General features: G+C 60.7%; 84 protein-coding genes and 2 pseudogenes (2 of these 86 cut by a window edge). 49 read left to right on the top strand and 37 right to left on the bottom strand.

The genetic code is table 11. The annotated features are described in order from the left end of the window. From hpaA to PCOSP_RS13355, 3 genes are all read left to right on the top strand, one after another. Positions 1 to 98, top strand: partial view of a 4-hydroxyphenylacetate catabolism regulatory protein HpaA gene (gene hpaA, locus PCOSP_RS13345; protein WP_139642391.1) — the end only. The gene continues 808 nt to the left of window position 1, outside the view; 98 of the gene's 906 nt are visible here — the last part of the coding sequence; the start codon falls outside the window, past its left edge; it ends in the stop codon at positions 96 to 98. 252 nt (positions 99 to 350) lie between these two features. Next, positions 351 to 773, top strand: coding sequence for a homoprotocatechuate degradation operon regulator HpaR (gene hpaR / locus PCOSP_RS13350; protein WP_060742174.1), 423 nt, complete (start codon positions 351 to 353; stop codon positions 771 to 773). Positions 774 to 936: 163 nt separating this feature from the next. Next, positions 937 to 2,679, top strand: coding sequence for an OPT family oligopeptide transporter (locus PCOSP_RS13355; RefSeq protein ID WP_464711633.1), 1,743 nt, complete (start codon positions 937 to 939; stop codon positions 2,677 to 2,679). A 27-nt stretch (positions 2,680 to 2,706) separates the two neighbouring features. Here PCOSP_RS13355 and PCOSP_RS13360 read toward each other — a convergent pair. Then, a pseudogene (locus PCOSP_RS13360) lies at positions 2,707 to 4,472 on the bottom strand (S8/S53 family peptidase). Positions 4,473 to 4,677: 205 nt separating this feature from the next. Here PCOSP_RS13360 and PCOSP_RS13365 point away from each other — a divergent pair. From PCOSP_RS13365 to PCOSP_RS13375, 3 genes are all read left to right on the top strand, one after another. Further along, positions 4,678 to 4,923 (top strand): hypothetical protein, encoded by a 246-nt coding sequence (locus tag PCOSP_RS13365; RefSeq protein ID WP_306669518.1) that lies wholly within the window; start codon positions 4,678 to 4,680, stop codon positions 4,921 to 4,923. A gap of 131 nt (positions 4,924 to 5,054) precedes the next feature. Beyond that, a complete protein-coding gene (locus PCOSP_RS13370) occupies positions 5,055 to 5,354 on the top strand; it encodes a chorismate mutase (protein WP_464711634.1) in 300 nt (99 codons plus the stop codon). 251 nt (positions 5,355 to 5,605) lie between these two features. Continuing rightward, positions 5,606 to 5,947, top strand: coding sequence for a hypothetical protein (locus PCOSP_RS13375; protein WP_139642400.1), 342 nt, complete (start codon positions 5,606 to 5,608; stop codon positions 5,945 to 5,947). 118 nt (positions 5,948 to 6,065) lie between these two features. Here PCOSP_RS13375 and PCOSP_RS13380 read toward each other — a convergent pair whose 3' ends face one another. Further along, positions 6,066 to 6,950, bottom strand: a complete 885-nt coding sequence (locus PCOSP_RS13380; protein WP_464711636.1) for a LysR substrate-binding domain-containing protein — start codon at positions 6,948 to 6,950, stop codon at positions 6,066 to 6,068. A 144-nt stretch (positions 6,951 to 7,094) separates the two neighbouring features. On the opposite strand from PCOSP_RS13380, the gene ydiJ reads away from it, so the two are divergent. The 5 genes from ydiJ (at position 7,095) to PCOSP_RS13405 (ending at position 14,781) form a co-directional block, all read left to right on the top strand. Further along, positions 7,095 to 10,127, top strand: coding sequence for a D-2-hydroxyglutarate dehydrogenase YdiJ (gene ydiJ / locus PCOSP_RS13385; protein ID WP_464711638.1), 3,033 nt, complete (start codon positions 7,095 to 7,097; stop codon positions 10,125 to 10,127). Positions 10,128 to 10,957: 830 nt separating this feature from the next. Next, complete coding sequence (locus PCOSP_RS13390; protein WP_464711640.1) at positions 10,958 to 12,295, top strand: epoxide hydrolase family protein; 1,338 nt, start codon at positions 10,958 to 10,960, stop codon at positions 12,293 to 12,295. Positions 12,296 to 12,378: 83 nt separating this feature from the next. After that, on the top strand, positions 12,379 to 13,452 hold the full coding sequence (locus PCOSP_RS13395; protein WP_464711641.1) for an alpha/beta fold hydrolase: 1,074 nt from the start codon (positions 12,379 to 12,381) through the stop codon (positions 13,450 to 13,452). 22 nt (positions 13,453 to 13,474) lie between these two features. Then, positions 13,475 to 13,981, top strand: coding sequence for a cytochrome P460 family protein (locus PCOSP_RS13400; RefSeq protein WP_175362879.1), 507 nt, complete (start codon positions 13,475 to 13,477; stop codon positions 13,979 to 13,981). Between the two features lie 23 nt (positions 13,982 to 14,004). Further along, the gene (locus PCOSP_RS13405; RefSeq protein ID WP_464711643.1) at positions 14,005 to 14,781 is read left to right on the top strand and encodes an alpha/beta fold hydrolase; all 777 of its coding nucleotides are present in this window, start codon (positions 14,005 to 14,007) and stop codon (positions 14,779 to 14,781) included. Between the two features lie 529 nt (positions 14,782 to 15,310). Here the strand turns inward: PCOSP_RS13405 and PCOSP_RS13410 are convergent. The 13 genes from PCOSP_RS13410 to PCOSP_RS13470 form a co-directional block, all read right to left on the bottom strand. Beyond that, on the bottom strand, positions 15,311 to 16,360 hold the full coding sequence (locus PCOSP_RS13410) for a hypothetical protein (RefSeq protein WP_464711645.1): 1,050 nt from the start codon (positions 16,358 to 16,360) through the stop codon (positions 15,311 to 15,313). Positions 16,361 to 16,393: 33 nt separating this feature from the next. Next, on the bottom strand, positions 16,394 to 18,205 hold the full coding sequence (locus PCOSP_RS13415; protein ID WP_464711647.1) for a hypothetical protein: 1,812 nt from the start codon (positions 18,203 to 18,205) through the stop codon (positions 16,394 to 16,396). Between the two features lie 3 nt (positions 18,206 to 18,208). Continuing rightward, the gene (locus PCOSP_RS13420; protein ID WP_464711649.1) at positions 18,209 to 19,501 is read right to left on the bottom strand and encodes a hypothetical protein; all 1,293 of its coding nucleotides are present in this window, start codon (positions 19,499 to 19,501) and stop codon (positions 18,209 to 18,211) included. Between the two features lie 116 nt (positions 19,502 to 19,617). Next, positions 19,618 to 20,538 (bottom strand): hypothetical protein, encoded by a 921-nt coding sequence (locus PCOSP_RS13425; protein WP_175362875.1) that lies wholly within the window; start codon positions 20,536 to 20,538, stop codon positions 19,618 to 19,620. A 62-nt stretch (positions 20,539 to 20,600) separates the two neighbouring features. Continuing rightward, entirely contained in the window at positions 20,601 to 22,982 is a 2,382-nt protein-coding gene (locus PCOSP_RS13430; protein WP_175362874.1) for a hypothetical protein, read from the bottom strand. A gap of 12 nt (positions 22,983 to 22,994) precedes the next feature. Beyond that, positions 22,995 to 24,134, bottom strand: coding sequence for a hypothetical protein (locus tag PCOSP_RS13435; RefSeq protein ID WP_139642453.1), 1,140 nt, complete (start codon positions 24,132 to 24,134; stop codon positions 22,995 to 22,997). Beyond that, the gene (locus PCOSP_RS13440) at positions 24,104 to 25,558 is read right to left on the bottom strand and encodes an alkaline phosphatase family protein (protein WP_464711652.1); all 1,455 of its coding nucleotides are present in this window, start codon (positions 25,556 to 25,558) and stop codon (positions 24,104 to 24,106) included. Before PCOSP_RS13440 ends, PCOSP_RS13435 begins: the two co-directional genes overlap by 31 nt. After that, positions 25,548 to 26,777 (bottom strand): metabolite traffic protein EboE, encoded by a 1,230-nt coding sequence (gene eboE / locus PCOSP_RS13445; protein WP_464711654.1) that lies wholly within the window; start codon positions 26,775 to 26,777, stop codon positions 25,548 to 25,550. Before eboE ends, PCOSP_RS13440 begins: the two co-directional genes overlap by 11 nt. Next, positions 26,774 to 27,658 carry a TatD family hydrolase gene (locus tag PCOSP_RS13450; protein ID WP_464711656.1) on the bottom strand — a complete coding sequence of 295 codons (885 nt, stop codon included), beginning with the start codon at positions 27,656 to 27,658 and terminating at the stop codon, positions 26,774 to 26,776. Before PCOSP_RS13450 ends, eboE begins: the two co-directional genes overlap by 4 nt. A gap of 38 nt (positions 27,659 to 27,696) precedes the next feature. Beyond that, entirely contained in the window at positions 27,697 to 28,470 is a 774-nt protein-coding gene (locus tag PCOSP_RS13455; RefSeq protein ID WP_464711657.1) for an EboA domain-containing protein, read from the bottom strand. Next, complete coding sequence (locus PCOSP_RS13460) at positions 28,467 to 29,357, bottom strand: UbiA family prenyltransferase (RefSeq protein ID WP_139642467.1); 891 nt, start codon at positions 29,355 to 29,357, stop codon at positions 28,467 to 28,469. The genes PCOSP_RS13455 and PCOSP_RS13460 overlap by 4 nt, the downstream gene beginning before the upstream one ends. After that, a complete protein-coding gene (locus PCOSP_RS13465; protein WP_464711658.1) occupies positions 29,354 to 31,228 on the bottom strand; it encodes a 3-dehydroquinate synthase in 1,875 nt (624 codons plus the stop codon). Before PCOSP_RS13465 ends, PCOSP_RS13460 begins: the two co-directional genes overlap by 4 nt. 486 nt (positions 31,229 to 31,714) lie before the next feature. After that, positions 31,715 to 32,710 carry an aldo/keto reductase gene (locus tag PCOSP_RS13470; RefSeq protein ID WP_464711659.1) on the bottom strand — a complete coding sequence of 332 codons (996 nt, stop codon included), beginning with the start codon at positions 32,708 to 32,710 and terminating at the stop codon, positions 31,715 to 31,717. Positions 32,711 to 32,822: 112 nt separating this feature from the next. Here PCOSP_RS13470 and PCOSP_RS13475 point away from each other — a divergent pair, with 112 nt between their 5' ends. After that, positions 32,823 to 33,746: a LysR family transcriptional regulator gene (locus tag PCOSP_RS13475; RefSeq protein ID WP_139642476.1), complete on the top strand. Its 924-nt coding sequence runs from the start codon at positions 32,823 to 32,825 to the stop codon at positions 33,744 to 33,746. Positions 33,747 to 33,828: 82 nt separating this feature from the next. Here the strand turns inward: PCOSP_RS13475 and PCOSP_RS13480 are convergent, their stop codons facing one another. Next, positions 33,829 to 35,346: a CoA-acylating methylmalonate-semialdehyde dehydrogenase gene (locus PCOSP_RS13480; RefSeq protein WP_464711661.1), complete on the bottom strand. Its 1,518-nt coding sequence runs from the start codon at positions 35,344 to 35,346 to the stop codon at positions 33,829 to 33,831. A gap of 109 nt (positions 35,347 to 35,455) precedes the next feature. On the opposite strand from PCOSP_RS13480, the gene PCOSP_RS13485 reads away from it, so the two are divergent. Further along, positions 35,456 to 36,394, top strand: coding sequence for a LysR family transcriptional regulator (locus tag PCOSP_RS13485; RefSeq protein WP_464711663.1), 939 nt, complete (start codon positions 35,456 to 35,458; stop codon positions 36,392 to 36,394). A gap of 130 nt (positions 36,395 to 36,524) precedes the next feature. Here PCOSP_RS13485 and PCOSP_RS13490 read toward each other — a convergent pair whose 3' ends face one another. Continuing rightward, a complete protein-coding gene (locus PCOSP_RS13490) occupies positions 36,525 to 38,135 on the bottom strand; it encodes an inorganic phosphate transporter (RefSeq protein WP_139642487.1) in 1,611 nt (536 codons plus the stop codon). A gap of 521 nt (positions 38,136 to 38,656) precedes the next feature. On the opposite strand from PCOSP_RS13490, the gene PCOSP_RS13495 reads away from it, so the two are divergent. From PCOSP_RS13495 to PCOSP_RS13515, 5 genes are all read left to right on the top strand, one after another. Further along, a complete protein-coding gene (locus PCOSP_RS13495; RefSeq protein WP_464711664.1) occupies positions 38,657 to 51,052 on the top strand; it encodes a two-partner secretion domain-containing protein in 12,396 nt (4,131 codons plus the stop codon). A 385-nt stretch (positions 51,053 to 51,437) separates the two neighbouring features. Then, positions 51,438 to 51,731 (top strand): hypothetical protein, encoded by a 294-nt coding sequence (locus tag PCOSP_RS13500; protein WP_464711666.1) that lies wholly within the window; start codon positions 51,438 to 51,440, stop codon positions 51,729 to 51,731. Positions 51,732 to 51,803: 72 nt separating this feature from the next. Next, positions 51,804 to 52,523, top strand: coding sequence for a transposase (locus PCOSP_RS13505; RefSeq protein ID WP_464711668.1), 720 nt, complete (start codon positions 51,804 to 51,806; stop codon positions 52,521 to 52,523). Positions 52,524 to 52,533: 10 nt separating this feature from the next. After that, on the top strand, positions 52,534 to 52,872 hold the full coding sequence (gene imm45 / locus PCOSP_RS13510; protein ID WP_464711670.1) for an Imm45 family immunity protein: 339 nt from the start codon (positions 52,534 to 52,536) through the stop codon (positions 52,870 to 52,872). 150 nt (positions 52,873 to 53,022) lie between these two features. Further along, complete coding sequence (locus PCOSP_RS13515) at positions 53,023 to 53,436, top strand: hypothetical protein (RefSeq protein WP_464711672.1); 414 nt, start codon at positions 53,023 to 53,025, stop codon at positions 53,434 to 53,436. 55 nt (positions 53,437 to 53,491) lie between these two features. On the opposite strand, the gene PCOSP_RS13520 is transcribed toward PCOSP_RS13515, so the two are convergent. Continuing rightward, complete coding sequence (locus PCOSP_RS13520) at positions 53,492 to 53,764, bottom strand: hypothetical protein (protein WP_464711673.1); 273 nt, start codon at positions 53,762 to 53,764, stop codon at positions 53,492 to 53,494. 544 nt (positions 53,765 to 54,308) lie between these two features. Here PCOSP_RS13520 and PCOSP_RS13525 point away from each other — a divergent pair. The 3 genes from PCOSP_RS13525 (at position 54,309) to PCOSP_RS13535 (ending at position 58,052) form a co-directional block, all read left to right on the top strand. Beyond that, positions 54,309 to 56,198, top strand: coding sequence for an ATP-binding protein (locus PCOSP_RS13525; RefSeq protein WP_464711675.1), 1,890 nt, complete (start codon positions 54,309 to 54,311; stop codon positions 56,196 to 56,198). Between the two features lie 166 nt (positions 56,199 to 56,364). Further along, positions 56,365 to 57,603: a hypothetical protein gene (locus PCOSP_RS13530; protein ID WP_464711677.1), complete on the top strand. Its 1,239-nt coding sequence runs from the start codon at positions 56,365 to 56,367 to the stop codon at positions 57,601 to 57,603. An 11-nt stretch (positions 57,604 to 57,614) separates the two neighbouring features. Next, positions 57,615 to 58,052, top strand: a complete 438-nt coding sequence (locus PCOSP_RS13535; protein ID WP_175362861.1) for a type 2 periplasmic-binding domain-containing protein — start codon at positions 57,615 to 57,617, stop codon at positions 58,050 to 58,052. A gap of 4 nt (positions 58,053 to 58,056) precedes the next feature. Here PCOSP_RS13535 and PCOSP_RS13540 read toward each other — a convergent pair whose 3' ends face one another. From PCOSP_RS13540 to xylA, 5 genes and pseudogenes are all read right to left on the bottom strand, one after another. Further along, positions 58,057 to 60,291 carry a putative bifunctional diguanylate cyclase/phosphodiesterase gene (locus PCOSP_RS13540; protein WP_464711679.1) on the bottom strand — a complete coding sequence of 745 codons (2,235 nt, stop codon included), beginning with the start codon at positions 60,289 to 60,291 and terminating at the stop codon, positions 58,057 to 58,059. 371 nt (positions 60,292 to 60,662) lie between these two features. After that, positions 60,663 to 61,799: a sugar ABC transporter permease gene (locus tag PCOSP_RS13545; protein WP_139650404.1), complete on the bottom strand. Its 1,137-nt coding sequence runs from the start codon at positions 61,797 to 61,799 to the stop codon at positions 60,663 to 60,665. Continuing rightward, entirely contained in the window at positions 61,800 to 63,356 is a 1,557-nt protein-coding gene (gene xylG / locus PCOSP_RS13550; protein ID WP_139650403.1) for a D-xylose ABC transporter ATP-binding protein, read from the bottom strand. A gap of 174 nt (positions 63,357 to 63,530) precedes the next feature. Next, the gene (gene xylF / locus PCOSP_RS13555) at positions 63,531 to 64,532 is read right to left on the bottom strand and encodes a D-xylose ABC transporter substrate-binding protein (protein ID WP_464711682.1); all 1,002 of its coding nucleotides are present in this window, start codon (positions 64,530 to 64,532) and stop codon (positions 63,531 to 63,533) included. 205 nt (positions 64,533 to 64,737) lie between these two features. Beyond that, positions 64,738 to 66,053 (bottom strand): annotated as a pseudogene (gene xylA / locus PCOSP_RS13560) (xylose isomerase). Positions 66,054 to 66,205: 152 nt separating this feature from the next. Between xylA and PCOSP_RS13565 the strand changes: the two are divergent. The 4 genes from PCOSP_RS13565 to PCOSP_RS13580 are packed head-to-tail and all read left to right on the top strand — an operon-like array spanning position 66,206 to position 69,110. Further along, positions 66,206 to 67,456, top strand: a complete 1,251-nt coding sequence (locus tag PCOSP_RS13565) for a XylR family transcriptional regulator (protein WP_464711684.1) — start codon at positions 66,206 to 66,208, stop codon at positions 67,454 to 67,456. A 26-nt stretch (positions 67,457 to 67,482) separates the two neighbouring features. Further along, the gene (locus PCOSP_RS13570; RefSeq protein WP_464711686.1) at positions 67,483 to 67,815 is read left to right on the top strand and encodes a type II toxin-antitoxin system HigB family toxin; all 333 of its coding nucleotides are present in this window, start codon (positions 67,483 to 67,485) and stop codon (positions 67,813 to 67,815) included. Continuing rightward, positions 67,812 to 68,447, top strand: coding sequence for a helix-turn-helix domain-containing protein (locus PCOSP_RS13575; RefSeq protein ID WP_139650399.1), 636 nt, complete (start codon positions 67,812 to 67,814; stop codon positions 68,445 to 68,447). Before PCOSP_RS13570 ends, PCOSP_RS13575 begins: the two co-directional genes overlap by 4 nt. Before the next feature lie 39 nt (positions 68,448 to 68,486). After that, positions 68,487 to 69,110 (top strand): SMI1/KNR4 family protein, encoded by a 624-nt coding sequence (locus PCOSP_RS13580; protein ID WP_464711689.1) that lies wholly within the window; start codon positions 68,487 to 68,489, stop codon positions 69,108 to 69,110. A 385-nt stretch (positions 69,111 to 69,495) separates the two neighbouring features. On the opposite strand, the gene PCOSP_RS13585 is transcribed toward PCOSP_RS13580, so the two are convergent. The 4 genes from PCOSP_RS13585 to PCOSP_RS13600 form a co-directional block, all read right to left on the bottom strand. Beyond that, complete coding sequence (locus PCOSP_RS13585; protein WP_175386516.1) at positions 69,496 to 70,365, bottom strand: AraC family transcriptional regulator; 870 nt, start codon at positions 70,363 to 70,365, stop codon at positions 69,496 to 69,498. Positions 70,366 to 70,608: 243 nt separating this feature from the next. Then, complete coding sequence (locus PCOSP_RS13590) at positions 70,609 to 71,343, bottom strand: ABC transporter substrate-binding protein (RefSeq protein WP_139650024.1); 735 nt, start codon at positions 71,341 to 71,343, stop codon at positions 70,609 to 70,611. A gap of 15 nt (positions 71,344 to 71,358) precedes the next feature. Then, positions 71,359 to 72,699, bottom strand: a complete 1,341-nt coding sequence (locus PCOSP_RS13595; RefSeq protein ID WP_464711691.1) for a GGDEF domain-containing protein — start codon at positions 72,697 to 72,699, stop codon at positions 71,359 to 71,361. 1 nt (position 72,700) lies between these two features. After that, positions 72,701 to 73,471 carry a substrate-binding periplasmic protein gene (locus PCOSP_RS13600; protein WP_139650021.1) on the bottom strand — a complete coding sequence of 257 codons (771 nt, stop codon included), beginning with the start codon at positions 73,469 to 73,471 and terminating at the stop codon, positions 72,701 to 72,703. Positions 73,472 to 73,721: 250 nt separating this feature from the next. Here PCOSP_RS13600 and PCOSP_RS13605 point away from each other — a divergent pair, with 250 nt between their 5' ends. The 3 genes from PCOSP_RS13605 (at position 73,722) to PCOSP_RS13615 (ending at position 77,942) form a co-directional block, all read left to right on the top strand. Next, positions 73,722 to 75,641 carry a sensor domain-containing diguanylate cyclase gene (locus PCOSP_RS13605; protein WP_464711694.1) on the top strand — a complete coding sequence of 640 codons (1,920 nt, stop codon included), beginning with the start codon at positions 73,722 to 73,724 and terminating at the stop codon, positions 75,639 to 75,641. 119 nt (positions 75,642 to 75,760) lie between these two features. Further along, the gene (treA, locus tag PCOSP_RS13610) at positions 75,761 to 77,386 is read left to right on the top strand and encodes an alpha,alpha-trehalase TreA (protein WP_464711696.1); all 1,626 of its coding nucleotides are present in this window, start codon (positions 75,761 to 75,763) and stop codon (positions 77,384 to 77,386) included. Positions 77,387 to 77,411: 25 nt separating this feature from the next. Continuing rightward, positions 77,412 to 77,942, top strand: a complete 531-nt coding sequence (locus PCOSP_RS13615) for a DUF488 domain-containing protein (protein WP_464711698.1) — start codon at positions 77,412 to 77,414, stop codon at positions 77,940 to 77,942. A gap of 35 nt (positions 77,943 to 77,977) precedes the next feature. Here the strand turns inward: PCOSP_RS13615 and PCOSP_RS13620 are convergent, their stop codons facing one another. Further along, entirely contained in the window at positions 77,978 to 79,687 is a 1,710-nt protein-coding gene (locus PCOSP_RS13620) for an amidase (protein ID WP_464711700.1), read from the bottom strand. A 725-nt stretch (positions 79,688 to 80,412) separates the two neighbouring features. On the opposite strand from PCOSP_RS13620, the gene PCOSP_RS13625 reads away from it, so the two are divergent. The 13 genes from PCOSP_RS13625 (at position 80,413) to PCOSP_RS13685 (ending at position 96,373) form a co-directional block, all read left to right on the top strand. Beyond that, positions 80,413 to 81,423, top strand: coding sequence for an ArsJ-associated glyceraldehyde-3-phosphate dehydrogenase (locus tag PCOSP_RS13625; protein ID WP_464711702.1), 1,011 nt, complete (start codon positions 80,413 to 80,415; stop codon positions 81,421 to 81,423). Further along, the gene (gene arsJ, locus PCOSP_RS13630; protein ID WP_464711704.1) at positions 81,420 to 82,637 is read left to right on the top strand and encodes an organoarsenical effux MFS transporter ArsJ; all 1,218 of its coding nucleotides are present in this window, start codon (positions 81,420 to 81,422) and stop codon (positions 82,635 to 82,637) included. Before PCOSP_RS13625 ends, arsJ begins: the two co-directional genes overlap by 4 nt. Before the next feature lie 234 nt (positions 82,638 to 82,871). Then, entirely contained in the window at positions 82,872 to 83,603 is a 732-nt protein-coding gene (locus PCOSP_RS13635; protein ID WP_139650007.1) for a GntR family transcriptional regulator, read from the top strand. A 133-nt stretch (positions 83,604 to 83,736) separates the two neighbouring features. Next, entirely contained in the window at positions 83,737 to 85,026 is a 1,290-nt protein-coding gene (locus tag PCOSP_RS13640; RefSeq protein WP_464711706.1) for an MFS transporter, read from the top strand. After that, a complete protein-coding gene (locus PCOSP_RS13645; protein ID WP_464711708.1) occupies positions 85,019 to 85,849 on the top strand; it encodes an amidohydrolase family protein in 831 nt (276 codons plus the stop codon). The genes PCOSP_RS13640 and PCOSP_RS13645 overlap by 8 nt, the downstream gene beginning before the upstream one ends. A gap of 192 nt (positions 85,850 to 86,041) precedes the next feature. After that, positions 86,042 to 88,216 (top strand): PAS domain-containing sensor histidine kinase, encoded by a 2,175-nt coding sequence (locus tag PCOSP_RS13650; RefSeq protein ID WP_175362846.1) that lies wholly within the window; start codon positions 86,042 to 86,044, stop codon positions 88,214 to 88,216. Positions 88,217 to 88,218: 2 nt separating this feature from the next. After that, on the top strand, positions 88,219 to 88,593 hold the full coding sequence (locus tag PCOSP_RS13655) for a response regulator (RefSeq protein ID WP_139650000.1): 375 nt from the start codon (positions 88,219 to 88,221) through the stop codon (positions 88,591 to 88,593). Between the two features lie 264 nt (positions 88,594 to 88,857). After that, on the top strand, positions 88,858 to 89,955 hold the full coding sequence (locus tag PCOSP_RS13660) for a hypothetical protein (RefSeq protein WP_175362845.1): 1,098 nt from the start codon (positions 88,858 to 88,860) through the stop codon (positions 89,953 to 89,955). 95 nt (positions 89,956 to 90,050) lie between these two features. Next, entirely contained in the window at positions 90,051 to 90,569 is a 519-nt protein-coding gene (locus PCOSP_RS13665) for a hypothetical protein (RefSeq protein WP_139649994.1), read from the top strand. Positions 90,570 to 90,813: 244 nt separating this feature from the next. Then, the gene (locus PCOSP_RS13670) at positions 90,814 to 92,598 is read left to right on the top strand and encodes a type I secretion system permease/ATPase (RefSeq protein WP_464711711.1); all 1,785 of its coding nucleotides are present in this window, start codon (positions 90,814 to 90,816) and stop codon (positions 92,596 to 92,598) included. Continuing rightward, complete coding sequence (locus PCOSP_RS13675; protein ID WP_464711713.1) at positions 92,567 to 93,892, top strand: HlyD family type I secretion periplasmic adaptor subunit; 1,326 nt, start codon at positions 92,567 to 92,569, stop codon at positions 93,890 to 93,892. Before PCOSP_RS13670 ends, PCOSP_RS13675 begins: the two co-directional genes overlap by 32 nt. A 2-nt stretch (positions 93,893 to 93,894) precedes the next feature. Continuing rightward, positions 93,895 to 95,289, top strand: a complete 1,395-nt coding sequence (locus PCOSP_RS13680; RefSeq protein WP_464711715.1) for a TolC family protein — start codon at positions 93,895 to 93,897, stop codon at positions 95,287 to 95,289. A gap of 367 nt (positions 95,290 to 95,656) precedes the next feature. Then, a complete protein-coding gene (locus tag PCOSP_RS13685) occupies positions 95,657 to 96,373 on the top strand; it encodes a LuxR C-terminal-related transcriptional regulator (protein ID WP_464711934.1) in 717 nt (238 codons plus the stop codon). A gap of 83 nt (positions 96,374 to 96,456) precedes the next feature. Here PCOSP_RS13685 and PCOSP_RS13690 read toward each other — a convergent pair whose 3' ends face one another. Beyond that, entirely contained in the window at positions 96,457 to 100,635 is a 4,179-nt protein-coding gene (locus tag PCOSP_RS13690) for a DUF5801 repeats-in-toxin domain-containing protein (RefSeq protein WP_464711717.1), read from the bottom strand. Between the two features lie 305 nt (positions 100,636 to 100,940). Between PCOSP_RS13690 and PCOSP_RS13695 the strand changes: the two genes are divergently transcribed. Continuing rightward, on the top strand, positions 100,941 to 101,891 hold the full coding sequence (locus tag PCOSP_RS13695; protein WP_464711719.1) for a bifunctional helix-turn-helix transcriptional regulator/GNAT family N-acetyltransferase: 951 nt from the start codon (positions 100,941 to 100,943) through the stop codon (positions 101,889 to 101,891). 54 nt (positions 101,892 to 101,945) lie between these two features. Here PCOSP_RS13695 and PCOSP_RS13700 read toward each other — a convergent pair whose 3' ends face one another. Next, entirely contained in the window at positions 101,946 to 102,224 is a 279-nt protein-coding gene (locus PCOSP_RS13700) for a hypothetical protein (RefSeq protein WP_464711721.1), read from the bottom strand. After that, on the bottom strand, positions 102,221 to 102,880 hold the full coding sequence (locus PCOSP_RS13705; RefSeq protein WP_464711722.1) for a hypothetical protein: 660 nt from the start codon (positions 102,878 to 102,880) through the stop codon (positions 102,221 to 102,223). Before PCOSP_RS13705 ends, PCOSP_RS13700 begins: the two co-directional genes overlap by 4 nt. Positions 102,881 to 103,216: 336 nt before the next feature. Between PCOSP_RS13705 and PCOSP_RS13710 the strand changes: the two genes are divergently transcribed. The 4 genes from PCOSP_RS13710 to PCOSP_RS13725 are packed head-to-tail and all read left to right on the top strand — an operon-like array spanning position 103,217 to position 108,331. Further along, positions 103,217 to 103,699: a formate dehydrogenase subunit gamma gene (locus PCOSP_RS13710; RefSeq protein ID WP_464711723.1), complete on the top strand. Its 483-nt coding sequence runs from the start codon at positions 103,217 to 103,219 to the stop codon at positions 103,697 to 103,699. Beyond that, entirely contained in the window at positions 103,693 to 105,252 is a 1,560-nt protein-coding gene (locus tag PCOSP_RS13715) for a formate dehydrogenase beta subunit (protein WP_175362842.1), read from the top strand. Before PCOSP_RS13710 ends, PCOSP_RS13715 begins: the two co-directional genes overlap by 7 nt. Next, positions 105,249 to 108,125 (top strand): formate dehydrogenase subunit alpha, encoded by a 2,877-nt coding sequence (gene fdhF / locus PCOSP_RS13720; protein WP_175362841.1) that lies wholly within the window; start codon positions 105,249 to 105,251, stop codon positions 108,123 to 108,125. The genes PCOSP_RS13715 and fdhF overlap by 4 nt, the downstream gene beginning before the upstream one ends. Continuing rightward, complete coding sequence (locus tag PCOSP_RS13725) at positions 108,122 to 108,331, top strand: formate dehydrogenase subunit delta (protein ID WP_139649983.1); 210 nt, start codon at positions 108,122 to 108,124, stop codon at positions 108,329 to 108,331. The genes fdhF and PCOSP_RS13725 overlap by 4 nt, the downstream gene beginning before the upstream one ends. Before the next feature lie 67 nt (positions 108,332 to 108,398). On the opposite strand, the gene PCOSP_RS13730 is transcribed toward PCOSP_RS13725, so the two are convergent. The 4 genes from PCOSP_RS13730 to PCOSP_RS13745 form a co-directional block, all read right to left on the bottom strand. After that, complete coding sequence (locus PCOSP_RS13730; protein WP_464711725.1) at positions 108,399 to 109,094, bottom strand: OmpW/AlkL family protein; 696 nt, start codon at positions 109,092 to 109,094, stop codon at positions 108,399 to 108,401. 471 nt (positions 109,095 to 109,565) lie between these two features. Next, a complete protein-coding gene (locus PCOSP_RS13735; RefSeq protein ID WP_464711727.1) occupies positions 109,566 to 110,705 on the bottom strand; it encodes an epoxide hydrolase family protein in 1,140 nt (379 codons plus the stop codon). A gap of 13 nt (positions 110,706 to 110,718) precedes the next feature. Beyond that, positions 110,719 to 111,168 carry a GNAT family N-acetyltransferase gene (locus tag PCOSP_RS13740; protein ID WP_464711728.1) on the bottom strand — a complete coding sequence of 150 codons (450 nt, stop codon included), beginning with the start codon at positions 111,166 to 111,168 and terminating at the stop codon, positions 110,719 to 110,721. Positions 111,169 to 111,288: 120 nt separating this feature from the next. Continuing rightward, entirely contained in the window at positions 111,289 to 112,077 is a 789-nt protein-coding gene (locus tag PCOSP_RS13745) for a nucleotidyltransferase domain-containing protein (protein WP_464711730.1), read from the bottom strand. A 223-nt stretch (positions 112,078 to 112,300) separates the two neighbouring features. Here PCOSP_RS13745 and PCOSP_RS13750 point away from each other — a divergent pair, with 223 nt between their 5' ends. Together PCOSP_RS13750 and PCOSP_RS13755 are read left to right on the top strand one after the other, a co-directional pair. Beyond that, positions 112,301 to 112,573: a hypothetical protein gene (locus PCOSP_RS13750; RefSeq protein ID WP_464711731.1), complete on the top strand. Its 273-nt coding sequence runs from the start codon at positions 112,301 to 112,303 to the stop codon at positions 112,571 to 112,573. A gap of 258 nt (positions 112,574 to 112,831) precedes the next feature. Then, the gene (locus tag PCOSP_RS13755; RefSeq protein WP_139649978.1) at positions 112,832 to 113,335 is read left to right on the top strand and encodes a DUF6998 domain-containing protein; all 504 of its coding nucleotides are present in this window, start codon (positions 112,832 to 112,834) and stop codon (positions 113,333 to 113,335) included. A gap of 46 nt (positions 113,336 to 113,381) precedes the next feature. On the opposite strand, the gene PCOSP_RS13760 is transcribed toward PCOSP_RS13755, so the two are convergent. After that, complete coding sequence (locus PCOSP_RS13760) at positions 113,382 to 113,666, bottom strand: hypothetical protein (protein ID WP_139649976.1); 285 nt, start codon at positions 113,664 to 113,666, stop codon at positions 113,382 to 113,384. A 182-nt stretch (positions 113,667 to 113,848) separates the two neighbouring features. Between PCOSP_RS13760 and PCOSP_RS13765 the strand changes: the two genes are divergently transcribed. Further along, positions 113,849 to 114,544 (top strand): tRNA (adenine(22)-N(1))-methyltransferase, encoded by a 696-nt coding sequence (locus PCOSP_RS13765; RefSeq protein WP_464711733.1) that lies wholly within the window; start codon positions 113,849 to 113,851, stop codon positions 114,542 to 114,544. On the opposite strand, the gene PCOSP_RS13770 is transcribed toward PCOSP_RS13765, so the two are convergent. After that, positions 114,525 to 115,343 carry the 3' portion of an acyl-CoA dehydrogenase family protein gene (locus PCOSP_RS13770; RefSeq protein WP_464711735.1) on the bottom strand. The gene runs 444 nt beyond the window's last position, so 819 of the gene's 1,263 nt are visible here — the last part of the coding sequence; its start codon lies beyond the right edge, outside the window; it ends in the stop codon at positions 114,525 to 114,527. The two genes, PCOSP_RS13765 and PCOSP_RS13770, sit on opposite strands and share 20 nt — an antisense overlap.

The raw sequence follows: 115,343 nt of genomic DNA on the forward strand, positions 1-115,343 counted from the left end.
TCGGGTTCAAGGACCCGGCCTATTTCAGCCGGTTTTTCCAGCGCTATGCCCAACTCACCCCTGGGGAATATCGCCAGCGGCAGTCGGGATTGCGCTGAACCTCCTTTCGATTGAACACTTGCTTTTGTGGCGAGGGGATTCATCCCCGCTGGGCTGCGGAGCAGACCTAAAACCAAACACTCCGGTGTATCTGTTTTACCGAGTGAGCTGATTTGGGGCCGCTTTGCAGCCCAGCGGGGATAAATCCCCTCGCCACAAGTCCGTGGCAAATTTGATCAAGCGCCCCTGCTTCTTGCGGCGACTTGCCCACGCCACTAAGCTGCCCACTCGTCCATCCAAGCAGTCCGAACATGGCCAACCCCAGACCTTCATTGACGCTGACCCTGCTGCAGGCCCGCGAAGCGGCCATGGCGTTTTTCCGCCCGGCGTTGAACCAGCACGACCTCACCGAGCAGCAATGGCGGGTGATCCGCATCCTGCATCAGCAAGGTGAGTTGGAAAGCCACCAACTCGCCCATCAGGCCTGCATCCTCAAACCCAGCATGACCGGCGTGCTCAGCCGCCTGGAGCGCGATGGACTGGTGCGCCGGCAGAAATCCAGCCAGGACCAGCGTCGGGTGTTCGTTGGCCTGACCGAACGCGGCCAGCAGTGCTTCGTGTCCATGAGCGAGGGGATGGAAGGCAACTATCGACGGATCGAAGAGCAGTTCGGCGAGGAAAAGATGCAGCAACTGCTGGCGTTGCTCAACGAGTTGAAGAACATCAAGCCTTGATGCCACGCGACATCACCCTCTGAACGGCATCCCGGACCCCTGGCTCGCGGAGCACGTGCGCGAGGACTTGTCTCGAACCTGTGAACCTTCCGCCAGTACGACGCTCACTTGTTAGGTCGCTCGTTGAGTGATCGCGCCGTCTTACTGCCGATAAGGATTTCGCATGCTTCAAACCTCGTCATCGCTGCCCCTTCATGGCCCCGTCGAACGGGAGCTCAGCGTGCGCGCGGTCAGTACCGGCATCGTGATCGGTATCCTGCTGACGCCTTCCAATGTCTACGCCGGGTTGAAGATCGGCTGGTCGTTCAACATGTCGATCATTGCCTTGTTGATCGGCTATGCCATCTGGCAAGGCCTCGCCAGGCGTTCAGCCGGACGACAACCTTGGACGCTGCACGAAAGCAACATCAACCAGACGGTGGCCTCCGCGGCGGCCTCGATCATTTCCGGTGGACTGGTGGCACCGATCCCGGCCTACACCTTGTTGACCGGCCAACAATTAGATGCCATTCCCATGGTCGCCTGGGTATTTTCGGTGAGCTTCCTGGGCATCTGGATCGCCTGGTATATGCGACCGTCGCTGCTCAACGACAAGGCGTTGAAGTTTCCCGAAGGCATGGCAACGCTGGAAACCCTGTTGCACATTTACAACCAAGGCCATGAAGCGGCGACGCGCTTGAGGGTGCTGCTCTGCGCCGCGTTGTTGTCTGGGCTGGCCAAGTGGGTGGACACCTTCATGTGGGCTTTCCCGCGTTGGTCGCCAACCGCTCAACTGGAGCGGCTGACATTCACCGCCGATCCTTCGCTGCTGTTGGTGGGTTTTGGCGGGATCATTGGTATTCGCGTTGGCTTGACCCTGCTATTCGGCGCCTTGCTGGCGTGGGGCGGGCTGGCGCCGTGGCTGCTGGAGCTCGGCCTGGTGCAGCTACCGCATGGCAGCAGTGGCCCGCAGTTCGCTGCGCTGGTGGAGTGGTTGCTATGGCCGGGCGTGAGCCTGATGGTCTGTTCGACGTTGGCCTCCCTGGCGATTCGCCTATGGACTTTGCGCAACACCATCCGGGCTGGCGGTGGGCCAATCTGGGTGGTGCCCAAGGCTGGGCCTGCCGTCGGTTTCGTGGTGGCCATCGTACTGGTGGTGAGCTTGCAGGCGCTGTTGTTCGGCATCAATCCATGGATGGCGCTGTTGACCATTCCCCTGGCGATCTGCCTGGCGGCGGTGGCCGCCCGAGTGGTCGGCGCCACGGGTATTCCGCCCATCGGCGCTATCGGACAGTTGTCCCAGTTGAGCTTCGGCATCGTTGCGCCGGGGCAGGTGCCGATCAACCTGATGAGCGCCAACACCGCCGGTGGTTCGGCGGGGCAGTGCACGGATTTGATGAACGATTTCAAGGTTGGCCGGGCCATTGGTGCGACACCGCGCAAGCAGTTGGTCGCCCAGACCCTGGGTATTTTCGTCGGCAGCATCGTCGGCGTACTGGCCTATCTGGCTCTGATCCCGGACCCTCAAGCCATGCTGCTCTCCGAAGAGTGGCCGGCTCCGGCGGTGGCCACCTGGAAAGCCGTGGCGCAAACCCTGACCCAGGGGCTGGCGTCGTTATCGGTGAGCATCCGCTGGGCGATCGCCATCGGTGGGCTGGTCGGCTTACTGCTGGGAGTACTCGACAGCCTGTTGCCCGAGCACCGCGCCCGGTTCCTGCCGAGTACCGCGGCCTTGGGCCTGGCTTTCGTACTGCCGGCCTCGGTGTCGCTGATGATGGCCCTCGGCGCGGTGCTGACCTGGGCGATGAGCTGTCGCTGGCCGAGCCTCACGGAGCGCTTCGCAATCACCGCGGCGGCGGGGTTGATTGCCGGGGAGAGCATGACCGGGGTGGGCGCGTCGTTGTGGCAGATGCTCGGGAATGGGTGATTCACCGAGCATTGCATACGCGGAGAATCAGCGTACCCGCTCGCGACTTTCCACCGCCAGGTCCAGTGCCTTCTGCATGTCCAATCGCGCCGAGCGTCCCACGTCCTTGTCATTGAGCCGGTAGCGGCGCTCCGACGGCAGGATGGGCGCGGTGAGGTCTTCCGCGTCCATCCGTTCGAAATCGTGGTTGTCGCCGATGGTCAGGGCGCTGCGACGCAGCAGCGTGCGCAATTGCTCGGGCTGAAGTTGCGGGTTGATGGACAGCATTGCCGCCAGCAGGCCTGCGACCATGGGCGTGGCGTAGGACGTGCCGCAATGCACCGCCCCATCCTGGCCTGTGCCGGGTGTCGAGGCATGGGCGCAAGCGGCGGCGGTGATGTCGACGCGCATGTCGATGTTCGAGGAACTGCGCTTGACCGCGTAGGCCGGATCGTCGACCGAGACTCCGGCACGCTCGCTGCGCTGGTGACCGCCGACCACCAGCAATTGCTCGGTGATGAAGGAGGAGGGCAGGCGGTATTCATCGCTGCCCGAGAACGAGGAACCGTTGCCGGCGGAGTTCACCACGATCACGTCGGGGTGCTCCTTGCGCAGCCAGAGGAAGAATTCTTCCAACAGTTCCTCGTAGCCGCTCATGGCAATGCCCGAGCGCAGCAGGGAGTCCACATTGTCCCCCTTGATGTCCTTGGCACCCACCCGGTGGATGCCCCAGCTCCAGTTGAGCACGCGTACGCCATCTTCAACGAGGTTGACCGAGGCGGCGATATTGGCGGTAATCCCGGCGTCGGAATTACGTTCGACGATGACCTCGAAGCCACCACTGGCCTTATTCAGGCCGCTTAGAAAACCGGTGTTGCCGCCGTCGTTCCAGCGCGCGGCGAGAAGGCCTGCGACGGTGGTGCCGTGGCCGTCCGGGGCAGCGGCATCGCGGGCGTAGACACAGGTACGCGGTACCGAGCAGGCACCGAGATAGTCGGCAAAATCCGCAGTGTCGAAATCCACGTCGCGCTCGATCAGGCCGATGCGCACGGGCTGCGGCTGGATGGGTGCCTGCTGTCCGGGGATGCGCCGCTGGTAGTAGTGCACCGCGTCGAGAAAGCGGTTCGCGGCCCATTCGTCGGAGTCCTGCGCCGGTTTCTTCGGTTCTTCAGGCCGAGCCGTGGACTGTTCGGTTTCTTCCGCCGCGGACTCCTCGATCACCACTGCGTCCACACTGGTTTCACTGCCCAGGCGCAGCACCAGTGCGTCACGCTGTACCAGATCCCTGGCCGGCAGACGAAGCTGATAAAGATTCAAGGGCGCAATGCTGCCGACCACCGTCGCCCCATACTTGTGGGCAAGGCGCTCGGCTTCCTGGCGGCCGGCACGATCCTCCTCGATCAGCAGGCTGACCAGATTGACGTAAGTGGTCAGCCCGTCCATGTTCTTCGCCACCTCGTTCGGGCCGGCGGCCATTACGTGGCTGTTGCGCAAGGTCAGCCAGGCGGCGTTGCTGGTGCGTGGACCATCCTCCAGCCAGAGAGGGCCACTTTGGTAGTCGGCGCTGTCCAGCTGCAAGCGCAGGTGCTGTCCCTTGCGCTGGACCGCGTCCGGGGGATCGCTTGGTTACCCAGCTTCAATTGCGGTACGCCATCGTCCAACCCGCGCACCGTCAGGCACCAGTCCTGGCGCTGGTTTTCCAAAAGGTCACCGCAACGTTTCAGGTTTTCCAGGCGTAGCGGTTCCTGGGCATCGGCTGCTGTGCCAGTCGCCAGGGTGAATAGCGCAGCGAGGACGGCTGATCGTAAGGGCATGGGACGATTTCTTTGCCAAGGGCCTGATTGCTCCGACTGTCTTTGCCATCGTTACGTTCCAAGGAAGACCTGCCGTGGCCGGACCGAAACTCCTCGGCGTGTTCAGGTGTCCATTGATCACCCCACTGCCCGCGGGCAAGATCTCAAGACCTGGCATCCTGGTCGCGTGTCCCTGGGGTGCATTCATCGAGAGGTTGGGTTGGAGATGATGGACGCCGCTAGCAAAACCAAAGTCGCACAGATATTCGACCAGCTCCTGGCCCTGCGAGAAAGCGTGAATGAGCTTCAGGAAAACGAGCTGCGCAGGGTGGTAGCGCTTCGCGGACATCAGACCGTAGACGCCAACGAAGCGGTCCATCAGTCTTTTGTAGACCTTCAGAATCACATTGCCGGAATGGAAGAAGTGCTGGCGACGATTGCCGAGGCCACGGGGATTATCCCAAAGCTCTGATGCTCCCCGGAACAACCTGTGGGAGCGAGCCTGCTCGCGATAGCGTTGGCGCTGCTTGCATCCCTGTCGAATATGCCGTCATATCGCGAACGCACAAGCACGTTTTTGTCACTTGAAAGGAGATACCCAAAATGGAATTACGCTGTACATCAATCGAAGAAGTCCGCCAGCAGATAGACCGGATCGACCGCGAGGTCGTTGCGCTCCTGGCCCGGCGCGGCAACTTTGTCACGCAGGCGGCCGCCTTCAAGAAAACCACCGACGATGTGCGCGCGCCGGCGCGGGTCGAGCAGGTCATCACCAAGGTGTGTGGGATTGCCCATGAAGCCGGTGCCTCGCCTGATGTCGTGGAGCGGGTTTACCGGGCCATGATCGCCGCGTTCATTGACGAAGAGTTGAAAACCCACTCCGCCCTGACAGCCCAGTCCTGACGCCTTCCGCCTTCATCATGACCTGATTCTGCGAGGCTGGAATCCCGGCTTCGCGACACCAAGGCACGCGTGCCTCACCCCTGGGGCACGCAACTATCGTTAGAAGTAATAGTGACCATCACTAAACGCATGTTCTGCTTTGTCGCCAGTCATTGGACAATTGCACCCATCGAACAGGTGGCTCCAGACATGACGCAACAGCGTTCTGTCGTCATACGAGCCTGACCCTTTTTATTTTCGGGATGAAACTGATGCGCTTTTTATTCGTGCCTGTCATGGCGTTTGCCTCTTTGCTGCTCGCCGGTTGTGCCTCTGTGCCAAACGATCCGACGCTGACCCTGCAGACCCAAAAGACCCCGGCCGAGTATGCCGAGTGCGTCATACCGAAATTGCAGGACAGTCAGTTGAACCCGATGGTCTCACAGACCCAGCGCAGCTACCGGATCGTCGTGCCGAGCAAAGTCTCCGCGGACAACGTGCTGGAGGCCTACAAGGCCGGGAACGGCGGCAAGGTGTTCATCTACGAGCGGCACCTGCTGGCCTCGAACCTGCTGCCGTCGAGTTTCGAGCGCGCCGCAGAAGACTGCATCTGATTCAACGGATAGACGATTTTCACAGAGCTCCTTTGGTTGGCCGCAACCAACCAATTCCTTGCCCCGCGACCCATTTGGTTTGCGGGGCTTTTTTATGTCTGCGATAAGTGCGGGACTGTCAGATCTGCTCCAACAACCAGCCGCGAAACGCCCGCAAAGACGGCAGCATTTCGTTGCGCGGCGGGTAGGTGAGGTAGTAACTGCGCCGGCTGGCGAACGGCAGGTCGAGGCCGATCAGTTCGCCATTGGCCAGCTCGTCGGCCACCAGAATGCGGGGCACCAGGCCGATGCCGATATCCGCACGCACCGCCTGGATCAAGTGCGAAGTGAGTTCGAAGCTAGGGCCCAGGCGCATCTTGGCATGGGGCAGGGTGTAGTGACTGAACCAGTCGCCCCAGACGTTGGGATTGTTCGCCACATTGAGCAGCATCTGTTCGCTGATCCGTTCCGGCGTCCACGTCTCATGGGCCTGGGCCGCTTGAGCCGAGATGATCACGATCAGTTCTTCGGCGTGCAGGCGATGGCTGATCAGGCCCGGCAGGTCGGCTGTGCCGACGACAATGGCGGCATCGATGCCGCTGGTGTCGAAGTCGATGGCGTCGATCCGGGAGCTGATGTGCACCAGGATGCCGGGGTGGGTCTTGTAGAACTCGTGCAGGCGCGGCAGCAGCCACTTCGAACCGAAGGTCGGCAACGTCGCCAGGCGCAGGGTGCCGCTGCCGGATTGATACGCCATGGCCTGCAGCGTCGCGCTGCGGATGCGTCCGAGCGCCTCGCTCATCTCCCGTTGGTAGAGGCGACCGACATCGGTCAGTCGGACCTGCCGGCCTTCGCGACGAAACAGCGTCAGCCCCAGTTGCTCTTCCAACGCCTGGACTTGTCGGCTGACGGCACTTTGCGTCAGTGAGAGTTCGACCGCGGCCCGGGTGTAGCTTTCATGCCGAGCGGCGGCTTCAAATGCCAGCAGCAGTGACATGGATGGCGTGAGGTGACGGTAATTCATTCGCAAAAGTCATCGATAGCGGCAGGATTATCTGGTTGTCTGCGCGGGGAACCTGAAGGAACATTGGCGCAGGTCGTTCCGAGCCTGACCTATTCATGCGCCGGCGACAAGTATTTACGTGATTAGCCCCCTAAGAGGCCGTTAATGATTGCCCAACTGCCTGTGGTTGCCCCCGCGGCCCACTACCCGGAATTTATCGAGGCCCTGCGCGCCAGCGGTTTTCGTGGTCACCTGAGCGCTGACTACGGCACCCGAACCGTGTTGGCGACCGACAACTCGATTTACCAGCGCCTGCCGCAGGCAGCGGTCTTTCCCCGGGACGCCGAGGATGTCGCTCGCATCGCCACGCTGATGGCCGAACCACGGTTTCGCCAGATCAAGCTGACGCCACGGGGCGGGGGCACCGGGACCAACGGTCAATCGCTGACCGACGGCATCGTGGTCGATCTGTCGCGGCACATGAACACCATCCTCGAAATCAACGTGGCCGAGCGTTGGGTCCGGGTGCAGGCCGGTGTGGTCAAGGACCAGCTCAATGCCGCGCTCAAGCCCCACGGGTTGTTCTTCGCGCCAGAGCTGTCGACCTCCAACCGCGCCACCGTGGGCGGCATGATCAACACCGATGCCAGCGGCCAGGGCAGTTGCACCTACGGCAAGACCCGCGACCATGTGCTGGAGCTGCACAGCGTGCTGCTCGGCGGTGAGCACTTGCACACCCAGCCACTGTCCGACGCCGAGCTGGAAACAGCGTGCGCCGATACCGGCCGTATCGGCGAGGTATACCGCACCGCCCGGCAGATCCAGGAAACCCAGGCCGGGCTGATCGAGTCGGTGTTCCCCAAGCTCAACCGTTGCCTGACCGGTTACGACCTGGCGCACCTGCGTGATGACCACGGTCGCTTCAACCTCAACAGCGTGCTGTGTGGCGCCGAGGGTTCGCTGGGGTTCGTGGTCGAGGCCAAGCTCAACGTGCTGCCGATTCCCAAGTATTCGGTGTTGGTGAACGTGCGCTATGGCAGCTTCATGGATGCCTTGCGCGATGCGAACGCATTGCTGGCCCATAAACCGTTGTCCATCGAAACGGTGGACTCCAGGGTGTTGATGCTGGCGATGAAAGACATCGTCTGGCACAGCGTCGCCGAGTATTTCCCGGCTGACGCCGAGCGCCCGACCCTGGGCATCAATCTGGTGGAGTTCAGCGGCGACGACGTTGCGCAAGTGAACGCCAATGTAGCGGCCTTCGTGGTGCATCTGCAGCGCGACACCACCATCGAGCGCCTGGGCCATACGCTGGCGGAAGGGGCCGAGGCGGTGAACCGCGTCTATGCCATGCGCAAGCGCTCGGTCGGGCTGTTGGGTAACGTCGAAGGCGAAGTCCGTCCCCAGCCATTCGTGGAAGACACCGCGGTGCCACCGGAGCGGCTGGCCGACTACATCGCCGAGTTTCGCGCTCTGCTGGACGGCCACGGCTTGAGCTACGGCATGTTCGGTCATGTCGACGCCGGTGTGTTGCACGTGCGTCCGGCACTGGACATGAAAGACCCGGCCCAGGCCGCGCTGGTCAAGCCGATTTCCGATGCCGTGGCCGAACTCACCCAGCGTTATGGCGGCTTGCTCTGGGGTGAACACGGCAAGGGGCTGCGTTCGGAGTACGTGCCGGCGTTCTTTGGCGACTTGTACCCGGCGCTGCAATCGCTCAAGGGCGCGTTCGACCCCTTCAACCAGCTCAACCCCGGCAAGATCTGCACACCGCCGGACGCCGCCGAAGGCCTGCTCAAGGTCAACGAGGTGACACTGCGCGGTGACCTGGATCGGCAGATCGACGAGCGTGTCTGGCAAAGTTACGGCACTGCCGTGCACTGCAACGGCAATGGCGCCTGTTACAACTTCGACCCCGACGACGCCATGTGCCCGTCGTGGAAAGCCACCCGCGAACGCCAGCATTCCCCCAAGGGGCGGGCATCGCTGATGCGTGAATGGTTGCGTCTGCAGGGCGCGGCCAATGTCGATGTACTGGAAGCGGCGCAGGGCGGTGCGTCGTGGTTGAAGGCGTTGCCGGCGCGGCTGCGCAACAATCTGGCGCGCTCACGGGGCGAGGCGGATTTCTCCCACGAGGTCTATGACGCCATGGCCGGCTGCCTGGCCTGCAAATCCTGCGCGGGACAATGCCCGATCAAGGTCAACGTGCCGGAGTTCCGCTCGCGTTTCCTGCAGCTCTACCATGGCCGCTATCAACGGCCACTGCGGGATTACCTGATCGGTTCGCTGGAATTCACCATTCCCTACATGGCTTACGCGCCGGACCTCTACAACGCGGTGATGGGCTCGACATGGTTGAGCCGACTGTTGGCGAACCAGGTGGGCATGGTCGACAGCCCGCTGATCAGTCGCTACAACTTCCAGGCCACCTTGAGCCGCTGCAAGGTCGCGGTCGCCAGCGTACCGGCCCTGCGTGAGCTCACGCCGGCACAACGGGAGCGCAGTGTGGTACTGGTGCAGGACGCCTTCACCCGCTACTTCGAAACGCCGTTGCTGGCCTCTTTTATCGAGCTGGCGCATCAGTTGGGCTACCGGGTCTTCCTGGCGCCGTACAGCGCCAATGGCAAGCCATTGCATGTGCAGGGCTTCCTCGGTGCCTTCAACAAGGCGGCGATCCGCAATGCTACCCAGCTCCAGGCACTCGCCGACTGCTCGGTGCCCCTGGTGGGCCTGGATCCAGCCATGACTCTGGTCTACCGCCAGGAGTATCAGAAGGTGCCAGGGCTCAAGGCTTGCCCGAAAGTCCTGTTGCCTCAGGAATGGCTGATCGATGCGGTTCCGCAGCAGCCAACTCCTGTTGCCCGGACGTTCCGCCTGCTGGCGCACTGCACCGAAAAGACCAACGTGCCCGCCAGCACCTCCCAGTGGCAAACCGTGTTCACCAAGTTGGGGCTCAAGCTGGCGATCGAGGCGACGGGCTGCTGCGGCATGTCCGGCACCTATGGCCATGAACTGCGCAACCAGGACACCTCGCGAACCATTTTCGAACAGTCCTGGGCTGGCAAGCTGGACAAGGAAGGGGAGGCATTGGCGACGGGGTATTCGTGCCGCAGCCAGGTGAAACGGTTGGCGGACAAGCAACTGCGGCATCCGCTGGAGGTGGTGTTGGAGCAGGTGTTGGCTGGGCGGCGCGGTTGAGGAACAGAGGGGGACTGGCTGATGCCGGTCCCTGAAGTTTTCCGAGTTACCCGCGCCAGTCAAGCCCACCCCAGGTCCCCTGTGGGAGCGGGCTTGCTCGCGAAAGCAGTGGGTCAGCATGCATCCATGTTGAATGTGCCACCGTCATCGCGAGCAGGCTCGCTCCCACATGGGTTGTCCGAATTGCCCACAGAACTCATGCCCACCCCAAATCCTCTGTGGGAGCGGGCTTGCTCGCGAAAGCAGTGGGTCAGCATGCATCCATGTTGAATGTGCCACCGTCATCGCGAGCAGGCTCGCTCCCACATGGGTTGTCCGAATTGCCCACAGAACTCATGCCCACCCCAAATCCCCTGTGGGAGCGGGCTTGCTCGCGAAAGCAGTGGGTCAGCATGCATCCATGTTGAATGTGCCACCGTCATCGCGAGCAGGCTCGCTCCCACATGGGTTGTCCGAATTGCCCACAGAACTCATGCCCACCCCAAATCCTCTGTGGGAGCGAGCCTGCTCGCGATAGCAGTGGGTCAGCTTGCATCCATGTTGAATGTGCTGCCGCCTTCGCGAGCAAGCCCGCTCCCACAGTTCCGTGGCTGAGCCCCAATGTATCTCTATGTATCCAGCCCCTTTGTCGATACGGACTGTTTCTTTACAGGCTGTTGCTGACACATCCGCGATACCTGTCCGTCCTTAAATGACCCACGTCGAGACAGCACACGAAACCGCGCACGTCATACCTAGGTATCGACCGACACCATGGTGCAATCCTCCATGGGGCATCGCGATGGTTTGATCGAGCTGCTTGAGCCGATTAGTCAAAAAGGAGAACCACTATGCAAGCAGCTTCTTCCGCTTTTACCTGGCAACGCTGTCTGGCGTCATCCGCCCTCGTCAGCGTGTTCGGTCTTGCCCTGTTTGCCGGCAGTGGCGTCACACTGGCTGCTGACAACCCCACCGCCAGTGCCGCACCGGCCGGGTCGGAGGCTATTCGCCCGTACCGTATTCACGTCGATGAAGCGCAGTTGACCGAACTGCGCAAACGCATCGCGGCCACCCGCTGGCCCGACAAGGAAACCGTCAACGACGTGTCCCAGGGCGTGCAACTGGCCCAGGTCCAGGCGCTGGTGAAATACTGGGGCGATGGTTATGACTGGCGCAAGGCCGAGGCCAAGCTCAATGCCCTGCCGGAGTTCATCACCACCATCGATGGCGTCGACATTCAGTTCATCCACGTGCGTTCGCGCCACCCCAACGCCATGCCGCTGATCCTTACCCATGGTTGGCCGGGATCACAGTTCGAGTTCCTCAAAACCATCGGCCCGCTGACCGATCCGACCGCTTACGGTGGCCGTGCGGAAGATGCCTTCGATGTGATCATCCCGTCCATTCCCGGCCATGGTTTTTCCGGCAAGCCGACCGAATTGGGCTGGGGCCCCGACCGGGTGGCGAAGGCCTGGGACGTGCTGATGAAGCGCCTGGGCTACAGCCATTACGTGTCCCAGGGCGGCGATCATGGTTCGGTGATTTCCGATGCGCTGGGCCGCCTGGCGCCGCCCGGATTGCTGGGTATCCACCTGAACATGCCGGCCACCGTGCCGCCGGAGCTGGTAAAGCCGATCAACAGCGGCGATCCGGCCCCCTCGGGTCTGACCGATCCGGAACGCCGGGCCTACACCTCCCTGAGCACGTTCTTCGGTCGTAACGCGGCCTACGGCGCGATGATGGTGACCCGGCCGCAGACCATCGGCTACCTGCTGGCCGACTCGCCCACCGGTACGGCGGCGTGGATGTACGAGAAATTCGCGGCGTGGACCGACAGTGACGGCAAGCCTGAGCGCGTGCTCAGCCGCGATGAAATGCTCGATGACATCAGCCTCTATTGGCTGACCGACACCGGCGCGTCGTCCTCCCGTTTCTATTGGGAGAACAACAACAATAACTTCAGCGCGGCCGCGCAGAAGACCTCGGATATCAAGGTGCCGGTGGCGATCACCGTGTTCCCGCACGAAATCTATCAAGCGCCGAAAACCTGGGCACAGCGCGCCTATCCGTCGCTGTCCTACTTCAACCAAGTCAGCAAGGGCGGTCACTTCGCGGCCTGGGAACAGCCGCAACTGTTCAGCGAAGAACTGCGCGAAGCATTCCGGCCACTGCGTGCGGCGGCGAAATAATCCGGCACCGCAGTACGTCCGGCAGACACTTTCGATTTCACAACTCGCAACCGCCGAGCGGCGGTTCGCAAGGGAGACTCACCATGACTACGACCCTGTTGAAAGACACCTCAAAACCGCGGCGCCGGCGTCTGCTGGCGCCTGCTGTCCTGGCGGTTGCCATGATGCAGTTGGGCGCCCTGGCTGTGACCTCGTCACAGGCCAGCGCTGCCGAGGTGCCGGCCGGTACCATCGGCGCCATCACTCCGGGCACGAATACCTCGTTCGGTCCGTTGAAGCACGTCAAGGCAGGTTTGCTGGACGTTTCCTACGCTGAAGTCGGCCCCGCCGATGGGCCGGTGGTCATCCTGCTGCACGGTTGGCCCTACGACATCCATAGCTACACCGATGTGGCACCGGCGTTGGCCCAGAAGGGCTATCGCGTGCTGATTCCCTATGCACGGGGTTATGGCGATACACGTTTCCTGTCGGCCAAAACCGTGCGTAACGGCCAGCCTGCGGCGCTTGCCAGTGATCTGATCGATTTCATGGACGCACTGCACATCAAGCAGGCCGTGCTCGGTGGCTACGACTGGGGTGCGCGCACCGCCGACATCGTCGCGGCGCTGTGGCCGGAGCGGGTGAAGGCATTGGTGGCGGTGAGTGGCTACCTGATCGGCAGCCAGGAAGCCGGCAAGGCGCCGTTGCCGCCGTCCGCCGAGTTGCAGTGGTGGTACCAGTTCTACTTTGCGACCGAGCGTGGTCGCCTGGGCTATGAAAAGAACACCCATGACTTCGCCAAGCTGATCTGGAAACTCGCCTCGCCGAAGTGGGACTTCGACGACGCGACCTATGACCGCAGCGCCGCCGCCTTGCAGAACCCCGATCACGTCCCGGTATCGATCTTCAACTACCGCTGGCGCCTGGGCCTGATCAAGGGCGAGGCCAAGTACGACGCGCTGGAGAAGAAACTGGCGGCGTTCCCATCCATTGGCGTGCCGACGATCACCCTTGAAGGCGATGCCAACGGTGCGCCGCACCCACCGGCCGAGGCCTATGCCAAGCGCTTTACCGGCAAGTACGAGTACCGGCTGATCAGCGGGGGTGTCGGTCACAACCTGCCACAGGAGGCCCCGCAAGCCTTCGCCCAAGCCGTGATCGATGCCGATCATCTCTGACTCGGCACGAGGGAGCGCAACGATGAAACTCAAGCATCTGGCGGCGTCCGCCGCGGTTGCATCGGTGGCGTTGATCGCCGCCGGCGTTGCCCTGGGCGATGCCGGCAGCGGCGAGGCTTCACCGATCTATGGGGTGAAGCTTCCCGATGGCTACCGCACATGGCCGCTGATCGCGCCGGCGCAAGAAGCCGAGCCGCTGAACGAGCTTCGAGCGGTGCTGGGCAATGATCGGGCAATCAAGGCTTACCAGGATTCGACGCTGCCGTTTCCCGATGGCACGGTCCTGGTGAAGCTGGCCTGGAAGCATGTGCAGTCACCGGAGTTCGAGCCGGCCTCGATTCCTGGGGCGGCCACCACCGTCCAGGTGATGGTCAAGGACTCGAAGAAATATGCGTCAACCGGCGGCTGGGGGTTCGGTCGCTTTATCAACGGCAAGCCCGCCGACGAGGCCCAGCACCAGACCTGCTTCGCCTGCCACCAGGCGCGGGTGCAGAACCACGATTTTGTCTTTACGCGTCTCGCTCCATAAACCAGGTATCCAAGGAGTTCTCCATGAAAAAAGTCATTGCTGCACTGGCCTGCACGGCGGGCCTGCTCATCGGTGCCAGCGCCTCGGCGCAGACTGTAAAACCTACCGTCGTTCTCGTGCACGGCGCGTTTGCCGACGCGTCGAGCTGGAATGGCGTGGTAAAGATCCTCGAGAAGGACGGCTACACGGTGGTGTCCGCTGCCAACCCTTTGCGCAGTGTGAAGGGTGATGGCGCTGCTGTTTCGGCGCTGTTGGGCAGTATTCAGACGCCGGTGGTGCTGGTCGGCCACTCCTATGGCGGCAACGTCATCAGTGAAGCGGCCAACGACCACGCCAACGTAAAGGCACTGGTCTACGTCAGCGCCTTCGCGCCCGAGGCGGGCGAAACCGTCGCCGGGCTGGCCGGGAAGTTCCCCGGCAGCACCCTCGGCCCGACCCTGGCGGCGCCTGTCCCATTGGCCGATGGCGGCAAGGACCTGTACATCCAGCAGGGCAAGTTCCATGACCAGTTCGCCGCCGACGTTCCTGCCGCACAGGCCGCGTTGATGGCGGCAAACCAGCGTCCGGTGACCGAGGCGGCATTGAATGAGCAGGCGGGCACACCGGCCTGGAAACACATTCCGTCCTGGTACATCTATGGCGACAAGGACAAGAACATTCCACCGCAAGCCATGGCATTCATGGCCAAGCGCGCCGATGCGAGGGATGTGAAGGTGGTCAAGGGGGCTTCCCATGTGGTGATGGTGTCCCACCCGGAACCGGTGGCCCGGTTGATCGAGGAAGCGGCTGCGACGAAGTGATTCCTGCGCCTTGAGGAGCGCCGCTCACGCATCGAATCCCGATGCATGGGGGGCTTTCGATCAAGCCATCCATTGCCCATAGGGCCGATGGCGTATGCAAATGCCGCGTACACCCTAATCCAATGTGGGAGCGAGCCTGCTCGCGATGGCGGTGGATCAGCTTGCGGTGATGTTGACTGTGCCTCCGTCATCGCGAGCAGGCTCGCTCCCACAGGGATTGGGGGCATTTCCCGATGTTGTGAGCAGACCGAGATCAGGGTGGGAGCGAGCCTGCTCGCGATGGCGGTGGGTCAGCTTGCATTGATGTTGACTGTACTGCCGTCTTCGCGGGCAAGCCCGGCTCCCACCGGGTTGGGCGGCGTATGCAGATGCTGCGTACCCCGAAACCAGGGTGGGAGCGAGCCTGCTCGCGATAGCGGTGGGTCAGCTTGCGGCATGTCGGCTGTGCCGCCGTCATCGCGAGCAGGCTCGCTCCCACAACTCTTCCGCGTCACCTCGTAGATCCTGCTACCACAATGTTCCCGAGTCGTTAAAGCTGCACCCGCCGAAGCCTGCCGCCCAGCGGGACGACATGGCCGTCGGGTGTGGGCAGTCGCCGTCCGGTCAGGCCCATGCCTTCGCTCACTAGTACAGCATTCTCCACCACACAGAGATTAGACGGGGTATCCAGGCCTTGGGCGAGCACGGTGACCTGGGCGGTCTGCAGGTTGCAGCTCAACAGTCGACCGGTGAACCGGGTGAAGCCGCCATGCAGCGGTTCGCCGTTCCAGTCCGGCAGCAGGGGTTGTTGCAGGCGGTCGCAGAGCTCCAGCACCAGCACGTTTCCAGCCGGGCACAGGGCCAGGCCGGTGGGCAGTTGCAGACCATCGATCAGCCGTTCGATCAGCCCGCTGCCGGGATGGACCCGGATCACCTGACCCGCCTTGTCGACGAAGTCGATGCCCTTGCGCGCGGGGTCGCTTTGCCGTTCGCCGGAGAACAGGCTGATCAGCACAGCGTCTGTCGCCGGTTCGTACACCAACGTCACGGGCACGGCTTCCTGGCCCTGGTCCAGCTCGGGCAACTGGACCAGTACCCGCTCGTCCTGGCCGTCGACGAACTCCACCAACTGATTGGTATCAGGCTTGACCGCCAGCCAACTGCGGCGAGAGGGGTGGTAACACAGGGCATTGAGATTGCCACGGCTGCGAAACACCGGTTCGGGCGGTGTGAATTGCAGGTCCAGCAGCTTGGAGCCTTCGACGTAATCGGTCTGACTCACCAGATGACGGCCATCTCCGCAGGCCACGTCCGACAGCCCCATGATTTCATCACGCAGCATGCGTACCTGCATGTTCATGGCGCGAAATCCATCCGCCAGCGTTTCACGGGGCAGGTAGGCGCCGGGTCGATGGGGGTCGGGTCGCAGGCGACTGATGCGACCGCTGAAGGTCTGTTCCGGCAGGCCGGAGCCGGCCTCCACCAGCAACAGGCTGCCATCGGCCCGTACACAGACGCCGCGAGGGTTCAGCAGGCCCTCGGCAATGATCATGCTTGGGCGCAGGTTCTGGCTGGGTTGCGCAGGCATATGGATAGACATGAAGCGGCTCTCCGTCATGAAGGGTGGAAGCGATCACTGCGGCGGTTGCCACGGCTCACCGGTGAGATAGGCCCGCAGCAGCGCCCGCTGGCAGGGCGACATCGAGCGCACCACGGGCATGAACAGGGTGGTGCCTTTGTAGGCGTCCGATGTCCGCGCCAGGATGGGATTCTTGGCGCCCATGATCGCGTCGGGCTGGTTCAGCGGGATGTAGCGCGACATGGCGGGGAAGGCCAGGTAGTGAAAGCGCAGGACGTTGGGGTACATCAGCGGCCAGGTGATGGTGGTGCCCTTGGGGATGCCGAAATCGGTCTGGGCGTATTTGCGGAAGTTGGTGAAGTAGGCGCTGCTGTCCAGGCCGTTGGCAGTACAGGTCAGGGCCACGAAACCCGCCTGGGCGGCACTGTCTGATTTGACGGTGACGGGGAAACTGACGGAAAGCTGGCCGGGGTTTACGGTCAGCGAGTCGGGGAAGTCGAGGAAGTCCCAATACTGCGGTTCCGTATACGCGGCAGGTGGAGCCGCTTTCAGGTCGATTTCGGTGGTACTGGTCACCGGGCCGCCCAGGTATCGGACCTGCAGGGTGATCGACAGGCCTTTGGGGTAGTCCTCGAGATAGACATTGCGTTGGTCGGCGTAGAGCCGATAGATCGATTCAGTCGCTTGCAGCGTGGTGCCGGCAACCTTGCCGGGGGCGTTAATCGCCAGGGCGTTGGTCTGTACCGCCTGCTGTTGGCTGGCGGTCATGGGCAAGTCGACGATGCCGCCATACACGTAATAGTTCAGCAGCGGGCTGCTGGTCGGGTCCAGGGTCGCCAGGGCGGTGGTGCCGGCCGAGATGGTGACGGGGCCGTAGTTGGCGTTGGGGCCGATGGGGCTGGTGATGTCGTCCCTGACGGCGCGGAAGGTTTCCTTCGGAATGACATTCACCATGTCGATGCTCAGGTAACCGTTGCGGGTGCCCAGATCTGCATAGCCGGCATTCCCCGTGGCCTGATTGACCAGTTGTCGGCCTGGCTGGCAGCTCAGCGGCTCGTCGGCGAAAGCCGGGGCCAATGTACCGATGACCCGGCCAATGCTCGGGTTGGGCGTGTACTTGCCGGCCGCGTAGTCGGCGTCCAGTTGCTCGGTGGTCATCGTCGGACACATCTCGAACATGACGAAACGCAGGACGATCCCCGTTGCGCCTGGCGCCTGGATGATCGAACGCAGACCGGCGCTGTTCTGGTTCCAGCTGACGATACTGCTCAGGGGAAAGGTCAACTGGAACGTGCCGCTGGCATGGAAGGAGCCCGGCGCGTCCATCTTCGCCGGCAGCAGAACTCGCCCGGCCACGTCGAAACTGCTGCACACGGTGTTGCTGTGAATCAACAGCTGAATGTCGCTGTTGCCGCCGATCTGCAGTCCGCCGACGAAGATCTGGGTGGTGGTCGAGGAGGTGGGGTCCAGGTCCACCATCATCGGACCGGAAACCGGGCCCTGTTGAGTCACCGGATCCACTGAGCCAAGCAGGTAGACTGGCTGGCCCACCAGGTCGCCGGTGGTGCTGATGCCGCCCGGTATCCCTTGGGAGCTGATCAAGGCGTTCTGCATGTCGACGACGTGCTGCCCGTAGTGATTCCAGCCGCCGGCGGTGTAGTAGTCACCGTTGGGGGCGTTGATCATGTCGTTCAACTGGTCGTCGGTGTAGGACTGCGCGCCCGGTGCCAGGGTCGAGGTGGTCAGGTCGAAGAGCGGCCAGTTGTCGTTGCCATCGAAGGGGATGGTGGGGGAGTTGTTCGGCAGGCTGACGTCGGTGCGGATGCCGCCCCAGAAATTCAGTCGAGGTCCGTTCAGGATGCTCATGATTTATTCCTCGTCCTTGATGGATTTGATGACCGGCGAATTGGCGAATTTGAACAGGTAGGAGAAATCGGACTTGTAGGGGCTCTTGACCGGCGTCGCCATGGAGTGGCAGTTCATGCAACTGCTGTTGGGCTGGATGTAGCTTTCCATGGTCACGTTGGCCGAAAGCGACGGGGTCGGCTGGCCCAGGGGGTTACTGGGGTTGTCCGGCATCAACGGGCGTTGGGTGGTGATGAGTTGGTAGTACTTCAACACGCTTTTCTGCAGGTCGGGATTGCTGCGGTAGTCAGCGTTCACCTTGTCGGTGACCTCGGCAATCGGCGTGACCCGGTTCAATGGGTTGGGGGTCTGGAACGTGGTCCCGGACTTGGGCACGCAGACCAGGTGTGCGCCTTGGGTCTGCCAGTCACAGGGCGACTGGTTGAGGCTGGCGGCGGGGGCGTTGGCGTTGAAGTAGGAATAGGCCATGCCCGATGCCGGCTGGTCGACCCACTGACCGTGCACCAGCGCCTTGGGCGGTACGTTGTCGATCTGCTCGAAGGTCGACCAGATCCACTGCGGATAGCCGTTCACCTTGGTGATGATGTGCAGGCCCACCAGGCCCAGGTAGGCCTCGGTGACGCCGGTGCGTTGGCCCTGGTCATCGAACGTGGCGACGCGGGCGAGCTGGGTCAGGTAGCGGCTGGCATTGTCGCTGGTGGTCAGGATGCGCCAGCTCGACTTGATCTCGATGACGCCGTTGGGAAAGCTGATGTTGTTGGCCTTGGAGACGACATCGGCGTTGTAGTACTGGTTGTTGACGATGTAGTCGTAGGAGTTCTCGTTGGCCGAAATATCGTAGTAGGTCGGGTTGCCGGCCTGGTCGATCAGCCAACCGCCGACGGCCTGGTCGACGGCGTTCACCTGGGTGCTGTTTTTCAATGCCGCAATGTTGATGATGCCCAGGCTCTTGGCTTTCTGCGGGGTATTCCAGGGGCCCGGATTCGCCCCCTGCGGCAGGAAGATTTCTTCCACGGTCTTGTAGGTTTGCCAGACGGTGTAGCCGGCGTCGCCTGGCTGTTTGCTGCAGTCGGGATCACCGCGCTGCCCGTTCTGGGCGGGCCAGTTCATGGCGATGAACATCTGCCAGCTGTACTGATCGAACAGGTCCTGGCTGGCGTTGGCGGAGGGCGCCGTGGTGGGGGGCTGACAGTTCAGGGTGCTGGCCTGTGTCGGTGTGCTCTGGTCGCGGGTCTGGTTCAAAGCCAGGGCCGGCAGACTGACGATCCCCAGCAATATCAGGATGAACGTTTTCATGGCAATCCTTCGTCTTGAGTCGATTCACTGGCGGCGAGGAAGCTTGTTGTGGCGAGGGAGCAAGCGCCCTCGCCACAGTCTCCTTGCCGCATACCCCTTTCAAATCCTTGTGAGTTTCAGGGCTTGCGCTGCATCAGCTTGTTCCACTGGGCCTTCTGGCCGTTGCCCTGCGAAGCCGGAGGCTCGAACAACTGGCAGGGCGGTGGGTTCGACGGACACATCGCGGCCACCTGTGCCCAGGTCTGGGCCGGGTCGGGCTTGGCGATGCGGAAGTTGGTGTAGTTCTGGCTGACGATGGGCGCATTGGCGACGCTGGCGTCACCGGAGAAATAGAACGACTGCGGCGGCCGGTAGGGCGGATGCCCCGACATCTGCTTGTAAAAGGCGTAGCCGAACAGGATCGGCCCCTGCGGTGAGTCGAGGTCCAGGGCATAGGCCTGCACGCTGCCATTGAGGTTCTGGCTGCGCGCGGCGCTGTAGGGCAGGTGCTGGATGAAATCCTGCCGCGGCGGATGGTTCATCGGCGAGAACATGCAGCACGCCGGCATGTCCTTGGGGCGATCCTGCGGATAGGTCAGGAAGTACGCCTTGTTGCCCAGGGACACGAAGGAGCAGGTGTAGTTGTTGTTCTTGATCGGGAAGATCGGCAGGCAGTATTTCTCGTAGTGTTCCATCATCGCGCCGAAACCGTCGCCATCCGGCGGGATGTAGGTGGTGTCGTAGTAGCTGGTGCCCCGGGAGACGGTGTAGTCCGCCGGAACGAGGGTGGTGGGTGGGTTGCTGTAGGGCGGCGGATTCTTCTCGTAGTTGTGCATCACCCGATACATGGTCCAGTCGCTGATCCAGAACGCCGGGAAAAACGGATCGGAAGGGTCGCCCGGTGCGCGTTTGGCGATGCAGTTGCCGTTCTGTTCGTTGCAGCCTTCGGTGTTATGCACCCCCATGGTGAAGTACACCGCGCCGCTGTCCTGGGCAAAAAGCCCCGGACTGAACAACAGGATCAGTAGCAACAGTCGGCTCAAAATGCTGGCTTTCATATCGACACTCCTGTGAAGTGCCGGGCGGCGGGCTCGCCACCCGGTGTTCCTGGGTGAAATTGTCAAAGGCCGTTGTAGTCACTCATGCTGAGAGTCTTGGGCGGAAAGTTGAGCTTCACCAGGCGCTTGGCCCACAGCTCGAGTACGGCGCGGCGGCTTTGTGACAGGTCGCGGGTGATGGGCATCGCCAGGGTGCTCTCATCCTGGTTCTCCTTGCTGATCAATATGATCAACTGATCGACGGCGCCCTCTACGCGCGTGCGGGAATCGAGCGGCATGTACTTGTTCATGATGGGGTACAGGTAATAGAAGGTTTGCAGGACCTTTGGAAAGATGAACGTGTTCCATATCTTTTCCGGGGCGTCCGTGGAGGTACACATGCCATTCCAGGCGCTGATGAAGTCCTCTTGCAACTTCATGTCCACGGGCAGGACCCGTATCGGCGCAAGGAAGTCGACGAAGGTCTGGGTGATCGGGAAGCTGAAGGGAATGACCGGATTTTTGCCGTTCTCCTGCACGAAGAAGCGCAGGGTGGGGAAGCCCGGCGCCACTGCCCGGTAGCCTATCTGGGCGATGCCTTGGGCGTTGGTGGTGATGACGGCGTAGGAGTAACTGATGCTGCTGGCCTTTTTGTCCTGCAGTGTACCGGTGCCAGTGCGACCCTTATCGAGAACCAGGCAGGGGCGCAGGTCGACGGCGACCGGTGTGCCGGAATGTTTGAGGAAGTCTTGATACAAGACCGGGCAGCCCACGGGGTCGGACACGTCTTGCAGATCGGTCAGCCGACGACCGCTGCCGGTGCTGCGATAGAGGTCGACCGTAGCCGCATCGGTGAACTGCGGCAGATTGGCCGTGTTCTTGCTGCGGTCCGTCGGGTTGTCGTAGAACAGGGTGAAGTCGGCTGCGTTGCTGAATGCCAGGTAATAGTTGCTGCTGGTGACCATGAAGGGATTGCCGTACTCCGCTACATACAACGTGGTGTTGGCGGCTGGCTGACCATTTTTCTGCACCATGATGCTCATTATCTTGCGCTCACCGACGTCGATGAAGCTGCCGCTCTCGATCACTTCGGCAGTCCACTGTTGCTGATGGGCGGCCATTATCGAAGGGGTTGGGGCCGCGTTGCGCTGTTGCAGGAGTAGGGGGCCGGATTGCAGTACTCCCTTGGCATTGGAGCTGAGGACGAGGTCGAGGATGCCCGAACGTTTTTCGAAGGCCGATTGCTGGTATTGCTCGAAACCGAAGCCGGCCGCTGCGGTGAATCGCCCTTGCTGGCGGACGCCCAGCAGGTAGCTGCCGGAGTTGAATTTCTCTGGAACGAGGATGTCGGCGTCGGGGTTCACCGGATAGCATGGAAACGTGTTGCTCAGGTCCAGTGACAGGACGTTGCCGGTGAGCTGCGCCGAGATCACCCCCAGGCTCGCACTTTGATCATCCTGTCCCGGTTGAGTCATCGTCACTGGCTGGTTGGGCACCAGGCGCAGCCCGGCGGGGGCGGTGGGGTATTCGTTGGCGAACCACAGGCCCAGCACCGCCGAGGTGCGGCTGTAGGCGGGGTTGAAGAAAATCTGGTTGACGTTGTCCAAGCCCTTCTTGTACAGCTCGCGCACATGCGCCATGACTTCCGGGTTGTTGGAACGGGTGTTGAGGCGCTGCGGGTAATCGTTGAATATCCCGTTCTTGTCGTAGCAGGTCAGGTAGGCGGAAAACCGGAACATCAGGCCCTGCGCCCCTTGCTGCTTCATCTGCTGTTGGAGGTTGTTCAGCAGGGATGAGTTGCCGATCAGCCATTCCAGATTCTCCTTGGGGAAGCAGGTCTGCCAGGTGGTGCTGACATTCACCAGCCCACCCAGGGCGCCCCAACTGAAGTTCAGGAAGCGGTCCATCATCCGGTACTTGCGGTTCAGCGTCAGGCCGCAGGACCCGTCCCCCAGCACCAGTTTGTCGAAATACAACGCCGTGAACGTGTTCTGCCATGGACTGATGTCCACGAAGCGCGCCGGAGTCGGGGCAGAGCTGCCCAGGGGGCTGCCGAGCAGTTGGTATGGCTTGCCGACCAGCGAATCATGGTCGATGTAGGTATTGGCCTGCAATTCGCCGCCGATGACGGTCGAGGTGGTTTTCCCGTAGTTCACCAGGCCGCAACCGTTGTCGCCGAACAGATCCCATTCGGCGGGCATGTAGGGGTCATGCTTTGGATTGATATTGCCGGGCACCTGCTGCACATAGGTCGGCATGTTAGCCATGTGCTGCGTCGAGAGGGTCCATGGCATCAGTGTGTCGGGGGCGTTGTTGTTGTCGATGCCGAAGTGCTGCATGAACGGCCAGTTGATGTCCATGTTTACTGCGTCATACAGCGGGAACATATCGTTGTTGTTGGCCGTCGGCGGATTCCAGAACATCTCGCCGTTGAGGTAGATGCGGGGGAAATTCAATACGCTCATGTCGTGCTCTCCTTAGCGTTTCCACTGGGCGCGTTTCAGCGACCAGACAAAATCCAGCTTGTTGTAGCCGTTGAAGGCTTTGTCCGGCAGCGGTGCAGTGGGGTAGGTGAGGCCCCCTGAGCTCGGGATGGCGAAATTGAAGTAGCCGTCGTTCTTCGAGTAGGCGGCGGTGCTGTGGCAGGCCAGGCAGGACGATGAGTCCTGGAATGCCGATTCCAGCTGCGAGTTCGCCAGGACCTGGGTAATCGGTTGGAATTCCACGCCGATCAGCTCGTACTTCGACAGCGGCGGGTTACTGGCCTGGAACCGGGCATTGACCGGTATGGCATCCGGTGTCGGCCCGGTGTGGTTTGTCATCGGCTTGGGTGGCTTGCCCTTGGTCACGGTGTACTTGTGGTTATTGATGTTTTCGAAGGTGGTCCAGACCCAGTTGGCGTCCAGCTTGTTGACGACATGCAAACCACTCAACGCCGCATAACCGACCTGATAACTGGAGCCCACGGCGTAGTAGGCCTGGGCCACGTAGTAGCCATCTTTTTCCAGCTGCGTCTTGTAGTTCGTGTCCGTGCCGATCCACAGCCAGGAGGCTTTCAACTCCCAGGCCGTGGCCGGAAAGTTCAGGTTGCTCGTCAGGGCCGCTTGACCATCCACGTTGTAGACGTTGTTTTTGACGATGTAGTCGTAGGTGTCCTGGCCCATCAGCAGTTGAAAGCGCACGACGTGACCTTTTTGTGCCTCGGGCACGGCTTTACCGCCCATTTCCAGGCTCAGGCCGTCGACCTGTTGGACGGCGTTGAGGTTATGAAACAGACGACTCGAATTCAGCCCCAGGGCTCGGGCTTGCCTGATCACCTCATCCGGTAGTTTCATACGGCTGTCATATGAACCGGGGTTGGCGCCATTGGCCAGATAGACCTGATCGGAAGGTTTGAACAACTCCCACTGACGGTTGTAGCCGTTGGCGTCGGCCCGGTTCAAACAGACGAACCAGTTCCAGGCCATGGTTTCGGGACTGGTGTTGAACGCGGATCGGGTCTGGTCGACGTTCGTTCCGAACTGCAGGAATTTGTCGCAGTTGAAGGGGCCGGTGTTCTCGGCCTGGGCCAATCCGGCCAGGGCACTCAGAACTGTGATGGTAATGGCTCGCCGCATGGAAGCTCCTTGGCATTGGCCGTGTCGGTGTGAGGGCGCCCCAGGAAGTGTTCCAGGAGCAGTTGTTTCACCGCCGTGGCCGCAAGTTGCTGGGGCAATGGCAGATCACAATTGGTGATGAGCAGCGGGCCGGTCAGCTCGCTGTCGGGCAGGCGTCCATGGCTGCCGCGAACCAGTCCGGTGTCCAGTGGAATCAGGTCCATGTAGTAGCGAAAACCGAGCTTCTTCTGCAGCAGGCGCCGCGCCACTTTCAGTTTTGGGAAACGAATGGCCGGGTCGATGAACAGCTCCAGCGGGTCGTAGCCCGGCTTGCGGTGGATGTCCACGGTGCGAGCAAAGTCAGGGGCCTTGCGGTCGTCGAACCAGTAGTAATAGTCGAACCAATGCCCCGGCTCGGCCACGACCACCAGCTCACCGCTGCGCGGATGGTCCAGGTGCCAGGCCCGTTGTTCGGCTTTGTCCAGCACCTGCTCGATGCCGGGTTGGCGCAGCAGCAGCGCCTTGACCCGAGGAATGTCCTGCGCCTGTTTCACATAGACATGGGCGATCTGATGATCGGCGACGGCGAACGCGGCACTGGCGCCTGGGTCGAGCAGTTCCCAGCTCAGGGACTGACGCACTTGCAGCAAACCTTCCGAGCGCAACAGTCGGTTGATAGACACCGATTGGCGGACGGCCTCGATGCCGTATTCGGAGAGCAACATCACCGCTGCGCCTTGCGCCTGGGCAAAGTCCAGCAGGCGACCTACCTCACTGTCGATGGCACGCACTTCCCCGGCAATCGACGGATGATCAGGGCCCAGGCGTTGCAGGCTGTAGTCCAGGTGAGGCAGGTAGATCAACTGCAGGTCGGGACGGTTGATGGCGAATTCGGCGATGGCACAGTCGACGATCCAGCGGCTCGACGCGATGCCGGCGGCCGGTCCCCAGAAGGCTGGGAAGGGGAACTCGCCGATCTGCTGTTCGATACGTTCATGCAACGTGGGCGGTGCCGAATACAGGCCGAACATCTTGCGACCATCGGCGGGATAGTGCGGGCGTGGCGTGATGGCAGCGTCCACGTCTGCGTACATGTTGTACCACCAGAACAACTGGCTGCAGCGAAACCCCGGAAGCCGGCGCTTGAGCGTATGCCAGACCTTTTCACCCTGGATCAGGGCGTTGGGCTGCAGCCAGAAACGTACTTCGGCCTGGTCGCGAAAATACCAGCCGTTGCCGACGATGCCGTGTTCAGAGGGTGTCAGCCCGGTGAGGATCGAGGCTTGCACCGACGAGGTGACGGCCGGGAACACCGGTTGCAGGGTCGCCATCTTGGCCGTCTTCAGCAGCGCATTGATGTGCGGCGTCGACGCGCCCAGCAGCGCCGGGGTCAGCCCCACCACGTTGATCAGCAGCAGCGGTTGGCACGGGCGCTCAGCGGGCATTGGCATACGCCTCCCTCGCTTGAGGTTGCAGCAGGTGCCGGTGGCGCAGTTGCTCTTCGACCCAGCGCAGTTCCCTGGCGATGCCCTGGAGTTGGGCATGGGCGCTGGTGGGACGCAGTTGCTCCGGCAGGACGCCCCAGCTGTAGGTTTCCACTTCCAGTACCGGACGAAAATCCTCGTGGCCGGCGAGGAAATCGAAAGTCTGCGCCAGGGCGATCTGGCTGCCGCTGAGTTCGGGCAACAGCAAGTGTTCGCTGAACAGCGGAATGTGGAAATGAATCCGCAACTCGGGGTTGTGCCCGGGGTTCCTCGTGCATTCGTCGAGGGCGGCGGGGAGGTCCGCCCAGGCCGCCAGGCGATCCTGCCCGTCACGGGCTTTCACCTGGTGCAGGTAGGTGGCTTCGGCAAAATCGCCCAGGGTCTTGAGGACCTGCTCGCGGCGCTCGACATCCTGGGGCAGTTGGCAGATCAAGGCGTTGGACAGCTGGATCTTGCCCACGGGCACCCGCGCCTGGCGCAGCTTATCCAGTGACTGATAACAGTCCTCGAAGACCACGGCCTGGTGGCATACGTCAAAACACAGCGCCAGATGATCATGGTGCGGATCGCTGGCTTGCAGGCGGTGGAAGAAGGCGATGGCCTGGTCGGTGTGTTCCAGCACACAGTCCGGTTCCATCTCCAGGCAGAACACGATCTTCTTGCCGGTCTCCTGATGCAGCCTGTGCAGTGAGGCGGTGAGTTGGCGCAACTGATGCTCGGCGCGCCGGTGCAAGATTGCATTCCAATGGGCGGCATAACCCAGTGGCACGGTGGAAATCACCCCTTGGTGGCAGTCCACCGGTAAGGCTTCGGCAAGGATTCTCGCCAGGTTCAGGCTGTACACCAGCCGCTTCGGATCGGCCCAACTGGGCAGGTAGACCTCGGCCTTCACCGCGCCCTGATGAAACTGGCCGTAGGGGAAACCATTGAGCGAGGTCAGGCGCAGCCCGCTGCATCGCAGCAGGTCGAGGAAGGCCGCGCGCGCCGAGGTTTGTTGCAGTTCGGCGGCGGCGAGGGCGCTGATCCACAGGCCGCTGTCCTGTTCGTCGAGCCTGCGCAACGTGCGCACACCCTTGAAATGCTGTTCGATGGAAGACCGCAGCCCGGCCAGGTCACGGGTCGGGTGCACGTTGCTGCAATAGCCGACCTGCGCGGCTTGCCAACCCGTGCCGGCGTTCATTTGATCACCGGTTCCTGGCCGCGCAAGGCGGAATTTTCCTGCCACTGCCGCCGCTGGTCGATGGGCAATGGGGTGCTGACCAGGGTCTTGTCCAATTGGCCGCTCTGGGCAAAGAAGTCCACCGGGTTGTGGAACAGCACCTGCTCGACCTGCGCTTCACTGAAGCCGGCCGCCAACATGGCCTGGCCGGTTTTCGGCACCTTGAGCGGGTCGCTGATGCCCCAGTCGGCGGCGCTGTTGACCACCATTTTCTCGGTGCCGTATTCCTGCAACAGGGCGACCATGCGCTGTTCCGACATCTTGGTATTGGGGTAGATGGAATGGCCGCGCCAGCAGTCGGTATCCAGCACCAGGGGCAGGGTCAATTCGTTGAGGTGGTCGATGATCACCAAGTGCTCGGCAATCCCGACTTCACGAATGACCGCCAGAGTTCGCTTGGTGCCGCCGATCTTGTCGCGGTGCGGGGTGTGCACCAGTACCGGCAGATTGAACTGCTTGGCCAGTTCCAGTTGCGCGGCGAGGAAACGATCTTCTTCCGGGGTGATGTCGTCGTAGCCGATTTCGCCGACCGCGACCACGCCGTCCTTCACCAGGTAGCGTGGCAGGATCTCCAGTACTTCGTTGGCGATCGACAGGTCGTTGGCTTCCTTGGGGTTGAGGCCGATGGTGCAGAAATGATGGATGCCGAACATGCTGGCGCGAAAGTGCTCCCAGCCCAGCAGAGTATCGAAGTAGTCGATGAAACTGCCGACACTGGTCCTGGCCTGGCCCTGCCAGAAGGCCGGTTCGATGACCCCGGTGATGCCGGCGGCCGCCATGTTCTGGTAATCATCGGTGGTGCGGCTGACCATATGAATATGCGGATCGAAGTACTTGGGCATGGTGAGTCCTCATCAAGAAGGCAGGGAACCGTTGAACATCAGTTCAGTGAGATGTGGGCCAGGTCGTCGTGCCATTCCGGTGGCAGGCGTTGCTGCTGGCCGAGGCCGACCAGGCGCTGGCGTTGCGCCGGGCTGAGCAGGTCGAAATCGATGATGCGGGGCAACCCGGCGGACACCGTCCGCTCGGCGGCGAGTTGTTCGGCCAGCAGGTCGAGGGCCAATTGGTTGAGACTGACGCTGCGCCGTTGTGTCAGGCCGAGCAGGCGCCGCACGTCGAGTCCCATGCCCAGGGCCTTCAACACCAGTTGATGGAAGGCCCGGTCGTCGTAGTGACGTGACGGATAGAAGGTGTCCAGCGCGAGAGCGGCAAACACCTGGCTGTTACTGGTGCGCCCGGCTTGCAAGGCAAGCTCCACGCATGCCCCCTGGCTGTCGAGCCAATCAAGGGCTTTCAAGAGCGCGATCTTTTCCTGGTCGTCGCCCCACAGGAACAACTGGCGGAGCAAGGGCAATTGCTCGGCGGCGGGCTGTTGCTCCAGCACCTGGACCAGCAACAATGCCCGTGTGAGCTGCACGGTGCTCCAGTCGGCCTTGCCGGGCAGTGCATGCTCCTTGATATGACGCTTGCACTGGCTGCTCAACAGCGCCGTGGTCGTCGCATCCGGGCGTTGGGCAAGCTGCTCCCGTGCCTGACTCCACCATTGCCGCTCGGCATCGTCGAGCTGTTGCGTGAGCAACTGGTGATGTTCGGCGAGGCAATCGTGACGCATTTCAAAGACCGTCGATGACGGCGCGGTAACGTCCGTGTTCATGTCGGTTTGACCCAGCGTTGGAAGTGTGGGAGCAGGAAAAACACCAAGACACAGGCCAGGCTGCCTAGTGGCTGGTCAGCCACCGCCAGCACCAGGGCATCGAACAGTGGCAGGGCCGCCAGCCCGGCACCGATAAACGCCCGTACCTGCCGTTGCTGTGGTTGCGCCAGGTGACGCCAGTAACTGCGGCCCAGCCATCCCAGCCAGAGCAGCATGACCGGCCAGAACCAGAGGCTATTGGAGTAGAACGCCAGCACCAACGGGCTCAGCATCAGCAGCAGGGGCAAACGGCTGAGCAACTGATTACGGTGTTCCTGGCGGGCCAGATAGGTCAGGCCGCTGATGTAGACGCCGAGCAGCATCGCGCACAGCCAGATCGGCCCCGGCGGAATCGCCAGGCTGGCCGCCGCCGTGAGGTAGAGTGCCGAGCGACAGGCGCCCATCAGCCAGACGCTGTGGGCGTATTTCTTGTGCAGCACGTTGTAGCCGAGGATGCAGGCCACCAGCAGGGTGGCGCTGCCCAGCATCCAGTGTGGTTGATCGATCAGCCGGCTCAGGCCCAGCAGAGCGGCGGCAGCGAGCATCAGGAGCAATGCGGTAGCCAAGCGTACTTGCTGGCGGCTGACCAGGCCCAGGGTGATGGGGCGGGGGTTGTGGTGTTGTTGGTCCCAGTCGGCGTCCAGCAAGTCATTCAATAACATGCCGGCCAGGTACAGCAGCGACAGAGCGGCCAGCAGCAGGAGCCACACCAGGGACGACGGCGGCGCCAGGGCTCCGGCGCTGCTGGCGAGCAGGGCGGCGGCCAGGGTGTTGGTCCACACCGTGGGCAGGTTGGAGACCCGGCCCAGGGTCATCCAGGTCTTGATATTCAGCGGTGCCTGGCTCATTGCGCGCAGCCTTCGCTCAGGGCGAGCGCTGGATCACCGAGGGCGGACAACCGCTGCAATGCCTGCTCCATTCGAGCGGCATCGATCTCGTGCAGGTCCAGGGATTCGCCGATCCGATTGAGCATGGGGATAGAGAGTTGCCCGCCCAGGTGCTGGCGGAACTCTTCCAGCCCGAGCAACACTGGCGAACGACCCTGTGCATCCTTGAGGTTCAACTCCGGTGGGTTGAGGCTGAAGCCGAGCTTGAGCAGCAGACGCAGGATGCGCTCGCTGTCGGCATCGCTCAACAGTCCCAGGGTGTTGGCATACAGGCTGTCCAAGGCGATGCCTACCGCCACCGCTTCACCATGGCGCAGCCGGTGATGACTGAGATTTTCCAACTTGTGCGCCGCCCAGTGACCGTAGTCCAACGGGCGACCGTTGCCGCGCTCGAACGGGTCGCCGGCTCCGGTGATGTGCGCCAGGTGCAGCTCGGCGCAACGGCGGATGGCATAGCGGCTGGCGGCATGATCGAAGCGGGCGAGGGCGTCGGCCTGTTGCTCCATCCATTGGAAGAAAGCCTGGTCCTTGATCAGTGCAACTTTCACCGCTTCGGCCAACCCGGCGATCTGATCGCGATGGCTGAGGCTGATCAGCAGCTGGAAATCGTTGATCACCGCCGTGGCGGGGTAGAACGCACCGAGCAGATTCTTCTGGCCGAAGGCATTGATGCCGTTCTTCACGCCGATGCCCGCGTCGTTCTGGGCCAGCACGGTGCTAGGGATTCGGATCAGGCGCATGCCGCGATGGAACGTGGCGCAGGCATAGCCCACCGCATCCAGCACCGCACCACCGCCCAGGGCCAGCACATAGCAATGCCGGTCCAGGCCATGCTGCAGCATGTCGCTGTAGAGCTGCTGCAGCACTTGGGAATCCTTGCTCAGTTCGCCGGCCGGTACGGCAATCGGTGGCGCCTGCAAACGCAGGTCCGCTGAGTGGGCGGTGAAGTAGGCGTCGATCTGTTCCGGCAACGATGGGACGCTGTGTAGCAGTTGTTCATCGGCGAACACCAGGACCGTCACCGGGCCTCGTTGTCGGGTGGTGAGTTGGCGGTGAAGGCAGGGATTGAGCGGGTCGAACAGATGATCGGTGAATATCACCGGGTAGTCGTAACTGACCTCGAAACGCCCGCGCAGGGGCTGCTCGGTGTCGCGTTTGCGCAGGCTTTTGAACAGGCTGTACCCGGCGATGAACAACCCGGGCAAGACCATGCTGGCAAGCAGGGTCACCAGCAACGCATTCTGCTCGACGAGGAAGGTGCCGATGGCGCTATAGGCCAGCGCCAGGCCTGCGTTGGCCAGGACCGTCACCGGCACGAACGCTCGCAGCGGGTAACGTTGCATCCCTGCCGCCACCACCGAGGTTTCCGCCAACACCGGCACGCCTCGCAGGCAGATCAACGACAGCGTGCCCAACCGATACCCCAGCTGGCCCGGTTGACGCTGATGCAGACCCAAGCGGCCGGACAGCAGTCGGAAATAACCGGCGCCCAAGGCATAACCCAGCCCGGCCCCCAGGCACAGCCCGAGGAAAATCACCAGGTAACCACCGACGCTGCCAAGCATCGCCACGGCCAGCAGCGCAACCATGCTCGACGGCACCGGTAACACCACGTCCAGCGTCAGCAGGGCAATCAGCAACAACGCCAGGTTGAGTTTCTGGGACGGCGTCGTAGGCAGGTACAGGTTGAGATGGGTCAGGAAGTCTTGGATCTGCTGTTCGAACAGCACGAAGCTGGCGATCACCAGGCCTGAGAAGCAGATCAGCGACAGCCAGAAAGGCGTGGCTGGACCTTTTTGCGAGAGTGCACGAAACCACCGGCTACGCTTCATCAAAGCATCCCTCTTTTATATTTTTGACTTATTCCGTGTCAGTAATCTAAAAGCAGCGTCTGGTGGTTTTCAGGTCGATAGAGGCTCTCGCTTGAGGGGCTGACCCAGGTGCGTTGGGTTGCGCTTGTGAAGACAGTTTTGAATCTAGTCGGGCATCGTCTTTTTGCAAGGCGATTTGATGGCAAATTGATTTTTCGCCGACAGGTGCCGCCGTCATCGCGGGCAAGCCCGGTTCCCACAGGGTTTGATGGTGTATGCAAATACTGCGTTCACTCCAAATCCCGTGTGGGAGCGAGCCTGCTCGCGATGGCGGTAGATCAGCTTGCGGTGATGTTGACTGTACCGCCGTCATCGCGGGCAAGCCCGGCTCCCACAGGGTTTGATGGTGTATGCAAATACTGCGTTCACTCCAAATCCCGTGTGGGAGCGAGCCTGCTCGCGATGGCGGTGGATCAGCCGACGTTGATGTCAGCCGTGCTTCTCCATTCAACCATCCAGCAAAGTCATCGTCCGGGCATCGTACCGCTCGCCCGCCACCGCCTCGTTGGTGCCGAAAATCTCATCCAGCTGGGCGAGTTCATCGGCACTCAAGACCACCTCGGCGGCCGCCACATTACTCTCCAGGTATTTGCGCTGTTTGGTCCCCGGAATCGGGATGACATGGTCGCCCTGGGCCAACACCCACGCCAGGGCCAGTTGTGAGGCACTGATGTGTTTGTCCGCGGCCAACGCCTTGACCCGTTCCACCAGCATCAGGTTGCGACGGAAGTTGTCTGCCTGGAAGCGCGGGTTGAAGCGGCGATAGTCATCGGCAGCGAAGTCTTCCGGTGTCTTCAGCTCGCCGGTCAGAAAGCCCCGGCCCAACGGGCTGTAGGCGACAAACGCGATGCCCAGGCGACGGCAGGTATCGAGCACGTCATTGTGTTCGGGCTCGCGGGACCACAACGAGTATTCGCTTTGCACCGCTGCCAGTGGATGCACCGCGTGCGCTCGTCGAATGGTCTCGGCGCTGGCCTCGGAGATGCCGATCTGGCGGACCTTGCCGGCCTTGACCAGCTCGGCCATGGTCCCGATGGTTTCTTCAATGGGCACCTGAGGGTCGATGCGGTGTTGGTAGTAGAGATCGATGTAATCGGTACCCAGACGCTTGAGGCTGCCATCGACGGATTGCCTGACGTATTCGGGACGACCATTGACGCCTCGGGCATGAGGATCGCTGCTGCGCACCAGTCCGAACTTCGTCGCCAGATAGAGGCTGTCGCGCTTGCCTTTCAAGGCCCGGCCGAGGAGCTCTTCATTGGTGTGGGGGCCGTACATATCGGCGGTGTCGAACATCGTCACCCCCAGCTCCAGCGCGCGATGCAGCGTGGCAATCGACTCTCGTTCGTCGCCGCCGGTGGTATAGAAATCCGACATGCCCATGCAGCCCAGGCCGATGGCGGAAACGTGGGGACCTTGATGACCCAATTGGCGGGTTTTCATGATGTTGCTCCTGCAGATGAATGACACGCTCAGCTTGCGGTAAACGATTGCATGGATAAATCCACGAATATTGGTTTAACTATTCGTGATTTCTAAATAGTGAGGTGAGCCATTGGACCGTTTACAGGCCATGCAAGTGTTCCGGCGCATTGTCGAGCTGGGCGGTTTTGGCAAGGCCGCCGATGACCTTGAATTGCCCCGAGCCACCGTCAGCCTGCTGATTCAACAGCTCGAAGCGCACCTGGGCGTGCAATTGCTCCAGCGCACCACGCGACAGGTGCGCGCCACGCTTGACGGTGAAGCCTACTACCAGCGCTGCGGCCAACTGCTCGACGATCTCGATGACCTCGAAGGTTCACTGTCGGCACAACGGAGCCAGCCTCGCGGCACCTTGCGGGTGGACATGCCCATCGCCTTCGGTTGCAGCTGGATCCTGCCGCGCCTGCCGGACTTCTATCGACGCTATCCGGCGCTGCAACTGGACATCGGCTTTCACGACCGGCAAGTGCATCTGCAGCGCGAAGGCGTGGATTGTGCGATCCGCGCCGGCAATATCACCGACCAGGCGTTGGTGGCACGGCCCATCGTGCGATTGCACCAACTGACCTGCGCCAGCCCCGACTATCTGGCCCGGTCGGGCACGCCTCGGCAACTGGAGGACCTGGCGACGCATCGCGCCATCAGCTTCGCGTCCGGCAATGGGCGTTACTTCCCCTTCGAATTCGAGGTGGCGGGGCAGGTGCGTGAGTTGCAGATGCCGGGCGAACTGACTGTCAACAATGCCGATGCCTACGTCAGCGCCTGCGAGGCGGGATTCGGCTTGATCCAGGTGCCGCGCTACCACGTTCAGCAGCAGTTGGCCGAAGGGCGCCTGGTGCAGGTTCTGAGCGACTATGCGGTGCCGTTGTGGCCGATTTCGGTCGTGTACCCACCCCATCGACAGCTGTCGCCACGGGTGCGGGTGTTCATCGACTGGGTGATTGAGGTGTTGCACGGGGAAGCGGATGTGCATGGGGAATGGATGGTGAGGATCTAGTGGTCGTGATGGCCAAGGCGGGGGGCTCCTGGCGCCCGCTACCGGAGTAGTTGCGCCAGGGCTCACGATCATGGCGGACGGGTTATTTCGCCGTCGGCATCACGAACTCGGCACCCTTGCCGATGCTTTCGGGCCAGCGCTGCATGATCGACTTCTGCTTGGTGTAGAAACGCACGCCTTCTTCGCCATAGGCATGCATGTCGCCGAACAGGCTGCGTTTCCAGCCGCCGAAGCCGTGCCATGCCATGGGCACCGGGATCGGGACGTTGATACCCACCATTCCGACCTGGATGCGCCGGCTGAACTCCCGGGCTACGTTGCCGTCGCGGGTGAAGCAGGCAACGCCGTTGCCGAATTCGTGGGCGTTGATCAGGTCGACGGCTTCCTTCAAGTCGTTGACCCGCAGGCAGCCCAATACGGGGCCGAAGATCTCATCCTTGTAGATGCTCATGTGCGGTGTGACGTGATCGAAGAGCGTGCCCCCCAGCCAGAACCCATCCCCGCAACCTTCTCCGGCCTCGTTTCCTCGGAAGTCACGACCGTCCACCAACATTTGCGCACCTTCGGCGATGCCCTGTTCGATGTAGCCGGTGATGCGTTGGTGAGCTGCTTTCGACACGATCGGGCCCATTTCGGCGGTCAGGTCCATGCCATTGAGGATCTTCAGCGCCCGGGTGCGTTCCACCAGTTTCGGCATGACTTTGTCGGCGACATCCCCGACGAACACCGCCACCGAGATCGCCATGCAACGCTCGCCCGCAGAGCCGAAGGCCGCGCCGATCAGCGCGTCGACGACCTGGTCGATATCGGCGTCAGGCATCACCACCATGTGGTTTTTCGCGCCGCCCAGTGCCTGCACGCGCTTGCCCTGGCGGGCGCCGGTTTCGTAGATGTAGTTGGCGATCGGTGTCGAGCCGACAAAGCTCACGGCTTTGACTTCAGGGTGATCGAGCAGCGCATCGACCGCTGCCTTGTCGCCCTGCACGACGTTGAACACGCCGTCCGGCAAACCGGCTTCCTTGAACAGGTCGGCAATGAACAGCGACGGTGACGGATCGGTCGGGCTGGGCTTGAGCACGAAGGTGTTGCCCGCCGCGATAGCCACCGGGAACATCCACATGGGCACCATCACCGGGAAGTTGAACGGCGTGATACCGGCCACGACGCCCAGCGGTTGGCGAACGGTCCAGTTGTCCATTCCGGTCGACACTTGTTCGGTGAAATCACCTTTCAACAGCTGCGGCATGCCACAGGCGAATTCCACGATGTCGATACCCCGGGAGACTTCGCCCTGGGCATCGGTGAACACTTTGCCGTGCTCCGCCGTGATCAACCGGGCGAGCTCGTCGCGGTGGCTGTTCAGCAACTCAAGAAACTTGAACATGACGCGGGCGCGGCGTATCGGCGGTGTGTCGGCCCACTTGGGAAATGCCTCGGCGGCCGACTGCACGGCGGCATTGACCTGATCGACACCGGCCAGGCCCGCACGGCCGGTGACCCTGCCGGTGGCTGGGTTGAATACGTCTTGAGAACGCCCGGAGGTATTCGGAACGTGGCGACCGTGGATGTAGTGATCGATTGAGGCAATAGGATCCGTCATGCAGTTTCTCCGATGAGGGTGGGAACCCTCGGGAGTGTAGGAAGGGTGCGTTAGCGCGCCTAGCCGTCTAAGATTGAACTCATTGTTCACATTGACAAACAATCACCTTATGAAAAAGTCACCCCTCGACATCCCCTGGAATCAACTCCATTGGCTCACCGTGTTGTCGGAGCAGGGCAGTTTTACCGCGGCGGCACGTCGCCTGGGTGTCAGTAAGGCGGCGATGAGTCAGCATATCGCCGAGCTGGAACGGCAAGCCGGGATCGCCCTGGTACAGCGAACCACGCGCAGCGTGCGGCTTACGGATGCCGGCCGTGGCCTGGTCGAGGAAACACGCGCGGCCTTCGGTGCAATCGCCCATAGTTTTGCCAGTGTCCAGGACCTTGCACAGACGCCGCGGGGATTGCTTCGGATCACGGCCCCTGTCGCATTGGCCCGGCAGCAATTGGTCCCCAGGTTGGCGACGTTCTTTCAGGCCTATCCGGAAATCCGCGTGGAGCTGTCCATGTCGGACAACATCAGCGCCCTGGCGATGGAAGGGTTCGACCTCGCCATTCGCCATACACAGGCCCCACCGGATACCCACGTCGCCTGGCCGCTTTGCCGTACTCGCACGCTTCTGGTGGCGAGTCGCGAGTACTTGGCGCGTCGGGGAATTCCAACGGAACCCCACATGCTGGTGGGTCAGGATTGTCTCTACTATCCCCGCCAGGATCAGCCGGCCTGGCACTTCGTGCCAAGGAATGCGGCGCCTGATCATCCTCGTACCACGGTGCCGGTCACCGGCGTGTTTTCCGCCAACAACAGCGAAGCGTTGCGCGAGGCGGCACTCTGCGGATTAGGCATCGCCTTGCTGCCGGATTTCAGCGCGCAAGCCGCGCTGCGTGACGGCAAGCTCGTCGAGGTGATGCCCGACTGGGAGTCGACCGGGGCGTTCGCTTCCCACTTGTATGCCATTCGCCCTTACTCCGCCCATGTGCCACGGGCGGTGAGTGTGTTTACGGCCTGGCTGCGAGAGACGTTTGCAGAGGGATTTGTGGCGGATTGATTATGTGTCGAGGCAAAACACTTGTGGGAGCCGAGCTTGCTCGCGATAGCGGTGGATCAGCCGCCAAGGTCGTTGACTGACACCCCGCTATCGCGAGCAAGCTCGGCTCCCACAGGTCAGGTCGGGTACGTCAGAACAATTTGGTCAGCAACCAATAAAGACTGCCCGACAACAGAATCGCCGCCGGCAACGTCAATACCCAAGCCATAAGCAGGTTGCGGATCGTGCGCATCTGCAAGCCCGAGCCATTGGCGACCATGGTCCCGGCCACCCCTGAAGACAACACATGGGTGGTGGACACCGGCAAGCCGAACATGTCGGCGGCGCCGATGGTCAGCATCGCGACGGTTTCCGCCGAGGCGCCCTGGGCATAGGTGAGGTGGCTCTTGCCGATCTTTTCGCCCACCGTCACCACGATTCGCTTCCAGCCCACCATGGTGCCGAGGCCAAGGGCGATGGCCACGGCGATTTTCACCCACAGCGGAATGAACCGTGTGGAGTTGTCGATCTGCTGCTTGAACAATTGCAGCTTGCCGCTGGTATCGGCGTCGAAGTTACCGATTTTGTTCTTGTCCATCAGGCGGATGGTTTCGCTGGTCAGGTACATGTCGTTACGCACGTTCCCCACGGCTTCGGCGGGCACTTTGGCCAATGAGCCGTAGCCCTTGACCTCGGCCCCGATGGCGCCGGTGAGGGCGGCGAGGGCAGGCACCAGTTGCGGCGTGGCTTCCTTGCTGCGAACGAAATCGGAGAGGACCGCCCGGGGATCTGCCGGTGCCGGTTGCGGTGTGCTTTTTACCAGAGCCTGCTGGGTGACTTCGGCCACGGCGGCGAACTGCAAGGCTTGATCGGCAGGCATGGTGCGGTTCAACGCATAGGCCATCGGCAACGTTCCCACCAGGATCAACATAATCAGCCCCATGCCTTTTTGGCCGTCGTTGGAGCCATGGGCAAACGACACACCGGTGCAGGTGGCGATCAGCATGCCGCGAATCCACCACGGTGGCGGGGTGTTGCCTTCCGGTGCCTTGTACAGAGCGCGGTTCTTGACGAAGGCTCGCAGCGCCAACAACAGCAGCGCGGCACAGCCGAAACCCACCAGGGGCGAGAGCAGCAGCGCGTAACCGACTTTGGCCGCCTGGGTCCAGTCCACCCCGCTGGTGCCGTCACGGCCGTGCATCAGGGCATTGGCCACGCCGACGCCGATGATCGAGCCGATCAAAGTGTGCGAGGACGACGCTGGCAGGCCCAGCCACCAGGTGCCGAGGTTCCACAGGATCGCGGCGATCAGCAGGGCGAAGATCATCGCGAAACCGGCCGATGAGCCGACTTGCAGAATCAGCTCCACCGGCAGCAAGGCGATGATGCCGAAGGCCACCGCTCCACTGGACAGCAGCACCCCGAGAAAATTGAAGAACCCCGACCAGGCTACCGCGAAATTCGGCGCCATGGAGTTGGTGTAAATCACCGTCGCCACGGCGTTGGCGGTGTCGTGAAAGCCGTTGACGAACTCGAAACCAAGGGCAATCAGCAGCGCCACGCCCAACAGCAGGAACGGCGTCCAGGTGGTGACCACGGTGCCGAATTCGCCCATGTCACGCACCAGGCTGTAGGCGGTGAACAGCAGCCCGGTGGCCAGCACTGCGAAAAATACGATCAGGGTCAGCATGCTCGGCTTGCGGTTGAGCTGCGGTCTTGAGATGGGGCTTATCGAATCTGAGACAAAGGTCGGGGTGGTCATGATGACATCCGGTTCATGGAGGGAACGCAGTTCCGGCGCTCTTTGCCACTGCAGTCATGCTGCTCGTGGTGGATGAACTGCTGCCGGCATGGCGGAAGGGTTGGGTTGTGAGTACCAACGGAAATGCTATTCACGATTTGTTACGAGATGGTGACTGGCGTCAGTGAGTCAACTGATTCAAGCGAGGGTATGTAAAAAGCCCGAGTGCCCCCAATCCCTTGTGGGAGCGAGCCCGCTCGCGATGGCGGTGGTTCAGCTTGCAGGGAGGTTGACTGTGCAGCCGTCATCGCGAGCAGGCTCGCTCCCACAAGGAGACTGGCTGGCTTGCGAAAGCAGGCTTTTCGACGAAGTCCCTCTCTTCTGACTAAACAAAGTTGACGCCAAAATGATGGCTCTTTACCATTGCGCCACTATTTTGATGGCCACCCCTTCGCCCCCTCAATCTGGAAGGCTCGGACGCCCCGACCGAGCGCGAAGCGCCGTGCGTACTCCTTTTAAAATTGCTGCAACGAGACCTGATCATGGACGACCGCCAATACGCCTTGCTGGCCCGCCAACCTTCTGCTGCCCTGCAAAACCGCGAACGGTTCTGCGGCATGCCCAAGCGCGGCCTGGCGTTCCTGCTGGCCAACGTCATGTTCTGGCAACCAATGTGGGCCCAGGCCGACGGTATCGTCGTCAGTGCACCGGGCACCAGCCTCGGTCAGGCAGGCAACGGTGTGCCGATCGTCAACATCGCCAAGCCCAACGGCAGCGGTCTGTCCCACAACCAGTTCACGGATTACAACGTCGGCAGCAACGGCGTGATCCTCAACAACGCCACGTCCCGCACCCAGTCCACGCAACTGGGCGGGATCATCCTCGGCAACCCGAACCTCAACGGCGCGGCCGCCACCACCATCCTCAACGAAGTCAACGGCGGCAGCCCGAGCCAATTGCGCGGCTACACCGAAGTGGCGGGGCAGTCGGCCCACGTCATCGTCGCCAACCCCTACGGCATCACCTGTAACGGCTGCGGCTTCATCAACACCCCCCAGGCAACTTTGACCACCGGCAAACCGGTGGTGGAAAACGGTCAGTTGACGCGCTACCAGGTCGACCAGGGCAGCGTCACCATCGAAGGCGCGGGCCTCAACGCGACCAACGTCGACCGCTTCGAAATCATCACCCGCAGCGCCAAGATCAACGCCGAGATCCAGGCCAAGAACCTGACCATCGTCGCCGGTCGCAACGACGTCGATGCCGCCAGTCTCAATGCCACCGCCCGTGCCGACGACGGCAGCACCAAACCGCAACTGGCCATCGACTCCTCGGCCCTGGGCGGCATGTATGCGGGGGCGATCAAGCTGGTGGGTACCGAGGCCGGTGTCGGCGTGAAGCTGGACGGTAAATTGATCGCCAGCGGTGGCGATATCCAGCTCGACGCCAACGGCCATCTGAGCCTGGCCGACACCTCAGCCACCGGCGCGGTCACCGCCAAGGCCGCCAGCGCCAACGTGCAAGGGGCGGTCTACGGTGCCAGCGTCAACATGCAAACCAGCGGCGCACTGGATGTGCAGCAGAACATCGCCGCCCGTGACCGGATCAGCTTGAGCAGCGGCGGGCAGTTGACCAACAACGGCGTCATCGAAGCTGGGGTCAATGCGGACAACACTCGCAATGCAGGGGGCGATGTCAGCCTCACCGCGCAGAATCTCAACAACAGCGGCAAGAGCGTGATCGCCAGCCGCAACCTGACGGCCAACGTGGCGCAAACCCTGAACAACCAGGGCGGGACCTTGAGTGCCGGACAGGCATCGACTGTAAAAGCCGGGACCCTGGATAACCAGAACAACGGCCGGGTACTGAGCAGCAACATGCTGAGCGTCAGCGCCGACACACTGCTCAACACCCAGGGCACCGTCAGCAGCAATGGCAACCTCACGGCGAATATCGAGCAGTTGAATAATAACAGTGGCCAACTCAGCAGCCTGGGCAACGTCACGGTGCGCGTCACTTCGCTGGATAACGTGGCGGGCTTGGTGGCGGTCGGTCAGGTGCTGGACATCAATGCCAGCGGCCAGGTGAACAACCAGAATGGGCGCCTCAGCGCAAGCAAGGATGTTCAACTGACGGCCGCTTCGCTGGATAACACTGCTGGACGTTTGCTCACGGACGGCGCGCTCACCGCCAGCATTTCGGCGCAGTTGCTCAACCAGGCTGGATTGCTGTCATCGGCCGGGCTGCTGAGCGTCAATGCGGGGAACCTGGACAATCGCCAGGGATCTCTTTATGCCCAGCAAGGCTTGGATGTGAGGCTGAGCGGGCAATTGCTCAACGCTCAGGGCAGCTTGAAAAGTGACGCCACGGGTAGCGTCAAAGCGGCGGGGATGAATAACGACGTTGGTCAGATCTCCAGTGTCGGTGCCTTGAACGTCGACAGCACTGCGAACCTGAGCAACCTGGGCGGCAGTGTGATCAGCAGTGATACGCTGGTTTTGAACGCGGGGCAGGTTAATAACGCCAATGGTCGCATCGCCAGCGCGAAGGCCCTGAATGCCACCGTGACCGGCCTGGATCAACGCAGCGGCCAGCTCTTCAGCAATACCAGCGTTTCTCTCGATCTCAGCCATGGGCAGTTGAATAACCAGGGTGGGCTGATCAACGCCCCCGGCAGCTTGTTGTTGAAGAACCTGGGTGCAGTCAATAACCGCGACGGTGAGATATCCAGCGATGCGGCGTTCAGTCTGATCGCCACAAGCCTGGATAACAGCGCAGGCTCGATCATCAGCCAGCGAAGCCTCAACCTGGTTGTTGCTCAGGCATTGAACAACGCCAAAGGCCTGGTCTCGGCCAAGGGCCTTGAGCTGCACGCGGCCAGCCTGGACAACAGCGCTGGCAACCTGAGCAGCGACGCAGACCTGAGCATGAGTGTCGACGGGACGCTGATTAACCTCAGTGGCCAGATGTCCAGTGCAGGCCTGACCCGCCTCAACGCGATGGCATTGGATAACGGCAACGGCCAGATCCTCGGCGACAAGGCTTTGAGCATCACCCTGGGCGGCGCTCTGGACAACCGCAAGGGCGTGCTCGGTTCGGCTGAAGCCGTGGATATCACCGCGGCCAGCCTGAATAACAGCAACGGCGGGCAGTTGATCAGCGACGGTACCCTGACCGCACGCATAAGAGGTCTGTTGGACAATCAGAACCTGGGTGAAGTGGCCGCCAAGGGCACGGTGGATCTACAAGCCGCTGTGCTCGACAACCGTGGTGCACGCATCCGCGCCGACAAGGCGTTGCAGTTGACGGTCGATCAGCTGGATAACCGAAACAGCGGCGTCATCACGGGCAAGACCAGCCTCAACGTCGAAGGCTCGCACCTGGATAACAGCGGTGGCTTGCTGACGAGCGTCGGTCCGCTGACCCTGAAGGTCGGCGAAGTGCAGAACGGCCTCGGTCGTATTTCCAGCCAAAGTGATTTGACCGCCGTGATCGGTGCCCTGCAACAGCAGGGCGGCGAGCTGATAGCCCAGGGTAATTTGAGCTTGACCGGCAACACGCTTGATAACCGCAACGGTGGCCTGGTCGGCACCACAAAAGCGCTGGACCTGCACGTTGGGCAGATCGATAACCGCGCGGGGGAGATATCCGGTGCGCTTGGTTTGAAAGTCGGCGGACAGCGGCTCGATAACAGCGATGGCGGCAAACTCATTGCCGGCACTGATCTTGAGCTGAAAGTCGCTCAACTGATCAACCAGAACAGCGGGCTGATTCACACCCAAGGCAGCATGATGCTGCGCGGCGACACGCTGGACAATACGGGCGGTGCGCTCAACAGCCTCAACGGTCTGGTGATTACCCTCGATAACGCTCTGTTGAACGGCGAGGGGCTGATCAACAGCGAAGGCGAGTTGACCGTGAATACGGGCACGCTCGATAACACCGCCGGTGGCCTGAGCAGTGCAGCCGCATTGTCGATTGTCAGCAACGGTGGTTTGATCAACCAGGGCGGCTCCATCAGCACCGATGCCGCTCTGACCCTCAAAAGCACTCAACTGGACAACAGCCTGAACGGCCTGGTCTCGGGCAAGACCGCGGCCCAGGTCACCACCGGCGCTTTCGACAACAGCCAAGGTGGACGCCTGACCTCGGGCGGTACGCTCACGGTCACCGCTGCCAAGGTGAACAACGCTGCCGGTCGTATCGCCAGCAGCCAAGCCCTGACCGCCTCGGTTACCGGGCTGGATCAACAGCAAGGGGAATTGTTCAGCAACACCAACCTGAGCCTGGACATGAACCAGGGCCAATTGAACAACCAGGGCGGTCTGATCAATGCGTCGGGTGCGCTCCTGCTGAGCAATCTCAAGGACGTTAACAACCAGAACGGTGAAATTTCCAGTCGGCAAGCGTTCACCCTGGCCGCGCGTTATCTCGATAACGGCGGTGGCAAGTTGCTGAGCAATCAAGGGCTGGTGCTGAAGACGGCGCAACTGCTGAACAACGCCCGAGGAGTGATTTCGGCGGCGTCGCTGGACAGCCAAAGCGCCAGCCTGGACAACAGCGACGGCCTGATCAGCAGCCTTGGTCAGCTCGACCTGACGGTCGATTCCACAGTCGACAACCAGCGCGGCTCGGTGGTCGCCGACGGTGCACTGTTACTGGCGGCAGATCGCCTGGACAACCGTGCCGGGAGCATTGCGGGCAAAGCTGGGCTCCAGGCCACGGTCGATACCATGGACAACCGCCAAGGCACGTTGGTCAGCGCTGACGCCTTGAAGCTAGAGGCGGCCAGCCTCGACAATCGCCAGGCCGGTCTGGTGGGCGCAACTAAAGCGTTGGAAATCGACGTCGATCATCTCGACAACCGTGGCGGTGAGTTGTCGGGTAACGGCGACGTTACGTTGCTCAGCCAGAACCTCGACAACAGCGATCGCGGCCAGATTCTCGCCGGACAAGCGCTGAAGCTGACCGTGGACACATTGCTCAACCGTAGCAAGGGCTTGCTCAGTGCCAAGACCGAGTTGAGGCTTGATGGCGGCTCCCTGGACAACAGCGGCGGTTATCTGGTCAGCCAGCAGAATCAGCGCATGACCCTGAGCCGCGACCTGGTCAACAATCAAGGCCAGCTCAGCAGCGAAGGTGCGCTGAATGTCAACGTGGCCAACCTGACCAACACCGGCGGCAGCTTGTCCAGCGCCGGCGACCTCACTGTGAACAGCCAGGGACGTATCGACAACCTGGGCGGCGAACTGGTCACTGACAGCGCGTTGTTGCTCACCAGTACGGCGCTGGATAACCGCCAACAGGGCAATATCAGCGGCAAAGGCGCAGTGAGTGTCACCACCGGCGCCTTCAACAACAGTCAGGATGGGCGTCTCAACAGCGGCTCCACACTCAATCTCAAGGCTGCCCAAGTCACTAACCAAGACGGTGGGCGCATCGGCAGTCAAGACGCGTTGACCGCCTCGGTTGCCGGTCTTGATCAGCAGGGGGGCAAGTTGTTCAGCAACACCTCGCTGAGCCTGGACATGAACAACGGCCAGCTCAACAACCAGAACGGCTTGATCAACGCGCCCGGTACGCTGCTGTTGAAAAAACTCAGCGGCGTGGACAACCGGGGCGGTGAGATCTCCAGCGGCCAAGCCTTTACCCTTGCGGCGCAAAACCTCGAAAACGATAACGGCCGGGTGCTGAGCAGTCAGGGCTTGACCCTGCGCATCGCCCAGGCGCTGAACAACGTCAGAGGCATGATCGGTGCGGCAACCCTGGATGCCCAGGCACAAAGCCTGAATAACAACGGTGGCACGTTCACCAGCCGCGGTAATCTCGATCTGACAATCGATAACCAGCTGGATAACCAGGCCCAGGGCCTTATCAGCGCCGCGCAATTGCTTACGCTCAACAGCGGGGACCTGAATAACCAAGGCGGCAGTCTGTTGGCGGGCGGTGCGTTGGTCCTCAATGCCATGGCGCTGAACAACAGCGTCAACGGCCTGATCAATGCTCAAGGTGACCTGACCCTCACTGCCGATTCGCTGGACTCCAGCGCTGGGGGCGAGGTGTCAGCCAAGGGTGACGTGAATCTCACGCTCTCGGCGCTGACTCAGGAGGGCGGTCGACTGCTGGGCGAGAAAGCCGTCACGCTGAACCTCGGTGGCAGCGATCTGAACAACCGCAATGGCCTGATCACCACCAAAGGCCCGCTGACCCTCAACGGCTTGCGCAACCTGAACAACCAGGGCGGTGAAATCTCCAGCAGCCAGAGCTTCGACCTGCGCGGCCAGACACTCGATAACAGCGGCGGCAAGCTGATCAGCAGTCAGAACCTGAGCCTCGATGGTACTGCGCTGGTCAACCAGAACGGCTTGATCTCCGGGTGGCAAGGCCTGCTGGTCAACGGCGCCAGCCTGGACAACCGCAACAACGGTACGCTGTCCAGCCGCAACGGTAACTTGAGTCTCTCTCTGCTGGGCAACCTGCTCAACAGCAATGGCGGCGCACTGGTGAGCCAGGGCAGTCTGGGCGTACTCGCTGTTTCGGTGGACAACAGTCAGCAGGGCATCCTAAGCAGTGCTGGGGCGCAGAACCTCAATCTCAGCGGCGCCCTCGATAACGGCCAGGGCGGTCTCATCGACAGCGGTGCCGGCCTGACCATCAAAACCACGGCCATGAATAATGCCGGTGGTTCGGTCAATGCCCAGCAGACACTGACCCTCAAAACCTCCGACCTGAACAACAACCTGGGTGGCTTGATCGGTAATGCAGCGGTCAACCTGAACCTCAATGGCGTCCTCGACAACAGCGGCGCCAAGCTCGCCAGCGGCGGGCCGTTGAGCGTTCAAGGCGCGACGACAATCAACAACCAGGGCGGCCAAATTGCCAGCCAGGGCTTGCTGACTTTGCTCACCGCTGGCCTGGACAACCGCAATCGCGGCACCGTTGCGGCCAATGATCAACTTACCCTGACCGCCACGGGCACGGTGCAAAACGACGCCGATGGCTTGATCTACAGCCAGAACGGCGGCGTGCAGATCGACGCCGCCAGCTTCACCAACGGCAAGGGCACGGTGCAGAGCCAGGGCGCCATAACCCTGACCGTCACCAACGACATCGACAACCAGAGCGGACGCCTCCAGGCCAAGGCCGGCGACCTGATGGTCGTCGCCCGCGACCTGGACAACCGTGGCGGCGTGCTCGCCAGCCTGCAAGGTTTGCTCACCACCCAACTGAGCGGTGTGCTGAAGAACGGTTACGACCTGAACAACAACCGCCAGGGCGGCATCACCCAGGCTCAGCGCCTGAACCTCATTGCCCTGGGTGGCCTCGACAACTACGGCGGGCGAATCTCGGCACAGACCGGCGATGCCATTGTCAGCGCCCGCAACTTCGACAACCGCAACGGTGGGCTCTACGCGAAGGGCAAGGTCAGCGTTACCGCCAACGATTTCGACAACAGTGGCGACAATCACGGCCAGATCGCCGGTAGCCAGATCGATCTGAATCTGACCGGGGCGCTGAACAACCGCCTGGGCATCATCGAGAGCGACAGCACCCTGGCGATCAGAGCGGCGAGCGTTGATAACCAGACGGGGCAGTTGCGTGCATTGGGTACCGGCGGCAAGACCGATTTCCAGGTCGGCGGCCTGTTTGACAACCGCAACGGCAAGGTAGAAACCGCCAACAGCGACCTGATCCTCAACGCCGCAAGCTTCCAGAACCTGGGCGGTAGCCTGTTGCATGTCGGCAGCGGTACCTTCGATATTTCCACGGCCAACATCACCAACGCCGGCGGCAGCCTTGTCACCCGCGGGGGACTGACGCTCACGGCAGACAACTGGACCAACAGCAGTGTGATCCAGGCAGGGCGGCTGACCGTCAACGTCAACAACCTGACCCAGACCAGCACCGGGCAGTTGCTGGCGTCCACCAGCCTGGTGGGCAACGGGGGTAACTGGACCAACGATGGTCTGATCGCCAGCGATGGTTCCATCAGCCTTGCGTTGGGGGGCAGTTATGGGGGCAACGGGCGGCTGTCGAGCCTCGGGGGGATCGACCTGACTGCGGCGCAACTGAACCTGAATGCTTCTTCCAGTATCGCCGGTGGGGATGACTCCACTGTAAGGGTAAGCGGGCAACTGACCAACGCCGGACGCCTGACTTCCGACGACGACTTGACGGTGGAGGCCGGCAGCCTTGTCAACTACGGCACCCTGGGGTCTGCGCTGAACCTCGTGTTGAAAACACCGTCGCTGCTCAATGATCGTGGCCTGATCTTCAGTGGCGCGGACATGACCCTTAAAGCCGCTGACCTGACCAATCGGAACGGCAACCTGTACGGACTTGGCGATGTCGTGATCGGTGGTTACGGCGCCGCCGCGCGCGCTGCCGGTGTCCGCAATATTGCCGGTGCAATGGAAAGCGGTGGCACCTTTACGATCAACGCTGATGCGTTCCAGAACCGTACCGAAGGAGACTTCGCCTCGGGTGGACGCAAGTTGCTGTCAGGCTTTATCGCCAACATTTGCAATGACTGCCGAGGGGACTACTACACCTTCACATTGGCGCTTCGTGAGGTTTTCGAGAGCATCGACAACGACACCAGTGCTTCGGCGTTGCTGACAGCCGGCAAGAATCTGATTTTCCAGGGCGGCACTTTTCTCAATAGCAAAAGCACCGTCAGTGCCGTTGGCAACATCAATATCACGGCTGACAGCTTTCAGAACATCGGCTCGCAGAACGGCAAAATCGAGCGCACGCGCACTTATCAGGTCGCAGGCATGAGCGACGGTGGCACCGATCGGTTCTTCACCAACGTCCTGACCCCTTACAACCAGAGAAACAATCCTGATTTCCCCTACGTGTATTACCTCGACCTGGATGGTGGTATCCACAAAGCCATTCCCACGTCAGCCCATGTCAGGGAAGGCGGGCGAGAGGGGGAAACCTATGAAGTGGTGTCTCTAAAGGACAGCCAGACGGGACAGGTTGTCAGTGCCCGTTTTGGCTACAACATCGTGTTGCCCGGATTGAAATATGGCTTCGAAACTTCGACGCCATCCCGATACGATCCGAATAACCTGGCTGAAGCACCGGACTTGTCCCCGTACAAGTTGCTCAGCGACATTGAAGTCGCCACAGACAGTTCCGGCGCTGCAAGCATGGCTGGTAGTCGTAACGCCGTTGTCCAGGCGGGTGGTAGTGTTTCGATTACCGCCACCCAGGATCTGCAGAACAGTGTCATCCATCAGGACTACGGCATCAGCGGTGGGACGAACAAAGTTGCCGATACCAAGGCAACCGGCGTCGCAACCACGGTCGTCAGACTCAATCGTCAGCTGCCACCCGATCTCTCCCAGCAACAAGTGAACCCGCTGAGTCTTCCGGGCTTTTCCTTGCCCACCGGGCAAAACGGACTGTTTCGCTTGAGTGGGCAGAATGGTTCGGCTCAACAAGTCGCCCAGGTCAACAGCGGTCCGCAAAACTGGAGCATGGGCAGCGCTTCGGTCGACACTGGCCGGGCGCCCCAGGGCTTGCCGGACACTCAGTCTCGAAGCGTCCAGATTGCCGGTGTCACTCCAGTCGTCTCTGATAGTCAGCAACTGACGCCGATCAACCGTCAAACCGTTATCGGTCACATCAGCCCCAGCGCGCTTGATGCCAGTCCACCTATCGAAGGTAGCGGCCACTCTATTCCAATGCCCGCCCGTGGCACGGGGGCCAACACGGCCACCCATATGTGGCCGGTGCGCTCCGACGACAGCGGCCTGATCCGACCGATCGGTAGTGTTCCAGTTGCGGGCAATCCCGTCGTCGCTACTTCAGTAACGGGCCAGCAACTGAGTCGCGTCAAAGGGCTGCCGGATAACGCGTTCAAAACCAGCCCGCAGAAATACCTCATCGAAACCAACCCAGTGTTGACCGAGTTGAAGCAGTTCATGAGCTCGGATTACTTGCTCTCCAACCTGGGCTACAACCCCGATGAGAGTCAGAAACGCCTGGGTGACGGACTTTACGAACAGCGCTTGATCCAGCAAGCGGTTGTCGCCCGTACCGGCCAGCGCTACATCGACGGCCAAACCAGCGACGAAGGCTTGTTCAAGTACTTGATGAACAATGCCATCGCCAGCAAGGACGCCCTCAATCTGTCGGTGGGTGTGAGCCTGACTTCAGAGCAAGTCGCTGCCCTGACCCATGACATCGTCTGGCTCGAAGAGCATGAGGTGAATGGCGAGAAAGTCCTGGTGCCGGTGCTTTATCTGGCCCAAGCCAACAATCGCCTGGCCCCCACCGGCGCGTTGATCGCCGGCCAGGATGTGACGTTGATTGCCGGCAGAGACCTGATCAATGCCGGTACGCTTCGAGCGACTGACAACCTGTCTGCCCTGGCAGGTCAGAATCTCGCCAACAGTGGGCTGATCGAGGCCGGCAACCGTCTCAACCTGCTGGCGGGCAACAACATCATCAACGGCGCCGGGGGCATCATCAGCGGACGTGACGTCAGCTTGAAGGCGACCCTGGGCGATGTCATCAACGAGCGCACCGTCACCACTGAAAACGACAGTCGGCGGCAGGACTACATGGACAACGCGGCCCGTATCGAGGCTGCCAACGACTTGGACATTGGCGCAGGCCAGGACTTCAAGAACATCGGCAGCGTCATGGTCAGCGGTCGTGACACCCGGATTGATGCAGGTCGGGATGTGAGCATTGTCTCTGCCCAGCAGGAGAGTGCCAGCAACAACGGTATTCGCAAAAGTTCGGTGACGCAGTTTGGTTCCAGCGTGGATGCCGGTCGCGACGTCATCGTGAATGCCGGTCGGGATTTCAATGCCATCGCCAGCAAGATCGGCGCCGATCGCAATGTGGCACTCACCGCCACCGAAAACATGACAGTCTCCTCCGGCGCGGATGAAACCCACTCTTACTACAAGACGAAGAAGGTCACGGCCCAGGAAGACCACGTCAAGCAGATCGGCAGCACGATCAGCGCGGGTGAAGACGTCACGATGAAGGCCGGAAAAGACCTGGCACTCATCTCAAGTCGCATCAGCGCCGGAGACGAAGCCTACCTGGTGGCCGGCGACAAACTTGAAGTGTTGGCGGCGCAGGACTCCGACTACTCGCTGTATGACAAAAAGAAGAAAGGGAGTTTTGGCAGAAAGCAAACGCGGCATGACGAGGTCACCAAGGTCACTAATGTAGGCAGTGAGATCACCACCGGTGGTGATCTGACACTGCGTAGCGGGGATGACCAGCGTTATCAGGCTGCCAAGCTGAATAGTGGCGCTGATCTGACGTTGGAAAGCGACGGTTCAATTACTTTCGAGGGCGTCAAGGATCTGGTCCAGGAAACCCATACAAAGAGTAATTCCAGCATGGCCTGGAACTCGATGAAGGGTAAAGGACACACCGACGAAACCTTGCGCCAGAGTGAATTGGTGGCTCAAGGGAACTTGGTCATCAAAGCCGTCGACGGCCTGAATATCGACATCAAACACGTCAATCAGCAAACCGTCAGCCAGACCATCGACGCCATGGTCAAGGCAGATCCGAAGTTGGCATGGCTCAAGGAAGCCGAACAGCGTGGGGACGTCGATTGGCGCCGCGTGGAAGAGATTCACCAGAGCTTCAAGTACTCGAACTCGGGGCTCGGTGTGGCTGCTCAGATGGTTTTGGCAATCGCACTGGCAGTGGTCACAGGCGGGGCAGGGGCTGGCTTGGTAGGGGCGACGGCAGGCACCTTCTCAGCTGGTTTCGCCAACGCTGTGCTGATTGCCGTGGAAACCCAAGCTGCCAACAGCGCCATCAGTAACAACGGCGACCTGGGCGCGGTTCTAAAAGATACCTTCAGCAGTGATAGCCTCAAGGGCTATGTGGTTTCAGGCATGCTGGGCGGCATCGGTAGCAGCAGCCTTGGTTATGATCCGACCAAGCTAGGATTCGACCTGAATAGTGCAGGTCAAGTCATCCTCAAGACGGGTGCGGACACGTTGGTCCAGACTGCTATTCAAGGTGGCAGCCTGGGTGATAACTTCGTCAATAACCTGCTGGGGGCGGTTATTGATATTGGTGGTGCGGTTGCCGCCAATAAAGTTGGCAACCTGACTTTGGCTGAAGGCAGCCCGACCAAGATTGCTGCCCACGCACTTGTGGGTGGCTTGAAATCGATGGCCATGGGCGGCGACTTCAAGACCGGGGCCCTGGCCGGAGGCGCCAACGAAGCGCTCGTGGGTTATCTGGCAGAACTGGTACTGCCCGAAGGGTACGATCCAAATCGCCCGGGAGCCGATCAGGCGAAAGCCAATCTGTCGGCGATGTCACAGCTACTGGGTGTACTCACGGCGGTCGTCTCAGGCAGCGACCCCAGCATTGCCGCGAACATCGCTGCCAATGCAACCCAGTACAACTATCTGAGCCATTCCGACCTTGAGCGGGCGGGAAGCAAGCTACAAGGTTGTGGAAGTGACCGCTCATGCATAGACGATGCATATACCACCTACCACGAGTTGAGCGAGCGGCAGACGCTGGAGGCACTGGTCAGCTGCGCTCAGAACGTAGCTAACTGCACAAGCATTTCATCGGTGGATGCGGAGGTACAAGCGAGGAAACAAGCACTTCGTGATCAGATGGACTCTGCATCACCTGAAGCCCGCCAGACCTATGAGTTGTTGATCGCAGAGAACAACGAGTTCCAAAACCTTTTGGCAGGGGCGACCACAGAGCATTCGGCCAAGGCAGTGGCGGATGTCCTGGTTTCGAAATGGGGGATAAGCCCGGAGTATGCTAGCGCTATTATTGCTGGCACTGTAACGCTTGCGGTTGGATTGGCTGCTGGTCGGCCGGGGCGCGGAAGTGTTAAACCTGCTGGAGAGGGGGGGCAGGTTCGCCGAAGTGGGATACCCCGACCTCCCGAGGGGATGGTGATTTCGGCTATTTAAATCAAACCCCTAAATATGGAGTAAATCCCAATTATCTTGAAGAGTTAACTGCAAAGGGTGTTAAATTTAGCCCTGAGAATATCGTTGCGACGACTCGCAGCCAGAGTGGGCAAATTGTGTTTCTGGAAACGGGTAATCTAAAAGCCGGGTTACAACATATAATTGAGGAGCATGGTAGCCAGTTCGTTCAGATGGGAGTGTCGGAGGCTCAGATTCCTAGCGTCGTGATGAGAGCGGTTTCTGAGGGTAAGCTCATTGGTTACCAAGGCTCAGGGGGCGGGCGACCGGTTTATGAGTTAGATATTAATGGAAAGCCGCAGCGGATTGCGGTGACTGTTGGTAGCAACGGCTTTGTCGTCGGTGCGAACCCAAGAGGTAGCGTTAAATGAAGAATATAAGGTTGATGGCGGATTATCACTGTTATCCGCTTTGGAATATGTCCCTGGAGGAGTATGGGGATGTGGCACCTAGCGAACTCCCTATTTCTGAGGAGTTGCAGTTAAGGCTATTGGCATGGGCTGCAACGTATGATGAAACACTAGATGTTGATTATCCTCCGAATTCTGGGTTCAAGAGCAGAGAGCTAGAGCAAGAGTTCAAGAGGGAAGGGGAACGACTGGTTGAAGATTTGAAGATTGAGCTTGGGCCGGACTTTTGTATTTCTCTGAAGGTTAATTAAAGAAAAAAGGGGGCAGATTTATTTTTTAATCCTCTGCTACTCTGAGAGCTTCCACGGACGGAGGCTTCAGATATGCCCAGAATGGGACGTATTGTTTTACCGAATTACCCGCACCATGTTGTACAGCGTGGCCATAACCGTCAGGTGGTATTTGCGGTGCCTGAGGATTATCAGCGCTATCTCGCGGATCTGCGGGAGCTAAAGGATGCATTCGGCGTGAAGGTCTACGCCTATTGCCTGATGACGAATCATGTCCATCTATTGCTAGCTCCAGGGGAGTCGATCACTGGGCTAGGGCTATTAATGAAAGCCCTAGCGGCGCGTGCGACACGCTATCGCAATCGATTGGAGGGGCGTGTAGTGCAGTCGGATGCCTACTTGCTTGCCTGTTGTCGTTACATTGAATTGAATCCTGTACGTGCTCGTATGGTTGCTGATGTCGCAGACTATCCGTGGTCGAGCTATCGAAGCCGGACGGGTGATGAGCCTGATAGCTGCTGGTTGGATGCTGATCCATGCTTCGCTGCTTTGGGTGATACCGCGATGGAGCGGCGTCATCGGTACGAGGCGTTTGTACGGCAAGCGATTCCGGGTGATCAGATTCAATTGATCCGCGATGCTTTGCATCGGGGTCAGCTGACGGGTACAAGTCGATTCGTCGATGAGGTAGAGCGGATCGTTGGAGTGCGGGTAGAACAGCGAGGGCAGGGCCGCCCAAGGACAGCGTCGGGGAAAATAAATCCGCCCCCTTTTTCTTGTTTTATTCTTTTCGTTTATCTTATTTGTATTTAAGGGTTAAGTAATGGAGGGTGTAAAATTAGTTGATAGTTTGGCTCCAGCGATAACTCGTGGGCAGATATTTCGACTCCCGGCTCGATGGCCGTACGAGGAAATTGTAGAATTCATGGTTGTTGATATTCCTGACGAGCAATATGGACATTCTATTGCCGTTGCCTCCGGTAATAAGGCTGGCCTTTTAGTGGTGCGCCTGCCTGTTGAAAGTTGCTTTTCAGGTGCTCGAGAGATCTCAAGAGAGTGGCTGATCGAGAATTGGGCTAAATGGGTATATCCCGACTGTCCTGTCGACAATGTTTATTTGTTTAAACAAGCGGATGTCCCTTCTAATTTGATAGCGCGTTAGTAAAAAAGCAAAAAGGGAACGGGTTCTGAGGGGGGCGAATTTTCGAAGAAATCAAGAAGTTGGAATAAGGCAGGATGGAAAGGAAAAGGGTATATTCACCCAGGATAACAGTTGGTCCTGTGTGCAAGCCTTAAATTAGAGGGGCGTAACGTGGAGTTGAAGTTCTATCATGCAGCAATGGGGTTCCACCCAATAGCTGGAGATGTGTTTCATCCGGTAGCGGAAGTTACTCCTGGGCAGGATAATATGGAGCGCTATGAGCTTTATATCTGTAGTGTTCTTGGCGCAATCGCCCAAACCCCAAAACGTTGTGATCAGTTGCTGGCTTTTCTCGCTTCGGTTGAAGGCGGTTCACAGGAGTCGGCCAGTGTAGGAGGGAATGATGTCCTGTTGAATATAGACGCCTCAGGTGTACAGGTCGATATCCTAGTTAACGACGACTGGATTAGACAGCCAGAAAGCAGATTTACCTTGCAGGAATGGCGGACGATCCTTGAGAAATGGAAGTACCTTCTGGAGTTACCCAAAGGCTCTGATGAAGTTGTAATCGTGAAATTGCCTTAGTCTCAATCTCTATTGTCTGAGAGTGAAGCGGGCGACCTTGGATCGCCCGTTTGCATTATTCGGCAACCTGCTCCCGCAACCGCCTCCCAATCACATCCATCACATCACACCCATCGCGTAATGCAATCGTCAGCATTTTACAAAAGTCAGAAAGCACCACCGTATCCGAGCTGATCTCCGAACGAAACGCAATATTCTCCAACACCTGGGTCACGCTACGAATACGGTAGTCGGCAGTTTCAAAGAGGACATCGAGCGGTGCTTCGGTGTCGATGAGCAGGGTTGCCGGTATGCAGTCGATACCGGTGATGGGTATGTATCTGTTCATATAAGAGTCTCAGTGAATGGATGACTCTCTGTAGTGCAGGTCGCCAAACCTGGTCGCCATTTGGGCGACGAGGAAAAATATAGACCTCCCCGCCAAACCACTACAAGCCACCACTTTCCCACCTTCACGTAGGAATTCGCCCCAATTACCGTTGATGTCGATCGAGGTTGCGTAGGACCCGGCAAAGCACACGACTGCTGCGCAGCCAAGCGGGAGCGAGCTCCCTCGCCACGGGAGGAGCAGCGGTCTTGCATGGGTGTTGGATGTGCTGCCGTCTTCGCGAACAGGCCAGCTCCCACAGGGATTGGCGTCATAGCCGATGTAGTGATCAGTCCACGACCAGGGTGGGAGCGAGCCTGCTCGCGATAGCGATATCCCAGCAGCTTCGGGCTCGCCCCCGCATTTTGTGATCTATAGTTTCCAGCAAACCCATCGGCAATCTGCCTCGCACGGACGCCGCAATAGACTCCTGGCATCTCCTTGAGCCCAAGCTCCGGCGGGTGCCCGCTAACCTGAAGTGCTGATACAACGCAGGGAGCACAGCATGCAGTTTCAACGGCCCCATGGATTGAGGTTGGTCACCGGCATCACCCCGTCGACGGACGCAGCCTCGGGGGGCGTGGGGCGGGGGCTTCGACGTGGGCTGGCTCATGTCAAGGAAGCCTACGTTCTGTTTCCGCTGCTCGCCGTCCTGCTATTGCTGGCCATCTGGATGACGACCTTCTACCTCATCAACAGCGAGCTGGCGCGTGCCCGGGACAACGCCGCCACGGTCAGCCAGGAAATCAGCGCCACTTACGAAGCGCAGATGTTGCGGGCGGTTCACGAGATCGACCAGACCCTCAAGCTCGTCAAGTACACCTACGAGGCCGAGGGCAAGCGCAATCCGCTGCCCCGGCTCAAGGAGCGGGCGTTGTTGCCGCCGGCCCTGTTGTTTGACGTGAGTGTGGTCAACGCGGACGCAAAGCTCGTGGCCAGCACCCGGGCCAATGAAACGGGACCGGTCAGCGACCCGGATGAGCTGCGAACGCTGCGCAACAACGATACGCTGCTGATCAGCCACCCCTGGAAAGACCCTTCGACGGATGAGTGGCGGCTGCGCTTCAGTCGCCGCCTCGATGCGCCGGATGGATCGTTCTCGGGCGTTGCCAGGGTCGAGGTCGATGCGGCCTATTTCGCCAGCAGTTATGACACCTCGAAGCTCGGTGAACGGGGTGTGCTCGGGCTGCTGGGCACCGATGGGGTCTTTCGGGTGCGGCGCACTGGCGAGTCGATCCAGGCCGGCGATGCGGTCGATTATGGGGCGCTGGTCCCGGACAGCGAGGACACCCAGGCGCAGCTGTTGACCAACAGTTGGGACGGGGTGCGGCGCTACACAAGTGCCCGTCAGCTCTATGACCTTCCCCTGGCGGTGATTGTCGGGTTATCCGAAGAGGAACAACTGGCCGCGGTCACCGAGCTGGCTCACACCTATCAGTGGCGAGCCGCTGGAGGCAGTCTGTTACTGGTGTTTCTGGTGGTCTTGCTGAGCCGGATGAGCTGGCAGCTTGCACAAAGCCGTTTGCGCACCGCCGAAGCCCAGACCCAATTGGTCGCCGTTGCCCGTCAAGCGGGCATGGCCGAGATCGCCACCAACGTCCTGCACAACGTCGGGAATGTGCTCAACAGCGTGAATGTTTCCGCCGAAGTCCTGACACAGAAACTGCGCACCAGCAAAGCCCTGGGGCTGAACAAAGCGATGCAGTTGATGAACCAGCATGCCACGGACCTGGGCCACTTCCTCGTTGAGGACGAGAAAGGCAAGTTGCTTCCGGGGTATTTGAATCAGGTGACGGAAGCCTTGGCTGTCGAACAAAAAAGCATGTTCGATGAACTTGAGCAACTGGCCAAGAGCATCGATCACATCAAGGAAGTCGTCGCGGCCCAGCAGTCCTACTCGGGCGTATCCAGTCTCTGTGAGAGCGTCCAGGTCGAGCATTTGCTGGAGGACGCATTGCGCATGAACGCCAGCATTATCACCGCCCGTCGGGTCACGGTACTGAAGGAGTTTTCGGCAATGCCCACCGTGCAACTGGACAAGCATCGAGTGCTGATGATCATGGTCAACCTGATCAAGAATGCCAGCGGTGCGATGCTCAACATGTCGGATCGAGCGCCGCTGATTACCCTCCATGCCGAGCTGACGCCAGAGCAGAAGTTGATCATCCAGGTGATCGACAACGGGGAAGGTATCGCCGAGGAAAACCTGACGCGCATTTTTGCCCATGGCTTTACCACCCGCAAGGAAGGCCATGGTTTCGGTTTGCACAGCTGTGTCCTGGCGGCGATGGAAATGGGCGGTGTGCTGAAGGCCCAAAGCGACGGGCCGGGGCAGGGGGCCACATTCACCCTGGAGTTGCCCATCACGGCCTTGAGCCAGGCAACCGTTGCATGATCCGGGCACGCAGAGTTTTGTCGTCTACAATTCGGTCATGGTATTGAGCCGACGTCATAAGGACTGGAACGAATGATGGCAATTCCTTCAGGCAATCTCGAACAGGGTCCCGGCGCAATAGCCTGCCTGGATGGGTGGGTTCTCCTGTCGAGGCCGCACTGATTCCATGGCGCCTCGACTCCATCCGCTGGCCCTGGCCGTGATGTCGCTTTATGCCTGCACGGCCACCGCTGCCGATGCTGACGGCCCGACGTTTTCCGTGAGCAGCTTCGGCACGATCGGCATGGTTCATTCCAGCGAGAAGAAAGCCGACTTCACTTCCAGCATCTACAAGCCCAACGGCGCCGGTCACTCGCGCAGTTGGAGTGCCGATGTCGACAGCCTGATCGGTGCGCAAGTGACGGCACGCTTCACCCCGGAACTCTCGGCGGTGGTGCAGGTGATCTCGGAGCAGCGTTACGACAACAGCTACCGTCCCTACGTCGAATGGGCAAACTTCAAGTATCAGGTCACACCCGATTTCAGCCTGCGTGTCGGTCGCACGGTACAGCCGGCCTTCCTGTTTTCCGACAGCCGCAAGGTAGGCTATACGCTTCCCTGGGTGCGCCCCCCGGGGGAGGTCTACAGCATGATCCCTGTCACCGCGACCGATGGCATGGACCTCAGCTACCGGCTGCACTTGGGCGATGTCATCAATACCGTGCAAGGCAATGTCGGGCAGAGCACGGTCCGGATGCCCAACGATACGGGCGAGACCCGGGCCAGAGGCTCATGGGGCGTTTCCAACCTGACCGAATACGGTGCCTTGACCACGCGCATCACCTACCAGCACACGCGCTTGACCTTCGAGCCGTTCAACCCGCTCTTCGATGGTTTCCGGCAGTTCGGCGAGGACGGCAACGACATCGCCGACCGCTACGACACCAAGGGCAAGGCCTTCAACTTCGTCGGTGTCGGGGCGATCTATGATCCTGGCGACTGGTTCGTCATGGGCGAATGGGGGCATTTCGACAGTCACGCGGTGTTCGGTGAGATGAGTGCCTGGTATGTCAGTACTGGCTACCGGATCGAGGCGTTCACGCCTTATGTCACGTATGCGCGATCAAAGACTCTGAGCGAAACGTCCACCGATGGGTTGGACACCTCGACGTTGCCGCCGGAACTGGCCGATGCCGCGGGGGGGCTCAACGGAGCGCTCAACGCCATCCTGGGCGCCGGCAGCCGCCAGCAAACCCTGTCGCTGGGTGTGCGCTGGGATTTCACGAAGAACATGGATGCCAAATTGCAGTACGACCACACGCGAATGGATGGCGTCACGACGGGCCCGTTGACCAACTTCCAGCCGGGTTTCGAGCCGGGCGGCTCGTTCAGCGTGCTCAGCCTCGCTGTCGATTTTGTCTTCTGATGAGGCCGATCATGGGGTTTCTCAAGCGCACCGGATGCGCAGTGGCAGGAATCACCTTGTATGCAGGCAGTACGCTCGTCATGGCTGATGTGGTGGTGGTCGTCTCGACGGCCAGTCCGGTGAAAGCGCTGGCGAGCAGCCAGGTGGCGAATATTTTCCTGGGCAAGGCCAGCCGCTTTCCCGAAGGCGAGCAAGCCATGCCAGTCGACCAGCCTGAGGGCGCAGCCGTGCGCGATGAGTTCTACACCAAATACACCGGCAAATCCGCCGCGCAACTCAAGACGCATTGGTCAAAAATCATATTTACCGGCCGGGGCCAGCCTCCGGAGACGCTTTCCAACAGTGCGGAAGTCAAGAAGCACGTTGCCGGGAATCCCGGTGCCATCGGCTATATCGATGCGCGCGAAGTGGATGACAGTGTCAGGGTCGTGTTGTCCGATCCGCAATGAGCAATTACACGTCCGTCTTGGTATGCGTTGTCTGTCCTTGCAGCAATACCTTGAACTGATCGGCAGGTACCGGCTTGTTGAAGTAGAAGCCTTGGAATTCGTCGCAGGCGTTGTCCCGCAGGAAATCGGCCTGCTCCTTGGTTTCCACGCCCTGGGCAACCACGGTCAGGCTGAGGGTCCTGCCCATGGTGATGATAGCCTCGGTCAAGGCTCTGTCTTCCGCCAGGCTGGTGACATCGCGGATGAACGAGCGATCGATCTTGATCGAGTCGAGCGGGAACTGTTTGAGTGCCGAAAGCGAAGAGTAGCCAATACCGAAGTCATCGATAGCGATTCGGATATTCAGCGCCTTGAGGTCGGTCAACACCTGCAGAGTCTTCCTGACATCCTGCATGAGCAGGCTCTCGGTGATCTCCAGTTCCAGCAGACGGGCGTCCATGCCGGTGTCCGCCAGTATCGTCGCAAGGTCGGTCAAGAGATGCTCATCGGCAAACTGACGGGCCGTCAGGTTCACGGCGACGCACAGGTGTGGCAGGCCCTGTCGTTGCCAGGCCACGTTCTGCTCGCAGACCGTCCTGAGCACCCACTTGCCGATAGGGAGGATCAGGCCGGTCTCTTCGGCCACCGGAATGAACTGCATGGGCGCGACCAGTCCCAGGTCAGGGTGCTCCCAGCGCAGGAGGGCTTCCATGCCAGTGATCTGACCGCTGTCAATATCCCGCTTGGCCTGGTAGTGCAGGCGGAACTCGTTGCGTTCAAGTGCATGCCGCAGGCCGAGTTCCAGCGTCTGCCGTTCCAGCGACTCCGCGTTCAGTTTCTCGGAGTAGAACTGAAAGGTGTTTTTTCCCTGTTGCTTGGCCTGATACATCGCGATATCGGCGTTTTTCTTCAGCGTCTGTTCGTCCTGGCCATCCCGGGCGAAGAGACTGATCCCGATGCTGGCGGTAACCCGAAACTCTTGCTCTCTAAGGTGGAAGGGCCGGGCAACTGCGGCGAGGATTTTCTGGGCGGTGCCTGCCACATACTTTTCATCAGACAGTTGCGGCAGTAACACGACAAATTCGTCACCGCCCAATCGGGCGACGATATCGCTCTCGCGCAGACAGGCCTTGAGGCGGTTCGCGACTTCTTGCAGCAACTGATCGCCAGCATCGTGGCCAAGGGTGTCGTTGATTTGTTTGAAGCGGTCAAGGTCAAGGAACAGCACCGCCATTTGCCGCTGATAACGATGGGCTTCGTGGATGTGCTGAATCAACAGTTTGCTGAACAGGCTGCGATTGGGCAGCCCCGTGAGGGCGTCGTGATAGGCGAGGTATTCGACACGCTCGGCATAGGCCACCTTGGCTTCAGCGGCCTGCAGCCGGCTTTGTGCAAGCTGCCAGCTCATGCGGCTCAGTAGGCCGGCGAGGAGCACCAGCAGCAGGCTGACACCCGCCGAACGCCGCAGGTAGGTCTGGGCTTGCCGGTTCACGGCAACCAGTTGTTCTTCTTCGGATAAGCCGACGATCACCGCGAGGGGAAGGTCATAGAGCTGACGGGCGCTGGTGTAGCGCCGCACCCCGTCCCAGCTGTTGGTCAACAACGAGGTCTGGATGTCCTCGGTATCCGGGACCAGCGCCTCGTAGTCGACCGCATCGCCGGCCTGGATCGACTCTCCGGTGCGCCGCACCCGAAAGACTCCATCGGTGCCCAGCAGCCCCAGCACACCCCGCTCACCGAGTTTCGAGGTGTCATAGCTGCTGGCGAAATAGGCCGCATCGACCTCGACCCTGGCAACGCCCGAGAACGTGCCATCTGGCGTGTTGAGGCGCCGACTGAAGCGCAAGCGCCATTCCCCGGTCAGAGGATCCCTCCAGGGGCGACTGATCAGGAGCGTATCGTTGTTGCGCAACGTCCGCAGTTCATCCAGGTCGCTGGCGGGTCCCGTTTCGTCCGCCCGGGTGCTGGCCAACAGCTTGGCGTCGGCGTTGACCACACTGACATCGAATAGCAGGGCGGGTGGTAACAACGCCCGCTCCTTGAGCCGCGGCAACGGGTTGCGCTCGCCTTCGGCCTCGTAGGTGTATTTGACGAGCTTGAGGGTTTGGTCGATCTCACGAACCGCGCGCAGGATTTGCGCTTCGTAGGTGGCGCCGATTTCCTGGCTGACCGTGGCGGCGTTGCGCTGGGCTCGGGTCTGTTCGACCTGGATGAGGTAGAGGGTCGCGGCCCAGAGGGCAAGCAAGAGCAGGGCGGACAATAGCGGAAGCAGGATATAGGCTTCCCTGAGGTGGCCGAGTCCATCTCGGAAGACGGGGCTCGTGCCCTCGGATGTCGTGTCTTCGGATGCCGTGATACCGGGAGCCAGTCTCAGTTCACTTGTCCGTTGGATCGACATGATGTGCTCCCTGAATGACACCTGCGCGTCCGTGCGAAAAAACATCAATTAATTAAAGGGAAACTATAGACCAGATATTCTCCTTGTTCCGCCCCGCTGGGCTGCGAAGCGGTCCCCTCAACCCGTTTGACATACCGCATGCTCAGGTTTTGGGGGCGCTTCGCGCCCCAGCGGGGATAAATCCCCTCGCCACGGGTGGATTCCTGCGAGATTTTCAGAAGGCCCTGGCTCCCTCAACGCCGCCCCACGCGCGTACTCACATCCACCCAAACCGCCAGCACCAGGATGCTGCCCTTGACGATCATCTGCCAGTAACTGTCGACGTCGAGCATCGACATGCCGTTGTCCAGGCTGGTGATGACCAGCGCGCCGAGGAGGGCGCCGTAGACGGTGCCGGAGCCGCCGCGCATGGAGGTGCCGCCGATGAAGCAGGCGGCGATGGCGTCGAGTTCGCCCATGTTGCCGGCCGAGGGGGAACCCGCTGCCAGGCGTGCGGTGTTGACCAGGCCGGCGAGGGCGCACATCACCCCCATGATGCCGAAGATCCACAGTTTCACCGCTTGCACGTTGATGCCGGACAGGCGTGTGGCTTCCATATTGCTGCCCACCGAGTAGACGCGGCGTCCGAACACGGTCTGGCTGGTGACGTAGCTGAACACTCCCAGCAGGATCAGCAGGAGCAGCACCGGAACCGGAATGCCGTCGTAGCTGTTGAGGGTATGGACGAACCCGGCCAGCACCGCGCCAATCGCCACCACGCGCAATACGTCGCGCACCAGGGAGTGTGCCGTCAGGCCATGGAGGGCGCGGTTACGGCGTTGTTTCCAGGTCAGGAAAACGGTGAGGGAGAACAGCAGTACGCCCAGCGCCACACCCACGGTTTGCGGCAGGTAACCCTGGCCGACGTAGACCAGCTCCGGCGAGACCGGGGCAATGGTGGTGCCGCCGGTGATGCCCAGCAGGACCCCGCGAAACGCCAGCATGCCGCCCAGTCCCACGATGAACGACGGAATACGCAGGTAAGCGGTCATGAAACCGTTGGCCAGGCCGATGACCAAGCCGCACAGGGCCACCAGGCTGAGGTTGGCCAGCAGCGGTATGTGATAGACCACGTCGAGAATCGCCGCCAGGCCACCCAGCAACCCGAGCAACGAGCCCACCGACAGATCGATTTCACCGCTGATGATCACCAGCACCATGCCGCAGGCGAGGATCCCGGTGATGGACATCTGCCGCAGCAGGTTGGACAGGTTGCGCGGGGTCAGGAAGCCGCCGTCAGTCTGCCAGCTGAAGAACAGCCAGATGACCGCCACGGCGATCACCAGCGCGAGCATTTTGTAGCGGGTGAAGAGTTGTTTGACCTGATTCATCTACGCGGACTTCCGATCATTATTGTTATGGCCATCGGGATGGCTGAGCGCAGCAGCGAGCACTTGTTCCTGGGTGAGGCCGTGGTTGACGAAGTCACCCCGCAACTGGCCTTCGCCGATCACCAGTACGCGGTCGGAAACCCCCAGCACTTCGGCCAGCTCCGAGGAAACCATGATGATCGACACCCCTTGGGCCGCCAGCGCCCCCATCAGTTTGTAGATCTCGTACTTGGCGCCGACGTCCACGCCCCGGGTAGGTTCATCGAGAATCAGCACCCGGGGTTTGGTCAGGAGCATTTTCGCCAGCACGGCTTTTTGCTGGTTGCCGCCGGAGAGGCTGGTGATCGGCAGGAACGGGCTCGCCGTCTTGAGGTGCATGCGTGAGATTTCCCGGTCGATGCTGCCCAGTTCGGCTTCGGCGTCGATGCGGGTCAGCTTCGAGAAATTCTCCAGCACGGCGAGGGTGATGTTCTGGCCGACGCCCAGGTCCGGAATGATCCCTTGGCGCTTGCGGTCCTCGGGGACCATGCACAGGCCGGCGCGGATCGACTTGAGGGGCGTGCGGGTGTCGATCGGTTGGCCGTCCAGCCAGACTTCCCCTTCATGACGCCCGGGGTAGGCACCGAACAGCGCCGACACCAGCTCCGTGCGACCGGCACCGACGAGCCCGGCGATGCCGAGGATTTCACCGCGTTTGAGCACGAACGAGATATCGTCGACCCGTTTGCGCCGGGGATTATCAACGTCGTAGCAGGTGATGTGGCGCGCTTCGAAAATTACCTCGCCGATGTCATGGGGTTCGGTGGGGTAGAGGTTGCTCATTTCCCGCCCGACCATCTGGGTGATGATCCGTGGGATATCCATGTCGGCCATGGCGGTGGTCGCGATGTGCTTGCCGTCGCGGATCACTGAAATGGTGTCGCACACAGCCGCCACTTCATCGAGCTTGTGGGAGATGTAGACGCAGGCTACGCCCTTGGCCTTGAGGTCACGGATGATATCCAGCAGCACCTCGATTTCCGAACGGGTCAGGGCCGATGACGGCTCGTCGAGGATCAGCAGGCGCGCCTGTTTGTTCAGCGCCTTGGCGATTTCCACCAGTTGCTGGTAGCCACCGCCATACTGCGACACCGGGAGCGAGACGTTCATGTCCGGTACCTTGAGCTCACGCATCAGGGCTTCGGCACGGTGGATCATCGCCGGGTAGTTCATGCGCCCACCGGGCAGGGTCAGCTCGTGGCCCATGAAGATGTTCTCGGCCACCGACAGGTCGGGTACCAGCGTCAGTTCCTGGTGAATGATGACGATCCCGGCGGCTTCGGTTTCGCTGATGGACTGTGCCTTGAGCGGTTGGCCATCCCAGAGGATCTCACCGTCCCAGGTGCCGTAGGGGTAGACCGCCGAGAGGACTTTCATCAAGGTGGATTTGCCGGCGCCGTTCTCGCCGCACAGGCCGACGCATTCCCCCGGCCGGACCTTGATGTCGATGCCATTCAGGGCTTTGACACCGTCGAAGGTTTTGACGATGCCGTTCATTTGCAGCAGGTAATCGGACATGGCAAGGACTCGTGGAAAAGGTCTTACACATAAGCCTGCCGGTCAATCTCCTGTGGGAGCGAGCCTGCTCGCGATAGCGGTGGTTCAGCGTGCATCGATGTCGGATGTGCTGTCGCCATCGCGAGCAGGCTCGCTCCCACAGGGACCAAGTTTTACTGACCGGCGGTGTTCAACTTACTGCCCGGCGATCTGTGCCTTGGTATAGAAACCGTCTTTTTCCAGCAGGTCGATGTTGTCCTTGGTCAACGGGGTCGGGGTGAGCAGGATGGTGTCGACTTTCTTGCTGCCGTTGTCGTACTGCGAACTGAAGGCTGGCTTCTCGTTGCGCGCCAGTTGTACCGAAAGCTTGGCGGCTTCGGAGGCAATCAGCTTCAGGGGCTTGTAGACGGTCATGGTCTGGGTGCCATCGATCACCCGCTTGACCGCTGCCAGGTCGGCGTCCTGGCCCGAGATCGGTACCTTGCCGGCCATTTTCTGCGCGGCCAGGGCCTGGATGGCGCCGCCTGCGGTGGCGTCGTTGGAGGCGACAATGCCGTCGATCTTGTTGTTGTTCCGCGTCAGGGCGTTTTCAACAATGCTCAAGGCTTCGGTGGGGTTCCATTCCTTCACCCACTGTTGGCCGACGATCTTGATGTCGCCCTTGTCGATGGCCGGTTGCAGCACCTTCATCTGGCCTTCGCGCAGGACCTTGGCGTTGTTGTCGGTAGGCGCGCCGCCGAGCAGGAAATAGTTGCCCTTGGGTGCGGCTTTCAGCACGCCGCTGGCCTGCATTTCACCGACCTTTTCGTTATCGAAGGAAATGTAGGCGTCGATATCGGCGTTCAGGATCAGCCGGTCATAGGACACCACCTTGATCCCGGCTTTCTTGGCTTCGGCGACGGCGTTGGTCAACACGGTGGCGTTGAACGGCACGATGACGATCACATCGACGCCACGGGAGATGAGGTTTTCGATCTGCGAAATCTGCTTCTGCTCGTTGGCATCGGCTGATTGCATGAAGACCTTGGCGTCCATTTTTTCCGCCGCCGCCACGAAGTAATCACGGTCCCGAGACCAGCGTTCCAGGCGCAGGTCGTCGATGGAAAAACCGATCTTCGGGTGCGCTGCATCGGCCATGACCGGAAGCGACAGCAGGGCCAGGGCGCTGGCGAGTAAGGTGCGTTTTACAGTTTTCATTGTGGTGCGTCCTTTTATTTTTGTTTGAAAGACACTGCCTGACGATGAGCGTGATGCCGGTAGAACTGTAGAGCGTTGCACAGCGTCGTGGGCGGAGATTTGTCGTGGGAATGTCACAGCCTCTTTTGCAGGTCAGACTAATCAGGATTGCTTTTGGGGGCCGCTTCGCAGCCCAGCGGGGATAAATCCCCTCGCCACAACGGAGTCAGGGGTAGATGAACCGGTTGACGACCCCTTCCAGCATCTCCTGCCGACCACTGACCGCCTGCGGATTCAGCTCGTTGAGGAAGGCATGCTCGGCCAGCGAGGCGAGGCTGAACTTGCCCGCCAGCACCGCCTGGCCGAACGGTTGCTGCCAGCCGGCGTAGCGTTGATCCTTGAATTGCTGGAGCCGGTCGTTCTGCACCATGGCCGCTGCGCGCTCCAGGGCCAGGGCCAGGACGTCCATCGCTGCGACATGGCCGTGGAACAGGTCGAGTTCGTCCACGCTCTGGCGACGGACCTTGGCGTCGAAGTTGAACCCGCCATTCTTGAAACCGCCGGCCTTGAGGATCTCGTAGGTGGCGAGGGTCATTTCCTCGACGCTGTTGGGGAACTGGTCGGTGTCCCAGCCGTTCTGCGGATCGCCACGGTTGGCGTCGATGCTGCCGAAGATTCCCAGCGAAGTGGCGGTGGCAATCTCGTGATGGAAACTGTGCCCGGCCAGGGTGGCGTGGTTGGCCTCGATGTTGACCTTGATCTCGTTTTCCAGGCCGAACTGTTGCAGGAAGCCGAAGACCGTGGCGCTGTCGTAATCGTATTGGTGCTTGGTCGGCTCCTGTGGCTTGGGCTCGATCAGCAGGTCGCCCTTGAAGCCGATCTTGTGCTTGTGCTCGACCACCATGCCCATGAAGCGGCCCAGTTGCTCGCGCTCGCGTTTCAGGTCGGTATTGAGCAGGGTCTCGTAACCTTCGCGCCCCCCCACAAGACGTAGTTGGCGCCCTTGAGGCGCAGGGTGGCATTCATGGCGCTGAACACTTGGGCGGCGGCGCAGGCGAAGACTTCCGGATCGGGGTTGGTGGCGGCCCCGGCGGCGAAGCGCGGGTTGCTGAAGCAGTTGGCAGTGCCCCACAGCAGTTTGATCCCGGTCTGTTCCTGATGGCGTTCCAGGTGGTCGGTCATCAACGCGAAGTGGTTACGGTATTCCTTCAGCGAGCTGCCTTCCGGGGCGACATCGGTGTCGTGGAAGCAGTAATAGTCGACGCCCAGTTTGGAGAAGAACTCGAAGGCGGCTTCGGCCTTGCCGATGGCCAGCTCCATCGGATCCCCAGTGCGTTGCCAGGGGCGCTTGAACGTACCGGCACCGAACACATCGGACCCCGGCCAGACGAACGTGTGCCAGTAGCACACCGCCATGCGCAGGTGCTCACGCATGGGTTTGCCGAGGACGAGCTTGTCAGCGTCATAGTGACGGAAGGCGAGGGGCGAATCGCTGGCGGGGCCTTCGTAGCGAATCTTGTCGACACCGGGAAAGTACGGCATGGGCGATATCCTTTTTATTCTTGGCGGTGTCCCGATACTAACGCCGGCCCTATGGCTGATGATTATGAAAATCACCAGAGGGCAGTTCGATTTTGTATTGAGCTTCGGGGGCCACGCGCCTAGTCTGTGTTCACCGGCCCAGGGTGAAAACAATGAAAACCATCCCCCCCGTCCACCGCATTGCGCTGTTGTTCAACGGCAGCAAGATCTACGATCGCGGCATCATCAGCGGCATCGGTAACTACCTGAGCAGCACCCGCGCGTCCTGGGACCTCTTTCTTGAGGAGGATTTCCTGTGCCGGTTGAAGGGGATCGAACGCTGGCAGGGCGACGGGATCATCGCCGACTTCGATGACCCGCTGATTGGCGAGGCGCTGGCCGGGATCCGTTTGCCGGTGGTGGCGGTGGGCGGTTCCTACCAGGATGAGCGTGCCTATCCCAAGGGCATTCCCTATGTCGCCACCGACAATTTCGCGCTGATGAAGTTGGCCTACGAGCACTTGATCGAAGCCGGCCTCACGCGCTTTGCCTGCTTCAGCCTGCCCGAAGCACAAGCCAATCGTTGGGCTCAGGAGCGGGAGAAAGCCTTCCGTTCACTGGTGCAGCGAGATGGCCTGCCGGCGGAGATCTATCGCGGCATGGGCACCAGCGCGCCACTTTGGGACAGTGCCGTCGAACAGCAGATCGCCTGGCTGCAAAGCCTGCCCAAACCCATCGGCATCATCGCCGTCAGCGATGCCCGTGCCCGACAACTGCTGCAAGCCTGCCTGACCGCGGGCATCGCGGTGCCGGAGCAGGTGGCGCTGATCGGCATCGACAACGACCCACTGACCCGCAGCCTGACCCGGGTGCCCCTGAGTTCAGTGATCCAGGGCACCGAAACCATGGGCCGCACCGCCGCGCGCCTGCTCCACCAGATGCTGCACGGCATGCCCTCCACGGGCATGCATATATTGATACCTCCCGACGCGATCAACGTGCAGGCCTCGAGCCTGCATCAACCGTTGGGCAACCCCTATGTCATGCAGGCGTTGCTGTTCATCCGCCAATACGCTTGTCAGGGTATCAAGACCGCGCAAGTGGCGGGATATGTAGGGGTGTCGCGGTCATCGCTGGAAGCGCATTTTCGCAAGGAGCGGGGGTGCAGCGTGCATGACGAGATCTTGCGGTTCAGGTTGGCCGCGGCGGCCAGTGGGTTGGAGAGGACGGATTTGGCGATCGCTGACATTGCCCGCAACTGCGGCTTCAAGTCGGCGCAATATCTGCACACAGTATTTCGTCGGGAGTTTGGGTGCACACCCAGGCAGTATCAGCAGGAGGAGCGCGACCCCTTCTCCGGGAAGCGCTCTTTGAATTTCACCATTGCTGAAAATTCCGGTTGTGAAAAAACACAACTGGAGTAGCATCCGACTCAAGGACAGGGAAGCCTATGGATATACTCAAGCCATCACGTTTTGACGCCGCCGCCATTTTGTACCCGAACGACAAGGCCGGGCTGGATCGCTGCCGGCGCATGTTGAGGATGGCCCGTCCGACAGCGTTCGCGGACCTGCAGAAACTGTTCGGTACCCACGGTATCGATCTGTTCAAGCCGAGAGCCGCAGCGAATTGGATCGTGATTGACGTAGGGGGCAACAATCTCAGGGTGATAGGGGGTGTCCACTACATCCGACAGAAATTCTACGTCAAACACATCTGCACGCATGCCGATTACGACGTTGCCAACGTCTGGTATGCAAGAAACAAAGGAGTAAAACGATGAGCGCAGTCCGGAATGACTTTCAGACCGTGATCGCAACGCTTGGCGAGCTACACGCGGTGCTGGAGCGCCTGCGGGGTGAGTTCGTACATGGCATCGAGACGCCCGCCGATTATGAGCGTGCGACCGATCTGCTTGATGAACTCACCGACGGGCGCGAGTTGAGCAAGGTCGAGGAGAAAATTCTCGTCGAGCTCGAAGACGAAATACTGGCCTACCAGCGCGACTCCGACCAGTTTCGCGAATCCACTGCCGCGTTTGAAGCGACATGCACCCCGGTGCAATTGATCAGGGACCTGATGGAGACGCTCGGGCTCACGGGCTCGGACCTCCCTGAAATTGGCGACAAGACGGCGGTGTCCAAGGTGTTGAGTGGGGATCGGCCCATCAGTCACAAGATGGCGTATGCGCTGGCGCAGCGGTTTGCGATGGAGCCGGGTGCTTTTCTATCGGCAGCCCCGGCCAAGCCGACCCCTATTGAAACCGCTCGCCCTACGGCCAGGAAGCCCGCGAAGTACAGCGTTCGCAACGAGCCGCTGGTCGCACACCTGGCAACCGAGGCCGGTACCGATGAATACAAGGTGGCCGCTTCCAGGAAGCGCAAACCGACAGGCAAGGACCCGGCCAAGGGTTAGTCCCGTACCGCCTCCACGTAATGCGCTTGCGAGATCTCAATGACTGAATACCGCGGATTGATCCTCGAACGAACCCGTGCAGGTGCCACGGACAGTGCCATCGCGCAACTGGAAACCAGCCTTGGCGCCCGCCTGCCGGAAGACTACCGGCAGTTTCTCAAGACCTGCAACGGCGCCTACGTGGAATATGATGTTGTCGCGACCCTGGCCAATGGCGATGAGGAGCTGCTGAGCTTTTCGTTGTATGGGCTGGATCCGGACAAAGAGTATGAGTCCAACCCCTTTGAACTGGAGCAACTGCGTGCGGAACCCGGCTTCCCCGCGACCGGGCTGCTTCCAATCGGGCGTGACTGCGGCGCAAGCCTCTTGCTCCTGGACCTGCGAGAAGGGCGCCAGGACGTGGCCGCCATGGTCGCCGGCTTACCCGCTTGGACCGGCCGCCGCCAGCAAGGCGATGAATACGTCGTGTTGGCGAGTTCCTTTACCGGCTACCTGGATTCGCTGCATCTGTCCCATGAGCGGATCGAGGAACATATCGAGCACTTCATCATCAGCCCTGACAGTATCGAGGCGACCCTGGAATGGCTGGATAAAGGCAGCCCTGGGTGGCGAGAGCGCTACCGAGCGCAGTGGAATGCCAGGGTGGTGGACAGGCCGATCTGAGGCCTGCTTGCGATAGGGGAATGTCAGTTACGCAGGGGTTGAATGTGCCGCCGCCATCGCGAGCAGGCTCGCTCCCACAGGGTTTTTTGGCGTATGCAATGGCTGCGTACACCCCAGATCCAATGTGGGAGCGAGCCTGCTCGCGATGGCGGAATGTCAGTCACGAAGATGTCGAATGTGCCGCCGTCTTCGCGGGCAAGCCCGCTCCCACAGGGTTTTGTGGCGTATGCAATGGCTGCGTACACTCAGGTCCGATGTGGGAGCGAGCCTGCTCGCGATAGCGGTGGGTCAGGTTGCCGGGATGTTGGCTGTGCTGATGCCATCGCGAGCAGGGCTCGCTCCCACAGGGGGTTGTGGCGTATGCAGTTCCCCCATCCGGAAACCGCTACTGCAACGGCACATAAATATCCGTCTCCCACTGATCCTTCGGTGTCTCTGGATATACGCTCAGGTAGTGGAAGAACAGCGGCTGGTCGCGAAGCTCTTCTCCGCTGTTCGGAAGCCAGTCGCGGTAGATCGGGTAGATGCTTTCGCTGATCAGGTCCGTCGAGCCCAGGTGTCGCACCACGGCGTAACGGCCTCCGGGGATGAGGGTTTCGCGTATGCCGAAGGTGTTCGGCGCGACGGCCTGGTGTATCTCACCGCAAATGGCAAAGCGAAATGCTTCCGGCGGCGTGGTATCGGGGTTGGTGAAGGGAATACCGAAGGTACGACTCGATGCCACTGGCGATTGTCCGCTCTGCATGCGCCACTGGATGAAATGGCGCACGCTTTCATCGAGAAGCTGTGTCGGGCCGCGATGCTCGAGTGCGGCGACCCTGACTTCGGAAAAGTCCACGATGTGTAATTGCATGATGACGCTCCTGGAAAAGTGGGGGACTTCAAACGCCGCATTCCAGACTTGCCAGCTCGGTTGCCGCCTGAATGTACTCGGCGCTACACCGAACGCCCGCCTGAAGGCTCTGCTGAATGCCTCGGGGCTTTCGAAACCGGCATCGAAGGCTGCCTCCAGCACCGCATAATCTGCACGCGATGCCAGGCGATTGGCCGCCCGCCGCAGACGCATCAGTTGCACGTACCGTGCGACAGGCAAACCCATGTAGGCGGTGAACTGTCGATGGAAGTGAAACGCCGAGAAGTTCGCCACTTGGCTCAGCGTATTCACCGACAGCTCACCCTCGAGGTTGGCGTCGATGTAGGCGAGTACTGTGTTGAATCGCTTTAGGTAGGCAGCGTTGGTCGATTTGTCGTGCACCGGGCAAAGGCTCCTGGAAGGACGTTGGGCACAGGATCGGTCATGCCGACAGGTGTTCGCCTAGCCGCATTTGCTCAGGTAGCGAGCACGGGTGGTGATTACCCATGATATTTTCGGATGGTCAGTTTCGCCACTAACCCAGGATTTCCGTGGGAGCGAGTCTGCTCGCGATGACGGCGGCATATTCAACCTCAATGCAGGCTGTCCCACCGCAATCGCGAGCAGGCTCGCTCCCACAAGGCTTTAGCGTTCTTCGCGCATGATCCGCGCCACTTCACCTGACGCCTCGAGCTGCTCGAAAGCGCGCTGCGCTCGGGCGACGATCTCATCCGGCGTGCTCAGGCTGAAGGCCATGTAGACGCGGGCGGGACGCTCATCGAAGGAGTAGACCTCTTCCAGGTCGGCGAAGGCTACATGCTCTTCGTCGCAGATGATCCGTGCCGCGTTTTCCGGCATCGGCAAGAGCTGGACCTGACGGTTGAGCAGTTTCTGGAAGTTATCACGACGATCCGCTGATACCACCAACCGGGTAAACCCCTGCTGTTGCAAGAGCAACTGCTTGGAGTCGTTACGCACCACGCCCGTGGTATAGAGCTTGGCATCCTCGAGGTTGGCCAAGGTAATGTCGTGGCGTTCGCGCAGCTTGTAGAGCTTGATGGTCACCCGTTCCAGTTCGCCCACCCATTTGAACAGCGGCTCGCGCAGCACCGTGCGATCCATGGGATAGATGAGTACATTGGGCTCGTGCAGGGCCTTGTCGTAAGCCCGGGCCCAGGGGTACAGCAGGATATGGTGGTCGGTCAGCCCGGCTTTAGTCAGTGTCTCTTCTACGACGCGGGTGCCCGGCCCGACGAGCTTGCCATCACGCAGGTACGCGTACAGCGAGTCTTCGGTGACGACTTCGATCCCCTCGGCGTGACTGTGCAGGCTGGTCAAGGCCGCGAACAAACATAAGCAGAGCGTCAGGCGATAGTGCATACAGGCCTCACTGGTTTAGAAGGCAACGCAATTACGTCCTTGATGTTTGGCCCGATACAACGCCTGGTCGGCACGTTGTAGTAACAGGTCGAAATGATCCATGGTCTGCGGGTCCAGCTCGGCGACGCCGATGCTGAGGGTGACAAAGGGTGAAACCGACGAGCCGCTATGGGGCAGTTCGCGCTTGGCCAGGCTGGCACGAACCCGTTGGGCGGCGTCATAGGCCTGCTTTGCGTCGACATTAGGCAGCATCACGACGAACTCCTCGCCACCCACCCGGGCGGTCAGCTCACCGGAGCGCTCGAAGACGCCGCGAAGGGTTTCGGCGATTTGCTGCAGGCATTGGTCGCCCTGGATATGGCCGTAGGTGTCGTTGTAGAGCTTGAAAAAGTCGACGTCGCACATGAGCACCGACAATGGGGTCTTATAGCGAAGCGCACGACGAAACTCGACTTCCTTGAGCTCGTCGAAATAGCGACGGTTGGGCAGCCCGGTCAGCGCATCGTGCCGTGACAGGGCTTCGAGGGCCTGGTTGGCTGCCTTGAGTTCCGCGGTACGTGCCTCGACCAACTCGGCCAACTGATCGCGGCTGGCCTCAATGGCCAGTTCATCCAGGCGCTGGCGCTCCAGGTGAGTGTGGAGGTTGTCCTGGAGTTCGTTGAGCTGCGATTCAAGCAGGCTCAGTTCGTCCTGGCGACGCACCGAACGTTGCAGCTTGAAGTGCTGCCTGAGGGTCTGTGGCGTGAGTTGACCCAGGTGCCGGGCGATGTGGATGACGTGTACGGTCACCAGGCGATTGAACACGGTCATGACCAACCCGGCCAGTAACAGCGACTGGATCACCTGGGTGATGACGATGCTGCGGGCCTCGCTCCAGAGGCGTTCCCACAGCAGGTTGTTATCGCCTTCGATGGTCAGCTCACCAACCTTTTCGTTGGCGCCTTCGTAGGGTTGCGCGACGAGTTCACGCTGCAGCGTGGGCGCCGGGCCGGACATGACGACGGCGTATCGATTGAGTTCGATGATCTCGGGCGATTGTCCGGGTCGCAGGATCTTGAGCACCACGCGGCCCACCGGTGCCGCCTTGGCGACGCTGGAGAGTTGTTTGCCGAGGGATTCACGGTCCAGTTCCCAGATGGCGTGGGACAAGGTGTTCTGGAACACCTGGTCGATCAGGACCAGTTCCGAATTCATTTCCGCCAGATTGTTTTCCCAGGCGAGCCAGGTACGCAGCGTGACCATGGCCAGGGTAAAAAGCAGGCAGAACAACAGTGTCGCGAGTACCAGGCGACGCCCTAGCGAGCTGAACGCCTTGACCTGTGGTTGGATTGAAGGAGTCTCGGAGTGACGCGCCATCTCACAGCCATTTGTGCAGGATGGCATCGTAGACGCCATTGCGACGGATGGTCTCCAGGCCGGCGCGGAATTTCTCAACGGTCTCGACTGGCGTCTTGCGGCTGAACGCCATGCTCAGGCCTTCCTCGCGGCTCAAGGCGGGAATCGGCAATGTGCGGATCAACACCTTGGCTGGGTCTTCGCCGTTCTGGCGAACCAGGTATTGGGCGTTGAGTTCGTTGGAAATCCACATCTCCACATGGTCGACCTTGAGCTTGCGGTAGTTGTGCTCGTACTTGGTGCTCGACTGCAATTCCTCGCCGATACGGAAACCCTTCGAGACCAGGTATTGCTCGCCCACGTCCTGGTTGACGGTGGCGATCTGGTGACCACGGGCCTCGTCCAGCGAGTTGAGTTTCACGGGCCGGTCAGCCAGCGAATACAGGTACCAGCGGGTCGGTGCGATGGCGCCGACCCATTGGAAAAGCGATTCGCGTTCAGGGGTGCGGGCGATGGAGTAGATCAGCACGTTGCTGTCATCGAGCGCTAACTGATAGGCGCGCGCCCAAGGCATGGACTGGATCGGGGCCTGCATGCCGATTTCCTTGAGCACGGCCTGGACCACCTCGGTGCTCATGCCGGTCATCCGCCCATCCTGCGTCATGTTATAGGGTGGCAGTTCCTCCGTAACGATGCGTAGCGCAGGCTCTGCCGTGGCATTCGGCGAGAATCCGCTTGCAGCCATGAGCATCAGCACACCAAGCACCAGCAAACGGTCAAGCGACAGGACCATCGAAAATTACCCTAAGAAACCGGCAGGACACGGTGGGGCCAAAGAGCCCTCTCCTCGATAGTTATCGGCTGGGTTGACTCAGGCTTGAGTCGCACCTGTCGTCGTTCGTCACCTGGGGAAGATGGACGGCTCGTCCGGCGGATTGGCGTGTAATTCGCCCTGGAAACTTCAGCCTTGGGCGGTCGGGCCGATATTGCTCATATGCGCATTGGCGTTGGCGCTGGCGAGATGTTGGATCGGAGAGCAAGAGATGTCGCAAGAAGACCCAGGGCTGAGCTCCGGCAAACACTCACTCACAACCCGTGCGCTGCGTCTGGCGGTCCTGCGGATCGGCCTGGTTTCGTTGTGTGCCGGTGCGATTTCCTATTATGTGAACCTGTCCTCGCTGGAAAAAGCGATTACCACGCAATTGTTGCTCTCCACCGAGCAGACTTTGCAGCGCGAATCCCTGCCGTTCAGCGAAATAAAGGACCTGCAGCGCAATTTCCTGAACGAGTTCAGGAGCCGCCTTGACAACCCGGGAAGCCGAGCTGCACTGGTGCAGGACTTCGACCGGATCTTCTACCGGCACGAGGATGGCTCCTACACCCAGCGACCGATGCTGTTCGAAGGTGAACCGCTGCCGGACGGCCGTCGCTTCGCCGGAATGTCAGCCACCTACGCGCCCGATATTCCACCCAACGATGACATCAAGGCCCGGTTTGCCCTGTCGTATATCCTCTCGTACAAATATGGCTCCAGCGTCCAGGGGCGCCTGTTCAATTTTTATGGCGTAGTGCCCGAGAAAGGCTTTCCCATCTACCAGCAGGCCGATATCGCCAAGGTCTTTACCTATTCCGGGCCGGATGCCCTGAAGTTGGAAACCTATGAGTTCTATGCGCGCGGCTTTGCGAGCCCAGCTAGCGAAACGCTGTTCACCCGGATGTATTGGGATGCCTCCAACAACGCCTGGATGACCACCGTGGCCACGCCCGACGTGGCCGACGCCTCCGGCAAGCACCAGATCCTGGCCTGTGTCGATGTACTGCTCGATGAACTCATGAAACGCACGGCCAGACCCTTCGTGGATGGCGCGTACAGCACTATGTTCATCGCCGATGGCGACGGCACGCTGATCTACTATCCAGGCAAGATGGACCAGGTCAAGACTAGCGAAGGCAAGGCCTCCATCCGTTCGCTCGGGCTGGACGGCGACTATCCGCTTCTAGAGACCATGCCCAAGCTGGTGCCCGGTCAGGCCATGGTAGTGCAGACACGCGACGACATTGTCGCGATGGGCCTCGTTCCGGGTACGCCCTGGGCACTCGCGGTGCACTTTCCCCGGGCGCAGATGGTGCCGGCGATTCTCAACAACCTGCTGATCGTGGTTGCCCTTGGACTGCTGACCCTGCTGGTGGAGATCTTCATCCTGCGCTCCATTCTGCAGAAGCAGGTAGCCATCCCGCTGTTTCGCCTGATGCAGGCAACACGCTCGCTGGGTTTGTCCCGGGAACGCCTGAACCGCGACAGACTACCGATCCGCTCCGCCGATGAAATTGGCGAACTGGCCCGGGACTTTGCGTCGATGGCGGATCGAATCCAGGATGCCCATGAGCAATTGGAACTCAAGGTCAAGGACCGGACTGCGGCGCTTGAGGAAGCCAATCGGCAACTCGTTGTGCTGAGCACCACTGACGGCTTGACGGGAATCGCCAACCGTCGGCACTTTGATGAAACCCTGGTCAACGAATGGCGGCGCTCGGTGCGCGCGGGAACACTGTTGTCGCTGATGCTGATCGATGTCGACCTGTTCAAGAGCTATAACGACCATTACGGACACCAGGCTGGCGATGATTGCCTGCGAAGCATCGCCAATGCGCTGAAAGCCCATACCCAAAGGGCCGGTGACCTGGTGGCGCGCTATGGGGGCGAGGAGTTTGTATTCATCTCCACGACACCCAACGTCGACAGTGCGCTGCAGCATGCCAAGGCCCTGGGCGAAGCCGTGGAGGCCCTGGCGCTGCCCCATGCCAGGTCGCCGTTCGGCTTCGTGACGGTGAGCATTGGCCTGGCAGTCATGGTGCTCATGGAGGAGGTGACAGCACAAGACCTGCTCAAGCAAGCCGACCAGGCGCTCTATATGGCCAAGGCACGGGGCCGCAATCAGACCAGGCTGGCGAATGCTTCGTGATCCTGGGCCTGACGTCACCGCACAAAGGCCAAACTCCATCGATCCGGCGATTTAAATGAACCCAGTGTCACTCCCTCATGTCACTCGTTTGTCCAGGAACGACAACAGGGAGTCCACTGATGCGACCTTTGCATTTCACCAGCCTGTCCTTCGCCGTCGTGCTTTGCGCGGCCTGTTCCAGTCAACCGCCGGCAACATGGAGCTACGCCGATGCCCAGGGACGGGCCAACTCGCCACCTGACCAGGCCTACCCGGAGCTGTTTGAAGCGGTGCAACGCGGCCAGGTGTTTACCGACCAGAAACACTTCGTGGACGCACTGCCGAACCGCGACCCGGCGCAGATCCGTGCCGATTACCTGGCCCGCCGTGAAAGCCCCGGCTTCGATCTCAAGGCTTTCGTGAAGGCCAATTTCACCGAGTCCGGTCAAGCCGAAAGCCCGGCACCCAAGCCCGGCGCGCCGATTCGGGAGCACATCGACAATCTCTGGCCGGTGCTGAGCCGAACCTACAGGGAAGTGCCTCAGTACAGCAGCCTGTTGCCCTTGCCCCAACCCTATGTGGTTCCGGGCGGGCGTTTTCGCGAGATGTATTACTGGGATTCCTACTTCACCATGCTCGGTCTGGAGCAAAGTGGCGACAAGGCCCGGGTGCGGCAGATGGTCGACAACTTCGCCTACATGATCGATACCTACGGCCATATCCCCAATGGCAATCGCACGTACTACCTGAGCCGCTCCCAGCCGCCGTTCTTTGCCTACATGGTGGAGTTGCAGGCGCACATCGAGGGGGACCAGGCCTACAGTCGATACCTGCCACAACTGCAAAAGGAGTATGCCTACTGGATGGCTGGCGCGCAGACGCTCAAGCCCGGCGCGGCAGCCCAACACGTGGTCAAACTGGGCGATGGCAGCGTGCTCAATCGCTACTGGGATGCCAGTCCGACGCCACGGCAGGAGTCGTGGTTGCAGGATGTCAAGACCGCCGAACAGACGCCGGACAGGCCGAAACAGGAGGTCTGGCGAGACCTGCGTGCCGGCGCCGAAAGTGGCTGGGACTTCAGCTCCCGCTGGCTGGGCGACGGCAAGAACCTGACGACGATACGGACCACCGCCATCGTGCCGGTGGACCTGAATAGCCTGATGTATCACCTGGAGCGCACCATCGCCAAGGCCTGCGGGACTGTCCAGAACATGCCCTGCGTCCAGACCTATGGCCAGCGCGCCGACCTGCGCCAACGGGCCATCGAGCAGCATTTGTGGAAGGCCGATGGCGGCTATTACGTGGACTACGATTGGCAACTGAAGCAGCAACGCCCCAACTTGACCGCTGCGACGCTGTTTCCGCTATATACCGGTCTGGCCTCGGCCGAGCGCGCTGGTCGTACTGCCGATGCGGTACGTTCAGGCTTGCTGCGTCCGGGTGGCATCGCGACCACCCAGGTCAGCAACGGCCAGCAGTGGGACGAGCCCAATGGCTGGGCACCGCTGCAATGGGTGGCGGTGGATGGTTTGAATCGTTACCAGCAGACCGCGCTGGCGGAGCAGATTGGTACGCGCTTCCTGGCACAGGTGCAGAATCTCTATCGCGACGAAGACAAGCTGGTGGAGAAATACGACGTATCCGGCGCGGGGCAGGGCGGTGGCGGGGGCGAATATGAGTTGCAGGATGGCTTCGGCTGGACCAATGGTGTCACGCTGAAGTTGTTGGAGAAATATGGCGTAAGCGCCGACTCCGGCAGCCATTGACCGTGCTGTTTCGAGGGTCTTCGTCATGAACAATGTTTACACGATAGGTCATTCGACCAGGACCCTCGAACAGTTCGTGGAAACCATCGGGAGCTTTGGGATCGACACCGTGGTCGATGTGCGAACGGTTCCGCGATCCCGGAGGAATCCCCAATACAACTTGGATACCTTGCCTGGGCAGTTGGCCCGGCTTGGAATCAACCATGAGCAGATCGTGGAGCTGGGAGGGCTGCGAAAGAAGTCAAGCACCGTCCCTGAAGAGACCAACGCGTTCTGGACCAATCGAAGTTTTCACAATTACGCCGACTATGCGCTCTCGGAGGCGTTCGAGGACGGTCTGAACCGGCTGCTGGCGCTCGGTGAAACCCACCGGTGCGTCATCATGTGCGCGGAAGCGGTCTGGTGGCGCTGCCATCGAAGGATCGTCGCCGACTATCTGTTGCTTCGCGACGTCGAAGTCATCCACATCATGGACAAGGATAAATCGAGCAGGGCGATATTGAATCCTGCCGCAAAGGCGCACGGGCTCAAGCTGACGTACCCCGCATCGGCGTAGCGGGGTGGTGGACAACGCTCCACCACCCTTTGGTTTCAGCGAGTCGACAACGGCGGCGTGCGCGGCGGTACCCGCCGTTTCGAGCCGGTTGACTCGAATGCCGAGGCCAGGCGCAGCAGGTTCGAGTCGTCATAGGCACGACCGGCAAACGTCAAGCCGACAGGCATGCCGATGTCTGCCATGACGCCCATCGGCACGGTGACGGTAGGTACGCCCAGATGGCGGATGGCGAGGTTGCCATTGGCGACCCAGACGCCGTTGCTCCAGGCGATATCCGCAGAGACCGGGTTGACGTCGGCGTCTGCCGGCCCGACATCGGCGACGGTGGGGAAAATCACCGCATCGAGTCCAAGCTGCTGCATCCAATCTTCCAGGTCGATCTGCCGGGTCTTTTCCAGCCCCCTCAGACCGTCCGGCAACGTGGGAATCTGGTCCCAGGGCGTGATGCCGCGTTCGGCCATTTTCACGTATTCGTCCATGCCGGCGGCCAGATCGTCCTCGCGGTTGGGCAGGGTGCCCGGGTCGTGGGGGAAGATCAGCGGGCCGTTCACGTCGGCCAGGCGATTGAGTTTCGGATCACCGTTGGCCCGCAGGAAATCATCGAACGCCCAGGCCGACAGGTCCCACAGTTCGTGGTGGAGGAACGCCTTGGAAACCAGGCCACGGGTAAACACCGTCGGTGCGCCGGGGCGGTCACCCTCGCAATTGGACACCAGCGGGAAATCCACTTCGATCACTTCGGCACCGCAGGCTTCCAGGGCCTTGCGTGCTTCTTCCCAGAGGGCGATCACTGAAGCCCGGGTGATGATGCGTTGCCCGGTCGGACCGCCGATGCCCGGGGCTTCGGCCGTGCCGGCGTCGGGATCGGCATTGATGTACATGCGGGGAACGCCGAAGCGGATACCTGCCAGCGCCTCGGGAGCGGCGGCGAGCGCGGGGTAGGACGCGGGTCGCACGGCATCGACGCTCGGAATGGGCACCCAGGGTTGCAGGCGCCATAGGTCGCCCCGGGTATCCGGGTCCTGTGCGACCACCACATCCAGCACTTCCAGCAGATCGGCCATGGTCCGTGCGTAAGGCACGACCACGTCCATCGTTGGCGTCAGCGGCCAGTTGCCGCGCACCGAGATCACACCACGCGAAGGCGTGTAGGCACACAAGCCATTGTTCGAGGCCGGGCCGCGTCCGCTGGACCAGGTTTCTTCGGCCAGGCCGAATGCGGCGAAACTGGCCGCCGTTGCCGTTCCGGCGCCGTTGGATGAACCTGATGCAAAGGGTGCGGTGAGGTAGTCGCCGTTGTACGGGCTCTCGGCGCGGCCGTAGACGCCACGCTGCATGCCGCCGTTGGCCATGGGCGGCATATTGGTCTTGCCCAGGCATATCGCCCCTGCACCACGCAACCGCTCGATGGTGAAGGCATCGCGATAGGCAATCAGGTCCTTGAAGGCAGGGCTTCCGGAGGCGGCTGTGAGGCCTTTCACCAGGTAGCTGTCCTTGGCGGTGTAGGGAATGCCATCGAGCGGTCCCAGCGTCTTGCCCTGGGCCCGACGGGCATCGGATGCCTGTGCCTCGTTCAACGCCTCGGGGTTTCGCACCACGACCGCGTTCAGGGCGGTTGGCGTGTCCGGCCCGTCGTAGGCCTCGATCCTGGCGAGGTAGGCTTGGACCAGCTCTACCGCTGTCGTCTGTCCAGATTCGAGCGCGGCGCGCAACTGGGCAATGGAAACTTCAGTGATTTCGATCATGCTGTTATCGCTGCGGATGACGAGAGATGGGGGTTGTACACCCTGGCTCTCTCAAAGTGGATTCTCATTCGATTGCCGTGCACTTTACCACCGTCATCGCGAGCAGGCTCGCTCCCACATTGAAGCTGCGGTGCATGCATTACTTTCACGCAACACAGGCCCCTGTGGGAGCCGGGCTTGCCCGCGAAGGCGGTGGTACATTCGAGATGGATGCAAGCCGAATCACCGCCATCGCGAGCAGGCTCGCTCCCACATTGGATCGGCGGTGCATGCATTGCTTATGTGCGACACAGGCCCCTGTGGGAGCCGAGCTTGCCCGCGATGGCGGTGGTACATTCGACATGGATGCAAGCCGAGCCACCGCCATCGCGAGCAGGCTCGCTCCCACATTGGATCGGCGGTGCATGCATTGCTTATGTGCGACACAGGCCCCTGTGGGAGCCGAGCTTGCCCGCGATGGCGGTGGTACATTCGACATGGATGCAAGCCGAGCCACCGCCATCGCGAGCAGGCTCGCTCCCACATTGGAGCTGCGGTGTATGCATTACTTTCGTGCGACACAGGCCCCTGTGGGAGCGAGCCTGCTCGCGATGGCGGCGGCACATCCAACATTGAACGACCTGATCCACCGCTCTTCCAATTTGCCCCCGTAATACCGGTACGGGGGCTTCCCATTACATACGGGAAAACATATATTCGATTTTTCGCATATGGATTCGAACAACATGACGATCAAAGTGGGAATCAATGGTTTTGGCCGGATTGGTCGTCTCGCACTGCGGGCCGCCTGGCATTGGCCCGAGTTCGAGTTTGTGCAGGTCAACGACCCGGCCGGTGACGCGGCCACCCATGCGCACCTGTTGAACTTCGATTCCGTGCACGGCCGCTGGAACCACCAGGCCGATGCAGACGGCGATGAAATCGTCATCGAGGGCAAGCGGATCAAGGTGATGGCCCACAAGACCATTGCCGACACCGACTGGTCAGGCTGCGATCTGGTGATCGAGGCCAGTGGCAAGATGAAGACCGTCGCGGTGCTTCAGGCCTACCTCGATCAAGGCGTGAAGCGGGTGGTGGTCAGCGCGCCGGTGAAGGAAAAGGGCGCGCTGAACATCGTCATGGGGGTCAATCACCACCTGTTCAAACCCGCTGAACATCCCATCGTCACCGCCGCCTCCTGCACCACCAACTGCCTGGCCCCGGTGGTCAAGGTCATCCACGAAAAGCTCGGCATCCGCCACGGCTCGATCACCACCATCCATGACCTGACGAACACCCAGAGCCTGCTCGATCAACCCCACAAGGACCTGCGCCGTGCCCGTGCCTCGGGCCTGAGCCTGATCCCGACCAGTACTGGCTCGGCCACCGCCATCGCGGAAATCTTCCCCGAGTTGCGCGGGCGCCTGAACGGTCACGCCGTGCGGGTGCCACTGGCAAATGCTTCGCTGACCGATTGCGTCTTCGAGGTCGAGCGAGCCACTACGGTCGAAGAGGTGAATCAATGGCTCAAGGACGCGGCCGAGAACGAGTTGAAAGGCATCCTCGGTTTCGAAGAGCGGCCGCTGGTGTCCATCGACTACCGGACCGACCCGCGCTCATCCATCATCGATGCGCTGTCGACTCTGGTCATCAACGGTACCCAGGTCAAGCTCTACGCCTGGTACGACAATGAGTGGGGCTATGCCAACCGCACCGTCGAGCTGGCGCGGATGGCTGGTCTGGCCGGGCATTCATGAAGTCACTGGCGGCCCTCGCTCCAGAAGTGCGGCAATACCTGCTCGTCACGGGTAACTACTGGGCGTTCACCCTCACTGACGGTGCCTTGCGCATGTTGGTGGTGCTGCACTTTCACGCGTTGGGCTACAGCCCGCTGCAAATCGCTGCGTTGTTCCTGTTCTATGAACTCTTCGGCGTCATCACCAACCTGGTGGGCGGCTATCTCGGTGCCCGGCTGGGTTTGAACCGCACCATGAACATCGGCCTGGGCATGCAGGTCGTGGCATTGCTCATGTTGACGGTGCCGGCAGTGTGGCTGACCGTTCCCTGGGTCATGGCAGCCCAGGCTTTGTCCGGGATCGCCAAGGACCTGAACAAGATGAGTGCCAAAAGCACCCTCAAGCTTCTGGTCCCCAACGAGCAGCAGGGCACGCTCTACCGGTGGGTGGCGATGCTCACCGGCTCGAAAAATGCCCTCAAGGGCGTTGGTTTTTTCCTCGGCGGGGCCTTGCTGGCGTCGATGGGGTTCAGGGGCGCGCTGCTGGCGATGGCCAGTGCATTGGCGCTGATCTGGATCGGTAGCCTGATTCTGCTGAAAAGGGACCTGGGCAAGGCAAAAGCCAAGCCCAAGTTCCGCGACCTGCTGTCCAAGAGCCGCGCGATCAATATCCTGTCGGCGGCGCGGCTGTTCTTGTTCGGTGCCCGCGACGTCTGGTTCGTGGTGGCCTTGCCGGTCTACCTGAGCAGCGTCTTTGCCTGGGACTTCTGGAAGGTCGGCGGTTTCCTCGCCGCCTGGGTGATCGGCTACGGCCTCGTGCAATCGTTGGCGCCCTACATCACTGGCAAAAAACGGGGGCATGTACCGGACGGCCGTGGCGCGTTCCTCTGGGCGCTGGCACTGGCTGGCGTGCCGATGACTATTGCGCTGGGCCTGGGCACCGGGCTGTCGCAACCGATGGTGCTGCTCGGCGGACTGGCAGTGTTTGGTGCATTGTTCGCGGTGAATTCCTCCTTGCACAGCTATCTGATCGTGTCCTATGCCAAGGAGGACGGCGTATCACTGGACGTGGGCTTTTATTACATGTCCAACGCCATGGGCCGATTGATCGGTACGCTGCTTTCCGGTTGGGTCTACCAAATCCATGGACTGGAAGCATGTCTGTGGATTTCCAGCGGCTTTGTCCTCCTCGCCGCCCTCATTTCCATGGCATTGCCTCGTCACGCGGGATATTGATCAAGGACGCGGTCGGCCTTCCAGCACAGAAAACACGGCCACGCCCGGCAGCATGGCCAAGGTGTGAAGTTCAGTCAGTCGCCGCTCATCAAGCTTCTCCGATCAGTATCCGGGGCCACTCGAAGCACGCCATCGTCAGCCATATACCAAGGCCATTCTTGACAACCTCGCTGCCTGGGCAAATACTCGGCGCATATTCATATATATGACTAGATAACAAGGTGAATAAAGTCGATGAAAGCCCTCTCTAGTGATGTCCGCCTGCCGCTTTATCAACGCCTGCGAGACCAGTTGGCTGAACAGATTGCCAATAATCGCTGGCGTCCGGGAGAAGCGATTCCCACCGAGGCAGCCCTTTCGGCGGAGTATCAGTTGTCTACCGGTACCGTGCGCAAGGCGATCGATGCGTTGGTCAGCGAGGGCGTTCTGGAGCGTCAGCAGGGGCGCGGTACCTTTATTCGCCGTCCTCAGTTCCAGTCTTCGTTGTTCCGCTTCTTCCGGTTTCAAAGCGCGTCGGGCGAACGTCGGGTCCCGGAGAGCCGCATCTTGTCCATCGAGCCGGTGGCTGCGCCGTCGGCGGTGGCGCAGGCGTTGGGATTGCCCGTCGACGCACCGGTGATCCGCATCGTTCGTGTACGGCTGCTGGAGGTCGAGCCGGTGCTCGCCGAAGAAATCTGGTTGCCGCGTAGTCGCTTTCAACCGCTGCTCGACATCGACCTGAGCCAGAAAGGGCCGCTGCTTTATCCCATCTACGAAGAAACCTGCGGTCAGGTTGTCGCCTATGCCGAAGAAACCCTCACCGCCGAATCGGTGAATGACGTTCACGCCCGGTTGCTGCAAGTGCCGGTCAACAGCCCGGTCGTGGTGATCGAGCGTCTGGCGCGGGACTACGCCGGCAACCCGCTGGAGTGGCGACGCTCCCGCGGGCATGCCGAGCATTTCCGCTACAGCGTGGAAATTCGTTGACCGTGGCGGATTAGCGGTCACCCGGCGGCGAGTCGTTCGCCGCGGCTTTTACTGTTGTGTTTGCCATCACTGGCCCTGTAGCGGCGCGGTTCGCTCTCGGCTGCCTTTCGTTCTGCTTATAAGGATAAAAATCATGTTCAGTTGGTATCGCCAAGTCACTGCGCGGGAGCGCAAAACGTTTTGGGCCTGTTTCGGCGGATGGTCGCTCGACGCGCTGGAAGTACAGATGTTTGGCCTGGCGATACCGGCGCTGATCGCGGCATTTGCCTTGTCCAAGGGCGATGCGGGGCTGATCAGTGGGGCGACCCTGGTGACCTCGGCTCTCGGCGGCTGGGTCGGCGGCACGTTGTCGGACCGCTACGGCCGGGTGCGCACGCTGCAATGGATGATTTTGTGGTTCTCATTCTTCACCTTTCTGTCCGCGTTCGTCACCGGCTTTCACCAGTTGCTGATCGTCAAGGCGCTGCAGGGATTCGGAATTGGTGGCGAGTGGGCCGCCGGTGCGGTGCTGATGGCCGAAACCATCAATCCCAAGTACCGCGGGAAGGTCATGGGCACGGTACAAAGCGCCTGGGCGGTGGGTTGGGGCCTGGCGGTCGGTGTCTTCACGCTGATCTACTCGTTCGTACCCCAGGACATGGCTTGGCGGGTAATGTTCATCGTCGGCCTGCTGCCGTCGTTCCTGATCATTTGGGTCCGGCGTAACGTCGAGGAGCCGGACAGTTTCCAGCGCCTGCAAAAAGAACAGGCCATCCCGCAGAGCTTCTTCAAATCCCTGGCTGGCATCTTTCGTCCTGAACTGATCCGCGTGACGCTGTTTGGTGGGTTGCTGGGGCTGGGCGCACACGGTGGTTATCACGCGGTGATGACCTGGCTGCCGACCTTCCTCAAGACCGAACGCAACCTGTCGGTACTCAATTCCGGCGGTTACCTGGCCGTCATCATCTTTGCCTTCTGGTGTGGCTGCGTGGTCAGCGGCTTGTTGATCGATCGCATTGGCCGTCGCAAGAACATCGTGCTGTTCGCGCTGTGCTGTGTCGTGACCGTGCAGTGCTATGTGTTCCTGCCGTTGAGCAACACCCAGATGCTGTTCCTGGGGTTCCCGCTCGGTTTCTTCGCCGCCGGCATTCCGGCGAGCCTCGGGGCGCTGTTCAACGAGTTGTACCCGGCGGATGTGCGTGGCGCTGGCGTGGGGTTCTGCTACAACTTCGGCCGGGTACTCTCGGCGGTCTTTCCCTTCCTGGTCGGCCACATGAGCGACTCCATGTCCCTGGGCTCAGCCATCGGCATCGACGCCGGGATAGCCTACGGCGTGGCGGTGCTCGCGGCGCTGTGTCTTCCGGAAACCCGCGGGCGCAACCTTCAAGCCTCCACTGCATCGGCAAACGCCACGGTCGACGGTAACGAGAGCGCCCATGCCTGACACCTTTGCTACGCCAATCACCGGCATCGATTCCCATGCCCACGTGTTCAGTCGTGGGCTGGAGCTGACCGTCGAACGACGCTACACACCTGACTATGACGCGACGCTTGACCAATACCTGCAGCACTTGCAAGCCCATGGCCTGAGCCATGGCGTCCTGGTGCAACCCAGCTTTCTTGGCACCGATAACCGCTATCTGCTGGCCGCGCTCCAGCAGGCTCCGCAGCAGTTGCGCGGGGTTGTGGTGCTGGAGCCAGGTATCAGCCGTGCCGTGATGGATGACATGGCCCGACTGGGTGTGGTCGGTGTTCGCTTGAATCTGATGGGCAAGGACCTGCCTGATTTTCGTGACGCAGCCTGGCAGGATTTTTTCGGCCATCTGGCTGCGCTGGATTGGCATGTCGAGTTGCACCGCAACCTGGCGGACTTGCAGGGGCTGGTCCGTCAACTGATGCCGTTTGGCATCAGGCTGGTGGTGGATCACTTCGGTCGGCCGGATTCGCGCCTGGGTATCGACCAACCGGGTTTTACCGAATTGCTGGAGCTGGGCTTGAGCGGACAAGTCTGGATGAAGGTATCCGGTATTTACCGATTGGCGGGGACGGATCAACAGAACCTCGAATTTGCCCGAGCCTCGTTGGCCTTGCTCGAGCGCAGCTTCGGCCCGCAACGGCTGGTATGGGGCAGTGACTGGCCGCATACGCAACATGAACACAGCGTTGGGTTCGAGACGGTGATGGCGCAGTTGCGGGCATTGGACTGTTCGGCATCGCTGATGCAAGCGCTGATGCTGCAAACGCCTCAAGAGCTGTTCGGTTTTTGACCTCCCGGGACGGGGGTATCCAGTCAATCTGAACTCGTACGACGAATAGGGATCTAGACTCCATTGTCGCTGTATGCAAGATCCCCCCACCTGACTTCAGAGTGCGTTATTCGAGCCGGCACCGCCGACACGGGCATACGCATGGGGCGATGGACAGCAAGGGCGCTTAGCCAGGTGGATTGAGGATCACTGATGTCAAACGTTGAAGAACTTCCCAGGGAAGCGCTGGTGCCGAGCGAGTACGAAAGCCTGGTCTCGATGGGGGTAAACGCGCTCGAGGCCATTCCCGGTGCGGTGTACCTGTGCGACCGCGAGGGTTGGCTCGTCAGGTACAACAGTGAGGCGGCTGAACTGTGGGGGCGCAAGCCGGAGCTCGGCGTGAACGGTGATCGCTTCTGCGGTTCCCATCGGTTGTTCTTGAGCGACGGTACGCCGCTGGCGTTTGAGGACTGCCCGACGGCCTCGGCGCTCAGTACCGGTGAGGTGACGCGCAACCAGGAAATCGTCATCCAGCGCCCGGACGGGTCGCGGTTTGTGGCACTCATGAACATCCGGGCCCTGAGAGACCGGCGTGGCGTCATCCAAGGGGCGATCAATTGCTTCCAGGACATCTCTGCACAGCACGCCATGGCTGAGGAGCTTCGGCGCAAGAGCGCCGACCTTGAAGATTTCTTCGATAACAGCGCCGTGGGCCTGCATATCGTCAGTGGCGAGGGCATCATCCTGCGCGCCAACAAGGCCGAACTGGCCCTGCTGGGTTACTCGGAAGAGGAATACATCGGCCGCCCTATCACCGAGTTTCATGTCGATGAGCCGGTCATTGGCGACATTCTCAATAAACTGGGCAGCGGTGATTGCCTGGAGAGCTATCCGGCGCGCTTGCGGGCCAAGGATGGCTCCATCAAGCATGTTTCGATTACTTCCAATGGGCGGTTCGAGGAGGGGAAACTCTTCAACACCCGCTGTTTCACCATCGACATGACGTGTGTTCATGCCGCCGAGGCGGCGCGCCAGGAGAGCGATGACAGGCTTTCGGCCACCTACGAGGCGGCGACCATCGGGATTGCCGAGGCCGACGAGGACGGTCGGCTGTTGCGGGTAAACGATGCCCTCTGCCGTATGCTGGGCCGCACTCGCGAACAGCTGCTGGCGATGACATTCCTGGACTATACCCACCCGGACAGTGTCGGGCAGGACGCCGCCCTGTACGCTCGCCAGGTTGCCGGTGAACTGGACAATTACGTGCTGCGCAAGCGCGCGTTCAAGCTCGATGGCGAGATTGTCTACCTCGACATACACAGTTCGTCGGTACGCGATGCGGGCGGCGAGTTCCGCTATGGCGTGCGGGTATTGCAGGACGTCACCCTCGCGCAGCGCATGGAAAACCAGGTTCGCGAGAGCGAGCGGCAGCTGCGCAATGTGCTCGAAGCTCTGCCCGCAGCGGTCTATACCACCGACGCCGAAGGCCGTATCACATTCTACAATCGCGCGGCTGTGGAATTGTCCGGGCGCACGCCCGAACTGGGTGACATGTGGTGCGTGACCTGGAAACTGTTCAATACCGACGGAAGTCCGCTTCCCCACGACCAATGCCCCATGGCCGTGGCGTTGAAGGAGAACCGTGCGATTCGCGGGGCCGAGGCCATCGCCCAACGCCCGGATGGCTCCCGTGTGCCGTTCAATCCCTATCCCACGCCCCTGCATGATGCCGATGGCAACCTCGTGGGCGCGATCAATATGCTGGTGGACATTACCGAGCGAAAGCAGGCAGAGAACCGGCAGAAGACGTTGATCGACGAGCTCAATCACCGGGTCAAGAACACCCTGGCCACGGTGCAATCCCTGGCCGCCCAGACCGCGCGCAACGCGGAGGATGCAAAAGACGGCTACCGTCGCTTCGAAGCACGGCTGCTGGCGCTGTCGCGGGCCCATGACCTGTTGACGAAGCGGCACTGGGAAAATACGCCTCTGGACGCCCTGGCCAAGGAAGTGCTGATGCCGGTCTTCGGGCTCGAGCCCGACCGCATCACGATCGAGGGTGCGACCATCGACGTCGGCACCCGGGTGGCGCTCAACTTCACGATGACCCTCAATGAACTGGCGATCAACGCGCTGAAATATGGCTCGATGTCCGTCGAGACAGGCTCGCTTTCGGTGACCTGGGACCTGCAACCCCAACCAAACGGCACCTTGTTGACCCTGGATTGGCGGGAGCAGGGCGGACCGCCCGTGGCCCGGCCGGAGCGGGAAGGGCTGGGCTCGCGGTTGATGAAGCGCTGCATCGAGCGCGATTTGGGCGGCCAGTTCGACCTGACCTTCGCCCCGGAGGGCGTTTACTGCCGCTTCTCCTTTCTGATCGGAGCCTAGGCATGCCTCCGTTCGCTGGAGTCAGGGTGCTCGTGGTCGAGGACGAAGGCGCGATTGCCATGTTGATTGAGGAAATGCTGGAGGACCTGGGCTGCGAAATCGTGGCCTCGGTCGCCCGGCTCGCGACGGCGCGGGACGAGGCCAGCGCGGCGCACATCGATCTGGCCATTCTGGACGTCAACCTGGCCGGCGAACGGGTTTTTCCGGTGGCCGAAATCCTGCGCGATCGCGGCATCCCGTTCTTGTTCAGCACCGGATACGGCGCCAGCGGAGTGCCAGGCGAATTCGCCGGGTACCCGGTTTTGCATAAGCCGTTTTCGGAAAGCGAATTGCTGCAGCGGATGACCCAGGCGTTGAGGCATCGGGCGTCGACGTGATACTCCTGCGCAATGACCCAGCGCCATTGCGAGCAGGCTCGCTCCCACGTTATTCGAGGTTTCCAGGAAAATCGGACTCATCACAAAACCTGCGGGAGCGAGCCTGCTCGCGATGACGGTGGCACATTTAATACCCATGCAAACTGACCCAGCGCCTCCCGGGCAGCTTCCCTCAACGCAGAATGCGTCGCCCGCTGAGCGCATTTGGACAACGCCGCTATTTTCTTCTGATTGATCTGCTGGGAGTCGACTCCGGTGCTAGCCTTGTTCAACGCATCCAAGGAGGTGAGCGCCGTGTCCAATTGCAAGAAGTGCCACTACCCGGTCAGCGACCTGTTCATGTACTGCCCTTATTGCAATACGTTACTGGACGACGCTTCAGCCTCTCTACCAAGCGCCTCTCCACCGAGCAGCGCAACGATCAAACATGTCGCACGCGTCACGCCGAAAATTGCCATCGGTAAGGTTCGAATCGAAGGGCTGGGCGAGATGGATCCGCCGGAAGGGGTGACCCCGCCGTTCAATTTCAATCCAACCCCCGGCGGAACCGGTGCACTCGGCCGGCTTGTTGATTCAAAGGGGCGTGGTTGGTATTTGATGAGAAATCGACCTCACTCCAGCCTTTACCATTGGCGCAAGATCTTCAGGGCGAAGCGCAAAGGGGGCGGCTTCCACATGACGATGCGGCTTGAGCGCGAGCAGCCTTCGATGCACCAGATCGCCGCCGACTGGAACCATCGCCAATGGGCGGTTGATGAGTCGGGCTACAGTAATATGTCGCTGGAACAAGCGCTGGTGGGCACCGGCCGCAATGCCGATAAGCGCAAGTCCCAAGGCAGCGTCATGGCGAAGTTTTTCGTTGCCGTCGCTAACGGTACGGCGTTCGGCCTGCTGCCCCCCTTGAGCAGCGTCACTGTTGAAGACGCAAGGAGGGCAGTGGAATTGATCGAAAGTGGGTCGCTGTCGGCATCGCGCTATGCCGTCCGTGACGATCAGGAATGGCTTCATCTGCGCGGCCATGGTCTCGGTGGCAGGGAAGAGCCCAGCAATCTGGTCGCGGGCAGTCACGGAGCCAACAGTGAAATGGCAGCCATCGAAATGGTGCTCCAGCAATTCGATGGCAAGCGGCCCCTGACCTACAGCGTCAAGGCAGACTGCATCCCCGGAACACTGATCAGCACCCTGATTACCATGGAAGTACTGCTGAACGGCACGCGAATCTTCTCGCAGGTGATCAACGCAGCTCGCCTGCGACTTTCTTTATCTGAGTATGCTCATATCCAGGATGAACTGGTGAATCGTATCGTGACCGATGGCCGCAAAGGGCGTGAAACGGTGTTTGTACCGGCGTCGACGAGTTGAATAATAGTCTCCTGTGGGTAATGCGGGGCTAATCAATCCTGCTGTCGATGCGCTAATATCCGCGCTCACCTCCCGTATCCCGGACTTTCTCCTCCATGAAATTGCACCTGCTGACTGCCAGTCTGTTCCTCGCCTGTACCCTGACTCACGCCGCCGAGCCGAAGTCCCTTCCAAAGCCTTTGGAGGAACAGGTCGGGCATCTGGTGGCACTCCTCAAGGACAGCTACGCCACCGGCTACCCTGAAGCGACGCTGGTGCAGACGCTGGATACTGGGGAGGACAGCGAAGTAACGCTTGCGGTGTTCACCATTGAAGGTTTTGGCATGGGCAACAATTACAGCCAATACCTGGCGGTTTTCAACCCTGAAGAGAACGAAGAGGGCAAGCAACGCTACAACTTGCTCGACGTAATGCGCATTGGTGGTGACAGCTGGCGTTCGATCGACAAGCTGGATGCCAAACTGGTCAGTGATCCGACAGGTGAGCAGACGTTGATCGATATTCCGGTTATGGAGAATACCGACGACGATGCGCCGAATTTTCCTAGCCGGGCGGCCACCATTCACCTGTCGCTGGACGGGTCGCAGGCGCTCCGGTTGGTGGAGTTGAAGTAGGGCGGTGTTCCCTGTGCGAGGTGGATGCTGGCGAGCTCCGCCTTGGCGTGCGAGCGTTCCAGGACGTCACCCTCGCGCAGCGAATGAAGAACCAGATTCGCGGCGACGGTCGGCATAGGCGCCATGTGCTCGCGGATGGCCGCCTTCCAATGGCACCTGGCCGAAAATGTCTAGCCATTTGCTACACGCCGTTCCCAGGCATGATCTAAGCTCCAGAGGAGGGTTTTTCGAGCAGGGGGTTTCAATGCGAAGCGCACCTGAAAACAGTCTGAAGAAAGCATTGAAGGCCTGTAGAGACAGTTTTATCGCTGTCGGTTTCTTCAGCTTTTTCATCAACGCCCTCATGCTCGTGCCGACTTTCTACATGCTCCAGGTGTATGGGCGCGTGATGACCAGTGGAAGCATCACGACCCTGGCGATGCTGACGCTGATCCTCATCGGGCTGGTGGTGACCTTGGGCGCCCTGGAATGGATTCGCTCGCGCGTCATGGTCAGAGTGAGCACCCGCCTGGATGTGCTGCTCAGCCGCCAGGTCTATAAAGCCAGTTTCAAGCGGGCTCTGGAAAGCGGTGGCATGGACGCTTCTGCCCAGCCGCTCAATGATTTGACGGGGTTGAGGCAGTTTCTCACCGGTAACGGTCTGTTCGCCTTCTTCGATGCACCCTGGCTGCCGATCTACATCGCCGTGATGTTCCTGTTCCACCCTTGGTTTGGCTGGGTCGCGACCGGCAGTGCGCTGCTGTTGCTGGCCTTGGCGTTCCTCAACGAGAAGCTGACGGGCCCTGTTCTGGCCCAGGCCAACAAGGAGCACATCGGCGCAACGCTCTACACCACGAAGAACCTGCGCAACGCCGAAGTCATCGAGTCCATGGGCATGCTGGAAACCCTGATGGATCGTTGGGGGCATCGGCAGAAAAACGTCTTGCTGCTGCAATCGCTGGCGAGTGACAGGGGCGCCATTGTCAGTACGCTTTCACGAACGTTCCGGCTTCTGGTGCAATCGCTGGTGTTGGGGCTGGGGGCCTACCTGGCGGTGAACCATGAAGTGAGTGCTGGCCTGGTGTTCGCCGGCTCCGTGTTGCTGGGGCGTGCCCTGGCCCCCATCGACCTGATCATCGGCAGCTGGAAGGGCTTCATTGCGGCCCGTTCGCAGTATGTTCGCCTGAACGACATCCTGCTCAGGCAACAGGCGCAACTCGAGCGCATGTCCTTGTCCCCGCCCCGGGGCGACATGCAGGTGGAGAATCTGGTAATCGCCGCACCCGGCTCGAAAGTCCCGATCATCAGAAACATCAGCTTCAGCGTGCCGGCCGGCTGCGTGGTGGGCATCATCGGTCCCAGCGCGGCGGGCAAGTCGACCCTGGCCAGGGCGTTGATGGGAATCTGGACTCCTCTGCATGGCGTGGTCAGGCTGGATGGGGCGGACATCGGCGCCTGGGACAAACATGAACTTGGTCCCTACATCGGCTACCTGCCTCAGGACATCGAACTGTTCGAAGGCTCCGTCGGCGAGAACATTGCCCGCTTCGCCGAGCTCGACTCGGCGCAAGTCATCCTGGCTGCCAAGACCGCCGGCGTGCACGACATGATTTTGCAACTGCCCGATGGCTACGACACCGTGATCGGCAGCGAGGGCGTGATGTTGTCGGCCGGGCAGCGCCAGCGCATCGGGCTGGCCCGCGCCCTGTATGGCAGTCCACGGCTGATCATCCTGGACGAACCCAACTCCAATCTCGATGACGTGGGTGAGCGTGCCCTGGCGGCGGCAATCCAGCAGCTCAAGCAGACCGGCGCGACGGTGTTCATCATTACCCACCGAACCAACATCGTCGCGCAGCTCGACCGGCTCATGGTGCTGAACGCCGGAGCCATCAGTCTCTATGGGCCACGCGAGGACGTACTGGCTGAACTCAACGCGCAGCAACAGCGGGTACAAAAGCACGCCGTGCCGACAGGCGCCAGCATGGCTGTGGTGGAGACCGGCAGGGGTGGTACCGATGAACCGCAAGATGCCCAATCGGCCAATTGAAAGCTTCGCTGACCTGCCGACATCCGACCGTAGCATTCGCCGCCTGGGCGTGGGCATAGTGGGGCTGACCTTCGGCCTGTTCGGGACCTGGGCGGCTGTGGCACCGCTCGACGGTGCCGCCTACGCGCCAGGGGTGGTCACGGTGCAGGCCTACCGCAAGACCGTTCAACACCTGGAAGGCGGTATCGTCAAGACGCTGTTGGCCCATGACGGTGACATCGTCAAGCGTGATGATCCGTTGATCATCCTGGACGATGCCCAGCTGCGCTTCGAGTATGAGATGACCCGAAGCCAACTGACCGCCGCCGGAGCCATGGCGGCACGGCTCCGGGCCGAGCGCGACAGGCTGCCGGAAATCGGCTTCGAAGACGCCATCGACCCTGCCGATTTGCGTGGCGCGCAGGCTCGCCAGGGTGAAGCCCAGATATTCAACGCCCGGCAGGGCTCACGGCTGGGGCAGGTCGCGGTGCTGCGCGAGCGCGTGGGGCAGTTGAGTCAGCAGGTCAGGGGGTTGCAGTCCATGGTCGATGCCAAGGTCCGCCTGGAGAAATCCTACAGCGATGAAATTGGTGAGCTGACTGACCTGCTCAAGCAAGGATTCGTCGACAAACAGCGCTTGCTCGAGCAGGAGCGCAAGCTGGCGCTGCTGAGGACGGAGGTCGCCGATCACCGTTCGACCATCGACAAGACGCGTCTGCAGATCAACGAAACACAGCTGCAGATTCTACAAGTCGACAAGGATTTCAATGCCGACGTCGCCAAGCAACTGGCCGAAGTCCAGACCCGGCTGTACGACCTGCAGGAGAAAGCCTCGTCCCTGCAAGACCGGCTCGATCGGATTGTCATTCGAGCGCCTGACGCGGGCATGGTGATCGGCATGACCGTACATACCATTGGCGGTGTCGTGCGCGCGGCGACGCCGTTGCTGGACATTGTTCCCTCTGTGTCCGAGCTGGTCATAGAGGCACAGGTGGCACCGGTGGACATCGACCGGATTGGCATTGGCAAGCGAGCCGATATCCGTTTCGGCGCGTTCAAGAGCTCCACCACGCCAGTGATCGAAGGCGAAGTGAGCAGTGTCTCGGCCGACCGGCTGACCAACGAAAAGACCGGCGCTGCGTATTACCTGGCGCGGGTCCGGGTGACCGAGGACGGTGCGCGGACTTTGGGTGAGCGCAAGTTGGTACCGGGAATGCCAGCGGACGTGTTGATCATTACCGGGCAACGCACGCTGCTGCAGTACCTGATGCAACCGGCCCGTGATGTCATGTCTCAATCCATGATCGAGGAGTAGCCATGGGCGCGTCGGCAGTTCTGCTGGGCGGAGTATTCATGCTTGCTGCGGGCGCTGTCCTGGCGCAAACCGATACGGCGACGTCGACCGGGGTCAACGCCTCGACGTTTTCCACTGACCTTTCGCAGTTGTATCGCGAGGCGCGGCTGGAGGATCCACAGATTGTCGCATCCCATGCGCGAGCGCAGGCGGGGCAGGAACATCAGAGCGAGGCCATGGGCGCGCTGCTGCCGCAGCTGTCGTTCAATGCCGGGTCGAACCGCATCCATCAGGAAAGCGATCTGGTGCAGCGCAGCTTCGACAGTGAAAGCTATGGGCTGGTGCTGCGTCAGTATCTTTATAACAAGGCCGCTTGGGAGAACTACCAGAAGTTCAAAAGCCTGGCGAAACAGTCCGAATCCCAGGCGCTGGACGAGCAGGCCGAGGCGACGGTGGAGTTGGCACAGCGTTACTTCACCGCATTGGCGGCCGAGGATGAACTGGAGCTGGTGAGGGCGGAGCGCCGTACCACTCAAAGGAGCCTGGACCGCGTGAACGCGCTGTATGAAAAACAGATGGCGCTGGTGACCGACCAGCTTGACTTGAAGGCCAGGGTGGATCTGCTCGCGGCGCAGGAACTGGATGCCCGCAATCAGGCCAGCATCAGTCGTGAAGCCTTGGCAGAAATTGTCGGCCGGCCGGTCAAGGAGAGGCTCAACCGGATTCGTGAAGACGTGCAGCTACAGGTCTCGGGGCAGAGCCTGGAGGGCTGGGTTCGCGATGGTATTGCCCTGAACCCGGCACTCAAGGCCAACGAAAGTGGCGTTGAAGCAGCAGGCGCGGCGTTGCGCAGTGGCAAGGGCGGGCATTACCCGACCCTGAGCCTGAACTTGAGCGCACAACAGACCAACGAGGGCTACAACAACTCCCTGGCGCCGCGCACCGACAGTTATGTCGCCGGTATTGGCCTTCAGGTACCGCTCTACAGCGGCGGCTCGACGTCGGCACGGGTCCGGGGACTCTATCAAGACCAACTTGTGGCCGAGCAGGAACTCGAAGCGATCCGGCGCCGGGTGGTCAAGGAAATCACCAATGCCTACCTGACCGCCAATTCGAACGGTGAGAAGATCGGCGCAAACCGTCTGGCGCTGGATTCGGCCAGGCTGTCGAGAGTGGCGGCCGAGAAAGCGCTGAGCTATGGGATGGTCAATTCCGTCGATGTGCTGGCCAGCGTGCGCAATGAGTTTCGCGCCCGGCGTGACCTGCTCAAGACCCAATATGAGTTCCTCAGCAACGTGTTGACTCTTAATCGATGGGCGGGAAAAGCACCGGGTGAAAGTATCGACAGCGTAAATGCATGGTTGAGCCCGGTCGGACTTGGGCACGACATTTTGCATTCGGATTCGGCGACAAATTGACGTTACTCTTTTGGTGCTCGTAACTATTGCACCATTGGTCGGTTAATTGACGAATATTCTCAGGCCAAGTGCCTGCAGGCAGCCCCTCACAGCGATTCCAATTCCTTGATTTCATGCGACTTGTCCCGACTGGTCCGAGCATTGTCGCGGCTTCCCGCATCAAGCCGGGGCGGATGAACGGCTGGCAGCCTATTGAGCTGGCCTAGACTCAGCGTACGGGCTCAAGGGAGCACATTATCATGTGTAAGTTGTTGATAATTATTCCTGTATGTTTTGTGGCGATGACGTTGTCCGGCTTGCGGACATATCCAACAACCCCGTCAATGCCGTTGGCTGTTGTGGTTTTTTCAGGGGGGGCGGGAAGATGATGCCTGTCCACGCAAAGCCGATACGCGTCATGCTGATCGATTGTCGGCCCCTGGTCCTCAAGGGGCTTCACGATCTGATCAATGCCAGAAGGCCTCAGATGGAAGTGAGCGGCCAGGCTTCTACCTATACCCATGCGCTGGACCTCGCCGACCAGTTGAATCCCCATGTCATTTTCTTCAGTTTTTTTCCGGATGCCCTGAATCCGCTGGAAGTCGTCGCGGAACTCACTCGCAGCAACGCAATGAAAGTACTGGTGCTCAAGGGCTTGTACGAAGCCGTGCCGGCGGCACAGGCAATAGAAGCGGGGGCACGGGGTATCGTACTGGCAGAAGACCCGACGGAGTCGATCATCCGGGCCATCGTCAAGGTCCACCGTCACGATGTCGCACTGGATCGAGCCTGGGCCGATGGGCTGGGCGGTTATGCCGCGAGCGGGCATGTCCCGCTGAAATGCAATACCGAGCAAGTAAAACAGGCACGGCTGACGTTGCGCGAGAGAGAGCTGATCCGCGCCATCGTGGAGGACCCGTCCGCCAAGTACATCAGCATCGCCGAAGGCCTTGGCATCAGCGAGCACACGGTGCATAACCATCTCAGCAACATCTACCAGAAACTCAATCTCATCAACCGCATCGATTTGCTGATGTATGCGCTCAAGCATGGGCTCAACAACAATGCAGGGCCGCCGGAATCCACCTGGGTGGAACTGGATTGAGGGAGCCCCCGGGTGTTGGCTCCGTAAAAACAGTGCGAGGGTGGTTCCTGGGCCACCCTCGCATTTTTCAGGTGCGCGACATATCAGGCCGCGCCGAACACCACATCGCTACTCAGAAGATCGACGCCGACCAAGGTTATGGTGGTCGTTTGCCCACCTGTCTCGGCGATTGTCACGATGCTGTCTGCGCCGGCATTGTCGATCGATTGCACCACTGCCCCCGGGTCACCGAGGAGCACAAGGCTGTCCCGTTGACCTGGATCCGTGTCGAATCCGGTGACCTGATAGCGGTTTTCGGTGAAGGACAGATCAACGTTGAAGGCATCGCGTTCACCGCCTGTGCCGACCAGTGTGTAGTCGAAGAGGCTGCCGGCCGAGTCGTTGGCGAACAGGTTGGCGTCGAACGTACTGGATGCCGAATCTCCATCCTTATCCGTCAACGTAGCATTGAACGTCAGCTTGACATCGCTGGCCAGGTTCTCTGTTTCCTGAATGAACTGGATCACCGGAATCTTGATCGCGCCCCGGCCCATCGTGAGCTGAACCGCATCGATCATCGCCGTACCTTCGCGCTCGATATCGAAGGACACTTGTCCGCCGGCTTCGGCCGTCAGGGTGTTCACTTCGGTGAGATTCGAGAACGTGCCATCGTCGTAGTAGATCCTGAAGTACAGGTCCTCGGTCGCCGTGTTGTAGCCCGCCACGGAGTTGTCGATGAAGATCTTCATGCCTGTCAGCAGGGTTTCCGGGTTGATGACGAAGCTTTCGTCGGCCGCGCCGATGGCCACCAGGTTGTCCCCCTGGAGCAGATTGTTGCCAACGCCGATACCCGATGTGCTGACGTTCATGGCCGCCGGGTCGATGTACGACGGCAGTGGATTGGTCTGTAGCGCGGCTTCGGTCGGGTCGGGTGCTCCGAGCCCGATACCGGCCAGAATGTCGGTGGGCGACGCCAGTGCCTTGGCGGAAAAGAACACCACTTCTTCCGATGCCGATGGGATCGTCGGGTCGGCCGTCTTCGGAATAAGCAACGTGCGCACGGAATCCGGACCGCCGGCATCGAGAGAACCGTCGGCGCTGCTCTGCACGATCGTCGAACTGAAGCCTTGCACCAGATCCAGCGCATAGCTGCCGTTGGCATAGGCGGTCAGCGTGTAGTCGACGCTGGTGTCCGCCGTGCTGGCGTTGTTATCGAAGTCGCCGGTCAAGGTGCCTGCGAAGTGATAGGCGCCATTGGCATCCGGTGAGAGTGCCTGCTCGGTGAGCGTACCGGTCCCGGTGGCGGTTGTGTCGTCCGGCCTGACGAGGGTGAATTGACCGTTCACCAGGGAAATATCCAGGCCGGTAGCTCCCAGACCGTCGGCTCCAAGCGACTGGCTCCAGAAACCGTACTGGGGCAGAACGCTTCCGGTGCCGATCAGGTTACCGAACGCGACGGATGGGCCGTCGTCCTCGAACACCAGGTTCTGCCCGATGTTGAGGGTTGCCTGGGCCATATCGCCGTCCTTGTCGGTCTTGGTTGCGATCAACGTGACCAGCGTGTCCGAGGACAGGCTCTTCGAGTCGTCGGGGTTGGTCGCGTCGGGATGCACCACTGCCCTGATCTGGTCGAGGGTGACATCGCCATTGGCGGCCACGTTGACGGTGAACACCAGCAGGTTGGTGGTGGCCGTGCGGCCTTCTACCACCGTGCCGTTGAGTGACAGGTTCACGGCTTCGCCAGTGGCCGTGTCCGTCAGCCCGGAGGCGCCCGCCACCACGCCCAGCGCGTAGGTCAACGTGCCGGCACCGTCAGCGCCATAGGCCGAGGTGAAATTGGCGGCGAAGTTCTGGGTGGCGTTGGTGCTCAGGACTGTTTCGTCCACGGTCAGCGTGGGTTCCGTGCCGGTGGTACTGATGCTCGGTCCGTCGTCCTTGAACACCAGGTTCTGGCCGATGTTGAGCGTGGCCTGGGCACTGTCGCCGTCCTTGTCGGTCTTGGTCGCCGTCAGGGTCACCAGGGTGTCTGAGGTCAGCGTTTTCGAGTCATCGGGATTGGTCGTGTTGGGGTGCACCACCGCCCGGACCTGATCGAGGGTGACGTCGCCATTGGCGGCCACGCTGACGCTGAACACCAGCAGGTTGGTGGTGGCCGTGCGGCCTTCGACCACGGAACCGTTGAGCGATAGGTTCACGGCTTCGCCAGTGGCCGTGTCCGTCAATCCGGAGGCTCCTGCCACCACGCCCAAGGCGTAGGTCAGCGTGCCGGCACCGTCAGCGCCATAGGCGGAGGTGAAATTGGCGGCGAAGTTCTGGGTGGCGTCGGTGGTCAGCACCGTTTCGTCGACGGTCAGCGTGGGCTCCGTGCCGGTGGTACTGATGCTCGGTCCGTCGTCCTTGAACACCAGGTTCTGGCCGATGTTGAGCGTGGCCTGGGCACTGTCGCCGTCCTTGTCGGTCTTGGTCGCCGTCAGGGTCACCAGGGTGTCTGAGGTCAGCGTTTTCGAGTCATCGGGATTGGTCGTGTTGGGGTGCACCACCGCCCGGACCTGATCGAGGGTGACGTCGCCATTGGCGGCCACGCTGACGCTGAACACCAGCAGGTTGGTGGTGGCTGTGCGGCCTTCGACCACGGAACCGTTGAGCGATAGGTTCACGGCTTCGCCAGTGGCGGTGTCCGTCAATCCGGAGGCGCCCGCGACTACGCCAAGGGCGTAGGTTTGCGTACCGGCACCGTCAGCGCCATAGGCCGAGGTGAAGTTGGCCGCAAAGTTCTGGGTAGCGTTGGTGGCCAACACCGTCTCGTCCACGGTCAGCGTGGGCTCCGTGCCGGTGGTACCGATGCTCGGCCCGTCATCTTCGAAGACCAGTTTGGAACCGATCTCGGTTTTCGCCAGCGAGGCCTGGACCAGCGTGAAACCACCTATGTCGAAGTCCGCGTGGTTGGTGCCCTTGGCGTCCACCGCGGCCCCGTTCTCGATGAGCACGCGGTTGTGCGTCGACGTCGTGGTGTATTCAATCTGGTATCCGGCCTTGACACCGGTAATGGTTGCAACCCCGGAGGCAAAGCTGATGGCGATGGCAGGATCGTTCACCGATCCGTCCGAGTTCTCGATCACCAATCCGGTGCTGATGTTGATGACGCGAACGTTGGTGATAGCCACCGCCGTGTCGTTCGTATAACCGTTGATGAAATTCACGCCAGGCTCAGGCGCGGTGCTGAATGCGCTGATTTTCACCACGGCCGTCTTGCCGCTTTGCAGCTGCACGACGTCGAAATTGGCGGTCTTGGTATTGAAGACGTCCGTGAAGTCGATGTTGGACTCCACGTCCGCTTCGTTCTGATCCAGGTTGGGAATGGTCACGTCCTGCCGGGCACCGGTGACGAAGGTGAACCGGATGCCTTCCTGTTCCACGATCATCTGATTGTTGGTGCCGAAGGTGGTCGGTCCACCCGCCTGGCTGGTGTTGATCGTGTCGCCCGTGGTGATGTTGACACCGGTCGACTGGTCAGCTGGGTCCTTCCCGGTGGCGATGATGGTGGGTTCCGTGATCCGTGAAATGCCATCGACTATTTCAGTGGTCGGGTTCGCTGTGGTGAACATCAGGAACAGGTTCTGGCCCGAGGGTGCGTTGGCCAGACTGAACTCCAGGTCCTGGCTGGCGCCGACGAACACCTTGTCCAGCAGGTTGACCGGGTCATCCGGGTTCGTAGTGACCGGGTTATTGAGGGGGACATATTGCACGGTCCAGATCTTTCCACCGGTGCTGGTTTCTTCGATGTAGGCCGCGAACACAATCGTGCCGGTTGGCCCTCCGGCCCGGCCCAGGACGATGTTGTCGTTCGTATCCGTATAGAGAAGGATGTTGCTGCCATCGAGGGTGTCCAGTCCGCTGTCCACGCCATCGAGCGGAGCGCCGGTGCTGCCGACGAAGCTGATGTCGGTGATGGTCGCACCGGGCGCGGCGGTGATGGTGAACGCGTCACTGCCTGTGTTACCCACGGCCCCGGTGTAGCCGCTCAAGGCTGCCCCCATTGCGGTGCCTGCGCCCAGTGCCGTCAGGCGGGTGGCGAAGGTGGCGGGCAGGGAAGCCACCAGAATGTCGTTGTCGTTGGCGTCTTCCGCAGGGCTTGGTGTGGCGGTGGCGTTCTGCAACCCGGTCGTTTCATCCAGCGTAACGCTCACGCCGGTCGCCACCACACCCAGGTCGGTGGCGACCGTAGGGGCGAACAGGGATTGAGTGTCACTCGTCAGTAGTGAATTTTTCTCCTGGATAGTCATAACTTGCTCCTGGGCAATTGCGGTCATCGAGGTCTGACCGTTGACCTTTGGCCGCAACTATGGAAAAGCGCTGGAGATTGCGCATCGGCCGATACTCCCAGGTGGGCTGGGAGTTTCAGACTACTGCCGGGCTACGCCAGGATTGGGCGGGCAGAGATTGATAAGCGGACGGGCCTGAATGCCGGGTTTGATAACGGGAGGTCGTGAAACGGTGCCTGCGTTGCAGGCGTTTGGCAGGTGTGTAACGGGCTTTTTGTTTTGGTTGTGCTATACAACTAATTGCCTGTTCTCCTGAGGGCTATTCCATGGACCATTTCCCGCAAGGCTCAATCAACCACATCCGTTCGGCGTCGCGCCTCATGGTGCGAGAATTGGGATTCATGAATGCCACGCTGGCGGCTACGGCGTATCCGCCGTCATCCGTGCACGCCATCGTCGAGATCGGGAGCCGGAAGGTGCTGACGGCTGCCGAGCTGGTCGAGCTCCTTGGCCTGGAAAAGTCCAGTGTGAGCCGCATGGTTCGCAAGCTCATCGAGGCGGGTGAGCTCGAAGAGGTTCCCAATGGGGCTGACGCGCGTTCCAAGCACCTGCGACTCACTGCGCAGGGCGCCAATACCCTGCGCTCCATCGATCGCTTCGCCACGCAGCAGGTAGAAGCGGCCATGTCTCACTTGAGCGAGGAACAACGCCGGACAGTCCAGGAAGGCATCGCTCACTATGCTGTCGCGCTGCGCGCACATCGACTCGGTACTGAAGTGTCATCCGCGGCGCAACTGGACATCGCCCGCGGCTACCGCCCCGGCATCATCGGCCGCATTGTCCAGATGCATGCGGACTATTACGCCCGGCATTCGGATTTCGGCCAGCCCTTCGAAAGCCTGGTGGCCTCGGACATGGCCGAACTGATGGGGCGTTTGCACAACCCACGCAATGAGGTCTGGGTGGCCCTGGAGGGTGAGCGCATTGTCGGCTCGATTGCCATTGACGGTGAAGGCGAAGGGGGTGAAGCGATCCTACGCTGTTTCATTCTCGACGACTGCGCCCGGGGCAAGGGGGCAGGCAGGCGCCTGTTGGCCGAAGCGATGAAGTTCTGTGACCAGTGGCAGTTTCCTGCTACCCGGCTCTGGACATTCCAGGGGCTCGATGCAGCCCGCAGGTTATATGAAGATTTCGGTTTCAGATTGGAACATGAGCAGGAAGGGCAGCAGTGGGGGCGGCGGGTCATGGAACAGTGTTTTGTGCGCCCCTTTTTGTAAGGTCGCCCACTATCCGGAAATCCTACAAGGCCGTGCGGGATTCAATTGCCCTGATTATCCGGCTTTATCTCCAGTTTCCGGTTTGGGTTGAGTGATGAGTCTCGTGTTGCGTTCGATGATGATCGAGTCATTGGGGATTTCCAGCCGGATAGCCGTATCTGCGGTACGCATTTCAATCAGTGTCGAGTTGCCAACCCCGCGGAACACCACGGTCGCATTTTCAAAGGTTTTATAGTCTTGCAAGGGTGAGTCCTGGGGAGCAGGCAGTAAGTTGGCATAAGGCGGCTTTACCAGAATCGTCGCTCGTTCGATGCGTATCTTTGCCAGGCTCATGGCGGTTTGCAGTAAGTCCGAGGTGACGCCGCCCATGAGAATGGGGGCAGGATGAGGAGTCCGGCGATCATCGCCCTGAGTCTTTTCATGGGTTTCACATCGACCCGGGCGTCTGTCTCGGAAGACTCGGTATCGGCTATTTTCGGGGGCGGTCCGTAAGCGGCTTTGATCTTGTTGTTCTGCTGTAGGAAGGCCGAATAAACGACGTATTGAAAGATTGGCAACAGAACGAGAGGGATATGTTCCAGGGGATTCTTGCGCGCAAGAAAATAAATGGTCACCACACCACAGATGCCAAAAAACACCGTCAGGAACGTTATTTTTTGTAGTTTCAGTTCCGCTTTGGACTTTTCAGCACGGAATATCGTTGTCACCCAGATGAGAAATCTCAGCACCGGAACGAACATTGGTGCAAGCAACACGCCCGCAGCCGTGACGGACACCGAAAAGTAAAGGCAGATGACCCCGAAACAGAACGCCGCGACCAAAAACAGCAGGCTGTCTCCGATGGAAACGCCTTGCGGGTAATGGCCATTGCCGAGCAGGTAGCTGACGATGCACGTCCCGCCAGTCAGTAAGCCAACTTTCGCCGCCAGGGAAAGCAGCTTCGTTGCCAGATCAATTTGCTTTTCCAGTTCACTCGTTGCTTCCCGCATCCTGCGTTTCTCATGAGCTATATGAATGAGTGGGTTTAGAGCTGTTTTCGCCAATGTGCAAGTCGCCGGCAATGGGTTATAAGACAAGTTCCCGTGGAACGCGGGCGACTTTCACCTCAAGTCGCTTTCAGAACGCGTTTTGTCGTCCATGTGCAATTGCCAGTTCCCGGGAGTGGCAAGCTGTAACGATGCCCCGGATCAGGCGCACCAAGATGCCTGACCGGAGAGCGAGGAGGGCGACCGGATAACCACGCTTCCGTGACGTGGCCGGACGCCGCAGCCAAGACTCCGGACGACTGCCTTCAGCAGTGTCGTTCGAGATGCCGAGGTAAGTTTATGCCCGATGAGACGCTTCACCTGCCTCTGATTCAACGTGTATTGGAGCGCGAAAAGGACACCCCCGGTGCCTTGCTGCCGATTCTTCATGCCATCCAGGAGGGCTGCGGGTACGTTCCCGACTCGGCCGTCCCGGAGATCGCCCATGCCCTCAACCTCAGTCTGGCTGAAGTGCGCGGCGTTATCAGTTTCTATCACGATTTCCGTACCACGCCGCCCGCACGCCATACCTTGCGTCTTTGCCGGGCGGAGTCGTGCCAAAGCATGGGGGCCGAACAGTTGGCTGCCCAATTGCGCGAACAACTGTCTCTGGACGATCACGGCACCAGCGCCGATGGCAGCATCAGTTTGCGGCCGGTCTATTGCCTGGGGGCCTGTGTCTGCTCGCCGGCCCTGGAGCTGGATGGCCAGTTGCACGCACGGCTGACGCCTGAGCGCCTGCGCGAGCTGGTCAATGGCTGCCTGGAGGAAGGCACATGCTGAAGCTCTGCATTCCCCGCGATTCGGTAGCCCGTGCCGTCGGCGCGGACACGGTGGCCGTCGCGCTGATGCGCGAGGCCGAGCGGCGGCAGTTGCCGCTGGAGGTGCAGCGCACCAGTTCCCGTGGCCTCTATTGGCTGGAACCGCTGCTGGAGCTGGAAACCACCAGCGGCCGGCTGGGCTTCGGCCCCGTCACACCGGCGGACGTGCCTGGGCTGCTCGACGCCCTGGCAGGCGACCCCGGCAACCATCCATTGGCCCTGGGGCCGGTGGAGGACATCCCTTATCTCAAGAGCCAGCAGCGCCTGCTGTTCGCTCGCGCTGGTATCACCCGGCCGCTGTCCCTGGATGACTATCGCGCCCATGGCGGCTTCCAGGGCCTGGCTCGCGCAATCCAGCAGGATGGCGCGCAAGTGGTGGCCAGCGTGCTCGACTCGGGCCTGCGCGGCCGGGGCGGCGCGGCGTTCCCGGCGGGCATCAAGTGGCGCACCGTGCGCGATGCGCCGGGTACGCAGAAATATGTGGTGTGCAACGCCGACGAAGGCGACTCCGGCACATTCGCCGACCGCATGCTGATGGAAGGCGATCCGTTCCTGCTGATCGAAGGCATGATCATTGCGGGTATCGCGGTAGGCGCCACCATGGGCTACATCTATGTGCGCTCGGAATATCCGGACGCTGTCGCGACGTTGAACGATGCCCTGGGCATCGCCCGCGAGGCCGGCTACCTGGGCGCCAACGTGGCGGGCAGTGGCCGTGCTTTCGAACTGGAAGTCCGGGTGGGCGCCGGTGCCTACATCTGCGGCGAAGAAACCGCCCTGCTGGAGTCCCTCGAAGGCAAGCGGGGCACGGTTCGCGCCAAGCCGCCGTTGCCTGCGCTGCAAGGCCTGTTCGGGCTGCCAACCCTGGTTCACAACGTGCTGACCCTGACTTCGGTCCCGGTGATCCTGGAGAAGGGCGCCCAGTTCTACCGCGACTTCGGCATGGGCCGTTCCCTGGGAACGATGCCGTTCCAACTGGCCGGCAACATCCGCCATGGCGGCCTGGTGGAGCGCGCCTTCGGCCTGACGCTGCGCGAGCTGGTGGAAGAATATGGCGGTGGTACCGCCAGCGGCCGGCCATTGAAGGCCGCCCAGGTGGGTGGCCCGCTGGGTGCCTGGGTGCCACCTTCGCAGTTCGATACACCGCTGGATTACGAGGCGTTTGCCGCTATGGGCGCGATGCTTGGCCACGGCGGCGTGGTGGTGGCCGATGACAGCCTGGACATGGCGCATATGGCCCGTTTCGCCCTGCAGTTCTGCGCCGAAGAATCCTGCGGCAAATGCACGCCGTGCCGGATCGGCTCCACCCGTGGGGTGGAAGTGGTGGACCGGCTGCTCGCCAGCACCGATGCCGGTGCCCGCCAGGAACAGGTCCTGTTGCTCCAGGACCTCTGCGACACCCTGCAATACGGTTCGCTCTGTGCCTTGGGTGGGATGACCTCCTATCCTGTCGCCAGCGCCCTCAAGCATTTCCCTGCCGACTTCGGTCTGGCGACCACGGAGGCCGACCAATGATCAATATCTTCGATCCCGCCAGCGATATCGACCTGGGCACCCCCGAACGCGAAAGCGAGGTGCAAGTCAGCCTGAGCATCGACGGCCGCGAAATCAGCGTTCCCTCCGGTACCTCGGTGATGCGCGCCGCGGCATTGCTCGGCACCACCATCCCCAAACTCTGCGCCACCGACAGCCTGGAGCCGTTCGGTTCCTGTCGCATGTGCCTGGTGGAGATCGACGGCATGCGCGGCTATCCGGCCTCGTGCACCACGCCGGTCACCGAAGGCATGGTGGTACGCACCCAGACCTCCCGACTCGCCGGCTTGCGGCGTAACGTGATGGAGCTGTACATCTCCGACCACCCGCTGGACTGCCTGACGTGCTCGGCCAACGGCAACTGCGAATTGCAGACAGTGGCGGGGCAGGTCGGCCTGCGTGAAGTGCGCTATGGCTATGAGGGTGACAACCACCTGGCCGAAACGAAAGACGTTTCCAACCCTTATTTTGACTACGACCCGAGCAAATGCATCGTCTGCAACCGCTGCGTGCGGGCGTGCGAGGAAACCCAAGGCACTTTCGCACTGACCATCACCGGACGCGGCTTCGATTCGCGGGTGGCGGCCGCTGGCGGTGACAACTTCCTCGACTCTGAATGCGTGTCCTGCGGCGCCTGTGTGCAGGCCTGTCCGACGGCCACGCTGATGGAAAAAAGCGTGGTGGAAATCGGCCAGCCGGAGCGCAGCGTCATCACCACGTGTGCCTACTGTGGCGTCGGGTGCTCGTTCCGCGCCGAAATGAAAGGCGACCAACTGGTGCGCATGGTTCCGGACAAAAACGGCCAGGCCAACCACGGCCATTCCTGCGTCAAGGGTCGTTTCGCCTGGGGCTATGCCACCCACCCGGATCGCATCACCAAGCCGATGATCCGCAAGCACATCAACGATCCGTGGCAGGAAGTCAGCTGGGACGAAGCCGTCAACTACGCGGCCAGTGAATTCCGTCGCATTCAGTTGAAATACGGCCGCGACTCCATCGGCGGCATCACCTCCAGTCGTTGCACCAACGAAGAAACCTACCTGGTGCAGAAGCTGGTGCGTACCGCCTTCGGCAACAACAACGTCGACACCTGCGCCCGGGTCTGCCATTCGCCGACCGGTTATGGCCTCAAGCAGACACTCGGCGAGTCCGCCGGTACCCAGACCTTCGATTCGGTGATGCTGGCCGACGTGATCCTGGTGATGGGCGCCAACCCGACCGATGCCCACCCGGTGTTCGGTTCCCAGCTCAAGCGTCGCCTGCGCCAGGGTGCGCGGCTGATCGTCATCGATCCACGGCGCATCGACCTGGTGGATTCGCCCCATGCCCGCGCCGACCTGCACCTGCAACTTCGCCCGGGCACCAACGTGGCGATGCTCAATGCGCTGGCCCATGTGATTGTCACCGAAGGGCTGGTCAACCAGCCTTTCGTTGACGAGCGCTGCGAGGCCGCGGACTTTGCCCGCTGGCGTGACTTCGTCAGCCTGCCGGAGAACGCGCCCGAGGTCCTGGGCCCGGTGTGCGGCGTGCCTGCCGAGCAGATCCGCGCCGCCGCACGGCTCTACGCCACTGGCGGCAACGCAGCCATCTACTACGGCCTCGGCGTTACCGAGCATAGCCAGGGCAGTACGTCGGTGATGGGCATCGCCAACCTTGCCATGGTCACCGGTAACATCGGTCGCGAAGGCGTCGGCGTGAACCCGTTGCGCGGGCAGAACAACGTGCAGGGCTCCTGCGACATGGGCTCGTTCCCCCACGAGCTGCCCGGTTATCGCCACGTCTCCAACGATGTGGTACGCGCCCAGTTCGAGCAGGCCTGGAACGTGACTCTGCAACCCGATCCGGGGCTGCGCATTCCGAACATGTTCGAGGCGGCGCTGGATGGCTCCTTCAAGGCACTTTATTGCCAAGGCGAGGACATCGCCCAGAGCGACCCGAACACCCAGCACGTGACCGCGGCCCTGAGCGCCCTGGAATGCGTGGTGGTGCAGGACATCTTCCTTAACGAGACGGCGAAGTTCGCCCACGTATTCCTGCCGGGCAGCTCGTTCCTTGAGAAGGACGGTACCTTCACCAACGCCGAGCGCCGTATCTCGCGGGTACGCAAGGTGATGGAGCCCCTGGCAGGCAAGGCTGACTGGGAGGCCACCATGGCCCTGTCCGAAGCCCTGGGCTACAAGATGAACTACAAGCATCCTTCCGAGATCATGGATGAAATCGCCCGCCTGACGCCGACGTTCACCCGGGTCAGCTACGCCGAACTGGATCGCCATGGCAGCCTGCAATGGCCGTGCAACGATGACGCGCCGGACGGTACGCCGATCATGCACATCGACGAGTTCGTGCGCGGCAAAGGGCGCTTCATGCTCACCGGCTACGTGCCGACCGACGAGAAGGTCAACAGTCGCTATCCGTTGCTGCTGACCACCGGACGTATCCTCAGCCAGTACAACGTAGGTGCCCAGACTCGTCGCACCGAAAACGTCGCCTGGCACGAGGAAGACCGGTTGGAAATCCATCCGAGCGACGCCGAGAGCCGCGGTATCGTCGAGGGCGACTGGGTCGGCATCGGCAGCCGCGCCGGGCAGACCGTGCTGCGGGCCAAGGTCTCCGAACGAGTGGCGCCAGGGGTGGTCTACACCACCTTCCACTTCCCGGAATCGGGTGCCAACGTGATCACCACCGACAACTCCGACTGGGCCACCAACTGCCCGGAATACAAGGTGACGGCGGTGGAAATCGTGCGGGTCAGCCAACCTTCGGAATGGCAGAAACGCTACCAGGCTTTCAGCGATGAACAGGGGCGTCTGCTGCGCGAACGTCGTCATGCCGAGAAAGCCGAGGTGCGTCGATGAGTACCGAAAGCCTGATCAAGATGGCCAACCAGATCGGCCAGTACTTCTCCAGCGAGCCGGACAGGACACTGGCGGTGAATGGCGTACGTCAGCATATCCAGAATTTCTGGACGCCGGTCATGCGCAATCAGCTGATGAAGTGGCAGGTGGAAAACCCCGGCGATGGGCTGCACCCGCTGGTGCAGGCGGCGTTGACGGAATCCTAGCGCAAAGGTTCGGTGCGCAGCCCTGGTCGGCTGCGCACCGTTCCCCGGGCACAGAGGGCTGCTGTGTTCAGAATTTGTAACCCAGCCCAACCATGTACACGAAAGGGTCCACCTCGACATTCACTTTGGACCTGACCCCAAGCGTTGTATTGCTTACATAGGCATCGGTCTCGATGTCGATATAGCGCATCTGTGCGTTGAGCATCAGGCGATCGGTGAGCATGTAGTCTGCGCCCGCCTGGGCTGCCCATCCCCAAGAATTGCTGGCGTGAAACGAGTCGAAGCCTGCTGCGCTGGCGCGGCTGCCGACGCTTTCATCGTAGACCCAGGTGTAATTGATACCAATGCCCAGGTAGGGCTGGAAGGCTGCCTTGTTGTCGAGCGGGTAGTAGATCAGGCTCACGGTTGGCGGCAGATGCTTGAGGGATCCCAACTTGCCATCGGCAATGCCACCGGAGGTGCCGGAGATATTCACGTCGTGTTCGAATGGCGTCGCCGCCAGCAGCTCGACGCCCAGGTGGTCGGTGATCATGTAGGCGAAATTCAGGCCCAACTGGGTGTCGCTGTTCAGGCTCGCCTTGCCGCCCAGGTCGGTACCGGCGAGGCTACCGCGATCGACGCGCACGCTGGAGCTGCTTTCCCGAGGGTCGACGGTCACGGCTCCCGCGCGGATCAGAACATCGCCCGCTTCGAAAGCCTGGGCGGTGGTGGCCGACATCACCCCGATCAACAGGGCGGTGTTCAGAAGATTCGATTTACGCATGCATCACTCCACAATTCGAACGAAGGCCATCCAGCTCGAACCGCGGACGGTTCCAGGTGGTGCCGGAGATTCGAGTATCGAAAACCCCTGGCGGATGAACATCGGCCGATTGGCATAGTGTGGTGGGTGATGTGTTTCAGTCCTTGTCAGCCTGCGAGAAGATCTCAGAGGACAAAGTCCTTCATTCCCCGCCAATCCCCTGTGGGAGCGAGCCTGCTCGCGATGGCGGTAGGTCAGCTTGCATTGAGGTTGAATGTGCCGCCGTCATCGCGAGCAGGCTCGCTCCCACAGGTTTGCCTTCCTCGTCACGGTGGTGATTGCCTACAAGATTGTTCGAACAATCAGTTCCGTCACTAACACCCGGATCTCCGTGGGAGCGAGCCTGCTCGCGATGGCGCCGGGTCAGCTTGCATCGAGGTTGAATGTGTCGCCGTCATCGCGAGCAGGCTCGCTCCCACAGAGGCGCAGCAATCAGCGCAACGCCCGAAAGAACGCCCTGATATCCGCCGCCAGCAACGCCGGCTGCTCCAGCGCCGCAAAGTGGCCGCCGCGGGGCATCGTGGTCCAGCGCTCCACTGTACAGCACCGCTCCACCCAGCTTCTTGGCGGCATGGGCAGTTCCTTGGGAAACAACGCGACCCCAACCGCTGGCTTCACCCGCTCGCCGCTGTTGAACTGCAAGGGACGCTTGCTGCCTTCCACGTACTGACGAAACGACGAGCCAATGCAGTTCGTCAGCCAGTAGAGCGTCACATTGGTCAGCAACCAGTCACGGTCGATGGCCGGGTCGGCATCGCACCAGGCCAACAGCTTTTCCCCCATCCAGGCCAACAGTCCGGCCGGTGAATCGTTCAAGCCCACGGCCAGGCTCTGGGGTTTGGTTCGCTGCAGGTGGGCGTATGCGCCTTCGGCATCGCCAAATGCGGCGGCGCGCTGGAGGAAAAGCGTTTCTTGCGCTGTTTGCGGCGGCTCGGTTTCGCCCAGGGGAGGGCGGTAGGAGCCCGGAATGTAATTGAGGTGAATCCCTGTCACCTGCTCGGGAAACCGCACACCCAGCCAGGTCGAGACACCCGCGCCAATGTCCCCGCCTTGGGCGCCAAAACGCTCATAACCCAGCCCGCCCATCAGCTTCTGCCACAGCCCGGCAATTTCATAGGGTCCCATGCCCGCTTGCATGAACGGCGCGGAAAAGGTGTAGCCGGGCAGCGACGGCACCACCACATGGAACGCATCCGCCGAGTCGCCACCATGACTGGCCGGGTCCGTCAGCAGCGGGATGATGCGCTGCATCTCGATGAACGAACCGGGCCAGCCGTGGGTCAGGACGAGCGGCATCGGGTCCGGCCCGACGCCACGTTGATGAACAAAGTGAACCCGCTGCCCGCCGATGTCGGCGACAAACTGCGGCAAGCGATTGAGCTCAGCCTCCCGCGCGCGCCAGTCGAACCCGGTCGACCAATACGCGAGCAAATCGCGCAACACGCCCATGTCCATGCCCTCGCTCCAGCCTTGATCGAGCAAGGGCTCGGGCAGCCGCGTATTGCGCAAGCGATGGCGCAGGTCTTCCAGGGCGGGCTCGGAGATGTTGATGGAGAAGGGTTCGATGAGCATGGTCTTTGCCTGGCTATTTTGTCGGGGTCAATGACTTCCCATGTGTAGCAAAATCATCCCGTATTGGCTGGAACCCACAGCGAAGGTAAAACGCGGCACCCTCTGGTGTGTCCGTGGATAGGCGTACCGTACGAAATTGCTGGGTTGCGTGTTCCAGAAGGTAATTGACCAGGAACCTACCCACATTCTGACCTCTTGATGCAGGCGCGACATAAACCCTGCGCAATCTTCCGGTGTCTGACCCGGCATAAGGATCATAGGAAAGGCCACCGACAGCGATCAGTTGATCGTCGCGAAAGGCACCAAAAAATCCCTCGCCGGACCGATCAAATTGGTTCACGCCGCTTTCCCACTCTGCAATCAAGCGCGTCAGGAACCTGAAACCTTCCGCAACCGCTTCTGCTTCTAACATCTGAACGCCAGGAGAGAGTGCGCAGATCGGCTGTATTGACAGTCTGTTCATAACCGGTTCGTCGTTGCGGTCCAGGGTTGCCTATTGACCTAAGGTGTGATCACACGCCGTCGTAGCTTGTTGGTTGCCCGCATCCTGCCTCAATACGGGAATATTGAAAAAGGCTGCTCATCATCCCCAGGTCTCTTCCAGCACTGAACGAAACAGCTCCGAAAGCAAGGGTTCGACTTCTTTGCGTTCGCTACGGGTCGGCTTGATGGCCTCAAGACGAAGCAGCTCGCGTTCGATGAACTGTTGGATGGGCATGACCTGCGGGGACAGCCCCAATTCTGGAGATGTGCGTTTGATTGCCAGCAGGTCGTCGATCGCACTCTGGAGTTCTGATTGCCCCTCGATGACCGTTCGCAGCGTGTCAAACTCAATGGGAGCAGGTGTATTGAATTTCTCCAGCCATCGCACCGATAACAAGGGTCGCAGCACGTAAAAGTATTTCTTCAGCGGCACTTGAGGGGCCTGCAAGTACCCCCGATAGTTAGTCTTGGCCATGCTGCGATAATGATAGATTCCACTTTCGACCGAATACACCTGTGGCAGAAGGGCCTTGGCTCGTTCGTGAAAAGATCCTGAGTGTTCATAGACAATGGTGGACTGCAGCCATTCGACGAAGCCTGGATTGGACTTCCAGAACAGCCGCAATGCCTTGCGCAGGTCCCAGCCATTGATGTCCATATCGTCGACGATGGGGTATTCGATGACGTCGCGTCGTTCCTCGAGTCCGACAGAGAGGTACCATTCAGGCTTGTTGACGTAGATGAAGCGGGCGTCGTAATCGCTGTTGGGCGAGGCGAACCCCCAGGCACGACTGCCTGACTCCACGGCGAGTAGGACCTTCGCTTCATGCTCACTCTCAGCACGACGAAGACGACTTCGGACTTCTTCCTGAACGACCACGGAAACCATGAGCAAACTCTAGATCGGATGATGTTCACCGCATCCTACCCATTTATGCCGGAGGCGCACAAACAAAGGCTTCCCAATCGTCTTTCAGGCGCTTGAGAAGCCTTGGCCATAATTGCTATTACTCCGCAGCCTTGAGCGTATTGATCTGAACGAGAAGAACTGCCGGCGGTTTCTACAAACAGGTCATAGGCTTCCAGGTAAAGGTACACCTTAGCTGATTTCCATGCGTTATCCGAGTGGTGAGCGTTGCCAGTTGGTCTGGATTGAGCAGCTCGGCGCGCACGGCATCAACAAATCGGGTGAGTTATTCTGGGTTCAATGCATTCTCAAGTGGTTGAGCAGATGTCGACAACAAGTGCTGGCTACTGATGCGATAAATCTGGCGGGTACTGGCTTGGCGGGTAAAGCAACTGACTTCCACGTGCTCGAACTCGCGATTTTAAGGTTTGCCGTCATTGCCATTAAGGCGCAAGTGTCCCTAGTGGTAGATGGCTGACAGATTTGCCGAGCATTGAAGGCAGCGACGCGGCACCCTCGATCCTGGGTAGATGAAGCATGGACATCCCTGTGTCTGGATGGTGATGATGGGCACCACGCGAGACAGTGAATGCCATCTCTCAGGCGCTTTTTTCTGGCTGCGAAGCCTAAGGGATTTGGTTGTTTTGGCTGGCAAGATCTGAAGCATGCAGCGCTACGGTCCAGATCGGTACTTCACAATAGACATTTGGAAATTGCCATAAAGGAGAAGGTTTGAATGGATGGAAAAGAGCCCGTATTGCAGTTACCCGAGGTGATACGCGATTTATGGAAGGCACAACAAGCACTGGTTAATCACTATTCGAGTACGAGACTGAAGTTCACTCTCGACGGGCGTCTGGTGGGCGACATCGCAGAAGCTTTGGCACTGGAGTACTTCGACCTCGTGCTGCCACCTAAACGTACAGGTGGTGTGGATGCGTTGACTCGAAATGGAAGGACCGTACAAGTGAAGGCAACGGGTAGGATCAATTCGGGACCCGCTTTTACACCGGGAGTGGGCTTTGCCGACCACCTGCTCTTTTTCAGAATCGACTTCACGTCGAACACTGCATCAGTGGCCTATAACGGGCCAGAGGCTCCTGTCCGGAGTTTGTTGCCTAAAGAAGACTGGAAAGGGACGAAGGTAATCGCCCTTAGGGACGTCCAGAAACTGGCTGCACAGGTAATCCGTGAGGACTTTCTTCCATTCAGATCCTCCATGGACGAGAGGGTACTGTAAAGGTGAAGTTTTCGACGGGCACGACCTGCTAACTTATGACCATTGCTCAGCCACAAACGCGATACCTGATCTCCCGATCAAACGAGTCGTCAGGGTTCTCATAAGCTTCAAGCGTTTTCAGAAATCCCATTTGCTCAAGACCCGCCAGGTCTTCGAGCGACCATCCAAACGGAAAGTCGCCGGAAACGTCTTCGCCCTGGCATTCGACCCAGTGGTAGACCCCGAACGGGATGTAGCCGAGCCACTCCGACTGATAGACGATTTCGTCGGACTTTCGGGCTTTCATCACTGCTGCGATCAAGTCTCTGATGATTGCTTGACGGTCATTCATGGCGGTTTCTCATCTGGTTTATTGACCTGGCGGTGGGCCAGGAGCGGTTATAGGTGCGCAGGCCGGTGTTGTCAAAGTCACGACCCTGATCACATAAATTTGAAATGCACCGTGTAGCCCGACAGAATCGCAGCCCGATCCGGCCAACGCTGTCGGACGCTTGTGGTGTTAAGGGGTTGCGGTTGAACGAACAGACATTGTCCATGCGCCTGGAGCGGGTGGCGGCGCAGGTGCCAGTGGGCGCGCGCTTGGCCGATATTGGCTCGGATCACGGTTATCTGCCGGTGGCATTGATGCGCCGCGGCGTCATTGTCGCGGCGGTGGCCGGGGAGGTGGCAGTGACGCCGTTTCACGCGGCTGGACGGACGGTGCGTGAGAATGGCCTCGAACCATGTATCACCGTGCGCCTGGCTGATGGCCTGGCGGCAATCGAGCCGGGTGACGGGATCACGGCGGTCAGCTTCTGTGGCATGGGCGGCGAGACGATCCGCGACATCCTGGAGCGCGACAGGTCGCGATTGAGCGGCCAGGAGCGTCTGATCCTGCAACCCAACGGCGGTGAGCAACCGCTGCGCCGGTGGTTGATGGAAAACGGCTACCGCATTCTCGATGAGGAAGTGTTGCGGGAGAACCGTTTCGACTACGAAATCATCGTCGCCGAGCGCACCGGGCCGGTGATGTACAGCGCCGAAGAACTGTACTTCGGCCCGTTGCTGATGGAGGCACGCACCCCTGCTTTCCTCGGTAAGTGGCAGCGCAGGTTGCGCCAGAAGCACAAGACCCTGCAGGGCTTCGCCCGGGCGCGACAGGCCGTGCCCGAGGAAGTGGTGCAGGATCTCGTCCGACAGATCGACTGGATCAGCGACTTGCTGCGTTGACCTCGCGCTGCACTCCGCCGCCAATCTGCCAGACATACGGCGGCTCCGTACCATTGATCGTCCAATCGCCAATGATGCGTTCCTTGTAGATCAGCGGGTTGTGCGAGGCCGCAGTGCGCGCATTGCGCCAATGGCGATCAAGGGCCTTTGCGGTGCTGGTGGCCGATGCACCGAGGGCGTTGAACAGGTCGCTGGTGGCGCGCAGTACCAGTTCGGCGATGGCGACTTGGGCCTGGGCCGATTCCAGTTCGGCGGCGATGTTGGCCTGGTGTTCGATATCGGCATTGTGGCCGAAGCGGCTTTCATAGGCGCGTTGCGAGGCCTGCGCAGCGCGTAGGGCGGTGGCTTCGGCCGCGTAGACTTGGGCCGAGGCCTTGCCCACCACTTGCTGCACCTGCACGTCCTGGCTGACCTGACTGGCATTGCCGGTGCTGAAGATCCGCGTGCGTTTCTGCACCTGCTCGGTGATGTCGCGGACCGCTGCGCGGCCAGAGCCAGTCAGCACGGCCAGCAAGACCAATTGATAGAACGCGGTCTGGTATTTGAAACGCGTGGAAAAGTCGATGAGGTTTTCTGCCTCGACCACGGCATTCTCGAACACCGACGTGCCGCTGCCGGTGGTGCGTTGGCCGAAGCCGTCCCAATCATCGATTTGCCGCACGCCCGGTTGCTGGACACGAACAGCGGCGATCACGTCGGTGCCGTTGTCGTCGCGCTGGGCATACAGGTCGATCCAGTCGGCAAAGATGCTGCCGGTGCTGTAGTACTTGGTGCCGTTGACCACCCATTGATCGCCTTG

This window comes from Pseudomonas sp. MAFF 730105, assembly GCF_055380705.1.

Bases quoted from the DNA above. Each gene is read 5' to 3' on its own strand.
- xylF (WP_464711682.1), bottom strand. From the start codon at position 64,532: ATGAAAACTGTAAAACGCACCTTACTCGCCAGCGCCCTGGCCCTGCTG.
- PCOSP_RS13680 (WP_464711715.1), top strand. From the start codon at position 93,895: ATGGGCGCGTCGGCAGTTCTGCTGGGCGGAGTATTCATGCTTGCTGCG.
- PCOSP_RS13590 (WP_139650024.1), bottom strand. From the start codon at position 71,343: ATGCACTATCGCCTGACGCTCTGCTTATGTTTGTTCGCGGCCTTGACC.
- PCOSP_RS13625 (WP_464711702.1), top strand. From the start codon at position 80,413: ATGACGATCAAAGTGGGAATCAATGGTTTTGGCCGGATTGGTCGTCTC.
- PCOSP_RS13375 (WP_139642400.1), top strand. From the start codon at position 5,606: ATGCGCTTTTTATTCGTGCCTGTCATGGCGTTTGCCTCTTTGCTGCTC.
- eboE (WP_464711654.1), bottom strand. From the start codon at position 26,777: ATGAACGCCGGCACGGGTTGGCAAGCCGCGCAGGTCGGCTATTGCAGC.
- PCOSP_RS13705 (WP_464711722.1), bottom strand. From the start codon at position 102,880: ATGCGGGAAGCAACGAGTGAACTGGAAAAGCAAATTGATCTGGCAACG.
- PCOSP_RS13395 (WP_464711641.1), top strand. From the start codon at position 12,379: ATGACTACGACCCTGTTGAAAGACACCTCAAAACCGCGGCGCCGGCGT.
- PCOSP_RS13620 (WP_464711700.1), bottom strand. From the start codon at position 79,687: ATGATCGAAATCACTGAAGTTTCCATTGCCCAGTTGCGCGCCGCGCTC.
- PCOSP_RS13500 (WP_464711666.1), top strand. From the start codon at position 51,438: ATGAAGAATATAAGGTTGATGGCGGATTATCACTGTTATCCGCTTTGG.
- PCOSP_RS13450 (WP_464711656.1), bottom strand. From the start codon at position 27,658: ATGCCCAAGTACTTCGATCCGCATATTCATATGGTCAGCCGCACCACC.
- PCOSP_RS13730 (WP_464711725.1), bottom strand. From the start codon at position 109,094: ATGCGTAAATCGAATCTTCTGAACACCGCCCTGTTGATCGGGGTGATG.
- PCOSP_RS13370 (WP_464711634.1), top strand. From the start codon at position 5,055: ATGGAATTACGCTGTACATCAATCGAAGAAGTCCGCCAGCAGATAGAC.
- PCOSP_RS13390 (WP_464711640.1), top strand. From the start codon at position 10,958: ATGCAAGCAGCTTCTTCCGCTTTTACCTGGCAACGCTGTCTGGCGTCA.
- PCOSP_RS13420 (WP_464711649.1), bottom strand. From the start codon at position 19,501: ATGAAAACGTTCATCCTGATATTGCTGGGGATCGTCAGTCTGCCGGCC.
- arsJ (WP_464711704.1), top strand. From the start codon at position 81,420: ATGAAGTCACTGGCGGCCCTCGCTCCAGAAGTGCGGCAATACCTGCTC.
- hpaR (WP_060742174.1), top strand. From the start codon at position 351: ATGGCCAACCCCAGACCTTCATTGACGCTGACCCTGCTGCAGGCCCGC.
- PCOSP_RS13710 (WP_464711723.1), top strand. From the start codon at position 103,217: ATGCCCGATGAGACGCTTCACCTGCCTCTGATTCAACGTGTATTGGAG.
- PCOSP_RS13525 (WP_464711675.1), top strand. From the start codon at position 54,309: ATGCAGTTTCAACGGCCCCATGGATTGAGGTTGGTCACCGGCATCACC.
- PCOSP_RS13355 (WP_464711633.1), top strand. From the start codon at position 937: ATGCTTCAAACCTCGTCATCGCTGCCCCTTCATGGCCCCGTCGAACGG.
- PCOSP_RS13685 (WP_464711934.1), top strand. From the start codon at position 95,657: ATGCCTGTCCACGCAAAGCCGATACGCGTCATGCTGATCGATTGTCGG.
- PCOSP_RS13690 (WP_464711717.1), bottom strand. From the start codon at position 100,635: ATGACTATCCAGGAGAAAAATTCACTACTGACGAGTGACACTCAATCC.
- PCOSP_RS13440 (WP_464711652.1), bottom strand. From the start codon at position 25,558: ATGCCCGCTGAGCGCCCGTGCCAACCGCTGCTGCTGATCAACGTGGTG.
- PCOSP_RS13580 (WP_464711689.1), top strand. From the start codon at position 68,487: ATGACTGAATACCGCGGATTGATCCTCGAACGAACCCGTGCAGGTGCC.
- PCOSP_RS13545 (WP_139650404.1), bottom strand. From the start codon at position 61,799: ATGAATCAGGTCAAACAACTCTTCACCCGCTACAAAATGCTCGCGCTG.
- PCOSP_RS13400 (WP_175362879.1), top strand. From the start codon at position 13,475: ATGAAACTCAAGCATCTGGCGGCGTCCGCCGCGGTTGCATCGGTGGCG.
- PCOSP_RS13410 (WP_464711645.1), bottom strand. From the start codon at position 16,360: ATGTCTATCCATATGCCTGCGCAACCCAGCCAGAACCTGCGCCCAAGC.
- ydiJ (WP_464711638.1), top strand. From the start codon at position 7,095: ATGATTGCCCAACTGCCTGTGGTTGCCCCCGCGGCCCACTACCCGGAA.
- PCOSP_RS13535 (WP_175362861.1), top strand. From the start codon at position 57,615: ATGGGGTTTCTCAAGCGCACCGGATGCGCAGTGGCAGGAATCACCTTG.
- PCOSP_RS13530 (WP_464711677.1), top strand. From the start codon at position 56,365: ATGGCGCCTCGACTCCATCCGCTGGCCCTGGCCGTGATGTCGCTTTAT.
- PCOSP_RS13740 (WP_464711728.1), bottom strand. From the start codon at position 111,168: ATGAACAGACTGTCAATACAGCCGATCTGCGCACTCTCTCCTGGCGTT.
- PCOSP_RS13670 (WP_464711711.1), top strand. From the start codon at position 90,814: ATGCGAAGCGCACCTGAAAACAGTCTGAAGAAAGCATTGAAGGCCTGT.
- PCOSP_RS13455 (WP_464711657.1), bottom strand. From the start codon at position 28,470: ATGAACACGGACGTTACCGCGCCGTCATCGACGGTCTTTGAAATGCGT.
- PCOSP_RS13505 (WP_464711668.1), top strand. From the start codon at position 51,804: ATGCCCAGAATGGGACGTATTGTTTTACCGAATTACCCGCACCATGTT.
- PCOSP_RS13615 (WP_464711698.1), top strand. From the start codon at position 77,412: ATGAACAATGTTTACACGATAGGTCATTCGACCAGGACCCTCGAACAG.
- PCOSP_RS13635 (WP_139650007.1), top strand. From the start codon at position 82,872: ATGAAAGCCCTCTCTAGTGATGTCCGCCTGCCGCTTTATCAACGCCTG.
- PCOSP_RS13750 (WP_464711731.1), top strand. From the start codon at position 112,301: ATGCGTTATCCGAGTGGTGAGCGTTGCCAGTTGGTCTGGATTGAGCAG.
- PCOSP_RS13495 (WP_464711664.1), top strand. From the start codon at position 38,657: ATGGACGACCGCCAATACGCCTTGCTGGCCCGCCAACCTTCTGCTGCC.
- PCOSP_RS13605 (WP_464711694.1), top strand. From the start codon at position 73,722: ATGTCGCAAGAAGACCCAGGGCTGAGCTCCGGCAAACACTCACTCACA.
- PCOSP_RS13760 (WP_139649976.1), bottom strand. From the start codon at position 113,666: ATGAATGACCGTCAAGCAATCATCAGAGACTTGATCGCAGCAGTGATG.
- PCOSP_RS13755 (WP_139649978.1), top strand. From the start codon at position 112,832: ATGGATGGAAAAGAGCCCGTATTGCAGTTACCCGAGGTGATACGCGAT.
- PCOSP_RS13565 (WP_464711684.1), top strand. From the start codon at position 66,206: ATGAAAACCATCCCCCCCGTCCACCGCATTGCGCTGTTGTTCAACGGC.
- imm45 (WP_464711670.1), top strand. From the start codon at position 52,534: ATGGAGGGTGTAAAATTAGTTGATAGTTTGGCTCCAGCGATAACTCGT.
- PCOSP_RS13725 (WP_139649983.1), top strand. From the start codon at position 108,122: ATGAGTACCGAAAGCCTGATCAAGATGGCCAACCAGATCGGCCAGTAC.
- PCOSP_RS13460 (WP_139642467.1), bottom strand. From the start codon at position 29,357: ATGAGCCAGGCACCGCTGAATATCAAGACCTGGATGACCCTGGGCCGG.
- PCOSP_RS13405 (WP_464711643.1), top strand. From the start codon at position 14,005: ATGAAAAAAGTCATTGCTGCACTGGCCTGCACGGCGGGCCTGCTCATC.
- PCOSP_RS13570 (WP_464711686.1), top strand. From the start codon at position 67,483: ATGGATATACTCAAGCCATCACGTTTTGACGCCGCCGCCATTTTGTAC.
- PCOSP_RS13655 (WP_139650000.1), top strand. From the start codon at position 88,219: ATGCCTCCGTTCGCTGGAGTCAGGGTGCTCGTGGTCGAGGACGAAGGC.
- PCOSP_RS13430 (WP_175362874.1), bottom strand. From the start codon at position 22,982: ATGAGCGTATTGAATTTCCCCCGCATCTACCTCAACGGCGAGATGTTC.
- PCOSP_RS13365 (WP_306669518.1), top strand. From the start codon at position 4,678: ATGATGGACGCCGCTAGCAAAACCAAAGTCGCACAGATATTCGACCAG.
- PCOSP_RS13695 (WP_464711719.1), top strand. From the start codon at position 100,941: ATGGACCATTTCCCGCAAGGCTCAATCAACCACATCCGTTCGGCGTCG.
- PCOSP_RS13435 (WP_139642453.1), bottom strand. From the start codon at position 24,134: ATGCGGCGAGCCATTACCATCACAGTTCTGAGTGCCCTGGCCGGATTG.
- PCOSP_RS13745 (WP_464711730.1), bottom strand. From the start codon at position 112,077: ATGGTTTCCGTGGTCGTTCAGGAAGAAGTCCGAAGTCGTCTTCGTCGT.
- PCOSP_RS13665 (WP_139649994.1), top strand. From the start codon at position 90,051: ATGAAATTGCACCTGCTGACTGCCAGTCTGTTCCTCGCCTGTACCCTG.
- fdhF (WP_175362841.1), top strand. From the start codon at position 105,249: ATGATCAATATCTTCGATCCCGCCAGCGATATCGACCTGGGCACCCCC.
- PCOSP_RS13640 (WP_464711706.1), top strand. From the start codon at position 83,737: ATGTTCAGTTGGTATCGCCAAGTCACTGCGCGGGAGCGCAAAACGTTT.
- PCOSP_RS13520 (WP_464711673.1), bottom strand. From the start codon at position 53,764: ATGAACAGATACATACCCATCACCGGTATCGACTGCATACCGGCAACC.
- PCOSP_RS13650 (WP_175362846.1), top strand. From the start codon at position 86,042: ATGTCAAACGTTGAAGAACTTCCCAGGGAAGCGCTGGTGCCGAGCGAG.
- PCOSP_RS13575 (WP_139650399.1), top strand. From the start codon at position 67,812: ATGAGCGCAGTCCGGAATGACTTTCAGACCGTGATCGCAACGCTTGGC.
- treA (WP_464711696.1), top strand. From the start codon at position 75,761: ATGCGACCTTTGCATTTCACCAGCCTGTCCTTCGCCGTCGTGCTTTGC.
- PCOSP_RS13425 (WP_175362875.1), bottom strand. From the start codon at position 20,538: ATGAAAGCCAGCATTTTGAGCCGACTGTTGCTACTGATCCTGTTGTTC.
- PCOSP_RS13485 (WP_464711663.1), top strand. From the start codon at position 35,456: ATGAAAAAGTCACCCCTCGACATCCCCTGGAATCAACTCCATTGGCTC.
- PCOSP_RS13600 (WP_139650021.1), bottom strand. From the start codon at position 73,471: ATGGTCCTGTCGCTTGACCGTTTGCTGGTGCTTGGTGTGCTGATGCTC.
- PCOSP_RS13490 (WP_139642487.1), bottom strand. From the start codon at position 38,135: ATGACCACCCCGACCTTTGTCTCAGATTCGATAAGCCCCATCTCAAGA.
- PCOSP_RS13595 (WP_464711691.1), bottom strand. From the start codon at position 72,699: ATGGCGCGTCACTCCGAGACTCCTTCAATCCAACCACAGGTCAAGGCG.
- PCOSP_RS13715 (WP_175362842.1), top strand. From the start codon at position 103,693: ATGCTGAAGCTCTGCATTCCCCGCGATTCGGTAGCCCGTGCCGTCGGC.
- PCOSP_RS13380 (WP_464711636.1), bottom strand. From the start codon at position 6,950: ATGAATTACCGTCACCTCACGCCATCCATGTCACTGCTGCTGGCATTT.
- PCOSP_RS13645 (WP_464711708.1), top strand. From the start codon at position 85,019: ATGCCTGACACCTTTGCTACGCCAATCACCGGCATCGATTCCCATGCC.
- PCOSP_RS13675 (WP_464711713.1), top strand. From the start codon at position 92,567: ATGAACCGCAAGATGCCCAATCGGCCAATTGAAAGCTTCGCTGACCTG.
- PCOSP_RS13470 (WP_464711659.1), bottom strand. From the start codon at position 32,710: ATGAAAACCCGCCAATTGGGTCATCAAGGTCCCCACGTTTCCGCCATC.
- PCOSP_RS13735 (WP_464711727.1), bottom strand. From the start codon at position 110,705: ATGCTCATCGAACCCTTCTCCATCAACATCTCCGAGCCCGCCCTGGAA.
- xylG (WP_139650403.1), bottom strand. From the start codon at position 63,356: ATGTCCGATTACCTGCTGCAAATGAACGGCATCGTCAAAACCTTCGAC.
- PCOSP_RS13480 (WP_464711661.1), bottom strand. From the start codon at position 35,346: ATGACGGATCCTATTGCCTCAATCGATCACTACATCCACGGTCGCCAC.
- PCOSP_RS13415 (WP_464711647.1), bottom strand. From the start codon at position 18,205: ATGAGCATCCTGAACGGACCTCGACTGAATTTCTGGGGCGGCATCCGC.
- PCOSP_RS13700 (WP_464711721.1), bottom strand. From the start codon at position 102,224: ATGAGCCTGGCAAAGATACGCATCGAACGAGCGACGATTCTGGTAAAG.
- PCOSP_RS13465 (WP_464711658.1), bottom strand. From the start codon at position 31,228: ATGAAGCGTAGCCGGTGGTTTCGTGCACTCTCGCAAAAAGGTCCAGCC.